Genomic DNA, 112,955 nt, shown 5'->3' on the forward strand with positions numbered 1-112,955 from the left:
TACCGGTGGGCGTACCCGGTGGGCATTCCGGCGTACGAGCCGTAGGCGTTCGGGTTGAGCGGCCAGGCGGCGAGCGTGGCCTTGCCGGTCCAGTGGGCGGTCAGGCCGGGGAAGACCGGTTCGAGCTGGGCGAGGGCCGTCAGGGCGTAGCCGGCGATCTGGGGGTCGGCCGCCGTGCGGAACGGCGCGGACGGGGTGAAGTCCGCGGCGTGGCTTCCGCCCGCGTAGACCGTGAGGATGCCCTTGCCGCCGGGCTGGGCCCTGCTGGAGTCCCAGGAGGTCTGGTAGCCGGTGTCGCTCATCGTGCTGCCGCTGGCGATGCCCCAGGGGCCGGAGGCGTTCCAGTGACGGGTGTCGAACTGCAGGGAGAGCTTGCAGTTCTGGCCCATCCTCATCGCGGCGATGCCGGCGAGCTTGCGGCTGTCGAAGCCGGCGGCGGACAGGTTCAGCCGCTGGAGGACGCCGGCGGGGAGGGCGAGGACGGTGTGGTCGGCGAGGACCGTCCGCGTACAGCCGTCGGCGGCGAAGGTGAGCAGCTGCCGGCCTCCCGGGGCGGCCGCCACGGACTGGAGCCGCCAGCCGTGGCGTACCGTCCCCGGGGGCAGGGCGGCGGCGATGGCCTGCGGGAGCCGCTGGTTGCCGCCGCGGACGTGGTAGCGGGTGTCGCTCTCCCCGAACAGGGCGAAGCCGTTGGGGACCGGCTGGTAGCCGAGCATCCCGATGATGCCGAGGGCCGAGGAGGACGGGGTGTCCATGCCGAACTCGGTGGTGTAGGCGACGTCGAGGAGCTGTCCGAAGGGCGAGGCGTGGCCGCCCGGGACGCGGGTGGCGATCCAGTCGTGGAGGGACATGTTCGACAGGGCCACCGCGCCGGGGCTGTTGGCGGCGTCCCAGGCGACGGGCCAGTCGAAGGTGGCGAGGTCCTGCTGGAGCGCGGGCTTGAGCTTCTTGAAGTCGGCGCTCGCCTGGGCGTAGGTGTAGTAGGCGCCGTCGAAGCGGTAGACCTCGGTGGCGCCGACGGGTTCGGCGGCGCGCAGGTCGTCGAGCGGCAGGCCGAAGCGGGCGGCGAGGCCCTGCATGCGGGTGTGGCCGGTGTCGATCAGCTCGCCGCCCCACTCGGAGGTCTGGCCGTCGCCCCAGTAGGAGCCGGCCGGGTTGGAGTGGATCCGGCCGCCGACCCGGGTGTCGGCCTCGTACACGGCGGAGGCGATGCCGTGGTCGGCGAGCCGCAGGGCGGCGGTGAGCCCGGCGATGCCGGCGCCGACGATCGCGATGACGGGCTGGGGCGCGGTGTCGGCGCGGGCCGGGCGGGCCGCGCCGACGACGGTGCCGGCGGCGGCCAGGCCCACTCCGGCGGCGAGCCCGCCGAGCACGGTCCGGCGGGAGACACCGTCGGCGGTGGTTCCGGTGGAGTGTTCGGCGACGATCCGGCGCAGCATGCGGGCGGGTGCGGTGCGTGCCATGTGCGGCTCCTTCCAAGGGGGGCCGGTTCCCTGGGGAAGGGGGAACCGGGAGCGGCGGTGGCGGGGTGCCACCGCCGACGAGGAGGGCCCTCGCGTACGGGCTGTCAGGCGGCGTAGCGCGCGGGGCGGCGGTGGGCCCAGCCGTCCAGGGTCTCCAGTTCGGCGGCGACCCGGATGAGGGCGGCCTCGTCCCAGGGGCCGGCGATGAGCTGGCTGCCGACGGGGAGGCCCTCGGCCGAGGTGAAGGTGGGCAGGCTGACGGCGGGCTGTCCGGTGATGTTGCAGATCGCGGTGAAGGAGATCATCCGGGTCTCGGTGGTGCGCGGGCCGCCGGGGTCCGCGTTGGCCTCCTTGAGCAGGGCGTCCACCGGTGGCGGCAGGCAGGCCATGGTGGGGGTGAGGAGCAGGTCGAACTCCTGGCCCCACTGGGCGCGGACCGCGCGGGCCTCCTCGGCGAGCAGGGTCGCGGCCCGGGTGTACTCGCCCGAGTGCCTTCCCGCGGCCCGGTCCATGCGGAACCGGAGGTGCGGCTCGGCGAGTTCCGGCTGCTGGTACGGGGCGGCCCAGAGCGCGGCGTCGAGGACGGTCTGCGCGTACCCGGTGATCGCCTCCTCGCTGAAGAAGCGGGGTGAGGCGGGGGCGACCTCGTGGCCGAGGGCCGCGAGGAGCCGGGCGGTGTGCTCGGCGGCCTCGACGCACTGCGGGTCGACGGGGAGACCGGTGGGCGCCTCGGTGAGCAGTCCGATGCGGAGGCGTCCGCCGTCGCGGCCGACCTCGTCGAGGTAGGGGCGCTCGGGGGCGGGGGCCTGGTACATGGCGAGCCGGTCGGGTACGGACATCGCGTCCAGCAGCGCGGCGGCGTCGCGGGTGGTGCGGGTGATGGCCCCTTCGACGGTGGCGTGCTCCCAGCCGGGGACCTGCTGGGGGACGCGGCCCCGGCTGGGCTTGAGGCCGAGCAGTCCGCAGGAGGAGGACGGCATGCGGATCGAGCCGCCGCCGTCGTTGGCGTGGGCGACGGGTGCGAGGCCGGCGGCGACGGCCGCGGCGGCGCCGCCGCTGGAGCCGCCGGCGGAGTGCTCGGGGCTCCAGGGGTTGCGGGTGCTGCCGAAGCGGCTGTTGTCGGTGGTCGACAGGAGGCCCATCTCGGGCGAGTTGGTGCGGCCCATGAGGAGGAATCCGGCGTCGAGGAGGCGGCGGACCACGGGCTCGGTGAGGGTGCGGGGCCGGTCGTCGACTCCGTACGAGCCGTACGTGGCGGGCTGGCCCTCGACCTGGGTCAGCTCCTTGACGGGGACGGGCACGCCGTGGAACGGCGGGAGGGGGCCGCCGTCGGTGACGGCCCGCTCGGCGCGGCGGGCGGCGGCGCGGACGGCGTCCTCGTCGAGCCAGGTGAACGCGGCGAGTTCACCGTCGTGCTCGGCGATCCTGCGGAGGTAGGTGTCGGCTATCTCGACGGGGCTGAGGTCGCGCCGGCGCACGGCCGCCGCGAGGTCGGTGGCCGAGGAGAAGGGGTCCATGCGGGTGGCTCCAGGTGGGGTGGGGCGGTCGGCTGGGGTGGAGGCGGGCCGCCGGGGCAAGGCGGAGCGGTCGGCTGGGGCAGGGGATCGGTCCGGCCGGGGCGGTGGGTGGGCCGCCGGAGAAAAGGCCCGGTCCGGCTGAGGCGGTGGGTGGTCAGCGGACCGCGAGGACGGCGTCGAGGCGGTCGCGCAGACCGGGCCCGTTCGGCGCGTCGAGCACGACCCGTCCGGCCTCCATCGCCACGACGTGCCGACTGTGGTCGAGGAGTGCTCCGGCGTGCTGGTCGACGAGGAGGACGGCCGTGCCGGCGGCGGCGATCGCGCCGAGGGCCTCCAGGACGTCGGCGACCACGGAGGGCTGGAGGCCCTGGGTGAGTTCGTCGACCGCGATGAGGGTCCGGCCGGCCAGCATCGCCCGGGCGATGCCCAGTTGCTGTTTCTGCCCGCCGGAGAGCGTGCCGGCCTGTTGCCCGGCGCGGTCGGTGAGGAGCGGGAAGACGGTGTACGGGTCGACGGCCGGGACGGTGTCGCGGCGGCGGGCGAGGCGGAGGTTGTCGGCGACGGTGAGCGCGGGGAACACGCCCCGGTCCTCCGGCATCAGCGTGGCGCCGGCCCGGGCGAGCAGCTCGGGGCGGCCGGGGGGCACGTCGCGTCCGTCGAGGGTGACGCGGCCGCCGTGCCGGTCGGCGAGGCCGAAGACGGTCCGCAGGAGGGTCGTCTTCCCGGCGCCGTTGCGGCCGATCAGGGCGGTGATCTCGCCCGCGCGTACGGTCAGGTCGGTCGGCCGGACGACGGCGGCCTGCCCGTATCCGCCGGCGAGTCCGGTCAGTTCGAGCATCAGCGTGCTCCCAGGTAGGCGGTGCGGACGGCGGGGTCGGCGGAGACCCCGTCGAGGGGGCCGCGGGCGAGGACCTGTCCTTCGGCGAGGACGACGACCTCGTCGGCGAGTTCCCGCACGATGTCCATGTCGTGCTCGACCACGAGCAGCGCGCAGCCGGTGCGCCGGTTGACCTCGCGGAGTTCGCGGGTGAGGCGGCGGGCGTCGTCGGGGCCGAGTCCGGCCGCGGGTTCGTCGAGGAGCAGCAGCCGGGGGGCGGCGGCGAGCACCATGGCCAGCTCCAGGCGGCGCCGGTCGGCGAGCGGGAGCGTCCCGGCCGGCCGGAGTTCGTCCTCGGCGAGGTCTCGGAACTCCGCGGGCGGTTCGGTGGGTTGGGGTGCCTCGATGCGGGCGAGGCGGAGGTTGTCGGCCGGGGAGAGTTCGGCGATCACGCTGGGGATCTGGAACATCCGCCCGACGCCGAGTCCCACCCGGCGGTGGACCGGCAGTCCCGCCGCGTCGGTGCCGAAGAGCCTCAGGGTGCCGGCGTCCGGGGCGAGCTGCCCGGCGACGACGTTGAGGAAGGTGCTCTTGCCGGCGCCGTTCGGTCCGATCAGACAGACGCAGCGGCCGGCCTCGACGGTCAGGTCCACTCCGGCGAGCACCTGGACGGGGCCGAAGGACTTCCGGACGCCGGTGACGGCGAGGGGCACGGCTCCTGCGGGGGTTTCCCGTACGGTACGGGTCCGGTCCCGGCGGGCCGCGGCCGGCAGGCGTACGTCGGGTCCGGGCCCGGCCAGCCAGCGGCGCGGGGCGGCGGTGAGGCCGGCGGGCGCCACCTGGACGACGAGCAGGAACAGGGCGGCGAGGGCGAGGAGGTACCAGCCCTGCCAGGTGGAGCCGAGGTACTGCTGGCCGGCGGTGACGGCGAGGGCTCCGGCGAACGGGCCGACCGTGGACCCGCGGCCGCCGAGGGCCAGCCAGATCAGCACGGACGTCGACAGGCCGAGGCCGAACACCTGCGGCGACACCAGGCCGGCCACGGGTGCGTACAGCGCTCCGGCCAGGGCGGCGACGGCCGCGCTCGCGGCGAAGGCGGTGGCGCGCACCCTGGTTCCGTCGATGCCGCTCTGGGCCGCCCGCTCGGGGTTGCGGGCGGCCGCCGTGAGACGGGCGCCGAACCGGCCGCGTACGAGCAGCGCTCCGCAGACGGCGACCACGGCCGCGACGGCGCCGAGGGTGACGTAGTAGGAGGTCACCACGTCGGGTCCGGAGACGGACAGTCCGTTGGTGCCGCCGGTCACCGGGGCGAGGGTGGTGGCGGCGCGCTGGAGCAGGAGTCCGACGCCGATGGTCAGGAGGATCAGCGGTGCGTCGGGGACCGGGGCGGCCAGGCCGATGCGGACGACGGGCAGGGCGATCGCCACGGCGGCGGCGACGGCCGCGGCAAGCGTCACCGCCCGGGGGAGGTCGTGCTCCTGGCCGAGGGCGACGGCGTACGCGCCGAGTCCGAAGAACGCGGCGTGTCCGACGCTCAGCAGTCCCGCCCGTCCCCAGCCCAGGTCGAGGCCGTAGGCGAACAGGCCGTGGCACAGGCCGAGGGTGAGGGTCGCGACGGCGAAGGCGTCGAGGCCGAAGGGCGCGGCGAGCAGGGCGGCCCCGGCGAGGGCGGGAAGCGCGAGGCGCAGGGTGCGCCGGATGCCCGCTGCGGGAGCGACGCGGGCGGCGGATGCGGCGGGGACGGTCACGCACAGCCCTTCTTCGGGGTCGTGTCGGCGACCATCGGGTGGGTCCGGGTGACGGTGTACGCGCCGTCGCGGCCGATGGTGACCTCGCGCATGTCGGCCTGGAGCACGTGGTTGGAGGGGTCGAAGCGGGTCCCCTTGCCGAGGGGGCTGTCGAAGGACAGGGCGCCGATCGCCTTGTTGACGGCCTGGGGGTCGTTCGAGCCGGCCTTCTCCGCGGCGGCCAGGAGGAACTCGACGCCGAAGTAGGCGTTGCCCGCCACCTCGGGGATGGGGGCCTTCCACTGGTGGGCGGCCCGGTAGTCCTTCACGAAGGCGCGGCTCTCGGCGTCGTCCAGCTGGTCGCTCCAGCGCACCGTGTGGGTGCGGCCCGCGACGAGTGCGCCGAGGGCGGGCTGGAAGTCGGCGTCCAGGGAGGCGCCCTCGAAGCCGAGGTCCGGGGTGAGCAGGCCGAACTGCTGGGCCTGCTCGGCGAAGGTGACGGCGTCCGCGCCGACGACCATGGAGAGCACCCCGTCGGGCTTCGCGGACTTGAGGCGGCCGATGACCGGCTGCCAGTCGGTCTGGCCGAGGGGGCTGTACTCCTCGGCGACGACGGTGCCGCCGGCCTTCTTCACCAGGTCCTTGGCGACACCGGCGTAGAAGTGCGGGTAGTTGTAGTCGGAGCCGACGAGGGCGACCTTGCCGCCGTACTTCCGGACCAGTCCGGGCACGGTGGGGGTGAGCATCTGGCGGGTGGACTCGCCGAAGCCCCACTGGTAGGGGAAGCAGTGCTCGGTGTCGCCGAGGATGGCGGTGCCGAAGGGCACGTGCGCCTCGTCGGCGACCCTGCCGACGGCTTCGGCGGTGTCGCCGGTGATGGTGCCGAAGAGCATCGTGACCTTGTCCTGGCGGACCAGGCGGCGGGCGAGCTGGGTGGAGTTGGCGGGGTCGCCGGCGTCGTCGACCACGACGTACTCGACCGGCTGGCCGTACACGCCGCCGTCGGCGTTGACCTTCTTGACGGCCAGTTCGAGGCCGTTGCGCAGGGCGGTTCCGACCTGGGAGACCGGTCCGGTGAGCGGGACGACCACGCCGATCCTCACCGGTCCCCCGGTGGCCGGGGCGTCGTCGCCGGACAGGGCCGCGCCCTGGCAGCCGGTGAGCGCGAGGACGAGGGTGCCCGCCACCGCGAGCGCGGTGGCCCGGGGCGTGGGCGTCATGCGGCGCTCGCGGGCGCGGGGGTGCGACGGAACCATGCGGAGAACCTTCCGATCCAGGGGCGCGAGCGCAGGGCGGCGATCGCGACGACGACGGCGTAGAAGAGGGCTTCGGCGAGGGTGTCGGAGAGCCAGGTGCGCAGCAGGACCGACAGCGCGGAGATCAGCAGGGCGGCGCCGGCGGCGGTGGCCAGGGCTCCGGGGCGGCTGAGCAGCAGGCCGAAGAAGACGGGAACGAGCAGGCCGAATCCCATGCTGGGGTTCACGGCGAGGACGGGGCTGTACAGGGCTCCGGCGAGGACCGCGAGGAGGCCGCCGACGGTGAAGGCGGTGGCGCGCATGCGGCGCGGGTCGGTGCCGAGCAGCGCCGCCATGGCCGGGTTGTCGGCCACGGCCCGCAGTCTCAGTCCCCAGTCGGTGCGGTGGGCCGCGAGCAGGACGAGGGCGATGACGGCGACGGCGGTGAGGGCGCAGACGATCCGGTACGCCGGGTACGGGCTGCCGAGGACGTCGAGCGTGCCGTCCACGGGTACGGCGACGGTGCGCGAGGTCCCGGTGAAGAGGAGCTCCGCGCCCTGCCGCAGGGCCATGCCGAGGCCCCAGGTGACGAGCATGGCGGCCAGGCCGTCGGAGCCGGGGCGGCGCAGCAGCAGGCGCTCGACGACCAGGAGCAGGGGCACTCCGGCGGTGAGGGCGAGCAGGGCGCGGAGCCCGAAGGGGGCGGCGGTCGCGGTCGCGGCGACGTAGGCGCCGGCCATGGCCAGGTCCCCCTGGGCGAGGTTGACCACCCGGGTCGCCGCGAAGATCACCGCGATGCCGACCGTGAGCAGGCCGTAGAGGCCGAACTGGCCAAGGATGGCCAGAAGTACATCCATCTGTTACCGCCTCTGTGCTTCCGGGTGGCGCGGGGACTCTGCGAGCATCTGGCAATCCCGCGGTGGGCACTGGTCCGGCAGCGCAGAGTTCTGTGCCCGTAGTGCGCGGACCGGACGGCGCGAAGGGTGCGTGCGGTGCGGGCGGGGGCGGGGAGGAGCACGACATGCCGGTGGAGCGACGGGACGAGGGCAACCTGGTCTTCGGCTATCTCGACACCGCGTCGGCGGACCTGTCGGGGGCCTTCGACACGGTCCTGGTCCGGGCCCGGGCGGGCGACGAGGGGTACACGGCCGACATGCGGCCGAGCCGCTTCGGTGCCCTGAGCGGCTGCGACATCAGCGGGGAGCAGGAGGTACGGGTGATGCCCCGGCCCTCCCCCGCGGCTCCCCGGCCGGGCCATCTCCTCGGTCTGCTCGTGTCGGGGCGCGGCGAGCTGGAGCAGGACGGGCGGCGGGCGGCGCTCGCGCCGGGCGACTTCGTGCTCTACACCGGCGCGCGGCCGTTCCGGCTCGAACTCGGCTCCTCGCACCGGTACTTCGTGCTGTCCCTGGACGCCGGCACGGGGGGACGGCTGGCGCGGGCGGACGGCGCGGTGACGGCCAACGCGGAGCTGCCGCGTTCGCCGAGCGGCCGGGTGCTCTCGGCCGTGCTCGGCGAACTGGCCGAGCGGGCGCACGGGTTCGGGCCGCTGGCGCGCCGGGACATGGGTGAGCACGTGTCGGCGATCCTGCGCACGCTGCTGCGCGAGGCGGACGGCTCGGGGCCGGCTTCCGGCACCGGTCCCGCGGGGACCCTGGAGCGGATCCTCGCGTACGTCGACGAGCGCCTCGCGGAGGACCTGTCGCCGGGGGCGATCGCGGCGGCGCACCACATCTCCGTACGTCATCTGCACGCGCTGTTCAGGGAGTCGGGCGTGACGGTGAGCGATCACGTGCGCCGGCGCCGCCTGGAGCGGATCCGCCGGGACCTCGTCGATCCCTCGCTCGCCCACCTGCCCGCGTACGTCCTCGCGGCGCGCAGGGGCCTCGGCGAGGCGAGTCACTTCAGCCGGGTGTTCCGGGCCGAGTTCGGTCTGTCGCCGCGGGCGGTACGGGAGCAGGCGCGCACCCGGCCGGAGCCGTGACCGCGCTCCCTGGTGCCGGACCCTTGGACACCCGATCGGCACACACCTACGATGCCGGTGATCACCGCCGCCGTACCGGCGGACGGCGCGACTCCGGGGGGATGAGCCCGTGGACCAGTACAACGTGCCCGTCGGGCCTGCGGCCGTGCGCGGGCCCCGCTACCGCTTCCGCGACCCCGCCGGTCCTGCCCTCGTCGCCCAGTGCCTGATCGCCACGTCGGCGCTCTCCGACGTGGCGATCATCGTGACCGGCCCCGACGCCCCCTGGCTCGAGGACGGGAGCGCGTACCTCGGTCTCCTCCAGATCACCTGCTGGATCTCGTTCCTGTTCTGGTTCCACCGCGCCCGCTGCAACGCCGAGGTGCTCGCCCCCGGCACCCACAAGTACTCCCCCGCCTTCTCCCTCGGCGCGTGGATCATCCCGCTCGCCATGTGGTGGCTGCCCCGGCGCATCACCCTGGACATCCGGCGTGCCGGCGGGCCGCCGCGCGACACCTGGCTGATCAACGCCTGGTGGTTCGTCTGGCTCTGCGACGGCCCGGTCTCGGTCGCGGTCCACCTCCTGGTGCTGCACCAGATCCAGTACGACAATCCGGTGGACCACGCCCTCGCCCTTCTGGACTCGATCCTGGTGATCGCCGTGATCCGCCGCGTGACCGCCGACCAGCCGGCCGGCCCGCTCCCGTACTTCAACATGACCTGAGGACCGGTCCGCACGCACGGGTGCCGCCGGCGCGGGTGGCGCCGACGGCACTCGGAGGTGGGCGGGGTCAGGGGCAGCTGACGCGGATGTCGCCCGGGTCGGTGGTGCAGGTGTCGGTGCCGGGGCCGCCGTTGGCGGTGTCGTTGCCGGAGACCCCGTCGGTGGTGGTGAGGCGGTCGTTGCCGTAGTAGCCGGTCAGGGTGTCGTTGCCCGGACCGCCGTTGAGGGTGTCGTCGCCGAAGCCGCCGTCGATGTTGTCGTTGCCGTAGCCGCCGTACACGGTGTCGTTGCCGTAGCTCGCGCGGATGGTGTCGTTGCCGCCGAGGCCGCAGATGACGTCGTTGCCGTAGCCGCCGTTCAGGGTGTCCGCGCCGCTGGTGCCGATGACCGTGCAGCCGAGGGCGTTGTTCACCGAGGTGGTCGCGGTGGCCGTGTTGCCGGAGGTCACCGGGTCCGGCTGGGTGGCGGTGGCGCTCGCCGTGTCCGTGAGCGTGCCGGTGGACCGGGGTTCGGCCGTCACCGTGACCGTCGCGGCGGCGCCCGGGGCGAGGGAGCCGAGGGCGCAGTTGGCGCCCGTCGCGGTGGTCGTGCAGGTGCCCTGCGAGGGGACGGCCGAGACGAGGGTCCCGCCGGCGCCGGAGAGCGTGTCCGTCAGGGTGACGCCGGTGGCGGTGGCGGTGGAGGAGGCGGCGTTGGTGACGGTCACCGTGTACGTGGCGCGGTCGCCGATGCTCACGGTGGCCGTACCGGACTTCGTCACCGACAGGTCGGCGTACGGCGGGGGCGGGGGCGTGCCGTCGCCGCCCTGGTAGCGGGCGAGGGCGAACTGGTAGCCCGCCCCGTAGCCGGCCGCGACGATCTTGCCGTCCGGCTGGACGAGCACGCCGCGGGCCTCGTCGTAGTCGTTGAAGCCGGTGACCACGAAGCCGCTGCGGCCGAAGCCGGTGTCGACGGTGCCGTTCGTCTGGAAGCGGACCAGGCCGAAGTCGTTGGCCTCGGCGCTGTTCGGGTCGTCGGCCCGGCCGGCGAGCACGATCTTGCCGTTCTGCTGGAGCGCCATGGCGTAGGCGGTGCCGCCGTCGCCCGGGGAGTTGACCGAGGTGCGCCCGCCCGTGCCGAAGCCGGTGTCGGGGGTGCCGTCCGCGTTGTAGCGGAGCAGGGCGTAGCCGAGGCCTCCGGAGCCCGCGGCGAGGATCTTTCCGTCGGACTGCACGGCCGCGGCGTTGCCGAACTCGGTGCCGCCGAAGTCGGCGGTGGCCATGCCGTCGCCGCTGAAGGTGGTGTCGAGGGTGCCGTTGGTGTTGTAGCGGGCCACGCCGATGTCGAAGGCGGTGTTGCCCACGTAGCCGACGGAGACGATCTTGCCGTCCGGCTGGAGGGCCATGCTCCGGGCGATGCCGCCGGCGTCCTGGGGCGAGGTGGGCGTGAAGCCCGCGACCACGGCCCCGTCGCCGCCGAGGGTGGGGTCGAGGGCTCCGTCGGTGCCGAGGCGCACGAGCGCGAAGCCGCCGCCCGCACCCTTGCCGACGGCGACGATCCTGCCGTCCGGCTGCACGGCGACGTCGGAGCCGTCCGCGGAGCCGCCGAACTCGTCGATCCGGACGAGGCCGCCGTCGCCGAAGCCCGTGTCGAGGCTGCCGTCGGTGTTGTAGCGGGCCACGGAGAAGAAGCAGCAGCCCCCGCCGGGGTCCGCGACCACCTCGGTGGTGCCGGCCACGACGATCTTGCCGTCCGAGGGCTGGATCGCGACGGCGTTGGCCGTGTGCGAGCCGCCGCCGAAGTCGCTGGTCGTCGTGCCGCCGCTGCCGAAGGCGGGGTCGAGGGCGCCGCTCGTGGTGTAGCGGGCGAGCGCGAAACCGGCCTCGCTCGTGCCCACCACGACCAGCTTCCCGTCGGCCTGCCGGGCGATGTCGTGGCCCTCGGCGGTCCCGGTGATGGGGGTCGTCACGCGGCCGTCGGGCCCGAAGGTCGGGTCCAGGTCGCCGGGGGCCGCGAAGGCGGTGCCGGGCAGGGCGAGGACGAGCGCGAGCCCGAGCGCGACCGGCACTCCGGCCCTCCCGCCCGGTCCGCGGCGCCGGGCCGCCGGTCTGAGAAGTGCGTGGGGCATGGGTGGACGAACCTCCGTCTTCGCAGGTGAACAGGGATCGGCGCCCAGCTTCGACCCCCCGCGCCGCGCCCCCGCGCGAACCGTGCCGCGCTGCGCCCCACTGGCCCCCGGGGAACCACCCTCGCGGGGGAGCGCGCGGGGGCGTCCCCGGCGCCGGTGACGGCCGGGGCACCGCGTACCCTCGCCTGCGACGGTTGCGGGACGGACAGTGGGCAGGAAACGGAAGATGACTGAGGCGCCCGGACGGGGTGCGGGGTCCGGTGACGAGGACGGGGCGCGGTCCGCGACCGTGCGCGTGTTCGTCGCGCTCGCCCCGCCCGACGACGCGAAGGACGAGCTGGCGCGCGCACTGCGCCCCGCCTACGAGGCGTACCCGCGCATGCGGTGGAACCGGATCGAGGACTGGCACATCACGCTGGCGTTCCTCGGGGAGCTCCCGGTGGAGACCGTCCCCCTCCTGCGGCCGCCGCTGGCGGAGATCGCGGCGCAGCGGAAGCCCCTGGAGCTTTCGCTGCGCGGCGGCGGGCACTTCGACGACCGGGTGCTGTGGAGCGGGATCGACGGCGACATGGACGGACTGCACGCGCTCGCCACCGAGGTGCGGACGGTCGTCAAGGAGTGCGGGATCCCCTTCGAGGACCGGCCGCTGCGCCCCCATCTGACGCTCGCCCGCGCCCGCCGCGACGATCCGACGTCCGTGGCGGAGGCGGCCGCCGGGCTCGCCGGCTTCACCGGCCGGCGGTGGCCCGCCGAGCGCCTCCACCTCGTCGGCAGCAACTACGGTCGCGGCCCCGGCCCGATCCGCTACCGCGACATCGAGGCCTGGTCCTTCGCCCGGCGGTAGCCGTGGGTGCGGCACTCGCGGGTGAAGCCCAGCGAGCCGTACAGCTTCGCGGCCGGGAGGTTCTCGGCGTCGTGGTTGACCGTCACGCGCCGCAGACCGCCTTCCGCCATGCGCCGCATGGACTCGGTCATGACCGCCCGCGCCAGGCCGAGGCGGCGGAAGGCCTCGTGGGTGCCGACGGGCTCGAAGTGGCCGAGGCCGTTGCGTTCGTCGGACCAGTACACGGTGTACGCGCCGACGCGCCCGTCCGGGGCCTCGGCCACGATCTCGTGGGCCGGGTCGTAGCCGGGCCGGGTCATCATCCCGTCCCGGTAGGCCGTGCCGGTCCAGTCGGAGCCGAACGAGGCGTTGCGCGCCTCGGCCAGGGCGTCGGCGTCGGCGAGGGTGGCGGACCGGACGGTGAACCCCTCGGGCACCACGAGGGGAGGGAGCCCGGTCAGGTCGCGGGTGTTCACGTCGTCCCAGACCCGGAAGTACGCGAAGCCCAGTTCGTCCAGCAGACGGGCGCGGGTCGTGTCGGTCTCGAAGAGATCGGTGAGGACGTGCTCCTCGCCGTCCGCCATGTGCCGGGCGGTGGTGTCGGCCGCGAAGGCCAGCATCACGCGCTCGGCGTCGGTGCCGCGCAGCTCCGGAGCGCAGAACGCGTCGAACGCCGCGCCGAACCGCAGGCAGATCGTGACGCCCCCGACGCGGCCGTCGTGCCCGTGTTCCCAGACGTGCACGAGGTCGCCGACGGGCGGGCCGCCGCGCAGGTTGTCGTACACGCGGTGCGGAAGCTCGCCCACGTGGTCGTAGGCGTCGCGGCCGGCGGTGGCGATCCACTCCGCCACGGTGCTCTGGAGGCGGGGCATGTCGGAGTGGCGGAACGGGCGGGGCGTGAACATGATCGTCTTATACGCGGGCCCCTCGGGCCGGTACAAGCGAGTTTCCGCCCGGGCGGGAAGAGCGGCCGGGGTCAGCGGCCGTACAGGTCGCGGCAGAGGTCGGCCGCGCCCATGGGGGCCTGCATGGACTCCGCCTGGTGGCAGAGGCGGCGCATCTCGGACGGGCGGGCGTCCGTCGACCGGTGCGGGCGGGCGGGGGCGGGGACGGACCGGTTCTTCTGCGGGGAGCGGGGGGTGGCCCTAGGGCCGGTCCTCCTGCCCGAGGGCTTCCTGGGCCTGTTCGCCTCGGCATGCGGGCGGTTCGGGGCCGGCCTCGCCGGCCTCTGGGCGCGTGGCCGGCGTGCGGCCGGTTCCCCGGCGGCCGCGCCGACCGCCTGCGGGCCGGGAGTCCGGGTCGGGCCGGGGTCCGGCCGGGACTCCGGTCGTGAATCCGGTCGGGGTTCGGTGGTGGTGAGGGCCTCACGCGGGGCGGGCTCCGGAGGCGCCGACCACGTGGGAGGCGTGGCGGGAAGGGGCGCGGGGGGCCGGTCGGCGGCCGGGGCGAGGGCGCCCGGGCGGGTCGGTGGGGCCGGGGCGGGACCGTGCGGGACGGCCACGCATCCGGCGGCGAGGAGGGCGATGAGCAGGAGCGACGTGGTGCGGCGGGGGTGCATGGGAGTCACGGTGCCCGAGCCCCGGGGCGTGGGGACGGCGGCTCGGCCGAGTCCACCGTGACGAGTGAATCGCCGATGTCCGTGGACGGAGCGCCGCCGTCGCTCTGGTCGCCCTGGCCGGTTCAGGGCCGGGGCCGGACAAATCCGTGGCGGGCCCGCGCGTTCCCGGACGAGGATGAGCGCATGAATGATCATCCTGAGCGCTGGAGCCGTGCGACCGTCTACCCCGACATGTGGACGGACCCGGCCGACGACCCTCGTGAGACCGACGGCGACGGTCCGGAGGGGGAGCTCGCGACGTTGCGGGACTTCCTCTCCGGCTACCGTCTGACCCTGCGGATGAAGTGCGAGGGGCTGGACGCGGAGCAGTTGGCCCGTCGTTCGGTTCCGCCGTCGACGATGTCGCTGCTCGGTCTGGTCCGGCACCTCGCCGAGGTGGAGCGGGACTGGATCACCTGGATCACCGGGGAACCGCTGCCGAAGGTGTACGGCGAGCGCGACGCGGACTTCCACGGCGCCGTCGCCGACCAGGCGGTGGTCGACGCCGCGTACGCCGATCTGGAGCGCGAGCAGGCCGCGGCCGACGCCGCGCTCGCCGGCCACCTCGACCTGGGCGAGCGGCTCCCGAAGGACGGGATCGCGGTGCGCGAGCTGATGGTGCACCGCGTCGAGGAGTACGCCCGCCACTGCGGGCATGCCGACCTGCTGCGCGAGTGCGTCGACGGGCGGGTCGGCCAGTAACCGCGGGGCATCTCCCCCGGTCCCCTGGCCGCCGGTGCCACCGGCGGCCAGGGTGGTGGTGTCACCGGACCGTGAGGACGGCTGCCAGTGCCTCGGCCGTGGCGGGGTGGGCGGCGAGGAGGGCCGCGCCCGGCCCGGCCGGGTCCGGCGCGTCCGTCGCGGTCCATCCCTGCGGACAGCCGAGGAGCTCCGCGAGGGCGTCGCAGGTCGCCGGATGGGCGGGGAGGAGTACCGCTCCCCGGGGGGCGGCGGCGGTGGGGAGGACAGGCGGCGCGGCCGGCTGCCGGTGCCAGGGCGGGACCCAGGTGTCCAGGGCCGCGAGCCGGGCCGGGAAGATCCGTCCCGCCTCGCGGATGAGCAGCGGGGCCAGCTCCGCGGCGTTCGAGCGGAGGGTCGTGATGAGCGCCGGGAGCCAGGGCAGCAGCACGGCGTCCGGCAGGCGCCCGAAGGCGTTCGACACGGCCTCCACCACCACGTCCGCGAGGCCCGGCACCGGCTCCAGGGCGTGGACGAAGCCGCTGAGGTAGCGCGGGTAGGAGGGCACGACCAGGGGGTTGGCGAGGAGTCCGTCGCAGCGGGCCCGCAGCTCGCCCCGGGAGAGCGTGCCCAGGTGGACCTGCGCCGCCCACAGCAGGGCCGTCTTCGCCGGGTCCCGGGGGTGCGCCTGGGCGACCGCCAGTTCCAGCTGGGTCCTGTCGCAGCCCAGGGACAGCGCCAGGCCCTCCATGCTGAACAGGAAGCCCAGCATCGCCGCGACCTGCCCCACCGTCGCGTCCTCGTCGCGGAACGCCGTCGGCAGCAGCGTGCAGTAGTGCGCGTACCCGGTTCTGACGAAGGACTCGATCCAGGGCGGCAGCACCGGCTCGCTGGTGCGGTAGTACGCGAGGAGCCCGCGCACCCGGCGCAGGACCTCGGGCGCCCCGTCGACCGTGCGCTCCCCCGCCAGGACGTCGAGGGCGCGGGCGCCGAGCTCCTCGGCGAGGCGCCGGCCGCCCAGGTAAAGCGTGGCGTCCTCGACGGCCGCGAGGACCTCGGCGGTCGTCGCCCGCGGCCCGTACGCGGTGCGGCGCAGGCGCTGCTCCAGGACCTGTTCGAGGCTCACGCCCTCGTAGCCGAGTTCGATGAGCGCCCGTTGGTGGGTGCCGAGGGCGAGGTCCCAGGACTCCTGGATCGACCGCTCGCCGAGCCGCCGCTCCCCCATGACGGGCCGGGCGGCGCCGGGCGGCATCAGGCGGCGCAGCATCCACAGGACGTCCGAGCAGGCCCGCAGTTCCGGCCGGGAGGTCATGTCGAGCAGGGCCCGGCGCACCCCGCGCTGCTGGAGGTTCAGCTCCAGCGGTGCCAGGCGGTCGTGGACGTCGCGGGCCAGCGGCGGCAGCGCCTCGTAGCCGACCTGGCCGATGCGGTCGCCGCCCATCATGTTCTCGACGAGGCGGCGCACGTCGCGGCGCCCGGGCACGCTGTCCTTCTCGATGCAGGTGACCGCGGCGTCCTGGAAGTCGTACGGCGTGGGCTTGGCCCGGTCCCGCATCCCGGCGAGGAGGATCGACGTCTCGAAGACGGCGATCGCGTCGGCGGTGGAGGCGAGGTAGCCGCCCCGGCGGGCGGCGCGGACGATGTCCACGGACCAGCCGAGCAGTTCGGTCTCGTCGAGGGCGTCGAGGACCGGCGGCTTCTGGAGGAAGCCGGAGAGGCGGTCCTCGGCCGGTGCCCCGGCGGCGGGAAGGGCGGTCGGTGCGACGGCCTTCGCCCCCGTGCGCTCCGTCCCGGCCTGGCCGTCCAGGCGGTACGGCTTCACCCGGGTGCGCTTGAGGTTCTTCGTCCACTGCGTCGCCGCGATCGACACGGAGCCGGAGGCGAGGCCGAACTGCGCCTCGATCGCGGCGTTGCTGGAGGGGATCAGGCCGTACTGCCAGGTCGTGGCCGTGCGAGGGGTGATCTCGAAGCCGTCGGCACCGTGCACGCCGAACTCCTCGACGCGGCTGGCCGCGTGGAAGGCGCCGCAGACGTACAGGCAGTCCGCCGGGTCGGTGCCGGTGGCGGCCAGGTGCGCGCGCATCCGGGTCCACATGTGGCGCTCGCGGTCCTCGTCGACGCGGACGCGGTCCCCGTCCCCCGGTGCGAGCCGCCGGAACAGGCTGCCGATGAGGAACATGACCTGGCGGTAGGTGTCGTGGTCGCTGTCGCCGAGCGGTATCTCGACGTACTGGTGCCACCACTCCGACCAGTGCCGCACCTTGCCGTGGCGCAGCAGGTGCTCCTCCAGTTCGGCGAAGCGCGGCCGCAGGTCGCCGATCTCGACGCCGACGGCCTCGCCGTGGAGCGCGGCCCCGGTGTCGCCCTCCTCGCGGGCGTCCGGTTCGTCGGCGCGCTCGTGCCGGGGGTCCCACTGGAAGACGTGGTCGGAGGAGCGGTCGACGAGGACCAGTTCCACGCCGGGGGTGTCGAGGGCGTAGGCGATGGCCTGGTATTCGGCGGAGGCCTCGGTGATCGGGGCGACGACGGACAGCGGCGCCCAGTCGGCCGGGAAGCCGTCGATGTCGCTGGCGAAGGCCTGCACGGCCACCGGCAGCCGGCAGTTGCGCAGCTCGGTGAGGAGCGGCGTCATGTCCTCGCACAGCTCCAGGTAGACGACCTTGGGCTGCTTCTCGCGCAGCCGGCGGGCCATGGCGAGGGCGGAGGCGGGCGAGTGGTGGCAGACGGGGAAGATCTCCAGCGGTTCCGCCACGGCTCGGTCGACGTCGTCGACCAGGCCGAGGAGGATGCCTTCCAGGGCGTCCGGCCCGTCGGCGAACTCGGCCGCCGCCTCGTGCAGTCGACCGCGCAGGGCGGTGAACGGGGTCCCGGTCACGACAGCTTCGCGATCGCCTCGCGGCCGCCTTCGAGGAACTCGGGCCATGAGCCGCCCTCCTCCTTGCCGCGCGGTTCGACGACGCCGTGCAGGTACTTGTTGAGGATGGCCAGGTCCTCCGGCTCGCGCCGGGCGAGCGTGCCGACCAGCGAGGCGGCGAGGGCGCGGGCGGTCAGGGTGCGCTCGCCGAAGAAGTTGCTGTGCAGGATCGAGTCCTCCAGGACGCCGATCTGCTCGGCGGTCGAGAGGGCGGACTCCAGCTTCTCGTCGTCGCTGCCGGCCGCGGCGGCGGAGGCCCGCAGGTCGGCGAAGCTCTGGAGGAGGACGTCGAGGAGGGTCGGCGGCACGTCCAGTTCGATGGCGTGGCGGCGCAGCAGCTCCTCGGTGCGGAAGCGGACGATCTCGGCCTCGCTCTTCTTGTTCGTCACGACCGGGATGCGGACGAAGTTGAACCGGCGCTTGAGCGCGGACGAGAGGTCGTTGACGCCGCGGTCGCGGCTGTTGGCGGTGGCGATGACCGAGAAGCCGGGCTTGGCGAAGACGATGTTCTCGCCGTCGGCTCCGTCGAGTTCGGGGACGGAGATGTACTTCTCGGAGAGGATCGAGATGAGCGCGTCCTGGACGTCGCTGGTGGAGCGGGTCAGCTCCTCGAAGCGGCCGATGGTGCCGGTCTCCATGGCGGTCATGATCGGCGAGGGGATCATCGACTGGCGGGACTGGCCCTTGGCGATGACCATCGACACGTTCCAGGAGTACTTGATGTGGTCCTCGGTCGTGCCGGCCGTGCCCTGGACGACCTGCGTGGAGTTGCGGCTGATCGCGGCCGCGAGGAGCTCGGCGAGCCAGCTCTTGCCGGTGCCGGGGTCGCCGATGAGGAGCAGGCCGCGGTCGGAGGCGAGGGTGACGATGGAGCGCTCGACGAAGCTGCGGTCGCCGAACCACTTCTGCGCCACCTCCCGGTCGAGGCCGTCGGCGCGCTCGGAGCCGAGGATGAACAGGCGGACCATCTTCGGGGACAGGCGCCAGGAGAAGGGCTTGGGGTTGTCGTCGATCGACTCCAGCCAGTCGAGTTCCTCGGCGTACTTGATCTCGGCGGGGGCGCGGAGCAGGTCGGACATGCGGAGGGCCTTTCGGTAGCGGTGGGCGGGGGCCTGAGCCGGCGCTCAGGTGAGGAACGTCTTGAGTTCGTGCACGAGCCTGTCGATGTGGCCGGAGATCACCGGGGTGCCGAGCGCCTTGAAGCGCTCCCGGAACCAGGGGTTGACCTCCTGGCGGCCGGAGCTGGTCACCGAGCCCACGGGGATGAACCGCACCCCGGAGCGGTGGACCTCCTCGATGCCCTCGAACAGCGGCTGCGAGCGGCTGAACTCGTAGAAGTCGGAGATCCAGACCATCACGGTGTTCTTCGGCTCGGCGATCTTCGGCCTGGCCATGGCCATCGCCACCGGTCCGTCGTTGCCGCCGCCGAGGTTGGTGCGCAGCAGCACGTCGAAGGGGTCGCGCACCCAGGGCGTGAGGTCGATCGCGCGGGTGTCGTACGCGATGAGGTGGACGTCGACCTTGGGCAGTCCGGCGAAGATCGAGGCGAGGATGGTGCAGTTGACCATCGAGTCGACCATGGACCCCGACTGGTCGACGACGACGATCAGCCGCTGGGGCGTGGTCCTGCGGGCGGTGTGCCGGTAGTAGAGGCGGTCGACGTAGAGCCGCTCCTCCTCCGGGCTCCAGTTGGTGAGGTTCTTCCAGATGGTGCGGTCGAGGTCGAGGTTCCGGAAGACGCGCTTGGGCGGGACCGAGCGGTCGAGCTCGCCGGTGGTGGCCTTCTCGACCTGCGTACGGAGCACCTGGGCGACCTCGTCGACGTACCGCCTGATCAGCGCCTTGGCGTTGGCCAGGGCCACGCCGGAGAGGTTGCCCTTGTCGCGCAGCAGCTGCTCGATCAGGGACATGCTGGGGGTGAGCCGGGCGGCCAGGGCGGGATCGGCCAGCACCTCGCGCAGGTGCATGCGCTGGACGAGGTCGGCCTCGATGGCGCCGAGTTCGGTTCCGAGGCCGCCGCCGGTGAGGGCCGCGCCCGCCGTCTTCCCGCCGCGGAGCCCGCCGGGCGGGCAGCCGAGCGCGCGCTCCAGCCAGCCCGCGTCCGACTGCCAGCGGGCGAGCTGCCCGGCGGAGACGGTGCCGGAGCCGGTGGCGAAGACGTTCAGCAGCAGCTTCGACGCGAGCGCGGCGCGCCGGACCTCGGCGGCGCGGTCGCGCTCCCCGTCCGCTTCCGGCTCCGGGGCCATCAGGCCGTCGAACTCCCCTGCCAGCTCGGGGTGGCGCTGGACGACGGAGTCCACGGAGGCGCCCGGGTCGAGCAGCGCGGACGGCAGCCCGATGTCCTCGACGACGGCGAGGCTCGCCGCTTCCAGGCCGGCCTGCTCCTCGGGGTCGAAGAGCCGGGCGAGGAGCCTCCAGTAGAGGACCTGCCGCCGGTTGACGTCGGGGTCGGGGCCGTCCGGCACCGCCGGCACGGGGCCGGTCGCGGCGGTGGAGCCGGTCGCGGCGGTGGAGCCGGTCGCGGCGGTGGAGCCGGTCGCGGCGGTGGAGCCGGCAGGACCGCTCACGCCGGTCTGGGCGGGCAACCCGGTCTGGGCGGGCACCCCGGCCGAGGCCGTGCCGTCGGCCGTGCCGGTCGGGAAGGTCGTCTCGTTCATGAGCGCAGCAGCTTTCCGGCTCGTTCGCGCAGGGCGGCGACCGCGTCGGTGGCGGCCTTCTCCGCGCGGACTCCGGCCTTGTCGGTGGTGCCGCCGGCCCAGGCGCCCGCGTGGACGGCGACGGTCTTCTTGCGGACGGTCGTCTCGACGGCGAGCGGCTGGAGGAGGAACGCTCCGGCGTCCCAGCGGAGGAGGCCCAGGCAGGCGCCGGACGCGGCGACGGCCTCCGGGGTGAGGGGGCCGGCGGCCGGTGCGCGGTCGGTGTCGACGGCCAGTCGGTGGCCCGCGAGCGTGAACGTCAGCGTCCCGTCGTCCGCGTGCTCCGCCGCGTACCCCTCCAGGAGGACGGGCACGGCGAGCCGTACGGGGTGGCGGTCCAGCGGGGCGGTGGCGGGGTCGGTCGCGGTGGCGAGGGCGACGCGGGCGGTGGCGAAGGGGTCGGCGGGCTCTCCCGTACGGGCGTGCTCGTCGTCCCAGAGGAGGTCGCCCTCCTCGGTGACGGGCATGGCATCGAGCTCCATGGCGCGGCCCTCGCTCAGGGCGGCGAGGAGCGACATGCGCGGCCGGAGCAGCTGCCAGAGCCCGGCGCCGACGACGGTGTCGGTCTTGGGCGCGGACACCGAGGCCCGGACCAGGCGCGGTGGCGCCCCGTCGGCCGGTTCGAACACCGCGTGGACCTGGGCCTGTACGGCGGTCGCGTGCTCCTGCACGTCGGCGCCGAGGGGCAGCAGGCGGCCGGTCGCGGTGGACACGGCGGGCGTGCGGGCGGCTCCGGGCAGGGTCAGCAGGAGGGCGCGCGCCCACAGGTCGGCCCAGCGGCGCACCGGGACGCGCTCCAGGGCGACCCCCGGGCAGGAGGCGGCGAGTTCGGCGGCGAAGCCGTCGAGGAGCGTCGCCTGCCGGCGGAGCGCGGGGTCCGGCAGCATCGCGGAGACCACGGGTGCGGCGGCGCCGACGAGCTCGTGGTCGATGCCCCGCCAGCCCGCGCGGGCGAGGTCGCACAGCCAGGCGCGGGCGGCGGACAGGACGTTCGCCGCGGGCGCCTCCCCGCCGGTGGTCCCCGGCGGCTGTTCGGCGGCGGGGCGGCCGGTGATATCCGCGGCGCGGGCCGTCAGGGCGTCGTGGACGGAGCCCATGAGGGCGGTGCGGGCGGCGGCGAGCGCGACGAAGTGGTCCTCGCCCGCGGTGCCGGCCGCGGTCTTGTCGGCGGCCTCGGCGACGAGGGAGGCGAGCGGTGTGCCGGCGAGGGCGGCCACGAACGTGGCGAGCCCCTCGGTCCGGTCGGGCCGCGGGCGGAGCAGGCCGGCGACGAGCACCTCGTCGAAGGCGTCCACGGCGGCCAGTGCCTCGTCGAGTCCGTCGACGGGGTCGTCGAGCAGGTCCGTACGCATCAGGCGACCGCCCTCGTCGGCGGGAACCACTGCATCTCGGGCAACGGCGCGGTGACCGGCTCCAGTTCGAGGTAGGCGAGGTGCCGCAGGAAGCGGCTGAACACCGGGGCGGCGGCGGAGGTGTCGCCCTGCGCGGGACGGGTGGCGGCCATCGCCGTGACGAGCGCGGCGGCGTCGGGCTCGGCGTCCGGGGTGTCGGCCTTCAGGTAGCGGGCGACGCGCCGCGCGCCGTACTGGAGGACGGCCTCGGTGACGAGCGCGCGGATGTGGTTGCAGAACGAGCCGCGCGCGCCGCCGCAGGGGCGGTTGTTGTTGGTGCTGCACGCGAACGCGTACGTACCGGCGGCGATCGAGGACACGTACACGCGCCCGATGTCGGAGCCGCTGGACACCACGCCCTGCAACCGCCCGTCGGCCAGCTCGACGAACGGCACCTTGGCAAGCTTCCGCGGCCGCGCGGGCGGTACCACCCGCGCCGCGCTCGACCTCTCCCAGACCGGCAACGCACTTCTCCCATGCACGTCAAAGGGGATGTTCACGCCGGATCGGCGGAACATCGACAACGTATCCCCGCCCACTGACAACGCCCTCGGACACCGCCCCGGGACGCCGCCCCGGAGACCGTCGGGCGAGGGCTTCCGGCGGTCCGTCAGGAGCTTCCGACTCCCGTGTGCGGCAAGGCCGACAAGAAGCAAAGCGCTGGTGAAGAGCGCGGATCGACGACCTCCGGGCGCGCGCTCAGGTTAAAAAACAAGCCAAGCTCAATCCGGTCGCAAGTGCCGGAAGAACCCTCGGACTTCGGTCGCCTACAGCCCGCTCAGCGCCCGTCACCACAGGTCACAAGGGCGCGCCCCCGGCGACGGGCCTCCGCCGGGCGGCTGACCGGCGGAGGATCAACCTTCAAAGCTTCAGCACAAGTTGCGCACATCCCTCTTCTGAAGGGCCGCGATGCTCTAGATTGACCTTGCTTCACAAGCCCGGACACCAGGCGACAAATCACGATCAATCGACTGGCGGGGTGTTCGGGCGGCGCGGCTCGGGAGGCGGGGGCCTTCCGAGGGAGGAACAGCGCGGGAGGCGGGGGTCTCCCGGGGGGAGAGGAACCGTGTGGAGCGAACATGTCCAGTCCACTGGCGCCCGGGGGGGTTCTGTGCAGCAGCGGCAATTGGTCGCCCCGTTCCCATCGGGGGGCGGGCAGCTGGAGAACGGTGCGATCAGCCGGCCCTCGTTCGACTGGGAGCAGCGCTACCGCCGTGCCGTCATCGCCAGTGACACGGCGGCCACCGCCCTCGTGGTGGCGGCGATAGGCGGCTTCTTCGGGGTCAGGCATGCGGCCAACTGGCACGAGAAGTGGAGCTTCCTCGCCTTCGGCACCGAGCTGCTGGTCCTGGGGACGCTCGCGGTGAGCCGGTCGTGGGCTCCCGCCGTGCTCGGCCAGGGCGCCGAGGAGTTCCGCCGGCTCGGGCGCTCCCTGTTCACCTCCGCCGTCGTCCTGGCGCTGGGCGGGATAGCCCTCGGCTCGCGCAACATCAAGATCTGGATATTCTTCGCGATCCCCGCGATCGCACTCGTCACCATGACCGAGCGGTACCTGCTGCGCCTCTGGCTGCACAAGCAGCGGAAGGACGGGCGGTGCCTGCGCCCGGTGCTCGCGGCCGGAAGCCTCGCCACCGTGCGCGACCTGATCGCCCGGACCCGCAAGTTCCCGCACCTCGGCTGGCGGGTGGAGGCGGTGTGCACGGCGGACAGCCCAGGGCCCGAGGGCGACCAGCTGGACGGTGTGCCGGTCGTCGGCCGGCTGACCGACGTCGCGGGCCACGTCCGCCGCGACGGCTACCGGGTCGTCGCGGTCACGCCGGACCCGCACTGGTCGCCCGACCGGCTCCAGCGGCTGGCCTGGAACCTCGAGGGCAGCGACGCCGAGATGATCGTGGCCCCCGTGCTCATGGAGGTGGCCGGTCCGCGGCTGCACGTCGACGCGGTGCTCGGGATCCCCCTGCTGCGGGTCAGCATGCCGACGTTCACCGGCGGCCGCCGCGCGGTCAAGGAGGTCGCCGACCGGATGGGCGCGGCGCTCCTGCTGCTGCTGTTCGCCCCGCTGATGTTACTCATCGGCCTGCTCGTCCTGTTGGACAGTCCGGGCGGGGCGGTCTACCGCCAGCGCAGGGTCGGCAAGGACGGCCGCGAGTTCACCATCCTCAAGTTCCGCACCATGGTCTCCGGGGCGCACAAGGCGCGCGCCCAGCTGGCCGGGCTCAACGAGGGTGCCGGGCTGCTGTTCAAGGTCCGCCGGGATCCGCGGGTGACCCGGGTGGGCGCGGTGCTGCGCCGGTACTCGCTCGACGAGCTCCCGCAGCTGTTCAACGTGCTCACCGGCTCGATGTCGCTGGTCGGCCCCCGGCCTCCGCTGCCGGAGGAGTCCGCCGCGTACAACCCGGACATCCGGCGGCGACTGCTCGTCAAGCCCGGCCTCACCGGCCTGTGGCAGATCAGCGGACGCAGCGACCTCCCGTGGGAGGAGGCGGTCCGGCTCGACCTGCGGTACGTGGAGGACTGGTCGCTCGCCCTCGACGCGGTGATCCTGTGGAAGACGCTGCGCGCGGTCCTCTACGGGCACGGGGCCTACTGATGCGGGGAGAGCGCCGTCCGGTCGGCGCGCTGATGGCGGACCACAAGGGTCTGCCCTGGGGGAGGAACGGGTCATGAGGGTCAGCGTCTTCGGGCTCGGCTACGTGGGCTGCGTATCGGCAGCGTGCCTGGCCAGCATGGGTCATGAGGTCATCGGGGTGGACGTGAACCAGGTCAAGGTCGACCTGGTCAACGACGGCAAGGCGCCCGTGGTCGAGGAGCGGATCGGCGAGCTCATCGCCGAGGTCGTGCGGACCGGGGCGCTCCGCGCCACCGGCGACGTCCGCGAGGCGATCAGGGAGAGCGAGGTGTCCCTGATATGCGTGGGCACGCCGTCGGAGCCCAACGGCAGTCTGTGCACCACGTATCTGGAGCGGGTCACCGAGGAGATCGGCGCCGCGGTGGCCGAGCGGGGCGGACGGCAGACCGTCGTGTTCCGCAGCACCATGCTCCCGGGCACCTGCCTGAACCTGCTGCTGCCGGTCCTGGAGAAGTTCGCCGGCACCGCCGGAGTGGACTTCGGGGTCGCGGTCAACCCGGAGTTCCTGCGCGAGGGCACGAGCGTGCGGGACTTCTTCGACCCGCCGAAGACCGTCATCGGCGAACTCGACGCGGCGAGCGGCGACGTGGTGGCGGCGCTGTACGAGGGGCTGCCCGGCGAGGTGTTCCGCGTGCCGGTCCCGGTCGCCGAGGCGATCAAGTACGCGGACAACGCGTTCCACGGCCTCAAGATCGGCTTCGCGAACGAGCTGGGCGCGGTGTGCCAGGCCCTCGGGGTCGACTCGCACCAGGTGATCGACGTGTTCCTGGCCGACCGCAAGCTGAACATCAGCCCCGCCTACCTGCGGCCCGGCTTCGCCTTCGGCGGCTCCTGCCTGCCCAAGGACCTGCGCAGCCTCGTCCACGCGGCGCAGCGGGCCGACGTCTCGGTGCCCATCCTCTCCCACGTACTGGCCTCCAACGCCGACCATCTGCAGCGCGCGGTGGACATGGTCGAGCGCACCGGCAAACGCCGGGTGGGCCTGTTCGGCCTGTCCTTCAAACCCGGCACCGACGACCTCCGCGAGAGCCCGCTCGTCGAACTGGCGGAGAGACTCTTCGGCAAGGGGTACGACCTGCGGATCTACGACCCCAACGTGAACCTCTCCCGGCTGCTCGGCGCGAACCGCGAGTACATCGAGAACCGGCTGCCGCACCTCGCGCAGCTGCTCGTGGAGTCCGTCGACGAGGTGATCGAGCACGCCGAGGTGTGCCTCGTCGGGACCAGGGAGCCGTCCGTGCTGTCGGCGCTGCCCCATGGCGACGCCCCGGTGATCGTCGACCTCATCCGCCTTCCCGACGCCGACGCGCGCCGGACCGAACCGGGGTACATGGGCCTTGCTTGGTGACACGACCGGCGGCGGCGGGCGGACCCGCCGCGCGCTGATCCTGGTGGAGAACCTGTCGGTGCCGTTCGACCGGCGGGTGTGGCAGGAGTGCACGACACTGCGCGACGCGGGCTGGGAGGTGCACGTCATCTGCCCCCGCGGGGAGAAGCGGGACACGGAGGCGGAGGCGGTGATCGACGGGGTGCGGATCCACCGCTACCCCTTGCGCGCGGCCACCGGAGGGCCGGCCGGCTACCTCCGGGAGTACGGAACGGCGCTGTGGCACACGGTCCGGCTGGCCCGCAAGGTCGGCCCGGTCGACGTCGTCCACGCCTGCAATCCGCCGGACCTGCTGTTCCTGCCCGCCCTGTGGCTGAAGCGGCAGGGGGCGCGGTTCGTCTTCGACCAGCACGACCTGGTGCCCGAGCTGTACCTCTCCCGGTTCGACCGCGGCAAGGACCTGCTCTACCGCGGGGTGTGCGCGCTGGAGCGCATGACCTACCGGGCCGCGGACGTCGTGCTCGCCACCAACGAGAGCTACAAGGACGTCGCGGTGCGCCGCGGCGGGCAGCGCCCCGAGGACGTCTTCGTGGTGCGCAGCGCGCCCGACATCGACCGGTTCCACCCCGTGCCGGCCGAGCCCGAGCTGAAGAACGGCAAGCCCCATCTGCTGTGCTACCTCGGGGTCATGGGCCCGCAGGACGGCGTCGACTACGCCTTGCGGGCCCTCGCGAAGCTGCGCGACGAGCTCGGGCGGACCGACTGGCATGCGGTGTTCGTCGGCGCCGGCGACGCCTTCGACGAGATGGTGGCGCTGTCCCGGCGGCTCGGGCTCTCGGAGCAGGTGCGGTTCACCGGGCGCATCCCGGACGCCGACCTGGTGCGCTACCTGTCCACCGCGGACGTGTGCCTCTCCCCCGACCCGCGCAATCCGCTCAACGACGTGTCGACGATGAACAAGGTCCTGGAATACATGGTGATGGGCCGGCCGATCGTCTCGTTCGACCTCCGGGAGGCGCGGGTCTCCGCCGGTGACGCCGCCGTGTACGCGCCCGCCAACGACGAGTCCGCGTTCGCCGGGCTCGTGGCGCGGCTGCTCGACGATCCGGAGGAGCGCGCCCGGATGGGCAAGATCGGCCAGGAGCGGATCGGCGGGCAGCTCTCCTGGCGGCACTCCCAGGAATCGCTGCTGGCCGCCTACGCGGCGGCCTGCCGTGACCAGAATCCGCCGTCGGCGGGCGACCCGGACCGGGCGGGGACGAGGCCGCGCAGTTGAGCGACGACACGATACGCCTGGTCACGCTCGGACGGATCATCCGTCGGCGTGGCCGGTTCCTCACCATCCTCGCGCTGGTGGGTGCGCTCGTCGGGTACGGCGCCTCCGTGGTGTTCCCGCCGCGCTACACGACCTCGGCGTCGGTCCTGCTGCCGGGGGCGTGGCAGGAGCGCGAGCTGATGACCCAGGCACAGGTCGCGACCAGTTCGGTGGTGCTCGACCGGGTGGCCGCCACGCTGGGCTGGTCCGGGGTCGACGCCATCGAACTGCGCGACCGGCTGCGCGCCGAGGTCGCCGACGGGAACATCATCAAGATCTCGGGCACGGCCGACACCCCGGAGCACGCCCAGCGGCTCTCCGACCTGGCGGCCCAGGAGTTCGTCTCGTTCGCCACGAAGATCGTGAGCGACGAGACCGACCCCGAGGCGGCGTCGCGGCAGGAGGCGCTGCGGAAGTCGGTGGAGCAGACCAACCGGCGCATCACCGAGCTGGCCGACGCGGCCGGTACGGGGCGGAGCGTGGAGAGCGTGCAGACCCGCACGGAGCTCGCGAAGCTGCGGACCTCCCTGCAGGAGGCCGTCGACAAGCTGGCCCAGGCCGCCCCGACCGCCGGCAAGGCGAACATGGTCGTCATGGGCACGGCGGCCCGGCCGGTCGGCGAGGCGCCGCCGACGAGGGTGCAGCTCATCGGCGGCGGGGCTCTGCTGTCCTTCCTGCTCGCGGTCATCGGTCACCTCGCCGCCGCGCGGGTGAGCCGTCGGCTGCGCACCGAGCCGGAGATCACCACGGCGCTGGGCACGACGTTCCTCGGCACCGTGGACGTCCCCGGTGAGCGGGCCGCGCACCGCCCCAAGGACCGTGGCCCGCGGGCCCGGCTCCGCCGGCTCCTCGGTGTCGACGTCCGGTGGGACGTGCCGGCCCCGCAGGCCTCCGGCGACGAGGCCGGCCGCCGGGTCCGCCACCAGCGGGTGTGCGCCCGGCTCCGGGAGCGGCTGCCGGCCCCCCGGCGGCTCCTCGTGGTGGTCCCGGACGGCGACGAGGCCGCCCACCGGGCCGCCGTGCGGCTCGCCGCCGAGGGCGGGAGCGATCCCGTGCTGCGGGTGGTGGAGGTCCCGGTGGACCGGCCGATGGTGCCGGACCGCGGCATCGAGTCGGGTGTCCTGGTCGTGCTCAGCGCGGGTCACTGGACCTCGGCCGAGCTCGCCGGCATCGCCGAGGCGTGTGCCGACGCCGGGCACGAGGTCGTCGGCGTCGTCCTCGCGGACACGGTCCGGGTCCGTCCGGCGCGGTCCGGCGGCCGGCCCCGGCACGGCGACGCGCCGGTGCTCATGGTGGACGAGGAAGTGACGGGGGTCTCAGGGTGACGACGCGTACGACTCCGGAGTCGGCCGCCGCTCCGCTCCTCGACCTGCACTCGCTGGTGGTGTCGGTGCGCAGGCGCCGGCGTCTCTGGGGCTGCACGGCGCTCCTCGGGGTGGTCTGCGGCGGGGGCATGGCGGTCCTGCTGCCTCCGCCGCCCACCGCGGTGACCAAGGTGCTGGTCGCCCATCAGGAGGACCAGCCCAGCGACCCCGGAACGCTGATCCGTACCGATGTGGCGCTGCTGCGCACCACGCGGATCGCCGACACGGCCCTGAGGTCGCTCAAGTCCCCGGAGAAACCGGAGGACTTCATGAAGGACTACGAGGGCAGCGGTCTGACGAACAACGTGCTGGAGATCAAGGTGACGGGCGACACCGGCGCGGAGGCGGTGGCCCGCGCCCAGGCGTTGGCCGACGCGTTCGTCGCGGACCACGTGCGGCGGATACAGGAGAACGCGAACGCCGAGGCCAAGACCCTGCTCGTCCAGCGCGACCGCTTGCAGAAGGAACTCGACCAGGTCAACAAGGCGATCGCGGACGGCTCGGAGGAGGGCGGGCCCAACGCGCCGGCGGACTCGGAGTCGCTCTTCTCCCGCCGGGCCGAACTCACCTCGCAGATATCCGACTTCGGCCAGCGCGCCTCACAGGCGAGCATCGGGACGCCCCGGCTCGTCGCCGGCACGCAGATCGTGGACGCCCCGCGCACGGTGCGGTACTCCCTGCCGAAGACCGCCGCCACCGACGGCGCGATCGGACTCGCGCTCGGGCTCGCGCTCGGGCTCGCGGTGGCCTCGGTCGGTTCGGTGGTGGCGGACCGACCCGTGCTGCGCCGGGACATCGCGGCGAACCTCGGCGCCTCGGTCATCGCCGAGCTCCCCGGCCGGTCGTCCCGCCGGCGGCGGCGCCGGAGGGGCAAGGCGGCGCGGACGAGGCTCGTCGCGTCCCTGGCCCGCACCCTGCGCGGCTCCTCGGAACCCCTGTCGCTGCTGGAGCTGGGCTGTGCGCGCGCCACGAGCGTGCTCGCCCTGGACCTCGCGGGGGAACTGTCGGCGGACGGGCCCGTGGTCGTCGTCGACGGTCTGCCCGGTCCGGAGCTCGCCGACCGCCGCCCGAGGCCGGGGGACCCGACCGTGGTCGGCGTCGAGCGCGCCGCGGCGGTGGCGCACCAGGAACTCCGGTTCGGCGTCGGCTCGGTGGCGCCCGGTACGGCCTGGACCGACCTGCCGTACCTCGGCACCCGGACCGTGCTGGTCGTGCGGGCCGGGCACGGCAGCGCCGCGTGGCTGCACACCGTGGCGCGGCAGCTGGCGGACCAGCGGGTCGCGGTGCTCGGTGTGGTGCTGGTCGACCCGGATCCGGGCGACCGGACCGACGGCACGCTGTGGGAGGGGCCGCTCACCGCGCTGCGCGGCCGGAGCGAGCGGCCTGCCCGGTGGAACGGGGCGGGCGGACGACGGACGGAACGACTGCCGATGTGGGCCGCACGGGTCCCGGACAGCGACCAGGAGGTGCGGTAGACATGTGTGGCATCGCGGGCACGTACCGGTGGCCGGACGGGAAGGCCGTGACCGACCGGCTCACCGATGTCCTCGCCCACCGGGGTCCGGACGGGGCGGGTCGGTACAGCCATCCCGTCGGCGACGGCGAGGTGCACCTCGGGCACCGTCGGCTGTCCATCATCGACCTGTCCGAGACCGGCGCCCAGCCGATGGTGTCGGACGGCCTCGTCCTGACGTACAACGGCGAGCTGTACAACGCGCCGGAGCTGCGTGCCGAACTGGCGGCCGCCGGGGTGCGCTTCCGCGGGTCCTCCGACACCGAGGTGCTCCTGGAGGCCTGGCGGCGCTGGGGCACGGACTGCCTGCCCCGGCTGCGCGGCATGTTCGCGTTCGGCGTCTTCGACGAGCGGACCGGCGAGCTGGTGCTCGCCCGCGACCAGCTCGGCATCAAGCCGCTGTTCCTGCTCCGGCGCGGTGAGGGCCTGGTGTTCGCCTCCGAACTGAAGGCGCTCGCCGCCGCCACCGGCGGATCGCTCGAGGTGGATCCCGCGGCGCTGGTGGCCTCGCTCCTCTACTACTGGGTGCCGGACTCGCGGTGCGCGTTCCGCGAGGCGGAGAAGCTGCCGCCGGGCAGCTGGCTCCGGTGCCGGCCCGACGGCCGGGTGGAGCGCGGCCGGTTCTGGCACCTGAAGGACGTCGCCGCCGAGGGCCGGGAGCGGGCCCGGGCCGGCGAGCGGCCCGACATCGCCGCCGTCGTCGAGGATTCGACCCGGCGCCATCTGCTCTCGGACGTGCCGGTGGCGACCTTCCTCTCCGGCGGGCTCGACTCCAGCTGGCTGACCGCGCTCGCGGCCCGCCACCAGCCCGGGATCTCGGCCTACACGATCGGGTTCCGCGCCGAGGACGCCCGGTTCGAGGCGATGCCGGACGACCTGCGCTACGCCCGGCAGGTGGCCCGGCGGTTCGGCGTCGAGCTGCACGAGATCGAGATCGCTCCGGACGTGCTCGACCTGCTGCCGCGGATGACGCACCATCTGGACGAGCCGATCGGCGACCCCGCCGCGATCAACACGTTCCTGATCTGCTCGGCCGCCCGGGAGGCCGGGGTCAAGGTGATGCTGTCGGGCATGGGGGCCGACGAGCTGTTCGCCGGCTACCGCAAGCACGTGGCCAATCTGATCGCGCTGCGCTACCAGCGCGTCCCTCGGCCCCTGCGGCGCGGCCTGTCCGCGGCCGTGGACCGGCTGCCGGTCGCCTCGGCCCGCCGGGGGTACCGGTCGGTGCGGTTCGCGAAGCGGTTCCTCTCCTTCGCGGACCTGCCCGAGGAGACCGCGTTCCGGCGCAGCTACACCATGTACGACCAGGAGGAGCTGCTCGCCCTGATCGACCCGGACCTGGCCGGGACGGTCGACGACGTGCTGACCGAGCACGCGGACGTCTACGAGGACAACGAGCTCGACGACTTCGTGAACCGCATGTGCCTGGGCGACGCCCGGATGTTCCTGCCGGGTCTGAACCTCGCGTACACGGACCGGTCGAGCATGGCCGCCTCGACCGAGGTGCGGGTGCCGTACGTGGACGTCGAGGTGGTGAAGGCGGCGTTCGCCGTGCCCGGCGACCGCAAGATCGTCGGCCGGCAGGGCAAGGCCGTCCTCAAGGAGGCGGCCACCTCGATCCTGCCCCGGGAGATCGTGTACCGGCCCAAGGGCCTGTTCAGCGCCCCGCTGCGGGCCTGGATGAGCCGGGACCTGGCGCCGCTGGTGCGCGAGGTGGTGAACGACGGCGTGCTGGTCAACTCCGGGTTCCTGCGCCGCGACGCGCTGCGGCGCATGGTCGCCGAGGACGCCGCCGGGCAGCGGGACTTCTCCAAGCATCTGTGGCATGTGCTGACCCTCGAGTACTGGTATCGCGGCGCGACCTCCGGGTCCGAACTCAGCGCTCGCTAGAAGGCGTAGAAACAAGGGGACTTCGGTGAAACAGGTTGTGCAGAACTACAAGAGCGGCGAGCTGGCCCTGCTCGACGTGCCGGTGCCGGGCTGCAAGCCGGGGGGTGTGCTCGTCCGTACCGCCTACTCGCTGATCTCCACCGGGACCGAGCTCATGAAGGTGTCCGAGGCCGGCATGTCGATGGTGGGCAAGGCCCGCTCGCGTCCGGACCAGGTGGCCAAGGTCGTGCAGAGCGTGGCGACCAACGGGGTGGGGGCCACGTACCGCAAGGTGATGGGCAAGCTCGACTCGTACACGCCGCTCGGCTACTCGCTGTGCGGGGTGGTCGAGCAGGTCGGCGCCGGGATCGACGACGTGAAGGTCGGCGACCTCGTGGCCTGCGCGGGCAACGAGCATGCGCTGCACGCCGAGCTGAACTGGGTGCCGAAGAACCTCTACACGCCGGTGCCGGACGGCCTCGCGCCGCGGCACGCGGCCTTCGGGACCGTCGGGTCGATCGCCCTGCAGGGCGTCCGCCAGGGCGAGCCGCAGCTCGGCGAGGTGGCGCTGGTCATCGGCCTCGGGCTGATCGGGCAGCTGGTAGTGCAGCTGCTCACCGCCTCGGGGGTGCGGGTCATCGGGGCCGACCCGGCCCCGGGGCGCTGTGAGCTCGCCGAGGGCCTGGGCGCGGTGGCCTGCGGCGATCCCGGCTCGGCGGCCCTGGAGAACGCCGTCGCCGAACTCACCGGCGGTCACGGCGTGGACCAGGTGTACCTGGCGGCGGGCGGGGCCAGCAACCAGCCCGTCGAGCTGGCCGCCCGGATGAGCCGGGACCGGGGCCGGGTCGTGGACATCGGCAAGTGCAGCCTGGACCTGCCGTGGAACGCGTACTACGAGAAGGAGCTCGACGTCCGGTTCTCGCGCAGTTACGGCCCCGGGCGCTACGACCCGGCGTACGAGCTGGAGGGGCGGGACTATCCGATCGGCTACGTGCGCTGGACGGAGCGCCGCAACCTGGCGTGCTTCCTCGACCTCCTCGCCCGCGGCAGCGTCGACGTGGAGCCGCTGGTCTCCCACGTCGCCGACTTCGACGACGCCGTCGAGACGTACCGGTCGCTGAAGGAGGGCGAGCTGAAGGCCGTGGCCGTGCTCTTCCGGTACCCCGAGCACACGGGGGAGGCGGAGGCCGCGGCGGTGGCCGTGCCCGCGGTGCGGCGCGGCGACGGGGCGTCCGCCCCGGTCCGGTCCGTACGGACGCCGGTGCGCCTCGCGTTCGTCGGCGCGGGCAACTACGCGACGTCGATGCTGCTGCCGCACCTGGTGGGGCGCGAGGGCGTCGAGCTGTCCACGGTCGTCACCACGACGGCGCTGTCCGGGGCCAACGCGCAGCGGAAGTTCGGCTTCGCGCGGGCGACCACCGATCTCGACGCGGTGCTCGGCGACCCGTCGGTCGACGCGGTGTTCGTGGTCACCCGCCACAGCTCGCATGCCGAGCTGACCCAGAAGGCGCTGCACGCCGGCAAGGCGGTGTTCGTGGAGAAGCCGCTGGCGCTCACCGAGGACGAGCTCGCCGGTGTGCTCACGGCGGTGGAGAAGTCCGGCAACGACCGGCTGCAGGTGGGCTTCAACCGCCGGTTCGCGCCGCTGCTCCAGGAGGCCCGGAAGCAGTTCGGCGCCCGGACCGGACCGGCGAGCCTGCGCTACCTGGTCAACGCGGGCCGGCTGGACCACAACAGCTGGTACCTCCAGCAGGGCACCGAGGGCTCGCGGTTCGCGGGTGAGGGCGGGCACTTCATCGACACGGCGAGCTGGCTGCTCGGGGCCGACCCGGTCTCGGTGTACGCGGTCGCCACCCCCGGCAACGAGGACCTCCAGGTCGTCCTGCGGTACGAGGACGGCTCCACGGCCACCATCAGCTACGTCACCACCGGCGCGTCCGGCTTCCCCAAGGAGACGCTGGACCTCGTCGCGGACGGCAAGGTGCTGCGGCTCGACGACTTCGTCCGGGCCTCGGTGCACGGACCCAAGAAGTGGGTCAGTTCGCGGCTGCCCAAGGCCCGGGACAAGGGCCAGTCCGCCGAGCTGGCCTCGTTCGTCAGGGCCGTGCGGACCGGCGGCCCGATGCCGGTGCCGCTGGAGTCGCTCGTCGCCACCACGACGGCGACCCTCGCCGTGCAGGCCGGTCTGGCCGGCGGCGCGCCGGTGACGCTGGCGAGGCCGCGATGACGATGAGCGCTGGTTGGTACCTGCGGCGGCTGTCCCGCATGGGGCCGTCGGAGGTCGGCGGCCGGGCGGTCGACGTGCTGCGGAGGCGTCAGTGGCGCTCCGCGCCGCCGGCCTGCCCGCCCGTGACCGGCGCCCGGTTCACCGCCGTGCTGCCCGCCGGGACGATCGCCTCGGTGCCGTCGGACGCGGCGGAGCGCCTGCTCGCCGAGGCGGACCGGCTGATGGCCGGGCATGCCGGGTTCTTCGGGGTGGAGCGCGAGGACATGGCCGCCCCGGACTGGTTCCTCGACCCGAAGACCGGGCGCCGTGCTCCGTCGGGGTACGCCTTCGACGTGCCGTACCGGGACGAGGACGCGGTCGGGGACATCAAGCAGATCTGGGAGCCGTCCCGGCACCAGTACCTCACCGTGCTCGCCGCCGCCTACGCGGTCGGCGGGGACGAGCGGTACGCCGAGCGGGTGGCCGAGCACCTGCGGTCCTGGTGGGCAGCCAATCCGCCGCTGCGCGGGGTGCACTGGATCAGCGGCATCGAGCTGGGGATCCGGCTGGTCTCCTGGGTGTGGATCCGCCGGCTGCTCGACGGCTGGCCGGGCGCGGCCGGGCTGTTCGAGGGCAATCCGGTGGCGCTGGAGCAGATCTGGCACCACCAGCGCTGGCTGGCGGCCTTCCCCAGCCGGGGGTCCTCGGCGAACAACCACGTCGTCGCGGAGGCCGCCGGGCAGTTCGCCGCGGCCTGCGCCTTCGGCTGGTTCCCCTCCTCCGCGCGCTGGCGGGCCGGCGCGCTGCGGTCCCTCGAACGGCATCTGCGGAGCAACACCTTCCACTCCGGTCTGAACCGCGAGCTGGCCACCGAGTACCACGGGCTCGTCCTCGAACTCGGCCTGGCCGCGGTGGCCGAGGCGGACGCCGCCGGTGTGCCGCTGCCCGCGACGGTCCGGCTGGTGCTGCTGCGGATGACCGACGCGCTCGCGGCCGTCGTGGACAACCGGCTGCGGCCGCCGCGCCAGGGCGACGCGGACGACGGCCACGGTCTGGTCGTGGACGGCGCGGGCACCGACCGCTGGGGCTCGCTGCTCGCCACCGGGGACGCCGTGTTCGGCCGGCAGACCTGGTGGCCGGAGGTGACCGGCACCGATGTGCGCACCCCGCTGCTCGCCGCGCTCGTCCGTCCGTACGGGAAGAAGGGGACCGTCCCGGCCGTGTCCCGCCCGGCGCGGCGGCCGGCCCATTTCGCGGACGCGGGCATGACCATCCTGCGCGGTCCGGAGGAGATCTGGTGCCGCTGCGACGGGGGGCCGCACGGCTTCCTGTCCATCGCCGCGCATGCCCACGCCGACGCGCTGTCCGTGGAGGTCCGGCACGACGGGGTCGACGTGCTCGCCGACCCGGGGACGTTCTGCTATCACGGGCAGCCCGAGTGGCGGCGGTACTTCCGCTCGACGCTCGGCCACAACACCCTGGAACGGGACGGCGAGGACCAGTCCGTCTCCGGCGGCCCGTTCCTGTGGACCCGGCACGCCCGCACCCGCGTCCTGGTCGCGGAGCCCTCCGGCGAGGGCGTGGCCCGCTGGTGCGCCGAGCACGACGGCTACCAGGGGTCCACGCACCGCCGCCGGGTGGAGCTGACCGCCGCGAGCCGGGAGCTGCGGGTGGTCGACGAGGTCCACGGCGACCGCGGGACCGTACGTCTGGCGTTCCACCTGGGCCCGGCGGTCTCCGCGGAGCTGGTGGGGAACCGCGCCGAGCTCACCTGGACCCGGGACGGCGAGGACCGCTCGGCGGTGCTCGACCTGCCCGGGGAGCTGACCTGGCGGGCGCACCGCGGCGAGACCGAGCCGCCGCTGGGCTGGTACTCCCCCGGCTTCGGGCGCAAGGAACCCGCCACCACGCTGGTCGGCACCGGCTTCGCCGACGGCGCCGCCGGGTTCACCACCGTCCTCAGGTTCCACGGCTAGGGGGGCGGGTGGGGTTCGAGAGGCGGCTTCGGGCGTGGGCGGTGGCACCGCTGGCGCTGGCCCTGTTCCTGGTGACCGGCTGCGAGAGCGCGCCGGGCACCGGGGCGAAGCCGACGGCCGGGGCGAGGCCGGGCGCCGGGCCGGGGGCGGACGGCGCGTCGTCGCCCGTGGCCCGGGTCTGCGCCGAGCCCGCGGCCGGTCCCGCCCAGGCGCCGGCGGGCGCCGTGACGGTCGACCCCTCGGTGGTCGGCGACCTGGCCGCGAAGACCGAGGACAGCCCCCCGGGGACCACGTTCTGGCTGCGCCCGGGCCGGCACACGCTCGAATCCGGCCCCTACGACCAGGTCGTCCCCAAGGAGGGGGACCGCTACCTCGGCGCGCCGGGGGCGGTCCTCGACGGCCGGAGGACCAACCAGTACGCGTTCGGCGGCACCGCCCGCGACGTCACCCTCAGCCATCTGACGGTGCAGGGGTTCGTCGCGCCGCACGACGAGGGCGTGGTCAACCACGACATGGCCGACGGGTGGGTGATCGAGCACACGACGATCCAGGACAACTCCGGTGGCGGGCTGATGGCGGGGGCCCGTCAGCAGCTCCGTGCCAGCTGCCTGCGCCGCAACGGGCAGTACGGCATGAACGCGTACAAGACCGGTGACTCCGTCCGCGGCCTGGTGGTCGAGGGCAACGAGGTCGTGGGCAACAACACCGACGACTGGGAGCGGCGGGAGCCCGGCTGCGGCTGCTCCGGGGGCATCAAGTTCTGGGCGGTCGACGGCGCCGACATCCGGGGGAACTGGGTGCACGACAACCGCGGGGCCGGGTTGTGGGCGGACACCAACAACAACGACTTCCGCATCGAGGACAACATCATCGAGGCCAACGACGGCGCCGCGCTGATCTACGAGATCAGTTACAACGCGGTCGTCCGGAACAACACGATCCGGCGGAACAACTGGGTCGAGGGCCGCAAGGCCGCCGCCGAGGGCGACGACTTCCCGTACGCGACCGTCTACGTGTCCGAGTCCGGGGGCGAGCCGCGGGTCCCGGCCCGGACGGACAGGATCGAAATCTATCGGAACGTCCTTGAGGACAACTGGAACGGGATCACCCTGTGGGAGGACGCCGACCGGTTCTGCAACAGCCCGGGCAACACCTCGACCGACTACTGCACCCTGCTGGTCGAGGACACCCGTCGCTGCGCGCGGCCGGCGATCGCCGACGCGCCGCTGTACGCCGACTGCCGGTGGAAGACCCAGCGGGTGGACATCCACGACAACCGCTTCGTCCTCGACGCCTCCGTCCCCGGGTGCGCGGCGGAGTGCGGCCGCATGGCGGTCCTGGCCAACCAGGGCAGCGCTCCGGACTGGTCCCCGTACCTGGGCGGGCGGGTGGCCGAGGCCGTCACCCGGCAGCAGGACAACCGCTGGCACGACAACGCCTACAGCGGACCGTGGAGCTTCGTCGCCGGCGACACCGGCCGGACGCTCGACCCCGGGCACTGGCAGGGCGCGCCGTACCGGCAGGACACGGGCAGCACCTTCGGTCCCCGGACCGGTGGTTGAGATGAGCGAGGACCTGAGGAGTACGACGCTGCCCGGCGGACCGGGCACGAGGGGCGCGGAGCCCGGCACCACGCCGAAGTCCGTCGGGATCGCCTGGGCGCTGCTCGGCCTCAACACGCTCGGCTCCGCCGGGGCGAAGACCGTCGTCACGATCCCCCGCTCCCTCATCCAGATGGCCACCATGGGCGCGCTGGTCGCCGCCTTCACGCTGGCGCTCGCGCTCAACCTCCGGCTGCGGGTCCGGCCCAGCGCCTTCGTGTTCCTGCTGACCCTGCTGCTCGTGCCGAGCCTGATCGCCAGCGTGCAGCTGGAGGTCGGGTTCGGCGCGCTGTTCCGCTGCGGCCGGCTGGCCGTCTTCGTGGCCACGCTGTGGCTGCTCAGCCGCTGGTGGGACGGCAGTCTGACGTTCGTCCGCTACCACATCCGCTGGTACTTCGCGGTGCTCGTGCTCGTCGCCGCCGGCCTGGCCGTCTCGCCGGGCACGGCCATGCCCGAGTACTACGGCGGCCGTCTCGTCGGCGCCCTGTGGCCGCTCACCCCGCCGCAGATCGGCCAGTACTCCGCGGTGGTCATCGGGCTCACCGTGCTGCTCGCGCTGGGTCGCCGGATCACCTGGTTCAGCGCGATGGTGATCATCGTGCCGTCGTTCGTCCTGCTCGCGATGACCCACACCCGGACGGCCACGCTCGGCCTGGTCATCGGACTGGTCCTCGCGATCGGCTCGCTCGTCCTGACCAGTGCCGCCGCCCGCCGGTTCTTCGCCTGGGCGGTGCTGTGCGCCTCGGTGGCCGCGGTGGCGTTCAGCTCCGCGCTGCGGTCCTGGTTCCTGCGCGGACAGAGCCAGGAGAACTTCTCCAACCTGACGGGCCGGGCCAAGGTGTGGGACGCCCTGCTCGGGGCGCCCCGGACGACCGGCGAGAAGATCTTCGGCACGGGCCTGGGCGACAAGTCCTTCGACGGGCTGCCGATCGACAACAGCTGGCTGGCCGTCTACGACGAGCAGGGCCTGATGGGCGTCGCCATCGTGGCGGCGATGATCCTCGTGATCGGCGGCGTCGCGCTGCTGCGGCCGCCGTCGCTGCCGAGGGCCTGCGCGATCTTCCTGATCAGCTACTGCGGGCTCTCCTCGTACACCGAGGTCGGTCTCGGCGACGCCTCGGCGTATCTGCTGCACCTGGCCCTGGCCGCCTCGCTGCTCGTGGCACCCGCCGCGGCCGCGGCGCCGCCGGCGGTCGAGCTCCCCCGACGACGTATCCCTCGATGGGCCCGGAGGTGACCTGAACATGCGTGTCCTTGTGGTGCACAACCGCTACTCCTCGGCCCAGCCGAGCGGGGAGAACCGCGTCGTCGACGAGGAGGTGGGGCTGCTGCGTGCGGCCGGCCACCGGGTCGACCTCTTCGAGCGGCGCAGCGACGACATCGCCGCCCGGTCCCTGCTCGGGAAGGTCGCGGTGCCGCTGCTCGTGCCGTGGAACCCGGCGGTCCGTACGGAGCTCGCCGCCCGGCTCCGTGCCGAGCGGCCGGACGTGGTGCACGTCCACAACGTCTTCCCGCTCCTGTCGCCGGCGGTGGTCGCCGCCTGCGCCGACGCCGGCGTGCCCCTCGTCGCCACGCTGCACAACTACGCGCAGGTCTGCCCGCCGGGCACGCTGCACCGGGACGGCCGGCCGTGCACCGAGTGCGTCGGGTCGACGGTGTCGCTGCCCGCGGTCCGGCACGGCTGCTACCGGGACTCCCGGCTCGCGACGGTTCCGCTGGCGGTGAGCCTGACGGTCAACAGGCGGCGGTGGTGGACCGGCGTGGAGCGGTTCTTCTGCATCTCCGCGGCGCAGCGCGAGCTCCTGGTGCGGTCCGGGATGCCGGCCGAGCGGCTGACGGTGAAGCCCAACTTCGTGCCCGACCCCGGCACCGTCCGGGAGGGCGCCGGGGAGCACCTGCTCTTCCTCGGCCGGCTCTCGGAGGCCAAGGGCGTACGGCTGCTCATGACCGCGTGGGACGGGCTCGCCGCGGAGGGCGGGGTGGGCGTGCCGCTCGTGCTGGCCGGCTCGGGGCCCATGGAGCAGGAGGTGGCCGCCTGGGCGGCGGGCCGGGACGACGTCCGGTACGCGGGCCTCATGGACCCGGCGGAGTGCCGGCGGGCCGCCGCGCGGTCGGTCGCCGTGGTCGCTCCCTCGCTGGCCAGGGAGACCTTCGGTCTGGTGGTCGCGGAGGCGATGGCGGCGGGGGTGCCGTCCGTCGCGGCCGGTCACGGCGGCTATGTCGAGCTGGTCGAGGAGGGGGTGACCGGGCTGCTGCACGAGCCGGGCGACGCCGCCTCGCTCGCGTCCTGCCTGCGCCGGATCACGGCCGGGCCGGAGCGCAACCAGGAGATGGGCCGGGCGGCCCGAAGCCGGTACGAGCAGGGGTTCAGCCCCGCCGTCGGCCTCGCGCGCCTGGAGGAGGAGTACCGCACCGCGATCGCGGGGCGGTCGGGCGGCGCGCACGGCGCGCCGTCGGTGGGGAACGACGAGGTCGGCTCGCGACGGGTCACCCGCGCGAGCGGAAATGGGGGCAGAAGATGACACGATGCCGACTCTGCGGCTCGGCGGCGCTGGGGAGCGTCGTCGACCTGGGGGCGACCCCGCCGTGCGAGAGCTTTCTCGCCGCGGAGCAGCTGGACCTGCCGGAGGCGACGTACCCGCTGCACCTGCGGGTCTGCACGGAGTGCTGGCTCGCGCAGATCCCGCCGCTGATCACGCCGGAGGAGACGTTCAAGGAGTACGCGTACTTCTCCTCGTACTCGACCTCCTGGGTGGAGCACGCGCGCGCGTTCGTCGACGGTGCCGTGCGGAAGGTGGGGCTCGGCCCGGACGCCTTCGTGGTCGAGGTCGCGAGCAACGACGGCTATCTGCTCAGGCACGTGGTCGAGCGGGGGATCCGCTGCCTCGGCATCGAGCCGTCGGTGAACGTCGGCGCCGCGGCCCGGGAGGCGGGCGTGCCCACGCTCACGGAGTTCCTGAGCCCGGACACCGGTGCGGCCGTCCGCGCCGAGCACGGCCCGGCGAACCTGGTCGTGGCCAACAACGTGTACGCGCACATCCCCGACGTGGTCGGCTTCACCCAGGGGCTGCGCGCCCTGGTCGCCGACGACGGCTGGGTCTCCATCGAGGTGCAGCACCTGCTGACCCTCATCGAGGAGAACCAGTACGACACGATCTACCACGAGCACTTCCAGTACTACACGGTCGCGTCCGCGGCCCGGGCGCTCGCGAGCGGCGGGCTGACCCTCGTGGACGTCGAGCTGCTGCCCACGCACGGCGGCTCGATCCGGCTGTGGGCCCGCCCCTCGGAGGTGGCCGGCGAGCCGTCCCGCCGGGTGGCCGAGGTGCTGGACCGGGAGAAGGCCGCCGGGCTCCAGGAGCTGTCCGGGTACACGGAGTTCTCCGACCGGGTGGCGAAGGTGCGCCGGGACCTGCTGCGGTTCCTCGTCGAGGCGGCCGAGCGCGGCGAGACGGTCGTCGGCTACGGCGCCCCGGGCAAGGGCAACACCCTGCTCAACCACTGCGGCATCCGGCCCGACCTGCTCGCGTACACGGTCGACCGCAACCCGTACAAGCACGGCAGGTTCACCCCGGGCACCCGGATCCCGATCCTGTCGCCCGAGCAGATCGCCGCCGACCGGCCCGACTACGTCCTGGTCCTCCCGTGGAACCTGCGGGCCGAACTGGTCGAGCAGCTGTCGTACGTGCACGAGTGGGGCGGCCGGCTCGTCTTCCCCATCCCGGAGCTGAGCATCGTCGAGGTGAAGGCATGAAGGTCGTCCTGTTCTGCGGCGGTTACGGGATGCGGATGCGCAACGGCACCGCGGACGACGTCCCCAAGCCCATGGCGATGGTCGGTCCGCGACCGCTGATCTGGCACGTCATGCGCTACTACGCGCACTACGGGCACAAGGAGTTCATCCTGTGCCTCGGGTACGGGGCGCACCACATCAAGGACTTCTTCCTCAACTACGAGGAGACGACGTCCAACGACTTCGTGCTGCGGGGCGGGAAGACCGAGCTGCTGTCCACCGACATAGCCGACTGGACGATCACGTTCGCGCAGACCGGCATCGAGTCGCCGATCGGGGAGCGGCTGCGCCGGGTGCGGCACCACCTGGACGGCGACGAGATGTTCCTCGCCAACTACGCCGACGTGCTCACCGACGCGCCGCTGAACGAGATGATCGACCGGTTCGCCGCGCGCGACGCCGGCGCGTCGATGATGGTGGTGCCGCCGCAGTCCTCCTTCCACTGCGTGGAGCTGGGCGAGGACGGCCTGGTGGGGGGCATCACCGCGGTGGCCGACATGCCGCTGTGGGAGAACGGCGGCTACTTCGTGCTCCGCCAGGAGGTCTTCGACCACATACCGGAGAACGGGGACCTGGTGGCCGACGGATGCGCCGGCCTGGCCAAGGAGGGCCGTCTGGTGGCGCACCAGCACCGCGGCTTCTGGAAGCCGACCGACACGGTGAAGGAGCGGGCCGCGCTCGACGAGTCCTACACCCGGGGCGAGCGTCCGTGGGCCGTGTGGGAGCGGGCCGGCGCCGGGGCGGGGGCGTGATCGGCCTCGGGGCCGGGCGGCCCCTCGAACGGATCGTCGCGGTGGGCGCGCACTGCGACGACATCGCCATCGGCGCCGGCGGCACGCTCCTGACGATGTGCCTCGCGCGGCCGGGCCTCCGGGTCGACGCGCTGGTGCTCTCCGGCGGCGGCGGTGAGCGGGAGGACGAGGAGCGGGCCGCGCTCGCCGCCTTCTGCCCGGGCGCCGAACTACACCTGACCGTCCTCAAGTTGCCGGACGGCCGGATGCCCGTGCACTGGGACGAGGCCAAGGCCGCGGTCGAGGAGCTGCGCGCGGGGACGGACCCGGACCTGATCCTGGCCCCGCGGACCGAGGACGCGCACCAGGACCACCGGGGCCTGGCGCGGCTGATCCCCACCGCCTTCCGCGACCATCTCGTCCTGGGCTACGAGATCGTCAAGTGGGACGGCGACCTCGGCCGCATGTCGGCGTACCAGCCGCTGTCGCCCGAGGTCGCCGAGCAGAAGGTGCGGCTGCTGCAGGAGCACTATCCCTCGCAGCGGCACCGGCCCTGGTACGACCGGGAGGCCTTCCTCGGCCTCGCCCGGATCCGTGGCATCGAATGCCAGGCGCGGTACGCCGAGGCGTTCGCGGTCACCAAACTCACTCTCGACCTGGGGGAATGAACCTTGCGCGTACTGCTGACCGGACACCAGGGCTACCTGGGCACCGTGATGGCCCCGGTCCTCACGGCCGCCGGACACGAGGTCGTCGGCCTCGACTCCGGCCTGTTCGCCGACTGCGTCCTCGGCCCGCGGCCCGCCGACCCGTCCGGCCACCGGGTGGACCTGCGTGACGTCACGGCCGAGCACGTGGCCGGGGTGGACGCCGTGATCCACCTCGCCGCGCTCTCCAACGACCCGCTGGGATCGCTGGCGCCGGACCTCACGTACGACATCAACCACCACGCGTCGGTACGGCTCGCCAAGCTGGCCCGCGAGGCCGGCGTGAAGCGTTTCCTGTACGCGTCGACCTGCTCCGTCTACGGCGCCGCGGGCGGCGACGAGCTGGTCGGCGAGGACGCCCCGCTGCGCCCGGTGACGCCGTACGCGGAGTCCAAGGTGCGGGTGGAGGACGACCTGCACGCGCTGGCCGACGAGGACTTCACCCCGGTGTACATGCGCAACGCCACCGCGTTCGGCTACTCGCCCCGGCTGCGCGCCGACATCGTGCTGAACAACCTGGTGGGCCACGCGCTGCTGTCCGGCGAGGTCCTGGTGCTCTCCGACGGCACCCCCTGGCGGCCGCTGGTGCACGCCGGCGACATCGCGCGGGCCTTCACGGCCGCGCTGACCGCGCCGCGCGAGGCCGTGCACGACCGGGCGTTCAACATCGGCAGCGAGGCCAACAACGTCACGGTCGCCGAGATCGCCGAGCGGGTCGCCGAGGCGGTGGACGGGGCGAAGGTGCGGATCACCGGGGAGAACGGCGCCGACCCGCGCTCGTACCGAGTGGACTTCTCCCGGTTCCGCGCCGCGATCCCCGGCTTCGACTGCGAGTGGTCGGTGGAGCGGGGCGCGCTCGAACTCGCCGGGGCCTACCGGGAGCACGGGCTGACCCGGGAGGACTTCGAGCGGCGCTTCACCCGTCTCGCCGTGCTGCGCTCGGCGTCCGAGGCCGGTGCCGTCGACGACACCCTGCGGTGGCGCCGATGACCGAGGTCGATCCCGGCGAGGAGATGCACGCGCTGGTGGAGCGGCTGTACCCGCTGTGCCGGAGCATCACCGGCGACGGGGTGCGCGCCACCCTGGACATCGTCGGCGAGTACGTCCCGCTGACGGTGCACGAGGTGCCGACGGGGACGCAGGTGCTCGACTGGACGGTGCCGCAGGAGTGGAACATCCGGGACGCGTACGTCGCCGACGGCACGGGCAGGCGGGTCGTCGACTTCGCCGCGTCCAGCCTGCACGTGCTCGGCTACAGCGTGCCGGTGTCGCGGACCATGCCGCTGGCCGAGCTGCGCGAGCACCTGCACACCCTGCCGGAGCACCCGAGCTGGGTGCCGTACCGCACCAGCTACTACAAGCCGGACTGGGGGTTCTGCCTGGCCCAGGAGACCCTGGACGCGCTGCCGGACGGCGAGTACGAGGTGCGCGTCGACTCCACCCTGGAGGACGGCCACCTCACCTACGCCGAGCACGTGGTCCCCGGGCAGGTCGCCGACGAGGTGATCGTCTCCTGCCACGTCTGCCACCCGGCGCTGGCCAACGACAACATGGCCGGTGTCGCGGTGGCGGTGTTCCTGGCCCGGGCGCTGGCGGAGACGAGGCCGTACTACACGTACCGGTTCGTCTTCGCGCCCGGGACCATCGGGGCGATCACCTGGCTGGCCCGCAACGCGGAGCGCATCGAGCAGGTCAAGCACGGGCTGGTGCTGGCCTGCGCGGGCGACCCGGGCAGCCTGACGTACAAGCGGAGCAGGCGCGGGGACGCGGAGATCGACCGGGTGATGCAGTACGTCCTCGCCGCCTCCGAAAGGCCGCACAGCATCAACGAGTTCACGCCGTACGGCTACGACGAGCGGCAGTACTGCTCGCCCGGGTTCGACCTCGGCGTGGGCTCGCTCAGCCGGACCCCGTACGCCGGCTATCCCGAGTACCACACCTCGGCGGACAACCCGGACTTCGTCTCCCCGGAGGCGCTGGCGGACACGCTCGCCGTCTGCCGCGAGGCGTTCGCGGTGCTCGACCGCAACCGGCGGTACGTCAACCTCAGCCCGTACGGCGAACCACAGCTGGGCAAGCGGGGGTTGTACGAATCGCTCGGCGGCCGCAGCGACGCGAAGGAGGCCCAGATGGCCATGCTCTGGGTGCTCAGCATGTCCGACGGCGAGCACAGCCTGCTGGACGTCGCCGAGCGGTCCGGGCTGCCGTTCGACACCGTCGCCGTCGCGGCGGACGCCCTGGGCGCCGCCGAGCTGATCAAGGCATGACACCGATGACCACCGAGGAGGAGAAGACGACGACACCCGCCGGATCCGCCCGGCGGGGCGTCGTCGGCCGCCTGTCCTGGGGGCTTGCCGACCAGGCGGCCTCCAGCATGAGCAACTTCGCGGTGGGTGTCTACGTGGCGCGCTCCCTCGGGCCGGCCGCGTTCGGCGTGTTCAGCCTGGCCTGGGTGACGTACGGCGTGGTGCTCGCCGCCTCCCGCGGCCTTGCCACCGACCCGCTGGTGGTGCGGTTCAGCGCCGTGCCGGAGGCGTCCTGGCGCTCGGCGGTGGCCCGGTCCTCGGGCGCCGCGCTCGGCCTCGGTGCCGCCGTCGGCGCGGTGTGCCTGCTGGTCGGGCTCGCCCTCGGCGGCGGCGTGGGGCCGGCCTTCGCCTGCCTGGGCGTCGTCCTGCCGGGGCTGCTGCTCCAGGACGCCTGGCGGTTCGCCTTCTTCGCGGCCGGCGCCGGGAAGAAGGCGTTCCTCAACGACCTCGTGTGGGGCGTCGCGCTCGTCCCCGCCATGGTCGTGGCGGCGCGCGTGGGCAGCGTGGCCGCCTTCGTGCTCGCCTGGGGCGGGTCCGCGGCGGTGGCCGCGGGCTACGGCTCGCTCCAGTCCGGCATCCGGCCCCGGGTCGCGCGGGCCCGCGGCTGGCTGCGCGAGCAGCGCGACCTCGGCTTCCGCTACCTCGTCGAGAACAGCAGCCTCAGCGGCGCGGGCCAGCTGCGGGCGTACGGGCTCGGCGCGATCGTCGGCGTCGGCGCGGTGGGCGCGGTCCGGGGCGCGGAACTCCTGCAGGGCCCGTTCCTCGCCCTCCTCATGGGCCTGTCCCTCGTCACCGTCGCGGAGGCGGCACGGGTGCTGCGGCGGGCCCCGCACCGGCTCGGCCGGTTCTGTCTGCTGCTCGGCGGCGGGCAGGCCGCCGCCGCGCTGCTCTGGGGCGCGGCGCTGCTCCTCGTACCGGACCGGCTCGGCGAGCTCGTGCTCGGCGACGTCTGGCACTCCGCCTCGGAGCTCATCGTGCCGGCCACGCTCAGTGTCGCGGGCGCCGGGCTCGGCACCGGCGCGGCGGCCGGGCTGCGCGCGCTCGGCGCGGCCCGGCGCAGCCTGCGCGCCCAGCTGTTCGCCTCCGTCTGCTACGCCGGCGGCGGGCTCGGCGGGGCGGCCGTGGCCGGCACGGTCGGCTCGGCCTGGGGCGTCGCCGCCGCGACCCTCAGCGGCTCCGCCGTGTGGTGGCTGCACCTGCGCGCCGGCCGACGCGAGCACCACGTGAACCCGATCCCCGAAGTGAGGACCTCATGACCGCCCGACCCAGGCTGACCGTCGGCCTGCCCGTGTACAACGGCGAGCAGTACCTCGCCGAATCGCTCGACGCCCTGCTCGGCCAGACCTACGGGGACTTCGAGCTGGTCGTCTCCGACAACGCCTCGACCGACGGGACCCAGGAGATCGCCCGCGAGTACGCCGCGCGGGACCCGCGCGTCCGGTACCTCCGGCTGCCCCGGAACGTCGGCGCCACCCCGAACCACAACCGGGTGTTCGTCGAATGCCGCACCGAACTGTTCAAGTGGGCCTCGCACGACGACCTGTACGCCCGGGACCTGCTGCGGCGCTGCGTGGAGGCGCTGGACGAGCGGCCGGAGGTGATCCTCGCCCACGCCGACCAGGCGGTGATCGACGAGGACGGGAAGGTGAAGGTCCCGTACGAGTACACGCTCGCCACCGCCTCGCCGCGCGCCCCGGAGCGCTTCCGCAGCATGCTGTTCGAGCCGGGCGGCGACGACTTCTACGGGGTGATCCGGGCCGATGTGCTGCGCCGGGTGAAGCCGCTCGACAGCTACCACCACGCGGACCGCACGTTCGTCTGCGAGATCGGCCTGCACGGGCCCTTCCACCAGGTGCCGGAGCTGCTGTACTTCCGCCGCGACCACCCCACCCGCGCCGAGCGGGCCAACCCGTCCAAGCGCTCCCGGTGCGTGAACCTGGATCCGCGCCGGGCCGGCCTGCTGCACCCGACGCCCCGGCTGCTCGCCGAGTACGTGTGGGGTTTCGTCTCGGCGATCCAGCGGGCGCCGCTGTCCGCGGCCGACCGGCGCGCCTGCTACCGCCACCTGGCCGAGTGGGCGACCAGCCGGGCCCGGCCGGGCGGCGCCGGCGAGCGGGTCGAGGATCGCGCCCCGGTCGACCCGGACCTCCTCACCGTCTCCGTCGACGACCTCGTCGCCGGCCGGGAAGGCGGGCGGGCATGACGTCCCCGCACGCTGCCCCGGTGCGCGTCGGGGTGTTCGGCCTGCTCGGCTCCGGCAACCTCGGCAACGACGGCTCGCTCGAAGCCGTGCTCGGCTACCTCCGCGCCCGGCACCCGGAGGCGGTCGTGGACGCGCTGTGCGGCGGCCCCGAAGCCGTGACGACCCGGTTCGGGATCCCCGCGACGCGACTGCACTGGTACCGCGGGGAGTACCGGACCGCGTCCCGCGCGGGCGCGATCGCGGGGAAGGGTCTCGGCAAACTCGTCGACGCCTTCCGCACCGCCGCCTGGGTGCGCCGGCACGACGTGGTGATCGTGCCGGGCATGGGCGTCCTGGAGGCCACGCTGCCGCTGCGGCCGTGGGGCTTCCCGTACTCCCTGTTCCTGCTCTGCGCCTCCGGCCGGCTGCTCGGTGCCCGGGTCGCGCTGGTCGGGGTCGGTGCCGCCCCGATCGGCAACCGGTCGACCCGGGCCCTGGTGCGCTGGTCGGCGCGGCTCGCCGCGTACCGCTCTTACCGGGACGCCCCGTCCCGCGACGCGATGCGGGCGATGGGCGTGGACACCGGGCGCGACGAGGTGCACCCGGACCTCGCGTTCTCCCTGCCGGCACCGCCGCCGGGCGTGCCCTCGGGTGCGCCCGGGCCGGTCGGCGTCGGCGTCATGGCCTTCCACGGCGGCGACGACGACCGGGCGCGGGCCGAGGAGATCCACCGGCGGTACCTCGAAGGGACGATCCGCTTCGTCCGCGCGCTGGTCGAGGACGGCCGGCCGGTCCGGCTGCTCACCGGCGACGCGGTCGACGCCCCGGTGGTCGACGCGATCCTGGAAGCGGTGGACTCGCCACTGGTCACCGCCGCCGAGACGGCCTCGCTCGCCGACCTGATGAAGGAGATGGCGGCGGTCGACACGGTGGTGGCGACCCGCTACCACAACCTGATCTGCGCGCTGAAGGTCGGCACGCCGACGCTCGCGGTCGGCTACGCGGTGAAGAGCGAGGCGCTGATGGCGCAGATGGGTCTCGGCGCGTACTGCCACCCGGCGCGCGAGCTCGACGCCGACCGGCTGCTCGAACAGTTCCGGGAGCTCGAGAAGCGCTCGTCCGAGCTGCGGGAGACCCTCGCCGAGCGGAACCGGGCCGCCGCGCGGCAACTCACCGACCACTTCGCCGCCTTGACGGCGACCCTGTTCCGTACCACCTCTCGGAAGGCTTCATGAAAGCGACCGCGGTGCCGGAGATCTCCGGCGCGTTCCTGTTCGAGCCCACGCCGTACGCCGACGAGCGCGGCTTCTTCAGCCGTACCTTCGACGCCGACGTGGTCCGCTCGGTGGGCCTCGATCCATACGCCTTCGTCCAGGACAGCCTGTCCCGCTCGGTCCGCGGGGTGCTGCGCGGCATGCACCTGCGCTCCGGCGCCGGCGAGGCCAAGCTGGTGCGGTGCTCGTACGGGAGGATCTTCGACGTCGTCGTGGACCTGCGGCCGGACTCTCCGACGTACCGCAACGTGGCGACCTTCGACCTGTCCGACGCGACGCAGACGACCCTGTACATCCCGGCGGGGTGCGCGCACGGCTTCCAGGCGCTGACCGAGACCGCCGACACCTCGTACCGCATCGACCGCCCGCACGATCCGGCCGAGGACGTGACGATCGCCTTCGACGACCCGGAGCTCGCCATTCCCTGGCCGCTGCCGGTCACGTCGATGTCCCAGCGGGACCGGGAGGCGCCGAGCCTCGCCGAGGCCCTGAAGCAGATGGAGAGTTGAGGCGACCGTGCACATAGAGGACTTCGAACTCCCCGCGTCCCGGCAGGCCAACGAGCGGCTGCACACCCTGATCCCCGGGGGCGCGCACACCTATGCCAAGGGCGACGACCAGTACCCCGAGCACCTGGCCCCGGTCATCAGCCACGGCCGCGGCGCCCACGTGTGGGACATCGACGGCAACCGCTACATCGAGTACGGCTCGGGCCTGCGGTCGGTCAGCCTCGGCCACGCCCACCCCCGTGTGACCGAGGCGGCGCGGCGGGAGCTCGACCGCGGCAGCAACTTCGTCCGGCCGTCCATCGTGGAGGTCGAGGCCGCGGAGCGCTTCCTCGCCACGGTGCCGACCGCCGAGATGGTGAAGTTCGCGAAGAACGGCTCCGACGTCACCACCGCCGCGGTGCGCCTCGCCCGCGCCGTCACCGGGCGCCCGCGGGTGGCCCTCTGCGGCGACCATCCGTTCTTCTCCGTCGACGACTGGTTCATCGGCACGACGCCGATGTCCGCCGGCATCCCGGCGTCGACGAGCGAGCTCACGGTGGCGTTCCCGTACGGGGACCTGGCCGCGACGGCGGAGCTGCTCGCCCGGTACGAGGGGGAGGTCGCCTGTCTGATCCTCGAACCCGCCGGTCATGCCGAGCCCCCGCCCGGGTACCTCGCGGGGCTGCGCGAGCTCGCGGACCGGCACGGGTGCGTGCTGATCTTCGACGAGATGATCACCGGTTTCCGCTGGTCCGAGGCGGGCGCCCAGGGCCTGTACGGCGTCGTCCCCGACCTCTCCACGTTCGGCAAGGCGCTGGGCAACGGGTTCGCGGTGTCCGCGCTGGCCGGGCGCCGCGAGCTGATGGAGCGGGGCGGGCTGCGTCACCCCGGGGACCGGGTGTTCCTGCTGTCCACCACGCACGGCGCGGAGACGCACTCGCTGGCCGCCGCGATGGCCGTGCAGGCCACCTACGTCGAGGAGGGCGTCACCGCGCGGCTGCACGCCCTCGGTGAGCGGCTGGCCGCCGGGGTCCGCGAGGCCGCGGCGGCCATGGGCGTCGGCGACCACGTGCTCGTACGGGGCCGGGCCAGCAATCTGGTCTTCGCCACCCTCGACGAGAACCTGCGGCCCTCACAGGAGTACCGCACCCTGTTCCTGCGCGGGCTCCTCGCGGGCGGGGTGCTGGCCCCGTCCTTCGTGGTGAGCAGCGCGCTCGAGGAGGCCGACATCGACCGCACCGTCGAGGTGGTGGCCGAGGCCTGCGAGGGGTACCGGAAGGCGCTGGAGGCCGCCGATCCCACCCCCTGGCTGGCCGGGCGGCCGGTGAAGCCGGTGTTCCGCCGCCTGGCGTGACGGCACGTCAGGCCTGTTGCCTCCGAGCCTCGTTGGACGGCCGGCCGGTGAACCGGTCGGCCGTCCGGTCGACCAGCCACGCGGTCGCCGGCACCACCGCCAGCGCGGTGCAGAGGCCGCCGAGGGTGTCGGTCGGGTAGTGCGCGTCCAGGGCGACCTGCGCCCAGCCCATCAGGGCGCCGCCGGCCAGTGCCGCGGCGAGCACGAACGCCGCGCCGGCCGTCCTGCCGAGACCGAGCCGGCCGGTCGCGAGCAGCGCCACCACGAGGGCGAACGCGGTGAGGAAGGCGGTGTGCCCGCTCGGGTAGGAGAAGTGCCCGCCGTGGATGGTGCGCCCCACCAGGGGCTTGAGCAGCGTCGTCGCCACCACGCCCAGACCGGGGCCGGCGAGGACGAGCACCGCCGCGCGGGGACGCCGTGCCAGCAGGCAGCCCGTCACGGCGGCCGCGATCAGCAGCATGGATCCGACGGGCTCCCCCAGGAAGTCCGCGGTGTCGGCGACGTACCGCCACGGCTGCCCCACGCCCTGCGCCGCCGCCCAGATCCGCGCGTCCACCGCGCCCGGCTCACTGTGACCGGCGTACCGGAGCCCGAGCACGGCGGCCGCCGTCGCGGCCAGGACCGCGACCAGGCCGAGCCAGGAGCGCAGCGCGGGAGGCAGTACCGCGGGTCCCCGATCCTCTTCGGCCAGGCGATCCAAGGCGAGCCCCCTCGTCGTGTCCGCCCCGAACTCACTTGCCCGGCCGGCGACTTGACCAGGGCGTCGGGGTCGGCCCCTCCTCGTCACCCTAGCCGACCACGCACGGAGGACGCCGCGCCCCTTTCCCTCTTCGCCTACTGAATAGTCACTTTTGGCGCGAAATTGACAGGAAATTCACCTACGCAGTAGGTTTACACCGTATCTATCCGCTATAGACATGGCCGGCGATCCGCCCGCCCATGGAGACGGTGGGTCGCGGAACGCGCAGTCGTTCTGGAAGGCAGGACCCTGCCGTGGTCCACAGAATCCTTTCCCTCAGTCTTACGTTCCGGAATCTGGTCCTCGGCGTGGCAGCGGCCGTGATGGCCCTCGGATTCATACAGCTCCCCCGAGCGGCGTCGGCGGACATCTTCCCGGAGTTCGCGCCGACGCGGGTACAGATCCAGACCGAGGCACCGGGCCTGTCGGCCGCCGAGGTCGAGCAGCTCATCACCGTCCCGATGGAACAGGACCTGCTGAACGGCGTGGCGTGGCTCGACGAGATCACCTCCGAGTCGGCCCCCGGCCTGTCCTCCGTCGACCTGGTCTTCGAGCCGGGCACGAACGAGCAGAAGGCCCGGCAGGCCGTCCAGGAACGGCTGATCCAGGTCGCCGGTCTGCCCCAGGTGGGCAAGCAGCCGGTCATGATCCAGCCGCTGTCCTCGACGAGCCGCGTCATGATGATCGGGCTCTCCTCGGAGAACGTCTCCGGCATCGACATGTCCGTCCTCGCACGGTGGAACATCAAGCCCCGCCTGATGGGCATCCCGGGCGTGGCGAACGTGGTCGTCTGGGGTGAGCGGGACCGGCAGCTGCAGGTCCAGGTCGACCCGGAGCGGCTGCGCGACCGGGGCGTCTCGCTGGACCAGCTGGTCCGCACGGCGGGCAACGCGCTGTGGGTGTCGCCGCTGACCTTCGTGGAGGCCTCGACGCCCGGCACCGGCGGGTTCATCGACACGCCGAGCCAGCGCCTCGCGATCCAGCACGTGCTGCCCATCACCAAGGCGCAGGACCTGGCCTCCGTGGCCCTGGAGGAGACCGGCACCCGGCAGCTGCGCATCGGCGACGTGGCCACCGTGGTGGAGGACCACCAGCCCCTCATCGGCGACGTGATGCTGAACGACGGCCCCGGGATCATGCTGGTGATCGAGAAGTTCCCCGGCGCCGACACCCGTCAGGTCACCCACGCCGTCGAAGAGGCGCTGACGGAACTCCGGCCCGGACTGTCCGGCATCACCGTCGACACCCATGTCTACCGGCCGGCGTCCTTCGTCGACACCGCGCTCCACAACGTGGGCCTGTGGGCGCTCGTCTCGGTGCCCGCCGTCTCGGCGCTGCTCGGCCTGTACTTCCTGTCCTGGCGCGTCGCCCTGATCGGCCTCGTCTCGATCACGATGGCGGAGATCGCCGCCCTGTGGGTGCTCTACCTGCGCGGCTCGACCTTCAACATGATGGTCCTGGCCGGTCTGACGATCGCCCTCGGCGCGGTCATCGACGACATCGTGATCGGGTTCGACCGCGTCCGGAGCCGGTTCCGGAGCGAGGACCGGGCGTCCCCCGGACGCCGGTCGGTGGCCGACCTCGTGGTCGACGCCACGGCGGCGGTGCGCAGGCCCGCCTTCTTCGCCACGCTGATCCTGCTCCTCGCCGTGGTGCCCGTCGTCTTCCTGAGCGGGGTGGGCGGATCGTTCGCCCGGCCGCTGGCCCTGTCCTACGTGCTCGCGGTGGTCGCCTCCACCGTCGTCGCCCTGACCCTCACGCCCGTGCTGACCGTCACGCTGCTCGCGCGCACCGGGCTCGGACACCGCCGCAACCCGGTGCTCGACCGGCTGCACCGCGGCTTCGACCGGATCGGCCCGAAGACCCTGCTCCGGCCGGGCCGGGCGCTGGTCGCGGCCGCCGTGCTCGCCGGCGCGGGCTTCGCGGTGTGGCCGCAGCTCGACGGCAGGTCCCCCGTCCCGGCCCCGCACCAGCGTGAGCTGCTGATCCAGGTGGAGGCGGCGCCCGGCACCTCGCTGCCGGAGATGACCCGCCTCGGCCGGACGGCGGCCGACGCGCTGCGCGCGCTGCCCGGCGTCGAGAGCGTGGGAGCCCACGTGGGCCGCGCCCGGGAGTCCGACCAGGTCGCCAACGTCAACTCGGGCGAGTTCTGGGTCAACCTCAAGAGTTCGGCCGACTACGGCCCGACCGTCGCCGCGGTCGGCCGCACCATGCACGCCCAGGCCGGTCTCGACAGCGAGGTCATGACCTATCCGCAGGCACAACTGGACGAGGTCCGGGCCGACAACGGCGAGGGCGCGCCCGTGGTCGTGCGCGTCTACGGCAACGACCTGGGCGTGCTGCGGCAGCAGGCAGAGCAGGTGAGCAAGGCCCTCGCGCAGGTCCCCGGAGTCGTCCGGCCCCAGGTCCCGGACGTGGCCGAGGAACCGACCCTGGAGGTCAAGGTCGACCTCGCGGCGGCCCGGAGCCACGGGATCAAGCCGGGCGACGTCCGCCGCACGGCCGCCACCTACTTCTCCGGCCTGCCGGTGGGCAGCCTCTACGAGGAGCAGAAGGTCTTCGACGTCGTGGTGTGGGGGTCGCCCGCGACCCGCTCCGCCCCCGAGAACGTCCGGAACCTCCTGCTCGACACGCCGAACGGCGGCCATGTGCGCCTCGGCGACGTCGCCGCCGTCCGCGTCACGCCGTACCCGACCGTCATCCGGCACGACGCCACCTCGCGCAGCCTCGACGTCGTCGCCGGCGTCAGCGGGCGTGATCTGAACTCCGTACTCGACGACGTCAGGAGCCGCGTCCAGGCCATGCCGATGCCGTACGAGTACCACGCCGAGGTGCAGAGCGACGTCGCGCACCAGCAGAGCCAGGACCTGCGGATCGCGGGGCTCGTGCTCGCCGTGCTGCTCGGCGCCTTCCTCCTCCTCCAGGCGGCCTTCGACAGCTGGCGTGCGGCGACGCTCGTCCTGCTCGCGCTGCCGCTGGCCGGCGTGGGCGGTGTGCTGACCGCGTTCGCCGTCGGCGGCGTCATGTCGATCGGCGCGCTCGGCGGCCTCCTGCTCGTCCTCGGCATCGCCGTGCGCAACCTGGTGCTGCTCGTCCGCGGCTACCAGGAGACCGAGCCGCGCGAGGACGGAACCGTCGACCCGCGGCGCATCGTCGACGCCACGCGCGACCGGGTCGGCCCGGTCCTGCTGACGGCGCTGGCCACGGCGGTCGCGGTGCTGCCCGCGGTGGTCCTCGGAACCGTCGAGGGCATGGAGGTGCTGCACCCGCTGGCCGTCGTCGTGCTCGGCGGACTGGTCACCTCGACCCTCGTCACGCTGTTCATCGTGCCCGCCCTCTACCTCCGCTTCTACCCCTCCCCCGGCGGCGTCGGGCGGCGTCCCACCGGCCCGGAACCGGTTCCGGCGACGGCCGGCCAGGCCCCGGACGCGCCGGCCACGGACAAGACGGCCCCGGGCAAGGCGGCCCCGGACGACGGCGGGGCGGAACGGCGAGCGGCACCCCGCCGCGGGCCCGGCCGGCGTCGCACCGGGCGCCGGTGGGCCGTGGGCCTGTCGGCCGCGGGGCTGCTGCTCGCCGGCGGAACGGGACTGTCGGCCTGCGCGAACTCGGACAACTCCTCGGCCTCGGCCGCCGAACACGCCGAGCAGCCGCCCGCCGAGATCGAGAAGGTCCCGGAGGGAAGGATCCCCCACCTGACCCTGGCCGAGGACACGGCCAAGCGGATCCACATCACGACGGAGCCGCTGCGGCAGGCCCCGCTGGACGGCACCGGACCGCCGCGGACGCTCATCCCGCTGAAGGCGGTGGTCTACGACCAGGAAGGGAAGACCTTCGCCTTCACCAACCCGAAGCCCTATGTGTACCTCCGGACCCCCGTCCAGCTGGGGCAGTTCGGTGAGCACGACGCGGTCGTGAGGTCCGGCCTCGCGCGGGGCACCCACGTGGTGACGGTCGGGGCCGCCGAGCTCCTCGGCATCGAGTACGAGACGGACGGCGAGCACTGATGTCCGGGGAAAGCAGCACCCTGATGCGCTGGATCGTCCGTTCCAGCCTGCGCTTCCGCTACCTCGTGGTCGCCGCGGCCGCGGTGATGATGGTCGTCGGCATCACCTCGCTGCCCCAGCAGCGGGTGGACGTCTTCCCTGAGTTCGCGCCGCCGCGGGTCGAGATCCAGACGACCTGCCTCGGCCTGTCCACGGCCGATGTGGAGTCCCTGGTCACCGTTCCCCTCGAACAGTCCCTCAACGGGCTCGCCGGCCTCGACGACCTGCGCTCGGAGTCCGTCGCGCAGCTCTCGTCGATCCAGCTGATCTTCCACGAGGGAACGGACGTGTTCAAGGCACGGCAGGAGGTCCAGGAGCGGGTGGCGCAGGTGTCGCACTCCCTGCCGACCTGGGCGGCCCCTCCGGTGATCATGCCGCCCGTCGCGGCGACCAGCCGCGTCATGAAGATCGGGATGTCCTCGCAGGACCACTCCGACAAGGCCCTGATGAACATGTCGATGACGGCGTACTGGGAGGTCAGGGCCCGTCTGCTGCGGGTGCCCGGCGTCGCCAACGTGAGCATCTTCGGCGAGCGGCTGAAGATGATGACCGTGCAGGTGGACCCGCTCAGGATGCAGGCCCACAAGGTCAGTCTCGACGACGTCATGGAGGCCACCGGCGACTCGGTCGACTCCGGTCTGCTCAAGTTCACCACCGGTTCGGTCATCGGCACCGGCGGCTGGATCGAGACGCCCACGCAGCGCATCGGCATCCGGCACGTCCTGCCGGTCGTGACGCCGACCGACCTCTCCCAGGTGCCGGTGCGCACGGCGGGCGACCGCACCGTCCGGCTCGGCGACGTGGCCCTGGTGAAGGAGGACCACCAGCCGCTCGGCGGCGACGCCGTCATCGGCGGCGAGCCCGGTCTGCTGCTGATCGTCGAGAAGCTGCCCTGGGGCGACACCCCGGAGATCACCAAGAACGTGGAGAAGGCGATCGAGTCCCTCGAACCCGGCCTCCCCGGCATCACGTTCGACACGACCGTCTTCCAGCAGCAGGACTTCATCCACACCGCGATCGACAACCTGACCCAGGCCCTGGTGCTCGGCTTCCTGCTGGTCGTCGTGGTCCTCGCGGCCTTCCTCTACGAGTGGCGCGTCGCGCTGATCAGCCTGCTGACGATCCCGCTGTCCCTCATGGCGGCCGTGCTCGTGCTCCACTGGCGCGGGGACACCATCAACACGATGGCCCTCGCGGGACTCGTGATCGCCCTGGGCGCCGTCGTGGACGACGCGATCATCGACGTCGAGAACATCCTCAGACGCCTGCGCGAACACCGGAGGGCCGACGACGACACGTCGGTGGCGAAGGTCATCCTGAACGCCTCGCTGGAGGTCCGGAGCCCGATCGTCTACGCGACGATGATCATCGTCGTGGCCACGGTGCCGGTCTTCCTGCTCCAGGGGGTGGCGGGCTCGTTCTTCCGTACGCTCGCCGTCTCCTACACGCTGGCCATCCTCGCCTCCATGGTCGTGGCCCTGACGGTGACCCCCGCCCTGTGCCTGATCATGCTGCGCAGGGCCAGGGTCGAACGGCGGCAGTCCCCGCTGCTGCGCGGGCTGCAGAACGGCTACACGGCGGGACTCAAACGCATCGTCAAGCGGCCGGTCAACGCCTACCTGGTGTCCGGCGTGCTCGTGGTCGTCGCGGCCCTCCTGGTGCCCCAGCTCAGCCAGTCCCTGCTGCCCTCCTTCAAGGAGCGGGACTTCCTGATGCACTTCATCACCACGCCCGGCACCTCCGTGCAGGAGGAGGAGCGCATGGTCACCCAGGTGAGCCGTGAGGTGCGGGCCATCCCCGGGGTGCGCAACGTCTTCGGGGCCCACATCGGGCAGGCGTTCCTGGGCGACGAGATCGCCGGGGTCAACTTCGGCGAGGGTTGGATCAGCATCGATCCCAAGGCGAACTACGACAAGACCCTCAAGCAGATCAAGGAGACCGTGGCGCGCTACGCCGGCGTGGAGCAGGACGTCCAGACGTATCTGAACGAACGCGTCGACGAGGTGCTCACCGGCTCCAAGTACCCGGTCGTCGTCCGTCTCTACGGCCAGGACCAGAAGGTCCTGCGCGAGAAGGGCCTCGAACTCCAGGAGAAGATCACCAAGATCGCCGGCACCGCCGACGTCCACGCCGACCTCCAGGTCGAGGTCCCGCAGATCCAGGTGAGGGTCGACGTCGACAAGGCGGCGGCGTACGAGCTGAAGCCCGGTGACGTGCGCCGCGCCGCGTCCACCCTCGTCGCCGGCGAGGAGGTCGGGGACATCTTCCGCGGCGGCAGGGCCTACGACACGGTGGTGTGGAGCACCCCCGAGACGCGCGACAGCGTGGCGGCCATCAGCCGGCTCCCGATCGACACGCCCTCCGGCACCACGGTGCCGCTCGGCGACGTCGCCCAGGTGGTCATCGAGCCCCAGCCGAACCTGATCGCCCGTGAGAACGGTTCGCGGCACCTCGACGTGAACGCCTCCGTCTCCGGACGCGACCTCAGCTCCGTCGTCTCGGACGTCAGGAAGGCGATCGCCTCCACGGACTTCCCGCGCGGCTACCACACGGAGCTGCTCGGGGAGCACGAGGAGCGGCAGGCCGCCCAGCGGGTCCTGCTCTACAGCGCGATCTTCGCGGCTCTGGCGATCTTCGTACTGCTCCAGGTCTCCTTCCGCAGCTGGCGGCTCGCGCTGCTGTCCTTCCTCACCCTGCCCATGGCCCTGGTCGGCGGTGTCCTCGCGGTCTGGATCGCGGGCGGGAACATCACGCTGGGTTCCCTGGTCGGCTTCTTCACCGTGCTCGGCATCGCCGCGCGCAACGGCATCCTGCTGATCAACCACTGCCAGCACCTGGAGGAGCACGAGGGCATGGCCTTCGGGCCCGCCCTGGTGCTGCGCGGCGCGCGGGAGCGGCTGGCCCCCATCCTGATGACCTCCCTGGCGACCGGACTCGCGGTGCTGCCCCTGGTGTTCCTCGGCAACCGGCCGGGCCATGAGATCGAGTACCCGCTCGCCGTGGTCATCATCGGCGGTCTGGTTACGTCCACCCTGCTGAATTTGCTGGTCGTGCCTTCCCTGTACCTGCGTTTCGGCAAGGGCTTCAGGCGTCACCGGCCGCAGCATGAGGCGGTCGCCACGCGCTGAGGCGGGCGGCGGACGGGGCCGCCGCCTCCCGGTGGAGCCCCCTCCCGGCTCCATCGAGAGGACCAAGCCGAATGCCCCGTCACGCGCGCGCGTGTGCCGCCCTGTTGAGCCCGATCGTCGCCGCGCTGCTGCTGGCCCCCGGCGCGGCGGCCACCGGCATCCCCCAGCCGCACTCTCCCGCCCCCGCGAAGAACGGTCCGGCGAAGAGCGGCCCGCGCGCGCAGGACTCCTGCGGAAACCCCCCCGCCGTCCACCCGGACCGGTTCCCCGCGAGCCCGCGGGTGAACAACACGTTCCTCCCGCTGAGGCCCGGCACCCGCCTCGTCCTCACCGGCGACGTCGCCGGTGAGGACCACCGCGTGGTGACGACGGTGACCGACCTGACCAAGGTCATCGACGGCGTGCGCACCGTGGTGGCGTTCGACCAGGACTTCAACGGCGACGAGATCCAGGAGTCGGAGCTGGCGTTCTTCGCCCAGGACGGGCGCGGAACGGTCTGGCGGCTCGGGGAGTACCCGGAGATCTACGAGAACGGGCACCTCGTCGGCGCCCCCGACACCTGGATCTCCGGCGTGGCGGACGCGAAGGCGGGGTTCGCCATGCTCGCCAGGCCGAGGGTCGGCACTCCCACCTACACCGAGGGCCTGGCCCCCGAGATCGACTTCCTGGACTGCGCCACGGTGGTCCAGACCGGCCAGAGCGTCTGCGTCGAGGCCGGCTGCTTCGAGAACGTCCTCGTGACGGACGAGTTCGCGCCGCTCGACCCCGAGGGCGGCCACCAGCGGAAGTTCTACGCGCCGCACGTGGGCAACATCAAGGTGGAGCCGGTGGGTGGTGACAACCCGGAGACCCTGTCCCTGACCGAGGTAACCCGGCTCAGCCCCAAGGAGCTCGCGGCCGTCCGCAGGGAGGTCCTGCAGCAGGACAGGCGCGGCTACCGGATCAGCCCGGACGTCTACGGCACCACCCCGCCCGCGGAGCGCGCCTCGTGAGGGGAGCGCCGACCCTGCCGTAGGACGGCGCGGGCATCGCGCGCCCTTCAGCCCCGGTTCAGGTGACGCGGGTCACAATCAGGACATGCGGGTTCTGATCGTGGACGACGAGGAGCGCTTCGCCGAAGGTCTGCGCAACGGCCTGGAGGCGGAGGGCTTCGCCGTCGACGTCGCCCCGGACGGCACGGAGGGCCTGTGGCGGGCGCGCGAGCACGCGTACGACGCGATCGTCCTGGACATCATGCTCCCCGGCCTGAACGGCTTCCGCGTCTGCGCCGCCCTGCGGGCCGAGGGGAACTGGACCCCGATCCTCATGCTCACCGCCAAGGAGGGCGAGTGGGACGAGGTGGAGGGGCTCGACACCGGCGCCGACGACTACCTGACGAAACCGTTCTCGTACGCCGTGCTGCTGGCCCGGCTGAGGGCGCTGCTGCGCCGCGAACCGCGCGAGCGGCCCGCCGCCCTCACCGCCGGTGACCTGCGCCTCGACCCCGCGGCCAAGGAGGTGTCGCGGGGCGGGGTGCGGGTCGAACTGACCGCCCGTGAGCTGGCCCTCCTGGAGTTCCTCCTGCGTCGGCGGGGCGAGACGCTGTCCAAGCGCGAGATCCTCGCGCACGTCTGGGACGAGGCCTTCGAGGGCGACCCGAACATCGTCGAGGTGTACGTCCGGCACCTCCGGAACAAGCTGGACCGGCCCTTCGGCCGGGCGTCCATCGAGACCGTACGGGGCTACGGCTACCGCCTGGCCCCCGACGGAGGGTAGGCGGCCATGAGCGTACGGGTCCGGTCGACCGTGGCGGCCGTCCTCGTCGTGGCGGTGGGCGTGGTCGCGGGGGCGGTGGCCCTGGTCGCCTTCATGAAGGCCGGCCTGACCGACGACGTGCGGCAGGCCGCGCGGGCCCGGGCCGAGCAGGTGGCGGCCGTCATCGAGGCGGGGCGCGGGGTGCCGTCGCTGACCGTGAGCCAGCCGGACGAGGAGTTCGTCCAGGTCCTGGACGCCCGGGGAGACGTGATCGCGGGCAGCCCGAACGTCAGGAACCTGCCGGCCCTGGCCGACCCGCGCCGGGGCTCCGAGGCCACCCTCACCACACCGCTGGACGAGGACCGGTTCCTGGTGGTGGCGGTGCCCGCCGAAGGGCCGGGCGGCCACCGGACCGTCCTGGTGGGCCGGACGGTCGTCACGGTCGCCGAGTCGACCCGGATCGTCACCCGGCTGCTGTTCGTGGGGCTGCCGCTGCTGATGCTCGTGGTGGCCGGCGCGACGTGGATGGCGGTCGGCCGGGCGCTGGCGCCCGTGGCGGCCATCAGGTCCGAGGTGGAGGCGATCTCGGCGGCGGAGCTGCACCGCAGGGTGCCGCTTCCGCCGGGGCGCGACGAGATCGCGGGCCTCGCCACCACGATGAACCACATGCTGGACCGGCTCGAACGGGCGCAGAAGGCCCAGCGCCGCTTCATCTCCGACGCCTCGCACGAGCTGCGTTCCCCGGTGGCGTCCATCCGCCAGCACGCCGAGGTCGCCCTCGCCCACCCCGACCGGCTCGCGGACCGGGCGGCGGGCGAACGCCTGGCCAGGACGGTCCTCGCCGAGGACCTGCGGATCCAGCGGCTGGTCGACGACCTGCTGCTGCTCGCCCGCGCCGACGAGGACGCGCTGCGCCCCCGGCTGCGGCCGGTGGACCTCGACGACCTGGTCCTGGACGAGGCGCGCCGGCTGCGGGAGGCGGCGCCCGGGCTGCGGATCGGCACGGCCGGGGTGTCGGCGGCGCGGCGGCGGGCGGACCCGCGGGGGCTGGGCAGGGTGGTGCGCAACCTGGGCGACAACGCGGCCCGGCATGCGCGCTCCGAGATCGCCTTCGACCTCGCCGAGCGGTCGGACGGCCGGGTGGTCCTCGGCGTGGAGGACGACGGTCCGGGCGTGCCGCCGACGGACCGCGAGCGGGTCTTCGAGCGGTTCGTACGCCTCGACGAGGCACGGTCCCGCCCGGCGGCCGACGGGGACGACGCCGGTCTCGCCGCCGGCAGCGGTCTCGGGCTCGCCATCGTCGCCGAACTGGTCGCGGCGCACGGCGGTACGGCGACGGTGACCGACGGCCGGCTCGGCGGGGCCCGCTTCGAGGTGGTGCTCCCGGCGGACCCGCCGGACTGAGTCCGGACCGCCGCGCCTGAACGCCGGTTCAGCTCCGTTCAGGCCCCCTTCAGCCCCCGGGTGGCAGCGTCGGTGTCACGGCAGAGGAGGCAGCCATGCGGAACAGGTATCCGGCGGCCGCGGTGACCGCGGCCCTGGCGGTGACCCTCACGACCGGCGCCTGCACCGCCGGAGCCGTCGGCGGCGGAGCCGCGGGCGGGCACCGGGCGGCGGGCACCGACTGCGTGCGGATGATGGACGGCGAGACGGGCAGGCAGACCGACACCTGCCTGCCGCTCGCCCCGGAATCGGCCCGGGTCGACCGGGGCACGCCCGTGTTCAGCCATCCGACCGACATCACCAACCCGCTCCACGCCAGCTCGGAGATCCAGCAGGTGATCTACGGCGGGCAGGTCGACGGAAAGCCCTTCCGCACCGAGCTCACGCTGCTGCCCGACATCAAGACCGTCACCCTGAACGGCGAGCAGGTCCGGGCGCGCACGCTCCAGTTCGTGTCCTTCTCGGACGGACGGGTGAGCGAGGTCGCGAACGACTGGTTCGCGCAGGCCGACGACGGTTCGGTCTGGTACCTGGGCGAGGACGTCTTCAACTACGAGAACGGGGTGGTCGCGGACACCAGCGGCACCTGGCTGGCCGGGAAGGCCGGACCGCCCGCGATGATCATGCCCAGCCATCCGGAGGTCGGTGACGTGTACCGGCCGGAGAACATCCCGGGCCTGGTCTTCGAGCAGGTCACCGTCAAGTCCGTCGGGCAGACGGTCCCCGGTCCGTACGGACCGGTCAAGGGCGCGATGACACAGGGCGAGCTCCACGCGGACGGCACGCGCGAGGACAAGGTCATCGCCCCCGGGTACGGCGAGCTCGTCATCGACGAGCCGGGCGGCGACCTGGAGCAGGTCGAGCTGGCCGTACCGACGGACGTGGCCCCCGGCCCCGTACCCGCCGAGCTCACCGCCCTCTCCGCGACGGTCCGCGCGGCGCACGCCGGGGCGACCGACGCCACCGTGGCCAAGGTCCGGGCCGCCTGGGACGCGTACCGGGCGGCCGACCGCGTGCCCCAGCTGCTCGTCCGGCAGATGGACCGCGACCTCGACGCGCTCGCCTCGGCCGTCAAGGCCCAGGACTCCGCCCTCGTCCGCGGCGCGGTGCTCCGGGTCGCCCAGAACGACCTCGACCTGCACCTGCGCCACGAACCGCTCGCGAAGGTCGAGACCGCCCGGCTGGCCCTGTGGGCCCGCCAGTCGGCGCTGGACAGTGCCGCCCGGGACGCGGGCTCCGTCGCCGGCGACGTGACCGGCCTCGAACTCACCTGGGACCGCGTCCAGCACACCGCGGACCCCGCCCGGGCGGGCCGGATCACCGCCTCGCTGCATGCCCTGCGCGACGCGGCCGACCACCAGGACACACCGGCCGCCCAGCAGGCGACGGCCCGGCTCACCTCGGCCCTGTCGGGCTGATGAGCGAGCGGTCGGCCCCGCGCCGCGTCACAGGACGCGGCGCAGGGCTCCCTCGGCGCGGAGGGCGTCCAGGGTGGGGTAGCCGTCGACGGCCATGATGAGGTCGGTCTCGGCGAGGAGGGAGCGGAGGACGTGGACGATGCCCTCCTCGCCGCCGAGGGCGAGGCCGTAGGCGTACGGGCGGCCGATGCCGACCGCCGTGGCGCCGAGGGCGAGGGCCTTCACGACGTCGGCGCCGGTGCGGACGCCGGAGTCGAAGAGCACGGGCAGGCCCTCGGCGGCGGCGACCACGTCGGGGAGGGCGTCGAGGGCGGGCAGGCCGCCGTTGGCCTGGCGGCCGCCGTGGTTGGAGCAGTAGACGCCGTCGACGCCGCCGTCCCTGGCGCGGCGAACGTCCTCGGGGTGGCAGATGCCCTTGAGGAGGATCGGCAAGTCGGTGAGGGAGCGCAGCCAGGCGAGGTCGTCCCAGACGAGCGGCTTGCCGAAGATCCCCGCCCACTCCGCGACGGCGGCGCGCGGGTCCTCCTCGGGGGTCTTCGCGAGCCGCGCCCGGAAGACGGGGTCCGAGGAGTAGTTGGCCAGGCAGTGCCCGCGCAGCTGCGGGAAGTTGCCGGTGGCGAGGTCGCGGGGGCGCCAGCCGGTGACCCAGGTGTCGAGGGTGACGACGATGCCCCGGAAGCCGGCGGCCTCGGCGCGGTGCACCAGGCTCTCCGCGAGGGCGCGGTCGGTGGGGGTGTAGAGCTGGAAGAAGCCGGGGGTGTCCCCGTACGCGGCGGCGACCTGTTCCATGGGGTCGACGGTGAGCGTGGAGGCGATCATCGGTATGCCGGTACGGGCGGCCGCGCGGGCCGTCGCGAGGTCGCCGTGTCCGTCCTGGGCGCAGAGCCCGATCACCCCGACGGGTGCCATGAACAGCGGGGACGGCAGTCTCAGGCCGAACAGGTCGACGGACAGGTCGCGTTCGGCGGCGCCGACCATCATGCGCGGGACGAGCCCCCACCGCCGGAAGGCCGTGACGTTGGCCTCCTGGGTGTGCTCGTCGCCCGCGCCGCCGGCCACGTACGACCAGAGCGAGGGCGCCAGCGCCGCCCGGGCCCTCGCCTCCAGGTCCGCGAAGGCCATCGGCAGGGAGGGCACGACGCCGAAGAGCCCGTTGAGATAGATCTCGTTCTGGTAGTCGCCGTACTTGGGGTTCATGGCGGCGTCGTCCCTTCCCGTGCCTCGTCGGATCGGATCAGGCGGACGGCGCGGCCGGGGGCCGTATGCCGAACCACTGCTCGGCGCCGTACTCCTCGAAGCGTTCCACCTCGGTGAACCCCAGCTTCGCCGCGAGGCGCATCGCGCGGTCGTTGGCGGTGCGGGTGGTGAGCACCACCGGCTCGCCGGGGTGCGCGGCGGCGAACCAGTCGAGGGCCGCCGCGCATGCCTCGGCGGCGTACCCGTGTCCCCACGCGCGCGGCAGGAGCATGTAGCCGAGCTCGGCCTCGCCGCCCTCCGGGCGGACGTGCCCCGGACGCTCCGCGTCGCGCCGATCGAGCGTGACCATGCCGATCATCGTCCCGTCGAGCTCGATCACGAAGAGGCGGGGGCGCCGCCCGGGCACCTCGGGCATCGCCCGGTCGAGCTCTTCGCGCGGCCGGGCGCCCCCGATGTGGGTGCCCACCTCCGGCGAGGCGAACAGCTCGACGAACGCCGCGCGGTCGTCGGCCTCCGACTCGCGGAGCACGAGCCTTTCGGTGCTGATCGGGGCAGGCGGCCAGGCGTCATGTCCGAGTTCAGTCATGGCGGGCAACCTACCGCGTGGGAGGCGCCTCCGGGGCGATGATCACGATCTGGTCCTCGGGATGCCAGTACCGGACGTGGGCCTTGGGCGGGTTGATGCGCAGGCCGTCGTCGGGGGGCGTCGGGGCGTGGGAGCGGTAGCCGATGGCGCAGGCGCCCTGGTGGGCGGCGGACGCGGCGACGGCGGCGAAGGAGGCGGTGCGGCCGGTCCTGACGTAGTGGGCGGCGGGACGGAGGTGGAGGGTGTTGCCGTCGGGGGCGAGGAGTTCCTCGAAGACGGCGGTGAGGTGGGGGTTCTGGGAGATCTGGGTCATCAGGAGTCCGATAAGCCTGCCGCTGACGACGAAGTCGGCGCCGGGGGCCGGCGGTGCGATGAGCCGGTTGCGGTCGTCGGTCAGCTCGGTGACGACGGGCATGCGCCGGCCGGCCTCCTGTTCTCCGGCCCGCAGGTGGAGGAGGGTGACGAGGGTCCGGTCGTCCGGGTCGGCGCGGCCCGGCCGGTGGTCGGGGCCGAGCACGATCACGGCGTCGTATCCGGCGAGGTCCAGCGCGTCCGTGGTCGCGCGCAGCGTGGGGTCGCCGGGCCGGTGGAGCACCGTCAGGCGTGCGCCGACGGCTTCGGTGACGGCCCGGACGGCGGTGACGGTGGCGGTGCGCGGCTCGGCCACGACGTCGAGGGCCGAGCCGGGCGGGGTGCGGCGCGCCAGCTGGGCGGCGATCCGGGGTGCCCGGCGGTTCCAGCCGAGGAGGAGGACGCGTTCGGGGCGGCCGGGGGCCTGGGGCGGTGCGTGCGTGAGCGCCGTCGGGTCGTAGGGCGCGGGGGTGGCGGAGAGACGCGTCGACCGTTCGTCCTCGGCGATCACGAGGAGGGTGTCGTCGGCGAGGATCCGGGTGGGGCGGGGCGGGTTGAGCGTGAGGGTGCCGTCGCCGTGGACGAGGCCGACGGCGGTCGACACCGGGCAGGCGCGGGCGGCCTCGTCGAAGGTGCGGCCCGGTAACCCCGGTTCCCGGACGGCGTGGAACTCGTGCCCGGCGAAGTCGAGGAGTTCCTGGTGGACGAGGGAGAGTCCGGGCTGCCGTACGCAGTCGACGAGGAGCCGTGCCGCGATGTCGTCCATGTCGAGGACGGTGGCCCGTGGTCCGCCGGCGAGCCGGGCGGCACCGAGGTAGCGGTCGTCGCGCACGGCGGCGACGACGCGTACGGGATCCGTCTCCGTCACGGACGCGGAGAGGGACAGCAGGGTCTTGACGACCTCGGTGTCGTCGCGGGGGTGGTCGCGGGGCAGGACGAGGACGCAGTCCGCGGTGGCCGGGCTGACGCGCGCCAGGGCGGCCGGGTCGGTGGGGCGGCCGCTGCGGCAGACGACCTTGGTGCGGCCCGTGGCGCCGACGGTGGCGTGGAGGTCCTCCTCCATGGCGGGTTTGTCGCGGTCGGCGAGGACGGCGACGACCCGGCGGCGGCGGTCGGTGCGGGCGGCGACGAGTTCGGCGAGGACGGTGGGGATCTGTTCGGACCAGCCGAGGACGACGGTGTGTCCGCGCTCCAGGATCGTGGCGTGGCCCCGGTTGAGGGCGATGAGGCGGTCGGTGAGCCCGGTGGTGATGAGGCTGACGAGGGTGGAGACGTAGAAGAGCGCGATGAGGGCGAGGAGTACGGACAGGGCGACGCGCAGCGGTGGGCCGACCTCGCCGCCCAGGCGCATGGTCTGTCCGGTGTTGCGCCACACCGCCGCGATCCTGGCGCCGAGGGAGGCGGGGGTGCGCTGGTCGGTCCAGGCCAGCGCGGTGCTGACGGGGACGACGAGCGCCAGGCAGACGAGGGCCAGCCAGCCGCAGAGGGCGGCGGTTCCTCGGGTGAGGGTGGTGTCGAACCAGTAGTGGAAGCGTTCCTCGGCGGAAGGGGTCCGGTGGGCGGGCCCGGGCCGGTGGTCGGTGGCCGGGGTTTCCCCGGTCCGGCCGGGACCGGGACGCTGTGCGGCGCCCCGCTGTCCGGGAACGACCTTTCTGTCTTCTTTTCGCACGCCAGCAGGGTGCCGCCCCTCCGTCGGCGGTGGGGCGGCATCCGGGCATATTCATCCCTTCGTGATCAGGCGTACGGATCGAAGGGGATGCCGGCCGGTTTCGCCTTGGCCAGGTGCGCGGCGAAGTTGCCGTCCTTGAGGCCGAAGACCGCGCTGCCGAAGTCGGCCTGGCTGAGCTTGTCGCGGATGCCCGCGGGGTAGCCGTTCCAGCCGACCAGAGCGGGGAACTGCCAGGTGTGCTGGTGGTTCTCGGGCGGTTCGTCGTTGGAGTTCGCCGGGCGGAAGCAGTGGGTGCCGATGCCGTCCTTGTGGTAGACGACCTTCGGGTGGGTGCCGTCCCAGCGGATCTTGTCGCGGCCGTAGACGTTGAAGTCGCCGTGGGCGGAGGTGGAGACGTACTGGGCCTGGTCGTTCTGCACCCAGACCACGACGTGCTCCCAGTCGTGGCGGTGTCCGCCGAGGCTGCTGCCGATCACCGCCTGGTCCTTCTCGAAGTAGAGGCCGTAGATGATCGCGCACCAGCCGTTGTTGCACTTCGCGCGCGCGTACCCGTTGGTGTTGGTGAGGTCCGAGGCGTCGTGGCACTGGCCGTTGAGGGCGCCGGACGGGTTGAGGCCGCCGTTCAGCGTCCCGTCGGGGCCGATCGCGGGGGTGGGGTAGCAGCCGTCCGTGTCGTAGTCGTAGGCCGGCTGGAAGGTCTGCTCCAGGCCGTCGGCGTTGGCGGGCAGGGCGGTGGGCGGCGCGGCGAGCGCGCTGCCCGGCAGGGCGATGAGCAGCGCGAGGGCGCCGGCGAGGGCGAGCGCGCCCCTGGTGGCGTACGCCTGTGTCTTCACGGTGTCCCCCCGGGTCGGTTGGCGTGGACCGACCGCATCTTGACATGTTCACTCCATGCGCGCGAGGGGGTCCGCGCCGGTGCTCACCGCAGCGCCGCCTCCACCAGCCGGCGGATCTCCTCGGCGGGGACGGTCCCCCCGTTGACCAGGCGGTCGAAGACCAGGCCGTCCACGCAGGTGAGCAGCGTGACCGTGCGCGCGGGGGCGTCCGCGAGGCCCCGGGCGGCGAGGAGGTCCTCGACGGAGCGGCGGGCCGCGTTGTCGCGGGGCACGAGGATCTCCCGGAGCTCGGGGTGGTGCACGCTCTCCAGGGCGCAGGCGTAGCGCGCGAGGGAGCGGCGGCGCCCCTCCCCGGTGAGCCGGAGCGCGGCGAACGCGGTGAGTCCGGCGACGAGTTCCTCGGCGTCGCGCGGCGCGCCGGCCCGCCGCCCGGCCTCCTGGATCTCCTGCTGGTCGCGCTCGACGAGGCGGAGCACGAGCGCCGTCAGGAGTGACCGGCGGGTGCGGTGGTACGCGGACGTGGTGCCCGGCGGGAGGCCGGCGGCCCGGTCGACGGCGCGGTGGGTGAGCCCGCGCATCCCGTGCTCGGCGAGGACGTCGATGGCGGTGTCGGCGAGGAGGGTGCGGCGGGCGGCGGCGGAGGCGGACATCCCCCCTTTCTACACCTGTAGAGGGGAGGAGTACGGTTCTTCTACAGGTGTAGAAGAACCGGCGGAGAGGGGCCCGACATGGGCGGCGGGAACGCGGTGGTGGTCGGTGGCGGGATCGGCGGCCTCGCGGTGGCGATCGGACTGCGGCGGGTCGGCTGGGAGGTGACCGTCCTCGAACGCGCCGCCGCCCTCGGCGACGCCGGCGCGGGCATCTCCCTCCACGCCAACGGCATCCGCGCCCTGGACGCCCTGGGCGTCGGCGGGGCGGTGCGCGAGGCGGCCCGGCCCCAGTACACCGGCGGCACCCGCGTCCCGGGCGGCGGCCGGCTGGCCCGGATGGACGGGGCCGCCCTGGAGCGGGCGCTCGGCACCCCGATCGTCGGGATCCCGCGCGCCGTCCTGCACCGGCTGCTGCGCGCGGCGCTGCCCGCCGACCGCCTGGTCGTGGGGGCGGAGGTGACGTCCCTGGACCTGACCGCCCCGGACCGGGTGGGGGTGGTCACCGGCGAGGGGGTGCGGGAAGCGGATCTGGTGGTGGCCGCCGACGGCGTGAACAGCGCACTCCGCCGCCTGCTGTTCCCCGAGCACCCGGGGCCGGCGTACAGCGGCTCCACCGTCCTGCGCGCGATCACCGACTCCCCCGTACCGCTCGCGACCGACTTCGAGCTGACCTGGGGCCGGGGCGCCGAGTTCGGGCACATCGCCTTCACCGACGGGCGGGCCGAGTGGCACGCCGTGCTCAACTCCCCGCCGGGCGTGCGCCATCCGGATCCGCTGGCGGTGCTGCGCCGCCGGTTCCGGGACTGGCACGAGCCGATCCCGGCCCTCCTCGCGGCGACCCGGCCCGAGGCCGTGCTGCACCACGACATCCACGAACTGGCCACTCCCCTGCCGTCCTTCGCCGTCGGCAGGGTCGCCCTGCTCGGCGACGCGGCCCACGCCATGACCCCGAACCTCGGCCAGGGCGCCTGTCAGGCACTGGAAGACGCGGTCTCGCTGGCCGCCGCGCTCGCCGGCGCGCCCGGCGTCGACACGGCGCTGGCCCGGTACGACGCCGAGCGCCGCCCGCGCAGCCAGGCGGTCGCCCGCGCGGCCCGCCAGGCCGGGCGGGTGGGCCAGCAGCTCTCGCATCCCGTCGCCGTCGCCGTACGCAACACGGCCCTGCGGGCGGCGCCGGACCGCGCGACGCTGCGCGCCGTCCTGCGGCATGCCGACTGGACGCCGCCGCGCCTGGATCCGTAAACCAGCTAGACGATACGTATCGTCTCACTTAAGGTCGTCGTCATGACCACCGCCTCCCCCGCGCACATCGCCATGTTCTCCATCGCCGCCCACGGCCACGTGAACCCGAGCCTGGAGGTCATCCGCGAGCTCGTCGCCCGGGGTCACCGCGTCAGCTACGCCGTCCCCGCGCCCTTCGCCGAGAAGGTCGCGGAGACCGGGGCGACGCCCGTCGTGTACACCTCCACGCTGCCGACCGACGACGACCCGGACGCCTGGGGCACCGAACTGATCGACAACATCGAACCGTTCCTCGCCGACGCGACGCAGGCGCTGCCGCAGCTCGCCGAGGCCTTCGACGCGGACCGACCGGACCTCGTCCTCCACGACATCACCTCCTATCCGGCCCCCGTCCTCGCCCGCACCTGGGGCGTCCCCGCCGTCTCGCTGTGGCCGAACCTGGTGCCCTGGGAGGGATACGAGGAGGAGGTCGCCGTGCCGATGTACGCCGAGCTCAAGGCCTCGCCGCGCGGCAAGGCGTACTACGCCCGCTTCGAGGAGTGGCTCGGCGCGCACGGCATCGACACCCACCCGGACAGGTTCGTCGCCCGCCCGCGCCGCGCGCTCGTCCTCATCCCCCGGGCCCTCCAGCCGCATGCCGACCGGGTGGACGAGTCCGTGTACACCTTCGTCGGCGCCTGCCAGGGCACCCGCACCGAGCAGGGCGACTGGCAGCGGCCGGCCGGGGCGGAGAAGGTGGTCCTGGTCTCGCTCGGCTCCGCCTTCACCAAGCAGCCCGGCTTCTACCGGGACTGCGTCGAGGCCTTCGCCGGCCTCCCGGGCTGGCACCTCGTCCTGCAGATCGGCAGGTTCGTCGACCCGTCCGAGCTCGGCGAGCTGCCGCCGAACGTCGAAGTCCACCCCTGGGTCCCCCAGTTGGCGATCCTCCGGCAGGCCGACGCGTTCATCACGCATGCGGGCGCGGGCGGCAGCCAGGAGGGACTCGCCACCGCCACGCCCATGGTCGCCGTGCCGCAGGCGGTCGACCAGTTCGGGAACGCCGACATGCTCCAGTCGCTGGGCGTGGCACGGCACCTGCCCATGGAGGAGGTCACCCCCGAGCGGCTGCGGGAGGCCGTGCTCTCACTCGTCGACGACCCCCAAGTGGCCCGCCGCGCACGGGAGATCCAGGATGCGATGGCCCGCGAGGGCGGCACGCTCCGCGCCGCCGACCTGATCGAGGCGGAGCTCGCCTGACGACGACGCACGCGGGTACGGGGCGTTCTCACCCGAAGTCGCGGAGGGGCCGCCCGGCGAGGCGTAGGGTCGCGTCATGTCCAAGACCGAGATCGACCAGGTGACCGCCGAGTTCTACGGCGCGTTCGACAACCGGGACGGCAAGGCCGCCGACGTGGACCGGATCCGGCGGCTCATGCTGCCGCAGGGGGTCGTCGTCTGCACCGCTCCCACGTTCACCACGTACTCCGTGGAGGAGTTCGTCGTGCCGCGCGAGAAGCTGCTCTCCGACGGGCGGCTCGTCGAGTTCTCCGAGTGGGAGACCTCCGAGGAGACGCGGATCGAGGGCGACCTCGCCTCGCGCTTCGGCACCTACCGCAAGTCCGGGGTCCTCGACGGGAAGCCCTACGAGGGCGAGGGCACGAAGACGCTCCAGTTCGTCCGGACGCCGGACGGCTGGCGCATCACGGCCTTCTCCTGGTTCGACAGGCCCTGACCGGGACGGCGGCCCGCCGCTCGACGGCTCACGACGACGGAGTACGGAGTGCGCACGGCGGTTGAGTACGGATGCTCATGTCCGCGCCGCGGGGTCCACGGACGATGGTTCCGTCACCGTCCGCCTCGCATCCAGGGGGCTTCCCGTGCTCAGCCGCATCGCCGCCCACGCCGTCCCGTTCTTCGGGCGGCTGACCGTCACCTCGGACCCCGGGGCCCGGGTCGAGCCGGGCAGCATCCTCGTCGTGAACCACACGTCGCTCGCCGACCCGGCGCTCGTGCTCGCCGCGCTCCGCAGGCGACTGGCCGTCGAACCGGTCCTCCTGGCCACCTCGGGGCTCTGGCGGATCCCCGTCCTCGGCCGGGCGCTGACCCGCGAGGGCCACGTCCCCGTCCACCGCGGCTCGGCGCACGCCGCGGCCGCTCTGGACCACGCGGCGGTGGCGCTCGCCTCGGGGCGGCACGTGATGCTGTACGCGGAGGGGCGCATCCCGCCGCGCCGGGACGCCGCCGAGAACCCGCCGGAGACGTTCCGTACCGGACTCGCGCGGCTCGCGCGGGCGACGGGGGCGCCGGTCGTGCCGATCGGCCAGGCGGGGGCCCGGCGGATCACCTCGGGCGGACGGGTGAAGCAGCTCGCCGGAGTGCTCACCGCGCCCGTGCGCCGGCCGTGCCTGCACGTCCACATCGGAACGCCGCTGCACCTGCCCGACGACGTGGCCGCCGCGACGGAGCTCGCCCACGGGGCCGTGACCGAGGCCTGGCGGACGGCGGCCGGCGCCCTTGGCGAACCGGCGGCCCTCGGCGGCGGGGGAACGCCCGACTGATCCGAGGCCCCTCGTCAGGCCGCCCGCTCGTCCGCGTCCGCCGGCCGGAACAGCAGCGGGGGCAGGGCGGGTTCCTCCCTCCACGAGGACCCGGCCCCGGCGACCTCGCGGCGCCCGGCCGGTCAGAACACCGACAGGCCCGTGATGGTCGTGAAGCGGTCGAGGGCGGTGACGCCCGCCACCGAGTTGCCCCGGCTGTCCAGGCCGGGGCTCCACACGCACAGGGTGCAGCGGCCGGGGACGACGGCGACGACCGCTCCACCGACGCCGCTCTTGCCGGGGAGCCCGACGCGGTAGGCGAAGTCGCCGGCCGCGTCGTAGGTGCCGCAGGTGAGCATGACGGCGTTGACCTGCTTGGCCTGACTGCGGGTCAGCAGGCGGCTGCCGTCGGCGCGGAGCCCGTGCCGGGCCAGGAAGCCGGTGGCGAGGGCCAGGTCGGCGCAGGAGGCCTCCAGGGAGCACTGGCGGAAGTACTCGCGCAGGAGGTCGGGGACGGGGCCCGTGATGTTGCCGTAGGAGGCCATGAAGTGGGCGAGGGCCGCGTTACGGTCGCCGTGGGCGGCCTCGGAGGCGGCGACGGCGGCGTCGAAGGCGAGGTCGGGGTTGCCGCTCTCGGCCCGCAGGAAGTCGAGCAGGGTTCCGGAGGCGTCGCCGGTGAGGCGGTGCAGCCGGTCGGTGACGACGAGGGCGCCCGCGTTGATGAACGGGTTGCGCGGGATGCCGTGCTCGTACTCCAGCTGGACGAGGGAGTTGAACGGGTCGCCCGAGGGTTCCCGGCCGACGTGGGCCCAGAGCGCCTCGCCCTCTCCGGCGAGGGCGAGCGCGAGGGTGAAGACCTTGGTGACGGACTGCGTGGAGAAGGGGCGGCGCCAGTCCCCCACTCCGTAGACGGTGCCGTCGAGTTCCGCCACGGCCATGCCGAAGTCGCGCGGGTCGCCCGCCGCGAGGGCCGGTATGTAGTCGGCCGGGGTGCCCCGGTCGGTGAGGTCCGCGATCTCCTCGGCGATGCGGTCCAGGACGGGCTGGAACTGGAAGGTGGTGCCGGTGGTCACGCGCCACCCCGCGGCGCCAGGCCGAGGTCGCCGCCGTCCGGCACGGCGAAGTAGCGGGCGACGTCGGCGTCCGTGACCTCGGGGAGGGTGGCCGGGGTCCAGCGGGGGTCACGGTCCTTGTCGACGACCTGGGCGCGGATGCCCTCGACGAGGTCGGGGGTGGCCAGGGCGGCGCAGGAGACGCGGTACTCCAGGTCGAGGACCTCCTCGAGGCCGGCGAGGGCGCGGGAGCGGCGGAGGGTGGCCAGGGTCGCCTTGAGGGCGGCCGGGGACCGTCCGAGGAGGGTCTCGGCGGTCTCCTTGGCGGCGGGCGCTCCGGTGTCGAAGAGGCGCTCGACGATCTCCTCGACGGTCGGGGCGGTGTAGCAGGCGTCGATCCACGCCCGCTGCTCGGCGAGGACGCCCTCGGGCGGCGCGGCGGCGTGGCGGGCGAGGGCCTCGGCGGCCGGCAGGTCCGTCAGGTCGCGGGCCAGGGCGGGGAGTTCGGCGGAGGGCACGAAGGCGTCGGCGAGGCCCGTGAGGATCGCGTCGGCGGCGCCGACGGGGCTGCCGGTGAGGGCGAGGTGGGTGCCGAGTTCGCCGGGGGCGCGGCCGAGGAGGTACGTGCCGCCGACGTCGGGGACGAAGCCGATGCCGGTCTCGGGCATGGCGACCCGGGAGCGTTCGGTGACGACGCGGACGGAGCCGTGCGCGGAGACGCCGACGCCGCCGCCCATGACGATGCCGTCCATGAGGGCGACGTAGGGCTTCGGATAGCGGGCGATGCGGGCGTTGAGCCGGTACTCGTCCCGCCAGAAGGCCGCGGAGGCGGAGCCCCCGGCGCGCGCGTCCTCGTGGATGGCGCGGATGTCCCCGCCGGCGCAGAGGCCTCGCTCGCCCGCGCCTTCGATGACGACGGTGGCGACGGCCGGGTCGTGCTCCCAGGCGGTGAGGGCGTCGTCGACGGCGAGGACCATGGGGTGGGTGAGCGCGTTGATGGCGCGGGGCCGGTTCAGGGTGATGAACCCGGCGCGGCCCTCCGTCCGGAGGAGTACGTCGGGAATTCCGGTCGGCACGATCACTCGGTCCCTTCGGGTGGCACGGCTCGCTGTCCGGGCCACGGTACCCGGGCGCTCCGCACGTGCCGAAGGGCGGGAAGGACTCATCCGCTTCTCGCGGATCCTGATTGCACGGTGCGCGGTCCGGTGACGGCCGCTACTCCGCGTCCTCACGCCGAGTCCTTCCCGTCACCTCCATGGAACCACCGGTGGGGCGGGGACGCGAGCCCCGGCGTCACGGGACGTGGTCACGGGGTGACCACGTCCCGTCCCGGGCTCAGGCCGGCAGCAGGTCCTGCGGGATGCGCACCTGCCGGGGGGTGGAGAGGCGCAGTTCGATGATGTCCCGGACCGTGGGCCACTCCTCGTCGAGGATCGAGTAGAAGGCCGTGTCGCGGACGGCTCCGTCGAGGCCACGGGAGTGGGCGCGGCGGATGCCCTCGCAGGTCGCTCCGAGGCGCTCGATGGCGATTCTGGAGCGGGTGTTGCGGGCGTCGGCGCGCATGCTGATGCGGCGGACGCCCCAGGCCTCGAAGGCATGCCGGAGCATGAGGTACTTGGCCTCGGTGTTGATGCCGGTGCCCCGGGCGTCGCCCGCGATCCAGGTGTTCCCGATCTCGGCGGCGTCCGGGACGGCGGTCAGCGGATCGCCGTGGGGCATGCCGGGGGTGGGCGGCCAGACGAGCGGGCCCCGCCAGTAGTCGAGTTCGAGGAAGCGGGTGGAGCCGATGACTCGTTCGTCGGCCGTACTGACCAGGGCGAAGGGCAGGCAGCGGCCTGCCGCCTGATCGGCGAGGGCGCGGGCGATGTAGTCGAGGGCCGATTCGAGGCCGTCGGGTACGGGGGTGAAGGCGTAGGCCGATCGGTCCGCCCCGCCGGCCCGCGCGAGGGCTTCGGCGTGCCGCATCGCCAGCGGCTCCAGGCGCACGGAGCGCCCGGTCAGGAGAACAGGTACTGGCACGGAACCTCGGGTCTTTCACGGGCAGGGACGACTCCCGCCGCGGGAAGGCCGCGGCGGCAGCTGGAGGGAGGTTCTCGCCTGGTTCCGGAGGTGTCGAGAGAACGACAAATGAGCAGGTAAAACGGTTCGTCACCAGGTGCGAGGAGGAACAGTATGCAGCCACAACCGCTCCGAGAACAGAACCCTGGGAGAACCCGCGTCCACGAGGGGGTGAAGCCTGCCGTGCGCCCGGTCCGCACGGTCTCACGGGCCGGACGGGGCCGCCCGCCAGTCGGACGGCCCTCCGGTTCAGACGCAGGTGGGATGGCCCCAGCCGTCGGAGTTCTTCGCGATGGTCTCGCCCTTGTCGTAGGCACGACCACAGCGGCAGCGGCCCGGGAATTTCGCGTTCAGGGTGCCGCCGGACGGGCGACTCCTGCGGGCGGATCCCCCACCGGCTCCCGTGGAGCCCGTACGGGGCGCAGAGGAGCGCGTCCGGGGCGTGGAGGGGCGTGCGGAGGGCTCCGCCGGGGGCAGCTCGGCCCCGGCGCCGGAGGCCAGGGGTTCCTGCGTACGGGCGGAGTGGCTGGCCGCGCGGTCGGCGGCGTCGTTGAGGGGGTCCCCGTCGACCTGGTGCGCGGGGACGTAGACGAAGTCGACGTCCCGGCCGGTGAGCAGCGCGTCGATCCGGACGACCAGGTCCTTGTTGGCGACGGGGGTGCCCGCGGCGGTCTTCCAGCCCTTGCGGCGCCAGCCGGGGAGCCAGGTCGTGACGGCCTTCATGGCGTACTGCGAGTCCATGCGGACCTCGGCGGGCACGGCGGGGTCGAGGGCCTCCAGGAGGCGCTCCAGGGCCGTGAGTTCGGCCACGTTGTTGGTCGCCCGGCCGAGGGGGCCCGCCTCCCAGCGGTCGACCGCCCCGTCGGCGCGGCCGATGACCCATGCCCAGGCCGCGGGGCCGGGGTTTCCCTTGGACGCGCCGTCGCACGCCGCGATGATCTTCTCCACCATCCCACGATCCTGACACGGCGACGGAGGTGGGCGGTCCCACCCCCGTCCCCGTGCGGCCGGGGCCGGGTCAGAAGGCGCCGTAGTTGACCTGCCAGGTCGGCAGGCCCATCCGGCGCCAGAGGGCGACCACGCGGTCGCGGTCGTCCAGGGAGACCCGGACCGCGTACCGGTGGCGGACGTGGGCGTCGAAGAGCTCCGCCTTCACCAGGTCGTCGCCCCGTCCGTCGCCGGAGGCGCGCATCCACAGCTCGTCGTACGGCACCTCGTGGCGGGCGAGCCAGCTCTCGGTGAGGTCGCGGTGGTCCTCGCTGCGCCCGGAGAGCAGCACGATCCGGTCCCGCTCGGTGTGCCGGAAGGCCCGCAGGGCGTCGCGCACGGAGGGGTTGACCAGGTCGCGGTCGCAGCGGGAGAAGTCGTACGGGCCCCGGTCGACGCGCAGCGCGAGGGTGCCGTCGATGTCGCACATGACGGCGGTGGGCAGCGCCGGGTCGGGGACGTAGGGCTCCCCGACGGTGGGGCGGTCGTTGAGCCAGTCCGCGGTGAGCCGCCAGCCGCCCCGGGTGGCCTTGGCGTGCTTCTCGGCGAGGATGCGGATGATCTCCTCGCCGACGGGCCGCTCGCGGGCGGCGTCGCGGCGGACGCACTCGTCGACGGGGACGCCGGTGAAGTCGTGGACGGCGAAGGTGGCGAGGCCGCCCACGGCGGCCTTCAGCCGCTTGGGGACGTGCGGGGTGAGATGCGTGTTGTCGACGACGACGTCGAAGCCGTCGTCGACGGCGGCGCGGACCGCCGCGTCCTGGATGCCGAGCACGGTCTGCTCGTGCTGGTGGGACCGGCCGCGGTCCGGCGAGGGGACGTCGAGCATGGCGCGGAGGTCGTCGAGGTTGACGCGGCGCATCCGGCCCTCGGCGGCGGCCTGGAGGGCACGGGCGGCGGTCGTCTTCCCGGAGGCCGGGAGGCCGGTCATGAGGTGGACCACGGGCACGGTCAGTTCTCCTCGTCGTGGGCGAAGGGGTCGGTGGCCTCGGGGCGCAGCTGCCGCCAGACGAGGAGGTCGGTGCGGCGCCCGTCGAGGCGCAGGAAGAGGAGGGCGCGCAGGGCCCGGTCGGTGACGTCCGAGGCGGCGCGGGCGAAGGCCGCCCGGTCGCCGGCGAGGTGGGCCAGGCGGGCGTAGGCCTCGTCGACGGCCCGCTCGCGGTCGGCGGCGGCCGTTTCGAGCCGGTCGATCACCTCGCGGACCCAGGCGTCGAACTCGTCGGGGACCTGTTCGAGGAGGGCGTCGAGGGGCTTTCCGCCGTCGGCCTCGACCTCGGTGACGGCGCAGCCGAGGCCCTTGGCCAGCTCGCCGGCGGGGACGCCGGCGAAGCGCTGGATGCCGTGGCCGCGCCAGATGTCCCGCTCGGTGACGCCGGTGAGCACCTTGTGGAGGCGCACGTACTCGCTGAGCTTGGCCTTGGCGCGCAGGCCGGAGGCGAAGCGCAGGACGAAGCCCTCGGCGTCGGTGCCGGTGGCCGGGTGGCCGCCGGGCAGGGTGTTGGACTCGGTCAGGGCGACGAGCTCGTCGACGCGCATGGCGGGCCAGGTGCGGACGACGGAGCCGAGGGGCCCCCAGCCCTCGGCGGCCTCGGCGAGGGGCGTCTCGGTGCCGTCCGGGCCGAAGGCCGCGAGCAGCACGAGGTCGCGGCGCTCGCCGTAGTTCACGACGATGCGGTTGCCCGGGTAGACCATCTCGGCGAGGTAGGTCGTGCCGGGGGTCAGACCGGTGGTGTCGGCGGCGTCGAGGCGGCGCTGCGCCCAGGTGGCCTGGCCGCTGGTGAAGGAGCCCTTGGAGGCGACGTGCCAGCGGTCGGCGTAGTGGAAGACCACGGCGAGGCTGCCGTCGACCTTGTCGTACACCTCGAAGGGTTCGTCGGGCAGCGGGGGCGCGTAGGGGCGGCCGCCCGCGTGTTCGGAGAGGTTGAAGAACTTGGGGAGGGGGAGCGCGACGATCCGCCCGGTGGTGTCGTCGGCGACGAGCCCGCGGCACCGTGTGGTGGCCCGGTTCCAGTGCTGGGCGTACTGGCATGCGCGCGTGTACGTGTAGATCGACAGCGGCAGCTCGGGGTGGCGCTTGCGGGTGACGTGGCCGTCCGCGAGGGCGGCGGCGAGTTCGTCGGACGGCATCAGGTCGTGCAGAGTCAGGGTCGCCTGGCTCATGGGGGTCCCTCCCGTGTGTTCGATGATCCATTCTCGGGCGGGACGGGCCGGGAAGGACAACGAATTTCGAAGGGATCCGAAGGGGGGCGGTCCGCCGGGGGCGCCCGACCGGACTCCCGATCCCGGGCGTGTCGGTGGTGCCCCGTAGACTCGCCGTCTGCCCGTCGGTGACGGAGGCCGGCGCAGGAACGAGGAAGCGAGCCCCATGAACCACGCGGACGGCACGGCACCGATCTATGCCGAGCTCATACGGGAGCGGGGGGACGTTCCTCGTGACGTCCGCCAGGTCGCCGAGGAGGTTCTGCGGGATCTGAGCCGTTACATCCAGATGCCTCCGCAGGGGATGCCCGGCCCGCAGGGCGCCGTCGCGCACGCGGGCGCCCCGCACCCCGGTGCCGGTGCTCCGATGGGCGTCACCGGCCCGATGGGCTCCGTCGGCCCCATGGGCGTCGGCGGTCCTTCCGGCATGGTGGGCCAGGCGGGGGCCGTCGTCCCGCACCGGCCGATGCTCTGATCCCGTCCGCCGGACCGTTGTCAGTGGCGTACGTCATGCTGCCTCGCGACATGACCGTACGGTGATCCAGGGGATGACGACATGGCCGAGGTGCTGCTCTTCCACCACGCGCTCGGACTGACGGCGGGCGTCGAGGCGTTCGCCGACGGGCTGCGGCGGGCCGGGCACACGGTGCACGTGCCCGATCTGTACGAGGGGCGTACGTTCGGGGACCTGGAGGCCGGCGTCGGGCACGCCCGGGAGATCGGCTTCGAGACCGTCGTCGCGCGGGGCGAGAAGGCGGCCGAGGGGCTGCCCTCGGAGCTCGTGTACGCCGGGTTCTCGCTCGGCGTGCTGCCCGCGCAGAAGCTGGCGCAGACCCGGCCCGGGGCCGCCGGCGCCCTGCTGTTCGGTGCCTGCGTGCCGGTGGCCGCCTTCGGCGCCGCCTGGCCCGAGGGCGTGCCCGCGCAGGTGCACGGCATGGACGCCGACCCGTACTTCGTCGGCGACGGGGACCTGTCGGCGGCGCGCGAGCTGGTGGCGGGCGCCGGGGACCGGGAGCTGTTCCTGTACCCGGGGGCGGCCCATCTGTTCACGGAGCGCGGCACGCCGGACTTCGTGCCCGAGGCGGCCGGGCTGTGCGCCGAGCGGGTGCTGTGCTTCCTGGACGCCCGCAAGGGGTGAGCCCCGGGGGTCGACCGATCGGTGGACCCCGGTGTCGGCCGTCCCGCCCGCCGGAAGGGGCCGGGCGGCGGACCGGGCGGCGGTGGGCGCGGGCGGAGGATCGGGGCAGGGCGCGGACGCCCGGCGGGGCCGTCCGCGCGGTCGCCGTACCGAGGAGTCCGTCATGCCGAAGTTCCGCCGTCCGTCCCGTGCCGCCCGGGTGCTCGTGCCCGGCGCGGTGGCCGTGGTCCTGCTCGCGGGTTGCGCCCGGGGCTCCGCGGCGACGCCCGTCGGCGCCTCCCCCGCGGCCGGATCGGCCACCCCCGGCTCCCCCGCCACCGTGACGCCCGACCCGGGCGGCACGGTCGCCCCGGGCACCCTGCTCGTCACCGACTTCGGCTCCGACACGGTCACGTTCGTGGACCCCGCGCGGGGCGCCACCGGCTCCGTGGAGGTCGGCACCGCGCCGTACGGTCTGGCCGTCGGCGAGGACGGGCGGGCCTGGGTGGCGACCGCCGAGGGCGTGGCCGTCGTGGACACCGCGAGCCGGGAGCGCCTGGCGCTGGTCCCGTACCGCACGGACACCGGTCCGGTGACCACGGGCGAGTACCGGGGCGGCGGCATGGGCATCGCGCTCGCCCCGGACGGGCGGCGGGCGTACGTGGGGGTCAACGTGCCCGGTGGGAACGGCGCGCTGGAGGTCGTCGACACGGCGGCGCTGAAGGTCACGGACGTCGTCCCGGTCGGCCGGCGCCCCTTCGACGTGGACGTGTCGCGGGACGGCTCCGAGGTGTACGCGACGGACCACGACTCCTTCGACGTGACGGTCGTCGCGGCGGGGACGCTGGAGCCGCGCCGGATCGAGGTCGCCCCGTACGGCACGGAGGGCGGGCTCGGTTCCTGGCTCAAGCCGCACTACACGGCCGTACGGCCCTCGGACGGGAAGCTGCTGCTGCCCTTCGAGGGCGAGCGGCTCGCGGTGGTGGACCCCCGGACGGGCCGGACGGCGATCGAGCCGATGACGGCGAACACCCATCAGCACGGCACGACCGTGACCGCCGACGGCACGCTGCTGACCGTGGGCACCGGGCCGATCGATCCGGACGCGGACGAGGGGCCCTCCCTGACGGTGCGCACGCCCGGCGGGGCCGAGCGGGTGTATCCGCTGGAGGGCCCGCACGAGAGCGTGGCCGTGTCCCGGGACGGCCGCACCGCCTATGTGACGGGCGGCTTCACCCGGGACGGCTACTGGGACGGTCTGACCGTGGTCGACCTCGGCACGGGCGACACCCGCCGTCTTCCGGCGGGCTCGCGGCCGCTCGGGATCGCCGTCCTCTGAGGCGCCTCAGCGCTGGGGCGGCAGGACGGTGAGGACCCGCTCCACGAAGGCCTTGAAGTCGGCCATGAAGTCGGTCAGGAACTGCTGGGTCGTCGGGTCGGTGACCTCGCCGTCCTCGCCGAACAGCCCCGGGGTGAACTGGATGTACGCCTCCGGGGCGTTCATCTGCGGGGAGTTGCAGAAGGAGAGCACCGAGCGGAGGCTCTGCTGGGCGACGGCGGTGCCGATCTTGCCGGGCGAGGCGCCGATGACGGCGGACGGCTTGTGGGTGAAGGAGTTGGTGCCCCAGGGACGGCTGGCCCAGTCGATGGCGTTCTTGAGGGCGCCGGGGATGGACCGGTTGTACTCGGGGGTGACGAAGAGGACCGCGTCGACGGACGCGATGGCGTCCTTCAGCGCCCTGCCCTCGGGCGGGTAGTCGGCGTCGTAGTCGTGGTTGTAGAGCGGGAGGTCCTTGATGGGGATCTCCTGGAACTCCAGGCCCGGCGGCGCCACGCGGAGGAGCGCGCGGGACAGGATCCGGTTGATGGACGTGGCCGACAGACTGCCGATGAAGTAGCCGACCTTGTACGTGGTCATGCGCGCTGTTCCGCCTTCCGTGGGGGCCTGGGGGATCTCCTTCCGCAACGTAACCCGAGGAGCGATACCTCACCAATCACGATAAAAAGGGTGAAAAGACGCTCATACGGAAGGGCGGACAGCGTGACGCGACCGAGGATTCTCGTGGTGGGCGCCGGTTTCGCCGGAGTGGGCTGCGTGCGACGGCTCGAACGGCGCCTCGCGGCGCGGGAGGCGGTGATCACGCTGATCTCGCCGTTCTCGTACCAGCTGTACCTGCCGCTGCTCCCCCAGGTGGCCGCCGGCGTGCTGACCCCGCAGTCGGTCGCGCTGTCGCTGCGGCGCAGCCGGCGGCACCGGACCCGGATCGTCCCGGGCGGTGTGGTCGGGATCGACACGGCGGCGAAGGTCTGCGTGGTGCGGACGATCTCCGGGGAGTACGTGACGGAGCCGTACGACCACCTCGTCCTCGCGCCCGGCAGCGTGACCCGCACCTTCGACATCCCGGGGCTCGCCGAGTACGCGCGCGGGATGAAGACGCTCGCCGAGGCCGTGTACATCCGGGACCACGTCATCGCCCAGCTGGACCTGGCGGACGCGAGCGACGACGACGAGGAACGGGCCGCGCGGCTGCGGTTCGTCGTGGTCGGCGGCGGATACGCGGGGACGGAGACGGCGGCCTGCCTCCAGCTGCTCACGTCCAACGCGGTCAAGCGGTACCCCCGGCTCGACCCCGACCTCATCAAGTGGCACCTGGTGGACATCGCGCCGAAGCTGATGCCCGAGCTGGGCGACAAGCTGGGCGCCGCCGCCATGGACATCCTGACGAAGCGCGGCATCGAGGTGTCCCTCGGCGTCTCCGTGGGCTCGGTGGACGAGGAGACGGTGACGCTCACGGACGGGCGGGTGCTGCCGAGCCGGACGCTGATCTGGACGGCCGGCGTGGCCGCGAGCCCGCTGATCGGCACCCTCGGCGCGGAGACCGTCCGGGGCCGGCTCGTCGTCTCGGCCGAGATGGACGTGCCCGGGCTCGACGGGGTGTGGGCGCTCGGCGACGCGGCGGCGGTCCCCGATCTCGCCAAGGGCGGGGAGGCCGCGATCTGCCCGCCGACCGCGCAGCACGCGATGCGGCAGGGCAAGGCCCTCGCCGACAACCTGGTCGCGACGCTGCGGAACGAGCGGACCCGCCCGTACACCCACAAGGACCTGGGGCTCGTGGTGGACCTGGGCGGCATGGACGGGGTGTCGAAGCCGCTCGGGGTGGAGCTGCACGGGGCGCCCGCGCAGGCCGTGGCCCGCGGCTACCACTGGGCGGCGCTGCGGACCAATGTGGCCAAGACCCGGGTGATGACGAACTGGCTGCTCAACGCCGTCGCGGGCGACGACTACGTGCGGACCGGGTTCCTGGCCTCGAAGGCGGGGACGCTGCGGGACTTCGAGTACACGGACGCGTACCTGACGGCGGAGCAGGTCCGTGAGCACACGGCCTCGTTCCGCGGGGCGGTGGGGCCCGGCGGCGGGAACTGACGCCGCGCGGCGCCGGGGCCTGCCTCCCGGCGCCGCGCGGGCCGTCAGCGGGCGAGTTCCGGTGCCGGGCCCATGACCACGACCGGTTCGGCGGCCGGGTCGAGGGCGCGCAGGAGTTCGCGCAGCGTCTCGCGTTCCAGGGCGACGCAGGCCTGGGTCGGTCCGCCGTGGTCGACGTGGATCCAGACCCCGCCGCCCTTCTCCTCGCCGAGGGGCCGTTCCCTGTCGAGCGGGGAGCGGCCGGGCACCCGGTTGTAGTCGATGGCGATCACATGGTCGAAGGAGCCTTCGAGGGGTTCGCCGGAGAGGCCGGTGCCGCTGATCTCGAACTCGTCGCTCTGGTCGTACGGGAGCCGGGAGCCGGGGTCGGGCAGCAGGCCGCCCGCGTCGCCGATCCGGAAGACCCCGATGGGGCTGCGCAGGTCGCCGGCGGTGTGGTCGTCGGTCCAGCCCCGGAGGGCGTTGTGGGCGGCCCACGGTCCGGCGATCCCGGTCCACCGACCGGTCCTGGCGCGCGAGTAGAGGGTCACCATCGCCGTGTTGGAGTCGGCGTCGACACCGGTGACGACGAGGGCCTGGGTGGTGTCGGCGGGCACGAGGGCCTGGGTGGCGGGGCCGATGCCGGGGAGCCGGGGAGCGGCGGCCGGGGCGGAGGCGAGGTCGTTCGCGGCCACGCCCGGCGCCCCCGGGGCGGGGCGGCTGTCCCCCGAGGCGGGCGCGGTCGTGGAGGCGGGTGGGGCGGGTGCGGGCGGGACGGGGCTCGCGCAGCCGGTGAGCAACAGGGCCGCGCACAGTGTGCCGGCGCTCAGCAGCGCGGGGGCGCCCTTGCGGACGGGCATGGGACGGCATCCTCCTGGCCGGGGGCAGTGCAGCGATCCGTACCCGTTCGGCGGGCGGCACTGCCGCCGGGGCCGCGCCCTCACCCGTACGGACGTGTCCCCGCTGGGCCGGAAAGAGGTTGACCGGGCGGGGCGGCCGCGCTTTCCTGCGGGAATGAGTGATCTTCGTATCGAACGGGCGCGGACCGAGGAGCAGCTCGCCGACTGGCGGGCCGTGCACAACACGATCATCCCGACGGCGGTGCTCTCCCCCGAGGAGGTGCGGGAGCGGGCGGGCCGCAACCGGCTCGACGTCGCGTACCTCGGGGAGGTGGCGGTGGGGTGTTCGACGGTGCGCCCGCCCGACGGGGAGACCCCGGCGGCGACCGTGATCGCCCGGACGCTGCCCGGGTACCGGGGGCGCGGCTTCGGGACCGCGCTGTACGAGCGGGGGCTCGCGCACGCGCGGACGCTGAGCGACGAGGGCGTGGAGACGGTGGTGCTCGCCTCGAACGAGGAGGGGCTGCGGTTCGCGCTGGCGCGCGGCTTCGTGGAGGCGGAGCGGTACGTCCTGCCGGGGGACACGGTCCCGTTCGTGGCGCTCCGACTGGCCTGACGGGCACATTCCCTGACGAGCCGTCAGATCGTCGCGTCGCGGGTCTGGGAACCTTCGGGGCCCGGCGCTACCCTCCGCGCATGATTCGGACGGTGGTGTGGGGTACCGGAAATGTCGGGCGCGCGGCCATTCGCGCCGTGGACGCCCATCCGGGCCTGGAGCTCGCGGCCGTGCTCGTGTCCGACCCGGCCAAGGTGGGACGTGACGCGGGACGGCTCGCGGGGCTCGGGCGCGATCTCGGGGTGGCGGCCGTCGACGACGTCGGCGCCGTACTGGACGGGCGGCCGGGGGCGGTGGTGTACGCGGCCTCCGGCGACACCCGGCCCGACGGGGCGCTCGCCGACGTGGCGCGGGCGGTGGCGGCGGGCGCGGTGGTGGTGACGCCCGCGCTGTATCCGCTGTACGACCAGCGCGAGGCGCCGCCCGAGTTCCGGGATCCGGTGCTCGCGGCGGTCGCGGAGGGCGGCGGCTCGCTGTTCGTGTCGGGCGTCGACCCGGGCTGGGGCAACGACGTGCTGCCGCTCCTGGTGAGCGGGCTCGCCACCACGGTGGACGTGATCCGCTGCCAGGAGATCTTCGACTACTCGACGTACGAGCAGGAGGAGTCGGTCCGCGAGCTGGTGGGGATGGGCCGGCCGATGGAGTACGAGCCGCCCATGCTGTGGCCCTCGATGCCGACCATGATCTGGGGCGGGCAGATACGGCTGATGGCCCGCGCGCTCGGGGCCGAGCTCGACGAGATCCGCGAGACGCTGGAGCGGCGCCCGCTGGAGTCCACGGTGAAGACCCGGACGATGGGGGTCTTCGAGGCGGGCACGCAGGGCGCGATCCGCTTCGAGGTGCAGGGGATCGTCGGCGGGGAGCCCCGCATCGTGATCGAGCACGTCACCCGGATCCATCCCTCGTGCGCGCCGGACTGGCCGGTGCCGCCGGACGGGGCGGGCGCGCACCGGGTGATCGTCGAGGGCAGCCCCCGGATCGAGGTGACGGTGGCGGCGACCGACGAGGGCGAGAACCGCTCGGCGGGCGGGAACGCCACGGCGGTGGGACGCCTCGTCGGGGCGATCGAGTGGCTGGTGGCGGCGGAACCGGGACTGTACGACGCGCTGGACGTGCCGCTGCGGCCGGCGGTCGGGAAGCTGGGAGGGAGACCACGATGATCATCGACATTCCCGAGGGCCAGGAGCCGATCGGGTACGTGTGGGGCGACATGGTCCCGGAGATCGGGACGGCGGCGGCGAACTTCTCGCTGTCGGTGTACGCCCACACGACCCTGGGGCTGCGCGAGTTCGAGGCGGCCCGGCTGCGGATCGCGCAGATCAACGGCTGCGGCTTCTGCCTGGACTGGCGTACCGACCGGGACGGGGAGAAGGTCGAGGAGGGCTTCGACGCGCTCGTCGCGGCGTGGCGCGAGACGGAGGTCTCGGAGGCCTTCGACGAGCGGACGCGGCTCGCGGCCGAGTACGCGGAGCGGTACGCGCTCGACCACCACGGCCTGGACGAGGAGTTCTGGGCGCGGATGACGGCGCGGTACAGCCAGGCGGAGATCGTGGAGCTGACGATGAGCCTGGGGTCGTGGCTGGCGTTCGGGCGGCTCAACCGGGTGCTCGGGCTCGACGAGGTGTGCGTGCTGCCGACGCACTGAGGCAGGGGGAAGGGCGGGCCGGGATTCCCGGCCCGCCCTTCCCCCTGCCCCGCGGCGTCAGAAGTCCTCGGCGATGATGCGTTCGATGTTGCGTTCGGCGAGGGCCGTGATGGTGACGAAGGGGTTGACGCTGGTGTTGCCGGGGATCAGGGACCCGTCGATGGCGTAGAGGCCGGGATGGCCGTGGAGCCGGCCGTAGTTGTCGGTCGCCTGCCCCAGGACCGCGCCGCCGAGCGGGTGGTAGGTGAGGTGGTCGCCCCAGATCTTGTAGGCGCCGAAGAGGTCGGTCCGGTAGATCGTCCCCTCCTTGCTGTTGATCTTGTCGAAGATCGACCTGGCCATGTCGATGGAGGTCTGCTTCCAGGCCCGGTCCCAGCTCAGGTCGACCTTGCCGGTGGCCGGGTTCCAGCTGAACTCGGCGCGGCGCGGGGTGCGGGTGATGGAGAGGTAGAAGGAGGCGTAGGTCTCGATGCCGGTGGGCAGCGGGGCGACCTCGGCGAAGGCGCCGCCGGCGTCCCAGTTGTCGATGCCCGCGGTGGGCATGGAGGACTGGAGCGTCCCGGTGGGGTCCCACATGTGGTTGGCGCGGCCGCACATGACGTTGCCGTTGTCGCCCCAGCCCTTGCCGATGTACCCGTTCAGCGAGGGCAGGGCGCCGGTGGCCTTGAGGCGGGTGAGGAGCTTGCTGGTGCCGACGCTGCCCGCGGCGAAGAAGACCCGGTCGGCGCGGACGGTCTTGGTGACGAGGACGGCACCGGTGGTGTCGATCTGGTCGATGACGACGGTGTAGCCGCCGGCGGCGGCCGGGCTGACGGAGGTCACCCGGTGGAGCGGGGAGACGTTCACGCGGCCGGTGGCGGCGGCCTGGGCGAGGTAGGTCTTCTGGAGGCTCTTCTTGCCGGCGTTGTTGCCGTAGATGACCTCGCCCTCCAGGGCGGACTTCTGGACGGCCCCGGCGGCCTCCTGCTTCATGTAGTCCCAGTCGTAGACGTTGGGCACGAAGACGAAGGGGAAGCCGGAGCGCTCGGCGTGCTTGCGGCCCACGCGCGCGTACTGATAGCAGTCCTGGCTCTCCCACCAGTTCACGTCCACCGAGCTGACGCCGAGGCCCGCGTTGGCGCGCGGGTAGTAGGTGGAGTACATCTCGGCCGGGTCGACGGTCGGGAGGATCGCCGGGAAGCGCTCCCGGAGCGGCGTGACGGCCATGCCGCCGTTGACGAGGGAGCCGCCGCCGACGCCGCGCCCCTGGTAGACCGTGATGCCGGCGAAGTCCTCGGCGTCGAGGATGCCGGTGTGGAGGGGCACGTCCTTGTCGAGCGGGAAGCCGAGGAACTGGCTCAGCGGCTGCTTGGTGCGGGTGCGCAGCCAGAAGGATCGGTAGTCCGGCTTGGTGGTGTTGGCGAAGATCTTGCCGTCCGGCCCGGGGGTGTCCCAGGCCATGCCCATCTCGATCATGTGGACGTCGACGCCGGCGCGGGCGAGCCGGAGGGCGGCGACGGAACCGCCGTAACCGGTGCCGATGACCAGGGCGCGCACCTGGGCGCCGTCGGGGATGGGGGTGCAGTTCAGGCCGGGGACTTCGGCGCGGGCGGGGGCCGTGATCGTTCCGGCGAGGGCGGCGGCGCCGAGAACAGAACCTGTTCCCGAGAGGAAACGGCGGCGGCTGACCCCGTGACTTCCCCGGGCGGACAGGGGGTGTTCACTCATATGATCTTCCTCACTCGGAAGTGAATGGGAACACGTTCTACGACCGCCCGCCGAGGAAGTCACGAGAAACTGCCGGGTAACTTATGGCCGAACAGGCCCTCTTGATCGCCCCGCGCGGATCAGGAAACGGCCGGGCCCGGGGCTCCGGTGAGGCGCTCGGGGGTGAGGAGTTCGGCGAGGCGGTGGGCGGGCAGCAGCCCCTTCTCCACGGTGAGTTCGACGACCCCCCGGCCGGTGGCCAGCGCCTCCTGGGCGATGGCGGTGGCGGCCGTGTAGCCGAGGTGCGGATTGAGCGCGGTCGCGAGGCCGATGGAGTTCTCCACGGCCGCGCGGAGCGCCTCGGTGTTGGCGGTGATGCCGGTGACACAGCGCTCGGCCAGGGTGAGGCAGGCGGCGCGCAGCGAGAGCAGGCTCTTGGACAGGGCGTGGAAGATGACCGGCTCGAAGGCGTTGAGCTGGAGCTGTCCCGCCTCCGCCGCCATGGTGATGGTGATGTCGTTGCCGATCACCTCGAAGGCCACCTGGTTCACGACCTCGGGGATCACGGGGTTGACCTTGCCCGGCATGATGCTGGAACCGGCCTGCACCGGCGGCAGGTTGATCTCGCCGAGGCCCGCGCGCGGGCCCGAGGAGAGCAGGCGCAGGTCGTTGCAGGTCTTGGAGAGCTTGACCGCGATCCGCTTGAGGACGCCGGAGAGCTGGACGAAGGCGCCGCAGTCCTGGGTGGCCTCGATGAGGTTGGCGGAGGTCACGAGCGGCAGCCCGGTCAGCTCGGCGAGCTCGCGGCGGGCGGTCTCGGCGTAGCCGGGGGCGGCGTTGAGGCCGGTGCCGATGGCGGTGGCCCCGAGGTTGATCTCGTGGATGAGCTCGATCGCCTCGGCGAGCCGGCCGCGGTCCTCCTCCAGCATCACGGCGTACGTGGAGAACTCCTGGCCCAGCGTCATGGGCACCGCGTCCTGGAGCTGGGTGCGGCCCATCTTCACGACCTCGCGGAACTCCAGGGCCTTGGCGGCGAAGGCGTCCTGGAGGACTGCCATGGCCTTCAGGAGCTCGCGGGCGGCGCCGATCGCGGCGATGCGGATCGCGGTCGGGTAGACGTCGTTGGTGGACTGGCCGAGGTTGACGTCCTCGTTGGGGTGGAGGTGCGCGTAGTCGCCCTTGGCGTGGCCGAGGAGCTCCAGGGCCCGGTTGGCGACGACCTCGTTGGCGTTCATGTTGGTGGAGGTGCCCGCGCCGCCCTGGACGACGTCCACGACGAACTGGTCGTGGAGCCGTCCCGTACGGATCTCCCGGCAGGCGCCGGCGATGGCGGCGGCCTTGTCGGAGGGGAGCAGCCCGAGCTCCTCGTTGGCACGGGCGGCGGCCTCCTTGACGGCGGCGAGCGCCTCGATCAGGAGGGGGTAGACGGAGATGGGCGTGCCGGTGATGGCGAAGTTCTCGGTGGCGCGCAGGGTGTGGACGCCCCAGTAGGCGTCGGCGGGAACGTCCCGGTCGCCGAGCAGATCGTGCTCGCGGCGGACGGGGAGGTCGTGCGGGGCCGGTGCGGGAACCATGAGGGCCGTCCTTGGGGAGAGGCGGAGAGGGTGGGTGAAGCGTTCGTCCATGCCCACGCATGCGCGTGCGGGCGCCGGAAGCGCGACGGTGCCCACGCGCGCGTACGGCCCCGGCGGCCGGTTCCGGGCACGGCGGAGCCGCCGGGCGGGCCCGGCAGGCGCGGTGCGCCGGTGGGAGGAAGTTGATTCCGGCTCGCGGGCGGGCGGGGGGAGTGCTCCGTCCGCGAGCCGGGGTTCTGAGGGGTGCCGGATCAGGACCTGGTACGACCCCGACCCGCCGGACCGGCGCTACGCGCGGGCCGCGACCGCCGAGGCCGAGCGGGAGTGGCCGGTGGCGAGGGCGGGCTCGTCGCGGACCGGGCCTTCGAGGAGGCGGCGCAGCAGGGCGGTGCCGCCCGCGCCGGTGCCGGCTTCGGCGAGGAGCGTGGCGAGGAGGGCGATGCGGGCCTGGCCGGCCCGGAGGGTGCCGGTGAGCAGGGCACCCGCGGCGACGAGGTCGACCGCGCCGCCGCCGGTGTATATCTCGGCCAGCGGTCCCGCGGGGACGCGGGTGGTGACGGCGACGAGGACGCCCCGGGCGACCGCGTCCGCGACGGCGGCGGCGATCTCCGGGGTGGCGTTGCCCGCGCCGGTGGCGACGAGGACGATGCCCTTGGCCCCGGCGGAGACGGCGGCGTTCAGGAGGAACGGGTCGCCGTCGGAGTGGTGCGTGACGATGTCGACGCGGGGCAGCGGGGTGGCGTCGGGGCCGGTGGCCCCGGGGTCCGCGGTCCGCGCGGCGGCCGGCAGGGGCAGCGGGGCGGGGCGCTCCGGCTGCCGCTCGATGTCGACGCGGGAGAACCCGACGCGGCCGAGGCGCTCGGCGGAGGGGTCGGAGAAGGCGTCGGCGGCGAGGGTCTGGGTCTTCACGGTGCCGCGCGCCGCGTGGACGCGCCCGTCGAAGACGACGAGGACGCCGAGGTCGCGGACGGAGGCGGCGACCTGGAGCGCGTCGTAGAGGTTGCCGGGGCCGTCGCCGTCGCCGGTGCCGAAGGGGCGCTGGGCGCCGGTGAGGACGACCGGGCGGGGGTCGGTGTGGTGGAGGTCCAGGAGGAAGGCCGTCTCCTCCAGGGTGTCGGTGCCGTGGGTGACGACGATGCCGTCGACGCCGGGGTCGGCGAAGGTCTCGTGGACCGTGCGCAGCAGGGCGAGCTGGTGGGCCGAGGTCATGCGGGAGCTGTTCACGTTGAACAGGTCGACGACCTCGACGGTGACGCCCTCGGGGAGGGGGGCGGTGGCCAGGACGTCGTCGCCCGAGGCGTCGGCCGCGTAGCCGGTGCCCTGCCAGCGGCTGGCGATCGTGCCCCCGGTGCTGATGACGACGATCCGGCGCGCTCCCCCGTCGTTCGTCCGCTTCATGCCTGCCGCCCTTACTCCGTACCCATTTCGTCTGCGCTCGCAACGATAGGACAGGAGGCGCGCAAGGCGATTGCGAAATCAGCCCCTCGTTTGTTTCATCGTGGTGGATAATTGCGCCATGGACCGAATCGATCTCCATATCTTGCGCGAGCTCCAGAACGACGGCCGGCTGAGCAACCAGGAGCTGGCCCAGCGGGTCGGGCTCAGCCCCTCCCCCTGTCTGCGCCGGGTGCGCCAGCTGGAGCAGGACGGGGTGATCCGGGGCTACCGGGCGATCATCGACCCGGAGGCGGTGGGGCGCGGCTTCGAGGTCCTCGTCTCGGTGGAGGTGCGGCGGGACCGGGAGACGGTGGAGGCCTTCGAGGAGGCGCTCCAGGACGTGCCGGACGTGATCGAGGCGTACCGGCTGTTCGGGAGTCCCGGCTGCCTGCTGCGGATCGCGGTGGCGGACCTCGCGGCGTACGAGCGGTTGTGGATCGAGCGGCTGACGACGCTGGCCGGGGTCACCGAGGTGAACTCGCAGATCATCATGAAGCGGATCAAGGAGCCGAAGGGGATGCCGGTGGACGTCCGGGGCGCCTGACCCCGGACGGGCCCACGGGGAGGGGCGATCCGGTTCCCCCGTATGCGAGAACGTCACGGAACAGCCTCCTCTCCGTTACATGACAGGTACCTGACGTGTGTCACTCTCCCGGTGACAAACAGTCAACACGCGTAGACAACGGCCCCGTCGAGCCGGCGTCCGTTGTCCCGCGCGTACCGTCCCCGGGAAAGGGCCCCCCATGTCCGTTGTGCGGACCCGCAGTTGGAAGGTGTGGGCGGCGGCCGCCGCCGCCACCCTCGTCGGCGTCACGCTCCCCACGGTCGCCGCGACTCCCGCGAGCGCCACGACCACGGCGTACGACTCCACGTACTACAAGGACGCCATCGGCAAGACCGGCACGAGCCTCAAGTCCTCGCTGCACACCATCATCAGCAGCCAGAGCAAGATCTCGTACGACGCGGTCTGGAACGCGCTGAAGGTCACCGACCAGGACCCGAACAACACCAACAACGTGATCCTGCTCTACAGCGGCGTCTCGCGCAGCAAGGCCCTCAACGGGGGCTCCGTCGGCGACTGGAACCGCGAGCACACCTGGGCCCAGTCCCACGGCAACTTCGGCACCTCGGCCGGCCCCGGCACCGACCTGCACCACCTGCGCGCCTGCGACGTCCAGGTCAACAGCACCCGGGGCAACAAGGACTGGGACAACGGCGGCTCCCCGGTCAGCGGCGCGCCCGGCGCCTACACGGACAGCGACTCCTTCGAACCGCGCGACGCGGACAAGGGCGACGTGGCCCGCATGATCCTCTACATGGCCGTGCGCTACGAGGGCGACGACGGCTGGCCCGACCTGGAGCCCGACGAGTCCACGTCGAACGGCAGCACGCCCTTCCACGGCCGCCTCTCGGTCCTGAAGCAGTGGAACGAGCAGGACCCGCCGAGCGCCTTCGAGGAGCGCCGCAACGACGTCATCTACAACACCTACCAGCACAACCGGAACCCGTTCATCGACCACCCGGAGTGGGTCGAGGCGATCTGGTAGTCCGCGCGCGACGCGGGAAGTGACGGAGCCGGGCCGGGTGTGCTGCACCCGGCCCGGCTCCCCGCTTCCGGGGGCTTCAAACGCGAAATCCCGGATGTTCTCACGTTCTTGAGATGTCGCCTCCGGCAACCAGAAGGCGTTATCCACCCGTTACAAACGGGCATTCTGTGCCGATTTATCCATGTTTGCCGTGCGCGTGGGAGGAGATTCCCGGCACGGGCAGCATCGGCGCACCTATCACATCCGCACCATCCCGAACAAGGCCTTCGCCCCAGGAAGTTCCACGGTCCGCTCGGTAGCTTCGGCGCCCATGACCACTGCCCCCCTGACATCCCTGGTCGGCGGCGTCTCCGTCGGCCCGGCCGAGATCGCGGACGGCGCCGCACTCTGGCGGATCGCCCGCGGCTCGGGCGAACTCGACCTCAACTCGCCGTACAGCTATCTGCTGTGGTGCCGTGACTTCGCCGGCACGACCGCCGTCGCCCGTGACGCCTCCGGACGGCCGGTGGGCTTCGTCACCGGATACCTGCGGCCCGACGCGCCCGGAACGCTCTTCGTCTGGCAGGTCGCCGTGGAGGGTTCGCACCGCGGGACCGGGGTAGCCGGGACCCTGCTCGACGCTCTGTCCGCCCGGGTGGCGGCCGAGCACGGACTCGACCGGGTGGAGGCGACCGTCACTCCGGGGAACCTGGCGTCCGACCGGCTCTTCCGGTCCTTCGCCCGCAGGCACGACGCCGACCTGACCCGCGAGGTCCTCTTCCCGTCCGCCTCCTTCCCCTCCGCGGGGCACGACGCCGAAGTGCTGTACCGCATCGGCCCCTTCGCCCCCGCGGCGTCCTGAGCCGGCCGCCCACCGTTCCCCCACCTCCTGGAGACAGAGACCCCGTGACCCTGACCGACATCGCCGCCCCCTCCGTCTTCGAGACCCTCGAATCGGAGGTCCGCAGCTACTGCCGCGCCTGGCCCGTCGTCTTCGAGCGCGCCGTCGGGAGCCGGCTGTACGACGAGGACGGCCGTCCGTACCTCGACTTCTTCGCCGGGGCGGGCTCGCTCAACTACGGCCACAACAACCCGGTGCTCAAGCGCGCCCTCCTCGACTACCTCGCCGACGACGGCGTCACCCACGGCCTCGACATGTCGACGACCGCCAAACGCGCCTTCCTGGAGACCTTCCGCGCCACCGTCCTGGAGCCCCGCGCCCTGCCCTACAAGGTGATGTTCCCCGGCCCCACGGGCACCAACGCGGTGGAGGCCGCCCTCAAACTCGCCCGCAAGGTCACGGGACGCCAGACGGTCGTCTCCTTCACCAACGCCTTCCACGGCATGTCCCTCGGCTCGCTCGCCGTCACCGGCAACGCCGCCAAGCGCGCCGGAGCGGGCGTCCCGCTGCACCACGCCGCCCGGATGCCCTTCGACGACTACCTCGACGGGCAGGTCACCGACTTCCTCTGGTTCGAGCGGCTCCTGGACGACGCCGGCTCCGGCCTCGACCACCCGGCGGCCGTGATCGTCGAGACCGTCCAGGGCGAGGGCGGCGTCAACGTCGCACGCGCCGAATGGCTGCGCGCGCTGGCGGAGCTCTGCCGCCGGCACGAGATGCTCCTCATCGTCGACGACATCCAGATGGGCTGCGGGCGCACCGGCGAGTTCTTCTCCTTCGAGGAGGCGGGCGTCACCCCCGACATCGTCACCCTGTCCAAGTCCATCAGCGGCTACGGCCTGCCCATGTCCCTCTGCCTCTTCCGGCCGGAGCTCGACCTGTGGGAGCCCGGCGAGCACAACGGCACCTTCCGCGGCAACAACCCCGCCTTCGTCACCGCCACGGCCGCCCTCGACGCCTACTGGCGCGACGGCGCCCTGCGCGAGCGCACCCTCGGCCGGGCCGACCGGATACGGAGCGCCCTGCTCGACCTGTGCGGCGACGACGAACGGACCGGACTGGCCGTGCGCGGCCGCGGGCTCGTATGGGGCCTGGAGTTCGCCGACGGGGAGCGGGCCGAGGCCGTGTGCCGGCGGGCCTTCGAGACCGGCCTCCTCCTGGAGACCTCCGGGCCGCGCGGCGAGGTGGTCAAACTGCTGCCCCCGCTGACCGCGACGGACGACGAACTCGACGAGGGCCTCGGCGTCCTGGCCCGCTCCGTCCGCCACACCGCCGGCCGTCCCGCCGCCTGATCACCCCGCCACGGAAAGGCCACCACCCATGATCGTCCGTACCTTCGACGAGCTGGAGAACACCGAGCGGCACGTCCGGTCCGCGTCCGGGACCTGGGAGAGCAGGCGCATCGTCCTCGCCCGCGAGCGGGTCGGCTTCTCCCTCCACGAGACGGTGCTGTACGCCGGCACCGAGACCTCCATGTGGTACGCCCACCACGTCGAGGCCGTCGTCTGCACCGCCGGAGAGGCCGAGCTCACCGACCACGAGACGGGCCGTACGTACACGATCCTGCCCGGAACGATGTACCTCCTCGACGGGCACGAGCGCCACACCCTCAAGGTCAAGAGGGACTTCCGCTGCCTGTGCGTCTTCAACCCGCCCGTCACCGGGCGCGAGGACCACGACGAGAACGGCGTCTACCCGCTCCTCACCGAACCCGAGCCCGGTCAGGCCTGACGACGTCCCCGCCCGATTCCGTACGCGAAAGGAAGGCACCCCGCCCCATGGCCTCCGCACCCACCCGTCCCGTCGACCTCTACCCCACCCGCGGCTCCCGGGAGGAGCTCATCGGCCGCAAGGACCCCGTCGTGTGGTCCGAGCCCGGCACGCCGGGCCCCTTCTGGGCCCGGGAACTGGAGGAGTACGACCGCGACGGCTTCGTCACGGTGGACGAGATCGTCACCCCGGACGAGGTCGACGAGCTCCGCGCCGAGCTGGACCGGCTCGTCGCCGACCCCGCCGTACGGGCGGACGAGCGGGCCGTCGTCGAACCCCGCTCCCGGGAGATCCGCTCCGTCTTCGAGGTGCACCGGATCAGCGAGGTCTTCCGCCGGCTCGCCGAGGACCCGCGGATCGTCGGGCGGGCCCGCCAGATCCTCGGCTCCGAGGTCTACGTCCACCAGTCGCGGGTCAACGTCAAACCCGGCTTCGGCGCCAGCGGCTTCTACTGGCACTCCGACTTCGAGACCTGGCATGCCGAGGACGGCCTGCCCCGGATGCGGACCGTCTCGGTCTCGATCGCGCTCACCCCGAACCACACCACCAACGGCAGCCTGATGATCATGCCGGGCTCGCACCGCACCTTCCTGGGCTGCGCGGGCGAGACGCCCGAGGACAACTACAAGCAGTCGCTGCGGATGCAGGACGCCGGGACCCCCTCCCCCGAGGCGCTCACCACCTTCGCCGACGCCTGCGGCATCCGGCACTTCACTGGTCCGGCGGGATCGGCCACCTGGTTCGACTGCAACGCCCTGCACGGTTCGGGCGACAACATCACCCCGTACCCCCGGAGCAATGTGTTCCTCGTCTTCAACAGCGTCGAGAACGCGCCCGAGGCCCCCTTCGCCGCCCCGGTCCGCCGCCCCTCCTTCATCGCCGCGCGCCCCGGGGAGCGCTCATGACGCTCGGCCGCCGCGGCTTCCTCACCGGAGCCTCGCTCCTCGGCGGTCTCGCCCTGACCGCGTGCACCCGCACCCAGGCGGGGACGGGAGCGCCCGGGGACGACGGGAAGCTCCTCGCGCGCCTGCGGGAGCAGGGCTTCGTGCGGGTGGGCTTCGCCGGTGAGGCGCCGTACGGCTTCCAGGACGGCGGCGAACTCGCCGGCGAGGCCCCGACGCTGCACCGCGAGATATTCACGGCCCTCGGCGTGCGCGAACTGCGCCCGACGCTCACGGAGTTCGGCGCGCTGATCCCCGGGCTGCTCGCCGGCCGCTTCGACGTCGTCAGCGCGGGCATGTCGATCACGCCGGAGCGCTGCGCCAAGGTGATCTTCTCCGAGCCGGAGTTCGTCTCCCCCACCGCCCTGATGTTCCCCAAGGGCAACCCGAAGGGGCTGAGCGATCTGGGGTCCTGCGCGGCGAAGGGCGCCACCGTCGGGGTGCTCACCGCCGCGGTGGAGGCGTCGTTCGCCAAGGCGGCGGGCGTTCCGGACGGGTCGGTGAAGACGCTCGCCAAGCAGCAGGACGGGCTCGACGCCCTCCTCGCCGGCCGGATCGACGCCTTCGCGCTGACCGCCATCTCCCTGCGCTGGCTCGCCCGGACGAACGCGGGCGCACCGGTGGAGGTGGGCGGGGCGTTCGTCCCGGTGGTCGGCGGGGTACGGCGGCTCGGCGCGGGCGGGGCCGTGTTCCGGCCCGGGGCGGGCGGGCTGCGGGACGCCTTCGACCGCGAGCTCCTGAAGATCACCGGCTCCCCCGAGCGGTTCGTCGGGCTCGTCGGGAAGTACGGCTTCACCACCCGCGAAGTGCCGCCCCGTTCCCTGCGGACCGCCGACCTGTGCGCAGGGTGAGGGGCGGCGGGAATGGCTGACGCCCTGTCGGTCGGGGCCGGCGCCCTGTCCGCCGCGGCCGGCCCGCTGCCCGTCGGGGGTGACTCGCTGCCCCTCGCGACCGGCTCTCTGCCCCTCGCGACCGGGTTCCTGCCCGAGCTGCGGCGCGCGCTTCCCCGGCTGGCCGAGGGGCTCCTCGTCACGGTGGAGGCCACGGTGCTCGGTGCCGCGCTCGCCCTGGTCCTCGCGTACGTCCTCGGGCTGCTCTCCCGGTCGGCGCGGCTGCCGGTGCGGGGCGGTGCGCGCCTCGTCGTGGAGTTCTTCCGGGGGACCTCGCTGTACGTGCAGCTGTTCTGGCTGTTCTTCGCGCTGCCGATGGTCGGCTTCCGGCTCGAACCGCTCGCCTGCGCGGTGCTCGCGCTCGGCCTCAACTACGGGGCGTACGGCGCCGAGGTCGTGCGGGGCGCGGTGGCGGCGGTCCCCCGGGCCCAGACCGAGGCGGCGATCGCGCTCGGCATGGGGGCGGGGCTGCGGCTGCGGCGGGTCGTCCTGCCGCAGGCGCACGCCCTGATGGTCGCGCCGTTCAAGAACCTGCTCGTGCAGCTCCTGAAGGCGACGCCGCTGCTCTCCCTGGTCACGGTCCCCGACCTCACCTTCCAGATCGACCAGCTGCGCTCGGCGACGGGCGCGACGGCCGCCTCGTACCTGCTGCTCCTCGGGCTCTACTTCGGCATGGCCGTCGTGCTGAGCCTCCTCATGAACGCCCTGGAGCGGGCGGCGAAGGCCCGGCTCGGGCAGGAAGGCGGTGCCTGATGTGGGACGGGGAGGCGGCCCGGGCCGCGCTGCCCGCCGTACTGGAGGGGTTCGGCGTCACCGTCCTGGCCACCGTGCCGGCGTTCGCCGTCGCCATGGCCCTCGGACTCGTCCTCGCCCTCGTCCAGCGGGCGGGCCCCGGATGGCTGGCGCTTCCGGTGCGCGGGGCGGCCGCGTTCGTCCGTACGACGCCGCTCCTGGTGCAGCTGTTCGCGGCCTGGGTCCTGGTGCCCGCGCTCGACGCGCCGGTGCTCGGCGTCCTGGTGCTGGGCACGCACTACTCCACGTACCTCTCGGAGGTGTACCGGACGGGCATCGACGCCGTGCCGAAGGGGCAGTGGGAGGCGTGCACGGCGCTTTCGCTGCCGCGCCGGCGGGTGTGGCGGGCGGTGGTGCTGCCGCAGGCCGTGCGGAACGTGCTGCCGCCGCTCGGCAACTACGCGGTGTCCATGTTCAAGGAGACGCCCCTGCTCTCGGTGATCACCGTGCACGAGATGGTCCACGAGGCGAACGCCTTCGGCAGTACCCACTTCGCCTATCTGGAGAGCTTCACCCTGGCCGCCGCGGTGTTCCTGCTCGCGAGCTGGCCGACGTCCGTGCTCGTACGACGACTGGAGGCACGCCTTGCCGCATGAGGACCGGGAGGACCCCGCGGTCCGCTTCGAGCGGGTCACCAAGCGGTACGGAGACCGCACCGTGCTCGACGGCCTCGACCTGGAGGTCGGGCGCGGGGAGCGCGTGACGCTGATCGGGCCCAGCGGCTCGGGGAAGACGACCATCCTGCGGCTGCTCATGACGCTCGAACGGGTCACCGACGGCGTCATCCACGTCGACGGCCGGCCCTTCTCCCACATGCCGAAAGGCGCGGACGGGAAGCTGGTGCCGGCGAACGAGCGGCATCTCGCGGCGCACCGGCGGCGGATCGGCATGGTCTTCCAGCAGTTCAACCTCTTCCCGCACATGAGCGTCCTGGAGAACATCGTCGAGGCGCCCGTCCACGTGCTCGGCGAGAGCCGGGAGGACGCGGACCGCAGGGCGCGGGACCTGCTCGACCTGGTCGGGCTCGGCGACCGGGCCGACGCGCGGCCGACCCGCCTCTCCGGCGGCCAGCAGCAACGCGTGGCCATCGCCCGCGCCCTCGCGATGCGGCCCGGGATCCTGCTCCTCGACGAGGTGACGTCCGCGCTCGACCCGGAGCTGGTGGCGGAGGTCCTGGACGTCCTGCGGGACATCGCGCGCTCCACCGACATCACCCTGCTGTGCGTGACGCACGAGATGGGCTTCGCGCGGGACGTCTCCGACCGGATCCTGATGTTCGACCGGGGCCGGATCGTGGAGTCGGGCCCGGCCGACGAGCTCCTGGAGTCGCCCGCGCACGAACGCACGCGGGCGTTCCTGGGAGCGGTCCGCTGAGAACAGGGCCGGTCAGGCACCGGCCCCCGTCTCGACCATTCCCTCCCGCAGCCGGTTCAGGCTGCGGGCCAGGAGTCGCGAGACGTGCATCTGGGACACGCCGAGGCGCTCGCCTATCTGGCTCTGGGTCAGCTCCTCGACGAAGCGCAGGTGCAGCAGCAGCCGGTCGCGCTCGCCGAGGGCCACCACGAGCGGGGCGAGGTCGTGGAAGTCCTCGACGAGCGCGAGCGCCGGGTCCTCCTCGCCGATGAGGTCGGCCAGGGCCGCGTCGTCGTTCTCGTCGTCGCCGCCGATCGCGGCGTCCAGGGACGTCGAGTGGTAGCCGTTCGCGGCCAGTTGGGCCTCGACCACCTGCTCCTCGGACAGGTCCATGACGGGCGCCAGTTCCGCGACCCGGGGCGCGCGGCCCAGCCGCGAGCTCAGCTCGTCGGTCGCCTTCGCCAGTTCCACGCGCGCCTCCTGGAGCCGGCGCGGGACGTGGACCGCCCAGGAGGTGTCGCGGAAGAACCGCTTGATCTCGCCCGTGATGTACGGCAACGCGAAGGTGGTGAACTCCACCTCGCGGGACAGGTCGAAGCGGTCGATCGCCTTGATGAGGCCGATCATGCCGACCTGGACGATGTCCTCCATCTCCTCGGGCCGCCCTCGGAAGCGGCCGGCCGCGTACCGCACGAGCGTCATGTTCATCTCGATCAGGGTGTTCCGGACGTACTGGTGCCCCGCCGTGCCCTCCTCCCGCACCGCGAGTTCCCGGAGGAACACCCGCGACAGGGCGCGCGCGTCCCGGGGCGCGACCTCGCGGGGGGCCTCGATGTCGGGCAGGCCCTCCCCCTCACCGCTCGTCACGTACGTCTCCGTCGCCTCGGCCACCTCGATCCGCACGGGGACGACCTCCTCCTGCTGCTCTCTGTCCGTTCGACGGTCCCGGTTCGCGTACCCCCGTCGCGCGGAGGCACTCCTCGCGACGGGGGTCGGCCATCGAGCCGTACCGCGGTGGTCCGGCCCCTCAGGCCCGCCGCTCCGGCGGCCCGTGGAGGTGTACGGAGGCGGGGCCGCCGGCCGTGCGGTGGCGGTCGGCCCAGGAGTCGAGCGCCGCCCGGCAGGCGTGGTCGAGGTGGTGGAGCCCCGAGAGGTCCAGCACGACCGGGCGGTCACGCGGCAGGGATTCGAGGGTGTCGAGGATCTTCGGCAGCCGCAGGAAGGTCACCGTGCCCGACAGGCCGACGCGCACCGGCCCCTCGCCCTCGTCGGTGTGGTCGACGCGGAGGTGCGAGGCGTCCCAGGCCGCTTTGGCGACCGAGACGGCGAGTCCAGTCAGGACGCCTTCGAGCATGCCCGCGGTGACGATCGCCAGGGCCGTCACCATCAGGACGAGCGCCTCGCCGCGGTGGCCCCGCCACAGGGCGACGAGGCCCCGGAAGGGGATCAGCTTCCAGCCCGCGTGGACGAGGATGCCGGCGAGCACCGCGAGCGGCACGTACTCCAGGGTGCCGGGCAGCAGGGCGGCGAAGAGCAGCAGCCACAGCCCGTGGAGCACCCGGGAGGCCCTGGTCCTGCCGCCCGCCTGGACGTTGGCCGAGCTGCGGACGATCACGGCGGTCATGGGCAGCGCCCCCAGCAGTCCGCAGAGCGTGTTGCCGAACCCCTGGGCCAGCAGCTCCTTGTCGTAGTCGGTGGGCGGGCCGTCGTGCAGCCGGTCCACGGCCGCCGCGCTGAACAGGGACTCGGCGGAGGCGATCAGCGCGAAGGCGAGGACGGTGCCGATCAGGGCCAGGTCGGTCAGGGCTGAGAGGCCGTCCGCTCCCGGCAGCCGCACCGCGTCCAGCACCCCGCTGACCCGTACGGTCGCCACCGGCAGGTCGAACAGGGCGGTCACGAGCGCCGCGAGGAGGACGGCGACGAGCGCGCCGGGCACGGCCCGCACCCGGCGGGGCAGGTGCCGCCAGCCGGCGATCAGGAGGACCGTGGCGGCGGCCACGGCGAGCGGGAGGAGCGTCTCCTCGGCGGTCACCGCGCGTCCGAGGGCGGCGGGCAGTCCGAGGAGCCTGGCCGGGCCGGAGGCGGGGGCGCCGAGTCCGGCCGCGGCGTAGAGCTGGCCGGCCACGATGACGAGGCCGATCCCGGCGAGCATCCCCTCGACGACGGAGAGGGAGATGGCCCGGAACCAGCGGCCCCAGCGCAGCAGGCCCATGGCGACCTGGAGCAGACCCGCGAGGAGCACGGCGACGCCGAGCCCGGCCGGGCCCAGGGTCCGGACGGCGTCGAGGACGAGGACGGTGAGGCCGGCGGCGGGGCCGGAGACCTGGATGCTGCTGCCCCGCATGAGGCCGGTGACGAGACCGCCGACGATGCCGGTGACGAGACCGAGCTCGGCGGGGACGCCGGAGGCGACGGCCACGCCTATGCAGAGCGGCAGCGCGACGAGGAAGACGACGAGGGAGGCGGCGAAGTCCTGCCGCAGGTACGGAAAGGAGGAAGCCATGCAAGGGGTCTTACGCCTTCGCCGGGACCGTTTCGGACGACTCGGCGCCCACCGGTGGTTTCCGACCGGAACCCTCCTGAACGTGACGCGTTCCCCCCGGAGGACGGCGCCCGGAGGTGCGTGCCACCGGGGCGCACCGGGCCGCAGGCGCCCGCACACGCGGTCGAGCGGAGGGCGTAAGGTCGCCACGCCGGGGGCGCAGGGGGGGGCGGGGAGCCGTGGCTCACCACCAGTAGGCGGGGTACCTCGGGGCCGCGCGGCGGGTGCGGGAGGCGGCGAACGCGGTGAGCACGAGCAGCACCGAGGCCCCGAACAGCAGGGGGACGAACCGGCCGGGCGCGGGGGCCTGGAGCACGATGACGACGGCGGTCGCGCAGGCCGGCGCATGCGGGGTGCGGGTCAGGGTGTTCACCGCCAGGGCGATCCCGGCGGCGACGGCGGCCGCCCAGGCGCTGCCGTGGGGGGCGACGGCCGCCACGGCGTATCCGGCGGCGGCGGCGACGAGGTGGCCGAGGACGACGTTCCGCGGCTGGGCCAGGGGCAGTGCGGGGGCGCAGTGCACGAGCGCGGCGCTGGCGGCCAGCGGGGGTATGAGCACCGGTTCGTGGATGAGGGCGCCGATGCCGACGAGCCCGAGGAGGGCGGCGGTCGCGGCGCTGACGCTGTGGAAGGCGGCGGCGGGCGCGGGCCGGGCCGGGGCGCGCCCGGCGGTCCACGGCAGGCGCGGCGCCCGGGGCGCGGGAGCGCCGGAGGCCGGTTCGGAGGCGGTGTCGGGACGCGGTGCGGCGTCGATGCTCATGGGATGCGCGGTTTCCGGGACAGGGACGGGCTGACGGGCTGACGGGCTGACGGGCTGACGGGCTGACGGGAAGGAGCGGTCGTACGGGTCCCTGTGGTCGACAGTCGGCCCGGTCTCACGCCTGGCCCTGGTCCGGCGGCGCGACCTCCCACCACTGTAACCAGCGGTTTCGCCACGGCGGGGGCGGGGTCGGAGGCAGGATCGCCCCATGACCGACACCACGCCCTCCTTCCGCCTCCTCCCCGGGGCCCCGGGCTCCCCCGTCCTCCTCCACGTGCCGCACTCCTCGCGCGAGGTGCCTCCGGACGTGCGCGCGGGCATCCTGCTCGACGACGGGGAACTCTCCCGCGAGCTGGACCACATCACGGACGCCCACACCGACAAGATCGCCGCCGTGGCCGCCGCGACGGCCGGCTCGGCGCCCTGGCGGTTCGTCAACGGGCTCTCGCGGCTCGTCGTCGACCCGGAGCGCTTCCCCGACGAGCGCGAGGAGATGCTGTCCGTCGGAATGGGCGCGGTGTACACCCGGACCACCCACCGCGCGGCGCTACGGCCGGCCGGCTTCGACCCGGAGCCGCTGATCGACCGGTACTTCACCCCGTACGCCGGGGCCATGACGGCGGCCGTGGCCGAGCGGCTCGCCGTCGCGGGACGCGTGGTGATCATCGACGTCCACTCGTACCCGACCGCACCACTGCCGTACGAACTGCACGGCGACGGCCCTCGCCCGCCGGTCTGCCTCGGCACGGACCCCTTCCACACGCCTCCCGCACTGCTCGACGCGGCGCGGGAGGCCTTCGGCGGCTTCGGCGGCGTCGGGACGGACAGCCCCTTCGCCGGGACCTACGTGCCACTGGAGTTCTACGGCCGGGATCCCCGGGTGAGCGCCCTGATGGTGGAGATCCGCCGCGACCTGTACATGAGCGAGCCCGGCGGCCCGGCAGGCCCCGGTGCCGAGGCCCTCGGGACGGCCCTGGCCGCCCTGGTCGACGCGGTGGCCCCAGCAGGTGAACCCGCCCGATCGGCGTAAAATCGGGGAGATGAACCCACTCCGCTACGAGCTGGTGTTCTCCGACAGCACAGGCTCGGCCCAGGACGTCGTGATCGTGGAACGCACCCAGCTCACGGGTTCCGGAGGCCATCCCGTGTACACCGACGCCACCGGCATCATCCGCGCCGAGATCAGCGACCGCTCCGAAGTCCGCATGCTCGCCTCCGGCGGCCACCAGGAACACGACCGAAACGTCCTGGCCCGCCCACTCCCCGATACCGACGGCTCCCCGGACTGAGGACCCTCGTGCGTTCGGTCGCTCCGGAGCGGCCCGGGCGCATCGGGTGCGCGGGCCGGGTGCGGGCTGGGCGTTCTGGCGGCCGGACCTCCTCCGTTGTCGGACACAGGGGCGGGGACGGGCGGCGTGACGAAGACCGGAGCGGACTACGCGTGGTTCTAGAACGACTTTCCCGACATCGCCGAGGCGCACTGCTTCACCCCCAACGACTGCTTCGGGGTCACCGAGGAACAGACGCTGCCGGCCTCCGCGGGGGCAGGCCCGGGACGCGATTCCCGTCGCGCACCGGGCCTGCGCCCTTGCCGTAAGGCAGGATCAGCCCGGTCTGGACGAGGTCAGGTCCGTTCCCACGGTGGGGGATCCGGGCGGCGACGCCACCACCAGCCGGCCGAGGTCTGCTCAGACGCGCCTGTCAGCTCCTTGCGAAGGCTTCCCGGCGAGTCCTCGGCTGTTGCGGCGGCAAACCGGCTGTCCAGTTCCTCCAGAGCTCTGCCGAGCAGCTCGGTGACCTCGCGAGGCAGCCGGGCACCGATGCCGGCGAGCTCGTCGCGGGCTTCCAGCCGTTCCCGGTAGAGGTCGGCCGGATACCACCTTGATGGCGCCCACCCGGATTCCAGCCGCCTGATGACTCGCTCCCATACGACCAGGTTGCCCTTGGCGGACCAGCTGGGGCTGCCCGTGTCGCCGTCCCGGGCAAGCCGTGCCAGGCCCGAGGCTGCTTGCCGCACCTGCTCCACCGATGCCGCGAAGGCCTCGGCCACAGGAGTGTCCGGCTTCTGTTCCCGCACGATCTCGGCGAACCTCGTCACGATCGCCCGGGGCAGCTGCGGCACCGGCGCCTCGACGGCGGTGACCTCGTAGAGAGGGGGCTCGTCGTCGGAGAGTTCGAGCCGGGCACGCGTGAGAAGGCCGTCCGGCGCCACTGCCCGATAAGCGCTCGGGAGCGCTTCGGTCGCGGGATACAGGACTGTCGTCGCGGCCGCCTTCGCGAACGCCGCGGCGAGCTCGGACTCGAGCGGCTGACCAATCGCTTCGCCCTGGACGTAGATGTCCAGCGACCACGCGACGTCACCGTGGACCGCACGGTGTTCGCACGAGACGGGCGCATCCCAGTTCCGGAGGCCGGGGTCGCCGTCCGGATCGGCCACCTCCACATCACCGACCGCGACACCGAGGCTTCCGGCAAGCACGACCCCCATGGTCTCGGGGCTGACGGCGCCGACGGTGAGGAGGTTGTACGTCACGGATACGTCCCGTTGCAGATGGCCAGGGCTTTCTCGACGATGCCTGGGCCGTTGTTGAAACGCGGGTTCCTGGTCAGCTGCGGTGCGGCGCTGATGGCGATGTCGCCTATGTCCTGGGCCAGCCGAAACGTCCTTCCGGCGCCGCCGACGATCTCCGGTCCATGGCCGAGTTCCTCCTCCGCGCCGAGCACTGGATCCACCTGCGGGCCACGAATCCCATCAGGGCGACCTTCTCCACCGTCCGGCTGCGGACCAGGGTCACCCGAGGCGCCGGCTCCCGCACCGCCGCCCTGGCCATGGCCTTCGGACTCGTCGAGTCCGCCCAGCAGCGGTGGCGGGCCGTGAGCGCACCCCACCTCGTCTCCCTGGTCCGCGCCGGAGCCCGCCTCGAACGCGGCCACCTCGCCGAACGCCCCGAGGCTCACGCGGCATGAAGGGAATGCCAGACTTTGCCGATGACCAACGCCAAGGACACAGTCCGCGAGTTTCTTCTGCAGGTGCGATCAGGGCTGCACCCTGACCGGGCCAGTCGCTTCATGGCCGGCCGGGTCCGAGCCCACCAGGTCGTCTCGGAGGCGCCAGTGGTCGTGGAGCGAACACCGCAGCAGTACGCCGAGCACGTCCAGGAGATGCTCGACGCGTACGGCGCCTTCACGCTGACCGTGGACGAGCTCATCGCCGAAGGCAATCGCGTCTATGCCCGCTGGACCCAGATCGGACGACATGTCGGACCGGTCGACCACTACCCGCCGACCGGTGCGCAGCTCACAGCGATGACCAGTGCGGTCTATCGCGTTGAGGACGGCCTGATCGCCGAGTACTGGATCCAGATCGACCGGCAGGGAATCACCGCGCAGCTGGAGCAAGCCGCTACCGAGCACTGACTTCAGACCCGATCCACAGGCATTGACGATCACTCGTTGGAGATCTGCCACGCCGTGTGGCCAGTGGCGGGTCGCCCCCTCGAACTCGGGCCGATCGCGCTTCACCGACACGACCGCCGTCAGGCCCGCGCCGAGGTGAGTGGGGAGTGAAGTCGGGGTCGTACAGATACGCCTTGCTCGTACTCCAGCACCCGGTGGGCGCCGTCGCGCCGTACCTCTGCGATCAGGCGGCTCGACAAGGCGTTGACGACGGCCGATCCCACGCCGACGTGACCGTCGAACAGCGAGTGTCGGTCCGCGGGCGGTGTCCCGCCACAGAGCACAGTCAACCGGGTCTCCAACGGAGGGCCGTCGGTGTGGTCGGCGCGCCCGACCACAACACCCGCGCCGTCGGCGGTGAGGGTGATCTCGGCACAGCTTGCGGTGCCCCCCTCCGAGAGCGTCCGGCAGAGCTCCCCCACCCTAGAAGGTCCCAAGAAAACACCGGGTCAGAGCCCATACGGCAAGGTCGTGCACGCTCACCCCGGGCTCGGGGCACGTGTAGCACCCCTCGTGACCGTGCTCGCCCTCCTGGGATTCGCGGCCGGCGTCCGGCGGGCTGTGGCGGCCGCCCGCGAGCACGCGGCGCGAGCACGGCGTTTGTCGGTCCTGCGGTTCAGCCTGGCTGAGCTGGACGCGATGGACGACCGGCAGTTCGAGTTCGCGCTGCGGGACCTGCTGATCCGGGACGGCTGGTCGGCCCGGCAGGTCGGGCAGCAGGGCGATCAGGCCGCCGACGTCATCGCCGACCACCCGGCGTACGGGCGGCTCGTCGTCCAGGCCAAGCACACCAAGGTCGCCGCGAAGGTCGGCTCCCAGGTGATGTACCAGGTGAAGGGGACAGCAGGCCCCGTCCACCGGGCAGATGCGGCGACGGTCGTGACGAACGGCGGCTTCACCCGCGACGCCAGGGAGTGGGGAGAGCGGCACGCCGTGGGCTGGACCGACCGTGAACGGCTGCGCTCATGGGCCGAGCGGGGTGTCCCGCTCCACCAGATCCTGCACCTCCCCGCCCCCACCCGCCGACGGCTCCCTGGCGCACTCCGGCCCCGGTTCGCCGCGCCGTTCGAACGGACCGCTCCCGAGGGGAGGACGGACGGTGTTCGATGAAGACGGCTCCCTCGACCCGTTTCTGAAGTTCCTGCTGTACGCCGTACTGGTGACGAGCGCCGTGCCGACCGCCATGACGCAGTCGGGCTCACCCGGCTGCGCCGCGTCATGCTCGACACCGCGCGGCCCACACCGGACGGTGAATGGGTCACGGCGTGCGAGGCGGATTCCGCCGACTTCCTCGAAGGCCCCGGCTTGGCCGCCTTCGTCGTCGACGCGCCCGACGGTGCCGGTCTCGCCTCCCGCGCGGTCGGCACCTACGCCCCTCGCTTCCCCAGTCCCACCGGCGACTCTCCGTTCCACGGCGAGATCCACTCCGTCGCGACCGCAACCCTGCGGTGGCTCGCCGACCAGGGCTACTCCTCCGTCCGCCTCAACGCCTCCCCCGACGGGCGGGAAGGACCTCCGATGCAACCCGGGCACCTCCCTGTCGAGTTCCTCGACGCACAACGGATCGACTTCGTCGAGCACCCTCCACCGGCCCTGTCACCACAGGAGCGAGGCGCGGTCGACCGTCTCTGGGAGGAGGCAAAGGCCCACAACCCCACCGCCTTCGACGGCCCGCTCGTCGCGAGTCTGGGCATCGACCTGTCCGGGCCCGGCCCGTCGGTGGTGCGATGGGCAAGGATGACGTACCGGCATCGAGCCCTGCGGAAACTGCGGCCGGCCGAAGAAGTCCCCGGGTCTGTCTTCGTCACCGTCCTGTTGCCGACGGAGGCCGGACTCGCGGTCGGACGTGGCTCCCCCACCACAGCGGCACCGGGCCACTGGAGCCTCCCCGGCGGCTCGGCGGAACCCCCTGCGGCCGGCGTCCCCCTGGACATGGCGTCACTCCGTCGGGATGCCGCCCGCGAACTGGCCGAAGAGCTCGGCGTGGACATCGCCGTCGAGGAGCTACGGCTGTGGGGCCTCACCCGTGGAACGCGGTTCGGCAGCCTCGGCTTCCACTTCCTCGCCCCGCCCGTGCCCAGCGCACTCGTGCGCCGTCGGCATGCGGATCTCACCGTGCGGGAGACGAAGCGGGGAGACGTACCCGAGCTCGACAAGGTCGCGTTCGTGCCCTCGGCCGAACAGGCCGCCCGCCTCGGCTCGGGCGCGGACTACCTGCAGCAGGTCCTGAGCCGGTACTTCTCGGCCTGAACCCGCAACCTGGTCCGGAGCTCCTTCCCTGTCATCACATTCCTCCCGCTCGTTTCGGCACGACGAGCCGGCCTCCAGGACTCCTGGTCACGCAGGGACCGGCAAACGGGCAACGCTCCTCGGCACACTCACCCCGAAGGGACGGACTCCGTGGACTTCGACGAACTGAAGCGGCAGGCGATCCGCATCCATGACCTCTACGACGAGCTGAACCGTCGTGAGCGCGGTCGAGTCTGGACACGCACCGAATTCGTGCTCGGCTTCATGGGCGACGTCGGCGACCTGGCCAAACTCGTCATGGCGGAGGAGGGTGCGCGAGAGCACCCGGGCGGTCGGCCTGCGCTGGAACACGAGCTCGCCGACTGCCTGTGGTCGGTACTCGTCCTGGCCCACCGCTACCACGTGGACCTCGAACGCGCCTTTCACCGCACCATGACGGAACTCGACAAAAGGATCAATGCACGGCTGTCTCAGGGTGATACCCCTGGCGCATGAGCATCAGGCGCCTGGTGGCATCCACCGCGGCGACAGGTAGACCGCCATGCCCGAGAAAGCCGCCCGACCCGGTGCGGCACGTGCCGCCCACCACGCCGGTGTCCACACGCTCGCCCACGGCGACGGACAGTCGCTCACGGGCCGACGCCGCCACACGACCGTGTTCCGCCGATCCGGGTCGGGGACACATGTCATCGGTGCGGGGCCATGCGGGTGATCGGGCGGCCGACTCCGCGGTCGATGGCGCGGCGACCGGTCCTTCCAGCCGGCGGGGCGAGACAGTGGACCGGATCTTCGGCCGGACCAAGCGGGGCGTTGTCGACGTCGGCAGCCGGGTGTGCTTGACCGGCTGACCGCCCAGCTCGTCCGCAAGGGGACACATCGATGACCGACTCCGGCACTTCCTACACGGATCTTCGCGCCCTGGTGATCAACTGCACGCTCAAGCGGTCGCCGGAGCGGAGCCACACACAGGGGTTGATCGACATCAGCACCGGGATCATGGAGCGCCAGGGCGTGCGGGTCGAGGTGCTCAGGGCGGTGGACATCGACATCGCGACCGGTGTGTGGCCGGACATGACGGAGCACGGGTGGGAGACGGACGAGTGGCCGGTCATCTACTCCCAGGTGATGGCCGCCGACATCCTGACCCTGGCGGGGCCTGTGTGGCTGGGAGACAACTCCTCGGTCATGAAGAAGGTGATCGAGCGTCTGTACGCCTGCTCGTCGATCCTCAACGAGCGCGGCCAGTACGCCTACTACGGTCGCGTGGGCGGCTGTCTGATCACCGGCAACGAGGACGGCGCCAAGCACTGCGCGATGAACGTCCTGTACAGCCTCCAGCACCTGGGCTACGTGATCCCGCCGCAGGCGGACGCGGGCTGGGTCGGCCCGGCGGGCCCCGGACCGTCCTATCTCGACCCCGGCTCGGGCGGTCCGGAGAACGACTTCACCAACCGCAACACCACCTTCATGACCTGGAACCAGCTCCACCTGGCACGGATGCTCAAGGACGCCGGCGGCATCCCGGCCCACGGCAACCAGCGCTCCGAGTGGGACGCCGGCTGCCGCTTCGACTTCGAGAACCCCGAACACCGTTGAGTGCGGACCGGAACGGTCGGAGGTCCGGTGGAAGTCAGCCCCGGATCGACCAGGCCCATCGCGCGACAGCGCCCGCGACGACAGCGGCCTCCACCTGACGCCCTGCCTCGGGGCCGCGCCGAACAGCTCCCGTACCGTGCACCGAGTTCCCCGGCGACGCGGCCGGTCGGCGCGCACTGTGGCGGCTGGTGTCCGTACGGATCGCTCTCCTTGGGTGGGGATGCCTGCAGGCCGGTCGGAGGGCCGAGCCTCGTCCTGGCGGTCGCGCGAGCGCATGCTCCATCGGACCGTTCCCGCCGGGCTGAGCACACGGGACGGGAGACAACCGAGGGGAATGGGTGGGCGCCGGACCCCTCACAGAGAATGTGAGCGCTAACATCTTCCTTGGGGAAGCCCCTCCAAGGCTGCCCCGGTGAAATCTCCATCAGGCGAAGCGCGTTGTCAATACTCCGCGCACGGGCCGCCCCGGAGCGGTGACCGGGGCGCGTCCTCCGCTCTCGGCGGCCGGCCCAGGTGCGGCGTTCACCGCGTATCGCGGGCTCCCGGGCCGGTCGTCGGCGTATCCGCAGGTGGGCGGAGCGGGCCCCGAACGGCCACCGCGAGGTCGTGGCACGGTTGTTGACGGAAGCGGTGGACCGGCACGAGTATCGGTGGTGTTGTCTCCGTGGTGGCGCCGGAACCTCCTCACGCTCTTGGCAATCCCGACGGAGAGGTTCCATGTCCCGATCCCGCCCGCTCGCGTCCCGGCTGCTCGGCATCATCACCGTGCTCGGCCTCGCGCTCGGCCTGCACCTGCAGGCGGCCCCACGGGCCGCTGCCGCGTCGCTGGTCCAGATCACGAACTTCGGCACGAACCCGACCGGTCTGCTGATGCACCTGTACGTACCGGACAACGTCAAGCCCAACCCGCCGATTCTGCTCGCACTGCACGGCTGTCAGGGGACGGGCCCCTACATGTACTCGAGCACCGACTTCGCCTCCCAGGCCGACAAGTACGGGTTCCTCGTCATCTACCCCTCGACGAGCCCGAGCGGAAGCTGCTGGGACGTCTCCTCGGACCAGGCGCTGACCCGCAACGGTGGCAGCGACCCGGTCGGGCTCATGTCGATGATCACCTACGCGCAGCAGCGCTACGGCGGCAATCCCAACGCCGTGTACGTGACCGGGCAGTCCTCGGGCGGCATGATGACGAACGTGATGCTCGCCGACTACCCCGACGTCTTCAAAGCGGGCGCGGCGTTCATGGGGGTGCCCTACCACTGCTTCGCCACCGGCTCGGTGCGCGGCTGGAACTCGGCCTGCGCCCAAGGCCGGGTGTCCATGACGCCGCAGCAGTGGGGCGGCCTGGTGCGGAACACCGGATACCCCGGCTACACCGGCCCGCGGCCGCGTGTGCAGCTGTGGCACGGGACCGCCGACACCATCCTGAGCCACAACAACCTCGGCGAAGAGATCAAGCAGTGGACCGACGTCCTCGGCGTGAGTCAGACGCCGTCGGCCACCGACACCCCCGCGACCGACTGGACCCGGACCCGGTACGACAACAGCGTCGGCACGCCCCAGGTCGAGGCGTACAGCATCGCCGGTGCGGGACACCAACTGCCGGTCCAGGGCACGGGGATGGCCGCCGACGCGGTCCACTTCATGGGACTGGACGCAGGCTCCTCCGGTGGCACGACGGGCGCGCTGCGGGCGGTGGCCGCAGGTAAATGCCTGACCGACGCGAACACGACGTCGGGCGCGCAGCAGCAGATCTACGCCTGCAGCGGCGGCGCGAACCAGACCTGGACGCGTACGGCGTCGAACCAGCTGACCGTGAACGTCGGTGGCGGCACGCTCTGCCTGGACGCCAGCGCCAAGGGGACCACCGATGGCACCAAGGTGATCGTCTGGTCCTGCAACGGCCAGCCCAACCAGCAGTGGAAGTTCAACCCGAACGGCACCGTCACCGGGGTGCAGTCGGGGCTCTGCCTGGACGTGGCCGGCCTGGGAACCACCGACGGCACGCCCGTCCAGCTGTGGTCCTGCAGCGGCGGCACGAACCAGCAGTGGACGATGGGGTGAAACAGCGGCCGGCCCGCAGGGGCACTCGGGTGAAGCGCTCTTGCGGGCCGGCGGCGCGGACGCACGCCCTCGAGCCCGACGGTCCGCGTGGTCCTGGCGACACGCTTGCGGTTGATCCGTGTCCCCTCGTCGCGGGGCTCGACGGTGACCCTGGGGGCTTTGCAGGTGCCGTCGGAGTCCTGGTGGACCTCGCGTATCCGATCAGCGAGCTCTGACTCGGCAGCCTGGCGGACCGTCCGCGCGGCCGCGGTGGGGCGCCGGTAGCGGAAGCCGGAGCGGGAGAGGCCGAGAATGACGCGGAGCCGCTTCACGCCGGACCGGCGCTGGTGATCTTCGACGAACGGGCAGCGGTTCACCAGCGCGTCTCCGTCGCGAAATGCCGGGCCGCTGGACCATCGAGATCCGAGTCTCACCGGTGTCCAAAAACCGGGGTCAAGGCCCGAAAGGGTCCGGCGGCCCGTACGCACCGGCCAGTTCAACCGCCAGACGTGCGAGCCGCTCCCTTGCCTCCGGCGGATCCAGCACCTCGATGCGTGCCCCCAGCCCGGCCAGCTGGGTCGCGACGACCTCCGGCGTCGGCCCGTCGACCCGTATCTCCGTCCACCCGTCGGGGAGCGTCGGACCGACGTGCAGGCGCCCGTCGAACATCCGCTCCAGGACCGCCAGGGCACCCGGCTCGGCCCGGGCCCGAACCGTCGCCGCGTACAGCCGCTGCTCCAAGCGCGCGGCGAACGAACGCCAGACCGTGGGGAGGTCGAAGCCGGGCGGCCGTACGACGGGCTCGCCGGTTGCCTGGACCGAGGCGACCCGGCTGAGCCGGAAGGTTCGCAAGCCCCGCTCCGTCTCGGCGACGAGGTAGTCGTGACCGGCCTTGGCCACGAGCCCGAGCGGATGGACGGTTCGCACGCCGACGGGCTTGCCGGGCCCGGCGTACCCGAGCCGCACCTGGATCCCGTCCACCACGGCCCGCCGGAGCGCGTCGAGGTGCGGCCCGGTGGCCGTGACGTCGGCGCGCGACCAGTTCGTGCCGTCGGTAAGGCCGGCCCGCGACGCGGCCTCGGCGCCCGCACGCAGGGGTGCGGGCAGCGCGCGCACTAACTTGCGCAACGCCGTGCGGAGTTCGGGCGTGGTGGACGAAGGGCCCGCGAGCAGGAACAGTGCCCGGATCTCCTCGGCGGTCAGCCCGGTGAGGTCCGTACGGGCGCCGCCGACCAGCGACCAGCCCCCGCCGCGGCCACGCTGCGAGTAGACGGGGATGCCCGCGGTGGACAGGGCCTCCAGGTCACGGCGTGCGGTCCGTGGCGACACTTCGAGTTCGGCGGCGACCTCGGCCACGGTCACACGGGTGCGTGATTGGAGGAACAGCAGGGTTGCCACCAGGCGATCGGCTCTCACAGCAGCCATTCTTTTCAGGAAATAGGCCAGGAGATGACCTATTCGGCTTCCAGGATGAAGTCATGACACAGATGGAGAACACCCCGCGGGCCGCTGTCACCCCTGAGGCCACCGCCGACCCTCGCCAGGGTCTTCTGAAGGCGATCGCGCTGGCCGGACATACCGTCGCCGCCGTCCGGCCCGAGCAGTTCGACGGGCCCACGCCCTGCACCGAGTTCACCGTCCGGCGGCTGGCCGGGCACCTCGTGGCCGTGCTGCGCCGGATCGCCC

Annotated in this window: 98 protein-coding genes and 2 pseudogenes (2 of these 100 cut by a window edge); 62 read left to right on the forward strand and 38 right to left on the reverse strand. The window is 73.2% G+C overall.

Annotation, left to right across the window (positions count from 1 at the left end):
* The 6 genes from ACH4TP_RS23175 to ACH4TP_RS23200 form a co-directional block, all read right to left on the reverse strand.
* Nucleotides 1–1,463: the 5' portion of a flavin monoamine oxidase family protein gene (locus tag ACH4TP_RS23175; protein ID WP_398185105.1), read on the reverse strand. 148 nt of this gene lie to the left of the window's left edge; the window shows 1,463 of its 1,611 coding nt (coding positions 1–1,463); the start codon lies at nt 1,461–1,463; its stop codon lies off the left edge, out of view.
* A gap of 104 nt (nt 1,464–1,567) precedes the next feature.
* Nucleotides 1,568–2,980 carry an amidase gene (locus ACH4TP_RS23180; RefSeq protein ID WP_398185102.1) on the reverse strand — a complete coding sequence of 471 codons (1,413 nt, stop codon included), beginning with the start codon at nt 2,978–2,980 and terminating at the stop codon, nt 1,568–1,570.
* Between the two features lie 154 nt (nt 2,981–3,134).
* On the reverse strand, nt 3,135–3,818 hold the full coding sequence (locus tag ACH4TP_RS23185; protein WP_398185099.1) for an ABC transporter ATP-binding protein: 684 nt from the start codon (nt 3,816–3,818) through the stop codon (nt 3,135–3,137).
* Nucleotides 3,818–5,545, reverse strand: a complete 1,728-nt coding sequence (locus tag ACH4TP_RS23190) for an ATP-binding cassette domain-containing protein (protein ID WP_398438992.1) — start codon at nt 5,543–5,545, stop codon at nt 3,818–3,820. The genes ACH4TP_RS23185 and ACH4TP_RS23190 overlap by 1 nt, the downstream gene beginning before the upstream one ends.
* Nucleotides 5,542–6,780: an ABC transporter substrate-binding protein gene (locus tag ACH4TP_RS23195; protein ID WP_398438993.1), complete on the reverse strand. Its 1,239-nt coding sequence runs from the start codon at nt 6,778–6,780 to the stop codon at nt 5,542–5,544. Before ACH4TP_RS23195 ends, ACH4TP_RS23190 begins: the two co-directional genes overlap by 4 nt.
* Complete coding sequence (locus ACH4TP_RS23200) at nt 6,741–7,616, reverse strand: branched-chain amino acid ABC transporter permease (RefSeq protein ID WP_389235787.1); 876 nt, start codon at nt 7,614–7,616, stop codon at nt 6,741–6,743. The genes ACH4TP_RS23195 and ACH4TP_RS23200 overlap by 40 nt, the downstream gene beginning before the upstream one ends.
* 164 nt (nt 7,617–7,780) lie before the next feature.
* Between ACH4TP_RS23200 and ACH4TP_RS23205 the strand changes: the two genes are divergently transcribed.
* Both ACH4TP_RS23205 and ACH4TP_RS23210 read left to right on the forward strand, forming a co-directional pair.
* On the forward strand, nt 7,781–8,740 hold the full coding sequence (locus ACH4TP_RS23205) for a helix-turn-helix domain-containing protein (protein ID WP_398438994.1): 960 nt from the start codon (nt 7,781–7,783) through the stop codon (nt 8,738–8,740).
* 109 nt (nt 8,741–8,849) lie between these two features.
* Complete coding sequence (locus ACH4TP_RS23210; protein WP_398438995.1) at nt 8,850–9,443, forward strand: DUF4328 domain-containing protein; 594 nt, start codon at nt 8,850–8,852, stop codon at nt 9,441–9,443.
* Nucleotides 9,444–9,510: 67 nt separating this feature from the next.
* Here ACH4TP_RS23210 and ACH4TP_RS23215 read toward each other — a convergent pair whose 3' ends face one another.
* Nucleotides 9,511–11,550: a calcium-binding protein gene (locus tag ACH4TP_RS23215; protein WP_398438996.1), complete on the reverse strand. Its 2,040-nt coding sequence runs from the start codon at nt 11,548–11,550 to the stop codon at nt 9,511–9,513.
* A 226-nt stretch (nt 11,551–11,776) separates the two neighbouring features.
* On the opposite strand from ACH4TP_RS23215, the gene thpR reads away from it, so the two are divergent.
* Nucleotides 11,777–12,394, forward strand: coding sequence for an RNA 2',3'-cyclic phosphodiesterase (gene thpR / locus ACH4TP_RS23220; RefSeq protein WP_398438997.1), 618 nt, complete (start codon nt 11,777–11,779; stop codon nt 12,392–12,394).
* On the opposite strand, the gene ACH4TP_RS23225 is transcribed toward thpR, so the two are convergent.
* Both ACH4TP_RS23225 and ACH4TP_RS23230 read right to left on the reverse strand, forming a co-directional pair.
* On the reverse strand, nt 12,355–13,278 hold the full coding sequence (locus ACH4TP_RS23225) for a GNAT family N-acetyltransferase (protein WP_398438998.1): 924 nt from the start codon (nt 13,276–13,278) through the stop codon (nt 12,355–12,357). The two genes, thpR and ACH4TP_RS23225, sit on opposite strands and share 40 nt — an antisense overlap.
* A gap of 71 nt (nt 13,279–13,349) precedes the next feature.
* Entirely contained in the window at nt 13,350–13,931 is a 582-nt protein-coding gene (locus ACH4TP_RS23230; RefSeq protein WP_398185072.1) for a hypothetical protein, read from the reverse strand.
* A 183-nt stretch (nt 13,932–14,114) separates the two neighbouring features.
* Between ACH4TP_RS23230 and ACH4TP_RS23235 the strand changes: the two genes are divergently transcribed.
* Nucleotides 14,115–14,672 (forward strand): DUF664 domain-containing protein, encoded by a 558-nt coding sequence (locus ACH4TP_RS23235; protein ID WP_389235765.1) that lies wholly within the window; start codon nt 14,115–14,117, stop codon nt 14,670–14,672.
* Between the two features lie 61 nt (nt 14,673–14,733).
* On the opposite strand, the gene ACH4TP_RS23240 is transcribed toward ACH4TP_RS23235, so the two are convergent.
* Genes ACH4TP_RS23240 through ACH4TP_RS23260 form a run of 5 tightly spaced genes read right to left on the reverse strand, consistent with a single transcriptional unit; the run spans nt 14,734 to nt 22,113 of the window.
* Nucleotides 14,734–17,571 (reverse strand): hypothetical protein, encoded by a 2,838-nt coding sequence (locus tag ACH4TP_RS23240; RefSeq protein WP_398438999.1) that lies wholly within the window; start codon nt 17,569–17,571, stop codon nt 14,734–14,736.
* The gene (locus ACH4TP_RS23245; protein ID WP_398439000.1) at nt 17,520–18,641 is read right to left on the reverse strand and encodes an AAA family ATPase; all 1,122 of its coding nucleotides are present in this window, start codon (nt 18,639–18,641) and stop codon (nt 17,520–17,522) included. The genes ACH4TP_RS23240 and ACH4TP_RS23245 overlap by 52 nt, the downstream gene beginning before the upstream one ends.
* A 45-nt stretch (nt 18,642–18,686) precedes the next feature.
* The gene (locus ACH4TP_RS23250; protein ID WP_398439001.1) at nt 18,687–20,219 is read right to left on the reverse strand and encodes a VWA domain-containing protein; all 1,533 of its coding nucleotides are present in this window, start codon (nt 20,217–20,219) and stop codon (nt 18,687–18,689) included.
* A complete protein-coding gene (locus tag ACH4TP_RS23255; RefSeq protein WP_398185057.1) occupies nt 20,216–21,640 on the reverse strand; it encodes a hypothetical protein in 1,425 nt (474 codons plus the stop codon). The genes ACH4TP_RS23250 and ACH4TP_RS23255 overlap by 4 nt, the downstream gene beginning before the upstream one ends.
* On the reverse strand, nt 21,610–22,113 hold the full coding sequence (locus tag ACH4TP_RS23260) for a hypothetical protein (protein WP_398185054.1): 504 nt from the start codon (nt 22,111–22,113) through the stop codon (nt 21,610–21,612). Before ACH4TP_RS23260 ends, ACH4TP_RS23255 begins: the two co-directional genes overlap by 31 nt.
* Before the next feature lie 647 nt (nt 22,114–22,760).
* Here ACH4TP_RS23260 and ACH4TP_RS23265 point away from each other — a divergent pair.
* The 21 genes from ACH4TP_RS23265 to ACH4TP_RS23365 all read left to right on the forward strand — a co-directional run bounded on the left by ACH4TP_RS23265 (nt 22,761) and on the right by ACH4TP_RS23365 (nt 50,284).
* On the forward strand, nt 22,761–24,239 hold the full coding sequence (locus ACH4TP_RS23265; RefSeq protein ID WP_389235747.1) for a sugar transferase: 1,479 nt from the start codon (nt 22,761–22,763) through the stop codon (nt 24,237–24,239).
* A 73-nt stretch (nt 24,240–24,312) separates the two neighbouring features.
* Nucleotides 24,313–25,626 carry a nucleotide sugar dehydrogenase gene (locus ACH4TP_RS23270; RefSeq protein WP_398185048.1) on the forward strand — a complete coding sequence of 438 codons (1,314 nt, stop codon included), beginning with the start codon at nt 24,313–24,315 and terminating at the stop codon, nt 25,624–25,626.
* Nucleotides 25,616–26,881: a glycosyltransferase family 4 protein gene (locus ACH4TP_RS23275; protein WP_398185045.1), complete on the forward strand. Its 1,266-nt coding sequence runs from the start codon at nt 25,616–25,618 to the stop codon at nt 26,879–26,881. The genes ACH4TP_RS23270 and ACH4TP_RS23275 overlap by 11 nt, the downstream gene beginning before the upstream one ends.
* On the forward strand, nt 26,878–28,245 hold the full coding sequence (locus tag ACH4TP_RS23280) for a polysaccharide biosynthesis protein (protein WP_398439002.1): 1,368 nt from the start codon (nt 26,878–26,880) through the stop codon (nt 28,243–28,245). The genes ACH4TP_RS23275 and ACH4TP_RS23280 overlap by 4 nt, the downstream gene beginning before the upstream one ends.
* Nucleotides 28,242–29,759: a Wzz/FepE/Etk N-terminal domain-containing protein gene (locus ACH4TP_RS23285; RefSeq protein ID WP_398185041.1), complete on the forward strand. Its 1,518-nt coding sequence runs from the start codon at nt 28,242–28,244 to the stop codon at nt 29,757–29,759. The genes ACH4TP_RS23280 and ACH4TP_RS23285 overlap by 4 nt, the downstream gene beginning before the upstream one ends.
* A gap of 2 nt (nt 29,760–29,761) precedes the next feature.
* The gene (gene asnB, locus ACH4TP_RS23290) at nt 29,762–31,687 is read left to right on the forward strand and encodes an asparagine synthase (glutamine-hydrolyzing) (RefSeq protein ID WP_389235732.1); all 1,926 of its coding nucleotides are present in this window, start codon (nt 29,762–29,764) and stop codon (nt 31,685–31,687) included.
* Between the two features lie 25 nt (nt 31,688–31,712).
* Nucleotides 31,713–33,893, forward strand: coding sequence for a bi-domain-containing oxidoreductase (locus ACH4TP_RS23295; RefSeq protein ID WP_398439003.1), 2,181 nt, complete (start codon nt 31,713–31,715; stop codon nt 33,891–33,893).
* Nucleotides 33,890–35,848, forward strand: a complete 1,959-nt coding sequence (locus tag ACH4TP_RS23300) for an alginate lyase family protein (protein WP_398439004.1) — start codon at nt 33,890–33,892, stop codon at nt 35,846–35,848. Before ACH4TP_RS23295 ends, ACH4TP_RS23300 begins: the two co-directional genes overlap by 4 nt.
* 8 nt (nt 35,849–35,856) lie before the next feature.
* Nucleotides 35,857–37,410, forward strand: a complete 1,554-nt coding sequence (locus ACH4TP_RS23305; RefSeq protein ID WP_398439005.1) for a right-handed parallel beta-helix repeat-containing protein — start codon at nt 35,857–35,859, stop codon at nt 37,408–37,410.
* A gap of 1 nt (nt 37,411) precedes the next feature.
* On the forward strand, nt 37,412–38,686 hold the full coding sequence (locus tag ACH4TP_RS23310) for an O-antigen ligase domain-containing protein (protein WP_398439006.1): 1,275 nt from the start codon (nt 37,412–37,414) through the stop codon (nt 38,684–38,686).
* Nucleotides 38,687–38,693: 7 nt separating this feature from the next.
* Complete coding sequence (locus tag ACH4TP_RS23315; RefSeq protein WP_398439007.1) at nt 38,694–39,971, forward strand: glycosyltransferase family 4 protein; 1,278 nt, start codon at nt 38,694–38,696, stop codon at nt 39,969–39,971.
* Entirely contained in the window at nt 39,968–41,203 is a 1,236-nt protein-coding gene (locus ACH4TP_RS23320; RefSeq protein ID WP_398439008.1) for a methyltransferase domain-containing protein, read from the forward strand. Before ACH4TP_RS23315 ends, ACH4TP_RS23320 begins: the two co-directional genes overlap by 4 nt.
* A complete protein-coding gene (locus ACH4TP_RS23325; protein ID WP_398185021.1) occupies nt 41,200–41,994 on the forward strand; it encodes a sugar phosphate nucleotidyltransferase in 795 nt (264 codons plus the stop codon). The genes ACH4TP_RS23320 and ACH4TP_RS23325 overlap by 4 nt, the downstream gene beginning before the upstream one ends.
* Complete coding sequence (locus ACH4TP_RS23330) at nt 41,991–42,641, forward strand: PIG-L deacetylase family protein (protein ID WP_389235708.1); 651 nt, start codon at nt 41,991–41,993, stop codon at nt 42,639–42,641. The genes ACH4TP_RS23325 and ACH4TP_RS23330 overlap by 4 nt, the downstream gene beginning before the upstream one ends.
* Before the next feature lie 3 nt (nt 42,642–42,644).
* Nucleotides 42,645–43,670, forward strand: a complete 1,026-nt coding sequence (locus tag ACH4TP_RS23335; RefSeq protein ID WP_398185018.1) for an NAD-dependent epimerase/dehydratase family protein — start codon at nt 42,645–42,647, stop codon at nt 43,668–43,670.
* Nucleotides 43,667–44,947 carry a DUF4910 domain-containing protein gene (locus ACH4TP_RS23340; protein WP_398185015.1) on the forward strand — a complete coding sequence of 427 codons (1,281 nt, stop codon included), beginning with the start codon at nt 43,667–43,669 and terminating at the stop codon, nt 44,945–44,947. The genes ACH4TP_RS23335 and ACH4TP_RS23340 overlap by 4 nt, the downstream gene beginning before the upstream one ends.
* 5 nt (nt 44,948–44,952) lie before the next feature.
* Entirely contained in the window at nt 44,953–46,242 is a 1,290-nt protein-coding gene (locus ACH4TP_RS23345; RefSeq protein ID WP_398185253.1) for a hypothetical protein, read from the forward strand.
* Nucleotides 46,239–47,189, forward strand: a complete 951-nt coding sequence (locus tag ACH4TP_RS23350) for a glycosyltransferase family 2 protein (protein ID WP_398185012.1) — start codon at nt 46,239–46,241, stop codon at nt 47,187–47,189. The genes ACH4TP_RS23345 and ACH4TP_RS23350 overlap by 4 nt, the downstream gene beginning before the upstream one ends.
* Nucleotides 47,186–48,403 (forward strand): polysaccharide pyruvyl transferase family protein, encoded by a 1,218-nt coding sequence (locus ACH4TP_RS23355; RefSeq protein WP_389235697.1) that lies wholly within the window; start codon nt 47,186–47,188, stop codon nt 48,401–48,403. Before ACH4TP_RS23350 ends, ACH4TP_RS23355 begins: the two co-directional genes overlap by 4 nt.
* Entirely contained in the window at nt 48,400–48,951 is a 552-nt protein-coding gene (rfbC, locus tag ACH4TP_RS23360; RefSeq protein ID WP_398439009.1) for a dTDP-4-dehydrorhamnose 3,5-epimerase, read from the forward strand. Before ACH4TP_RS23355 ends, rfbC begins: the two co-directional genes overlap by 4 nt.
* A 7-nt stretch (nt 48,952–48,958) precedes the next feature.
* On the forward strand, nt 48,959–50,284 hold the full coding sequence (locus ACH4TP_RS23365) for a glutamate-1-semialdehyde 2,1-aminomutase (protein WP_389235691.1): 1,326 nt from the start codon (nt 48,959–48,961) through the stop codon (nt 50,282–50,284).
* Between the two features lie 7 nt (nt 50,285–50,291).
* On the opposite strand, the gene ACH4TP_RS23370 is transcribed toward ACH4TP_RS23365, so the two are convergent.
* A complete protein-coding gene (locus tag ACH4TP_RS23370) occupies nt 50,292–50,984 on the reverse strand; it encodes a phosphatase PAP2 family protein (protein WP_398439010.1) in 693 nt (230 codons plus the stop codon).
* 347 nt (nt 50,985–51,331) lie between these two features.
* Between ACH4TP_RS23370 and ACH4TP_RS23375 the strand changes: the two genes are divergently transcribed.
* The 6 genes from ACH4TP_RS23375 to ACH4TP_RS23400 all read left to right on the forward strand — a co-directional run bounded on the left by ACH4TP_RS23375 (nt 51,332) and on the right by ACH4TP_RS23400 (nt 62,792).
* Entirely contained in the window at nt 51,332–55,030 is a 3,699-nt protein-coding gene (locus ACH4TP_RS23375; RefSeq protein ID WP_398439011.1) for an efflux RND transporter permease subunit, read from the forward strand.
* On the forward strand, nt 55,030–58,197 hold the full coding sequence (locus tag ACH4TP_RS23380; protein WP_398439012.1) for an efflux RND transporter permease subunit: 3,168 nt from the start codon (nt 55,030–55,032) through the stop codon (nt 58,195–58,197). The genes ACH4TP_RS23375 and ACH4TP_RS23380 overlap by 1 nt, the downstream gene beginning before the upstream one ends.
* A gap of 71 nt (nt 58,198–58,268) precedes the next feature.
* The gene (locus ACH4TP_RS23385) at nt 58,269–59,189 is read left to right on the forward strand and encodes a hypothetical protein (RefSeq protein ID WP_398439013.1); all 921 of its coding nucleotides are present in this window, start codon (nt 58,269–58,271) and stop codon (nt 59,187–59,189) included.
* Between the two features lie 85 nt (nt 59,190–59,274).
* Nucleotides 59,275–59,952: a response regulator transcription factor gene (locus tag ACH4TP_RS23390; protein WP_389235676.1), complete on the forward strand. Its 678-nt coding sequence runs from the start codon at nt 59,275–59,277 to the stop codon at nt 59,950–59,952.
* Between the two features lie 6 nt (nt 59,953–59,958).
* Nucleotides 59,959–61,335 carry a sensor histidine kinase gene (locus tag ACH4TP_RS23395; protein ID WP_398439014.1) on the forward strand — a complete coding sequence of 459 codons (1,377 nt, stop codon included), beginning with the start codon at nt 59,959–59,961 and terminating at the stop codon, nt 61,333–61,335.
* 95 nt (nt 61,336–61,430) lie between these two features.
* Nucleotides 61,431–62,792 (forward strand): hypothetical protein, encoded by a 1,362-nt coding sequence (locus ACH4TP_RS23400; RefSeq protein ID WP_398439015.1) that lies wholly within the window; start codon nt 61,431–61,433, stop codon nt 62,790–62,792.
* A gap of 27 nt (nt 62,793–62,819) precedes the next feature.
* On the opposite strand, the gene ACH4TP_RS23405 is transcribed toward ACH4TP_RS23400, so the two are convergent.
* The 5 genes from ACH4TP_RS23405 to ACH4TP_RS23425 all read right to left on the reverse strand — a co-directional run bounded on the left by ACH4TP_RS23405 (nt 62,820) and on the right by ACH4TP_RS23425 (nt 68,078).
* On the reverse strand, nt 62,820–63,989 hold the full coding sequence (locus ACH4TP_RS23405; protein WP_389235667.1) for an alpha-hydroxy-acid oxidizing protein: 1,170 nt from the start codon (nt 63,987–63,989) through the stop codon (nt 62,820–62,822).
* Between the two features lie 37 nt (nt 63,990–64,026).
* Nucleotides 64,027–64,575, reverse strand: a complete 549-nt coding sequence (locus ACH4TP_RS23410; protein ID WP_398439016.1) for a GNAT family N-acetyltransferase — start codon at nt 64,573–64,575, stop codon at nt 64,027–64,029.
* Between the two features lie 10 nt (nt 64,576–64,585).
* On the reverse strand, nt 64,586–66,595 hold the full coding sequence (locus tag ACH4TP_RS23415) for an NAD-binding lipoprotein (RefSeq protein ID WP_398439017.1): 2,010 nt from the start codon (nt 66,593–66,595) through the stop codon (nt 64,586–64,588).
* Nucleotides 66,596–66,660: 65 nt separating this feature from the next.
* The gene (locus tag ACH4TP_RS23420; protein ID WP_389235658.1) at nt 66,661–67,428 is read right to left on the reverse strand and encodes an NPP1 family protein; all 768 of its coding nucleotides are present in this window, start codon (nt 67,426–67,428) and stop codon (nt 66,661–66,663) included.
* A gap of 83 nt (nt 67,429–67,511) precedes the next feature.
* Nucleotides 67,512–68,078 carry a TetR/AcrR family transcriptional regulator gene (locus ACH4TP_RS23425; RefSeq protein ID WP_398184983.1) on the reverse strand — a complete coding sequence of 189 codons (567 nt, stop codon included), beginning with the start codon at nt 68,076–68,078 and terminating at the stop codon, nt 67,512–67,514.
* Between the two features lie 78 nt (nt 68,079–68,156).
* Here ACH4TP_RS23425 and ACH4TP_RS23430 point away from each other — a divergent pair, with 78 nt between their 5' ends.
* The 4 genes from ACH4TP_RS23430 (at nt 68,157) to ACH4TP_RS23445 (ending at nt 71,857) form a co-directional block, all read left to right on the forward strand.
* Nucleotides 68,157–69,320 carry an FAD-dependent monooxygenase gene (locus ACH4TP_RS23430; protein WP_398439018.1) on the forward strand — a complete coding sequence of 388 codons (1,164 nt, stop codon included), beginning with the start codon at nt 68,157–68,159 and terminating at the stop codon, nt 69,318–69,320.
* Nucleotides 69,321–69,362: 42 nt separating this feature from the next.
* On the forward strand, nt 69,363–70,556 hold the full coding sequence (gene mgt, locus ACH4TP_RS23435) for a macrolide-inactivating glycosyltransferase (protein ID WP_398439019.1): 1,194 nt from the start codon (nt 69,363–69,365) through the stop codon (nt 70,554–70,556).
* 76 nt (nt 70,557–70,632) lie between these two features.
* Entirely contained in the window at nt 70,633–71,031 is a 399-nt protein-coding gene (locus tag ACH4TP_RS23440; RefSeq protein WP_389235646.1) for a DUF4440 domain-containing protein, read from the forward strand.
* 145 nt (nt 71,032–71,176) lie between these two features.
* On the forward strand, nt 71,177–71,857 hold the full coding sequence (locus tag ACH4TP_RS23445) for a lysophospholipid acyltransferase family protein (protein ID WP_398439020.1): 681 nt from the start codon (nt 71,177–71,179) through the stop codon (nt 71,855–71,857).
* Between the two features lie 122 nt (nt 71,858–71,979).
* On the opposite strand, the gene ACH4TP_RS23450 is transcribed toward ACH4TP_RS23445, so the two are convergent.
* The 6 genes from ACH4TP_RS23450 to ACH4TP_RS23475 form a co-directional block, all read right to left on the reverse strand.
* Complete coding sequence (locus tag ACH4TP_RS23450; protein WP_389235634.1) at nt 71,980–72,909, reverse strand: glutaminase; 930 nt, start codon at nt 72,907–72,909, stop codon at nt 71,980–71,982.
* On the reverse strand, nt 72,906–73,970 hold the full coding sequence (locus ACH4TP_RS23455; protein ID WP_398184965.1) for an enoyl-CoA hydratase/isomerase family protein: 1,065 nt from the start codon (nt 73,968–73,970) through the stop codon (nt 72,906–72,908). Before ACH4TP_RS23455 ends, ACH4TP_RS23450 begins: the two co-directional genes overlap by 4 nt.
* A 253-nt stretch (nt 73,971–74,223) precedes the next feature.
* The gene (locus tag ACH4TP_RS23460) at nt 74,224–74,907 is read right to left on the reverse strand and encodes a GNAT family N-acetyltransferase (RefSeq protein WP_389235628.1); all 684 of its coding nucleotides are present in this window, start codon (nt 74,905–74,907) and stop codon (nt 74,224–74,226) included.
* Nucleotides 74,908–75,195: 288 nt separating this feature from the next.
* Nucleotides 75,196–75,897, reverse strand: coding sequence for a ribonuclease H (locus ACH4TP_RS23465; protein WP_398439021.1), 702 nt, complete (start codon nt 75,895–75,897; stop codon nt 75,196–75,198).
* A 67-nt stretch (nt 75,898–75,964) separates the two neighbouring features.
* Nucleotides 75,965–76,882, reverse strand: coding sequence for an AAA family ATPase (locus tag ACH4TP_RS23470; RefSeq protein WP_398439022.1), 918 nt, complete (start codon nt 76,880–76,882; stop codon nt 75,965–75,967).
* A 2-nt stretch (nt 76,883–76,884) separates the two neighbouring features.
* Nucleotides 76,885–78,093, reverse strand: coding sequence for an RNA ligase (locus ACH4TP_RS23475; RefSeq protein WP_398439024.1), 1,209 nt, complete (start codon nt 78,091–78,093; stop codon nt 76,885–76,887).
* Between the two features lie 205 nt (nt 78,094–78,298).
* Here ACH4TP_RS23475 and ACH4TP_RS23480 point away from each other — a divergent pair, with 205 nt between their 5' ends.
* The 3 genes from ACH4TP_RS23480 (at nt 78,299) to ACH4TP_RS23490 (ending at nt 80,588) form a co-directional block, all read left to right on the forward strand.
* Nucleotides 78,299–78,607 carry a hypothetical protein gene (locus ACH4TP_RS23480; protein ID WP_389235616.1) on the forward strand — a complete coding sequence of 103 codons (309 nt, stop codon included), beginning with the start codon at nt 78,299–78,301 and terminating at the stop codon, nt 78,605–78,607.
* An 81-nt stretch (nt 78,608–78,688) separates the two neighbouring features.
* Nucleotides 78,689–79,270 (forward strand): dienelactone hydrolase family protein, encoded by a 582-nt coding sequence (locus tag ACH4TP_RS23485; protein ID WP_398439025.1) that lies wholly within the window; start codon nt 78,689–78,691, stop codon nt 79,268–79,270.
* A gap of 163 nt (nt 79,271–79,433) precedes the next feature.
* Nucleotides 79,434–80,588, forward strand: coding sequence for a hypothetical protein (locus ACH4TP_RS23490; RefSeq protein WP_398439027.1), 1,155 nt, complete (start codon nt 79,434–79,436; stop codon nt 80,586–80,588).
* A 6-nt stretch (nt 80,589–80,594) separates the two neighbouring features.
* Here the strand turns inward: ACH4TP_RS23490 and ACH4TP_RS23495 are convergent, their stop codons facing one another.
* Nucleotides 80,595–81,167 (reverse strand): NADPH-dependent FMN reductase, encoded by a 573-nt coding sequence (locus ACH4TP_RS23495; protein WP_389235607.1) that lies wholly within the window; start codon nt 81,165–81,167, stop codon nt 80,595–80,597.
* A 123-nt stretch (nt 81,168–81,290) separates the two neighbouring features.
* Here ACH4TP_RS23495 and ACH4TP_RS23500 point away from each other — a divergent pair, with 123 nt between their 5' ends.
* Nucleotides 81,291–82,673: an NAD(P)/FAD-dependent oxidoreductase gene (locus ACH4TP_RS23500; RefSeq protein WP_398439028.1), complete on the forward strand. Its 1,383-nt coding sequence runs from the start codon at nt 81,291–81,293 to the stop codon at nt 82,671–82,673.
* Nucleotides 82,674–82,717: 44 nt separating this feature from the next.
* On the opposite strand, the gene ACH4TP_RS23505 is transcribed toward ACH4TP_RS23500, so the two are convergent.
* Entirely contained in the window at nt 82,718–83,512 is a 795-nt protein-coding gene (locus ACH4TP_RS23505) for a hypothetical protein (protein ID WP_398439030.1), read from the reverse strand.
* Nucleotides 83,513–83,666: 154 nt separating this feature from the next.
* Here ACH4TP_RS23505 and ACH4TP_RS23510 point away from each other — a divergent pair, with 154 nt between their 5' ends.
* From ACH4TP_RS23510 to ACH4TP_RS23520, 3 genes are all read left to right on the forward strand, one after another.
* Entirely contained in the window at nt 83,667–84,107 is a 441-nt protein-coding gene (locus ACH4TP_RS23510; RefSeq protein WP_398439031.1) for a GNAT family N-acetyltransferase, read from the forward strand.
* Between the two features lie 80 nt (nt 84,108–84,187).
* Complete coding sequence (locus ACH4TP_RS23515) at nt 84,188–85,267, forward strand: dihydrodipicolinate reductase (protein WP_398439032.1); 1,080 nt, start codon at nt 84,188–84,190, stop codon at nt 85,265–85,267.
* A complete protein-coding gene (locus ACH4TP_RS23520; RefSeq protein WP_041127600.1) occupies nt 85,264–85,752 on the forward strand; it encodes a carboxymuconolactone decarboxylase family protein in 489 nt (162 codons plus the stop codon). Before ACH4TP_RS23515 ends, ACH4TP_RS23520 begins: the two co-directional genes overlap by 4 nt.
* A 57-nt stretch (nt 85,753–85,809) precedes the next feature.
* Here the strand turns inward: ACH4TP_RS23520 and ACH4TP_RS23525 are convergent, their stop codons facing one another.
* The 3 genes from ACH4TP_RS23525 to ACH4TP_RS23535 form a co-directional block, all read right to left on the reverse strand.
* On the reverse strand, nt 85,810–87,459 hold the full coding sequence (locus tag ACH4TP_RS23525; RefSeq protein ID WP_398184941.1) for a GMC oxidoreductase: 1,650 nt from the start codon (nt 87,457–87,459) through the stop codon (nt 85,810–85,812).
* A gap of 119 nt (nt 87,460–87,578) precedes the next feature.
* Complete coding sequence (locus ACH4TP_RS23530) at nt 87,579–89,012, reverse strand: aspartate ammonia-lyase (protein ID WP_389235589.1); 1,434 nt, start codon at nt 89,010–89,012, stop codon at nt 87,579–87,581.
* A gap of 288 nt (nt 89,013–89,300) precedes the next feature.
* Nucleotides 89,301–90,410 carry an asparaginase gene (locus tag ACH4TP_RS23535; protein WP_389235586.1) on the reverse strand — a complete coding sequence of 370 codons (1,110 nt, stop codon included), beginning with the start codon at nt 90,408–90,410 and terminating at the stop codon, nt 89,301–89,303.
* A gap of 118 nt (nt 90,411–90,528) precedes the next feature.
* Here ACH4TP_RS23535 and ACH4TP_RS23540 point away from each other — a divergent pair, with 118 nt between their 5' ends.
* The 10 genes from ACH4TP_RS23540 to ehuA all read left to right on the forward strand — a co-directional run bounded on the left by ACH4TP_RS23540 (nt 90,529) and on the right by ehuA (nt 98,643).
* On the forward strand, nt 90,529–90,993 hold the full coding sequence (locus tag ACH4TP_RS23540; protein ID WP_389235584.1) for an Lrp/AsnC family transcriptional regulator: 465 nt from the start codon (nt 90,529–90,531) through the stop codon (nt 90,991–90,993).
* Between the two features lie 199 nt (nt 90,994–91,192).
* A complete protein-coding gene (locus ACH4TP_RS23545) occupies nt 91,193–91,996 on the forward strand; it encodes an endonuclease I family protein (RefSeq protein WP_398184934.1) in 804 nt (267 codons plus the stop codon).
* A 310-nt stretch (nt 91,997–92,306) separates the two neighbouring features.
* A complete protein-coding gene (gene ectA, locus ACH4TP_RS23550) occupies nt 92,307–92,837 on the forward strand; it encodes a diaminobutyrate acetyltransferase (protein ID WP_398184931.1) in 531 nt (176 codons plus the stop codon).
* A gap of 50 nt (nt 92,838–92,887) precedes the next feature.
* A complete protein-coding gene (gene ectB, locus ACH4TP_RS23555) occupies nt 92,888–94,168 on the forward strand; it encodes a diaminobutyrate--2-oxoglutarate transaminase (RefSeq protein ID WP_398439230.1) in 1,281 nt (426 codons plus the stop codon).
* Nucleotides 94,169–94,196: 28 nt separating this feature from the next.
* Nucleotides 94,197–94,607, forward strand: coding sequence for an ectoine synthase (locus ACH4TP_RS23560; protein WP_389235575.1), 411 nt, complete (start codon nt 94,197–94,199; stop codon nt 94,605–94,607).
* Between the two features lie 47 nt (nt 94,608–94,654).
* The gene (thpD, locus tag ACH4TP_RS23565) at nt 94,655–95,551 is read left to right on the forward strand and encodes an ectoine hydroxylase (protein WP_389235572.1); all 897 of its coding nucleotides are present in this window, start codon (nt 94,655–94,657) and stop codon (nt 95,549–95,551) included.
* Nucleotides 95,548–96,438, forward strand: a complete 891-nt coding sequence (gene ehuB / locus ACH4TP_RS23570; RefSeq protein WP_389235569.1) for an ectoine/hydroxyectoine ABC transporter substrate-binding protein EhuB — start codon at nt 95,548–95,550, stop codon at nt 96,436–96,438. The genes thpD and ehuB overlap by 4 nt, the downstream gene beginning before the upstream one ends.
* 12 nt (nt 96,439–96,450) lie before the next feature.
* Nucleotides 96,451–97,230 carry an ectoine/hydroxyectoine ABC transporter permease subunit EhuC gene (gene ehuC / locus ACH4TP_RS23575; RefSeq protein ID WP_398184923.1) on the forward strand — a complete coding sequence of 260 codons (780 nt, stop codon included), beginning with the start codon at nt 96,451–96,453 and terminating at the stop codon, nt 97,228–97,230.
* A complete protein-coding gene (gene ehuD / locus ACH4TP_RS23580; RefSeq protein ID WP_398439033.1) occupies nt 97,230–97,865 on the forward strand; it encodes an ectoine/hydroxyectoine ABC transporter permease subunit EhuD in 636 nt (211 codons plus the stop codon). The genes ehuC and ehuD overlap by 1 nt, the downstream gene beginning before the upstream one ends.
* On the forward strand, nt 97,855–98,643 hold the full coding sequence (gene ehuA / locus ACH4TP_RS23585) for an ectoine/hydroxyectoine ABC transporter ATP-binding protein EhuA (RefSeq protein WP_398184920.1): 789 nt from the start codon (nt 97,855–97,857) through the stop codon (nt 98,641–98,643). The genes ehuD and ehuA overlap by 11 nt, the downstream gene beginning before the upstream one ends.
* A 12-nt stretch (nt 98,644–98,655) precedes the next feature.
* Here the strand turns inward: ehuA and ACH4TP_RS23590 are convergent, their stop codons facing one another.
* The 3 genes from ACH4TP_RS23590 to ACH4TP_RS23600 all read right to left on the reverse strand — a co-directional run bounded on the left by ACH4TP_RS23590 (nt 98,656) and on the right by ACH4TP_RS23600 (nt 101,924).
* Nucleotides 98,656–99,525: an RNA polymerase sigma factor SigF gene (locus tag ACH4TP_RS23590; protein ID WP_398439034.1), complete on the reverse strand. Its 870-nt coding sequence runs from the start codon at nt 99,523–99,525 to the stop codon at nt 98,656–98,658.
* Nucleotides 99,526–99,649: 124 nt separating this feature from the next.
* Entirely contained in the window at nt 99,650–101,125 is a 1,476-nt protein-coding gene (locus tag ACH4TP_RS23595; RefSeq protein ID WP_398439035.1) for a SulP family inorganic anion transporter, read from the reverse strand.
* Between the two features lie 223 nt (nt 101,126–101,348).
* Nucleotides 101,349–101,924: an HPP family protein gene (locus tag ACH4TP_RS23600; RefSeq protein WP_398184911.1), complete on the reverse strand. Its 576-nt coding sequence runs from the start codon at nt 101,922–101,924 to the stop codon at nt 101,349–101,351.
* A gap of 208 nt (nt 101,925–102,132) precedes the next feature.
* Between ACH4TP_RS23600 and ACH4TP_RS23605 the strand changes: the two genes are divergently transcribed.
* Together ACH4TP_RS23605 and ACH4TP_RS23610 are read left to right on the forward strand one after the other, a co-directional pair.
* A complete protein-coding gene (locus tag ACH4TP_RS23605; RefSeq protein WP_398184908.1) occupies nt 102,133–102,954 on the forward strand; it encodes an N-formylglutamate amidohydrolase in 822 nt (273 codons plus the stop codon).
* 10 nt (nt 102,955–102,964) lie between these two features.
* Nucleotides 102,965–103,213 carry a DUF6296 family protein gene (locus ACH4TP_RS23610; RefSeq protein WP_389235545.1) on the forward strand — a complete coding sequence of 83 codons (249 nt, stop codon included), beginning with the start codon at nt 102,965–102,967 and terminating at the stop codon, nt 103,211–103,213.
* A 335-nt stretch (nt 103,214–103,548) separates the two neighbouring features.
* Here the strand turns inward: ACH4TP_RS23610 and ACH4TP_RS23615 are convergent, their stop codons facing one another.
* Together ACH4TP_RS23615 and ACH4TP_RS23620 are read right to left on the reverse strand one after the other, a co-directional pair.
* Nucleotides 103,549–104,457, reverse strand: coding sequence for a hypothetical protein (locus ACH4TP_RS23615; RefSeq protein WP_398439036.1), 909 nt, complete (start codon nt 104,455–104,457; stop codon nt 103,549–103,551).
* The gene (locus ACH4TP_RS23620) at nt 104,454–104,648 is read right to left on the reverse strand and encodes a hypothetical protein (protein ID WP_398439037.1); all 195 of its coding nucleotides are present in this window, start codon (nt 104,646–104,648) and stop codon (nt 104,454–104,456) included. Before ACH4TP_RS23620 ends, ACH4TP_RS23615 begins: the two co-directional genes overlap by 4 nt.
* Here ACH4TP_RS23620 and ACH4TP_RS23625 point away from each other — a divergent pair.
* From ACH4TP_RS23625 to ACH4TP_RS23655, 7 genes and pseudogenes are all read left to right on the forward strand, one after another.
* A pseudogene (locus ACH4TP_RS23625) lies at nt 104,634–104,891 on the forward strand (IS256 family transposase); the annotation flags it as partial. The gene ACH4TP_RS23620 and the pseudogene ACH4TP_RS23625 sit on opposite strands and share 15 nt — an antisense overlap.
* Before the next feature lie 21 nt (nt 104,892–104,912).
* The gene (locus ACH4TP_RS23630; RefSeq protein WP_398184902.1) at nt 104,913–105,341 is read left to right on the forward strand and encodes an ester cyclase; all 429 of its coding nucleotides are present in this window, start codon (nt 104,913–104,915) and stop codon (nt 105,339–105,341) included.
* Between the two features lie 552 nt (nt 105,342–105,893).
* On the forward strand, nt 105,894–106,490 hold the full coding sequence (locus ACH4TP_RS23635; protein ID WP_398439038.1) for a restriction endonuclease: 597 nt from the start codon (nt 105,894–105,896) through the stop codon (nt 106,488–106,490).
* Between the two features lie 108 nt (nt 106,491–106,598).
* Nucleotides 106,599–107,630 carry an NUDIX hydrolase gene (locus ACH4TP_RS23640; protein WP_398439039.1) on the forward strand — a complete coding sequence of 344 codons (1,032 nt, stop codon included), beginning with the start codon at nt 106,599–106,601 and terminating at the stop codon, nt 107,628–107,630.
* A gap of 150 nt (nt 107,631–107,780) precedes the next feature.
* Nucleotides 107,781–108,125, forward strand: coding sequence for a MazG nucleotide pyrophosphohydrolase domain-containing protein (locus ACH4TP_RS23645; protein WP_398439040.1), 345 nt, complete (start codon nt 107,781–107,783; stop codon nt 108,123–108,125).
* Between the two features lie 384 nt (nt 108,126–108,509).
* On the forward strand, nt 108,510–109,226 hold the full coding sequence (locus tag ACH4TP_RS23650; protein WP_398184890.1) for a flavodoxin family protein: 717 nt from the start codon (nt 108,510–108,512) through the stop codon (nt 109,224–109,226).
* 717 nt (nt 109,227–109,943) lie between these two features.
* The gene (locus ACH4TP_RS23655) at nt 109,944–111,290 is read left to right on the forward strand and encodes a PHB depolymerase family esterase (RefSeq protein ID WP_398439041.1); all 1,347 of its coding nucleotides are present in this window, start codon (nt 109,944–109,946) and stop codon (nt 111,288–111,290) included.
* A 59-nt stretch (nt 111,291–111,349) separates the two neighbouring features.
* Here ACH4TP_RS23655 and ACH4TP_RS23660 read toward each other — a convergent pair.
* Together ACH4TP_RS23660 and ACH4TP_RS23665 are read right to left on the reverse strand one after the other, a co-directional pair.
* Nucleotides 111,350–111,757 (reverse strand): annotated as a pseudogene (locus tag ACH4TP_RS23660) (IS3 family transposase); the annotation flags it as partial.
* Nucleotides 111,723–112,694, reverse strand: coding sequence for a helix-turn-helix transcriptional regulator (locus ACH4TP_RS23665; RefSeq protein ID WP_398439042.1), 972 nt, complete (start codon nt 112,692–112,694; stop codon nt 111,723–111,725). The gene ACH4TP_RS23665 and the pseudogene ACH4TP_RS23660, both read right to left, overlap by 35 nt.
* A 53-nt stretch (nt 112,695–112,747) precedes the next feature.
* On the opposite strand from ACH4TP_RS23665, the gene ACH4TP_RS23670 reads away from it, so the two are divergent.
* A protein-coding gene (locus ACH4TP_RS23670; protein ID WP_398439043.1) for a TIGR03086 family metal-binding protein crosses the window boundary here: on the forward strand, nt 112,748–112,955 show its 5' portion. Its footprint extends 407 nt past the window's final position; 208 of the gene's 615 nt are visible here — the first part of the coding sequence; the start codon lies at nt 112,748–112,750; its stop codon lies beyond the right edge, outside the window.

The sequence above is a fragment of the Streptomyces sp. NPDC021012 genome (assembly GCF_044333355.1).
GTDB lineage: Bacteria > Actinomycetota > Actinomycetes > Streptomycetales > Streptomycetaceae > Streptomyces.

What these genes read in the sequence shown, in the direction of transcription:
- ACH4TP_RS23180 (WP_398185102.1), bottom strand. Translation starts at nt 2,980, where the DNA reads ATGGACCCCTTCTCCTCGGCCACCGACCTCGCGGCGGCCGTGCGCCGG.
- ACH4TP_RS23185 (WP_398185099.1), bottom strand. Translation starts at nt 3,818, where the DNA reads ATGCTCGAACTGACCGGACTCGCCGGCGGATACGGGCAGGCCGCCGTC.
- ACH4TP_RS23195 (WP_398438993.1), bottom strand. Translation starts at nt 6,780, where the DNA reads ATGGTTCCGTCGCACCCCCGCGCCCGCGAGCGCCGCATGACGCCCACG.
- ACH4TP_RS23200 (WP_389235787.1), bottom strand. Translation starts at nt 7,616, where the DNA reads ATGGATGTACTTCTGGCCATCCTTGGCCAGTTCGGCCTCTACGGCCTG.
- ACH4TP_RS23205 (WP_398438994.1), top strand. Translation starts at nt 7,781, where the DNA reads ATGCCGGTGGAGCGACGGGACGAGGGCAACCTGGTCTTCGGCTATCTC.
- ACH4TP_RS23215 (WP_398438996.1), bottom strand. Translation starts at nt 11,550, where the DNA reads ATGCCCCACGCACTTCTCAGACCGGCGGCCCGGCGCCGCGGACCGGGC.
- thpR (WP_398438997.1), top strand. Translation starts at nt 11,777, where the DNA reads ATGACTGAGGCGCCCGGACGGGGTGCGGGGTCCGGTGACGAGGACGGG.
- ACH4TP_RS23225 (WP_398438998.1), bottom strand. Translation starts at nt 13,278, where the DNA reads ATGTTCACGCCCCGCCCGTTCCGCCACTCCGACATGCCCCGCCTCCAG.
- ACH4TP_RS23230 (WP_398185072.1), bottom strand. Translation starts at nt 13,931, where the DNA reads ATGCACCCCCGCCGCACCACGTCGCTCCTGCTCATCGCCCTCCTCGCC.
- ACH4TP_RS23235 (WP_389235765.1), top strand. Translation starts at nt 14,115, where the DNA reads ATGAATGATCATCCTGAGCGCTGGAGCCGTGCGACCGTCTACCCCGAC.
- ACH4TP_RS23240 (WP_398438999.1), bottom strand. Translation starts at nt 17,571, where the DNA reads ATGGCCCGAGTTCCTCGAAGGCGGCCGCGAGGCGATCGCGAAGCTGTC.
- ACH4TP_RS23245 (WP_398439000.1), bottom strand. Translation starts at nt 18,641, where the DNA reads ATGTCCGACCTGCTCCGCGCCCCCGCCGAGATCAAGTACGCCGAGGAA.
- ACH4TP_RS23250 (WP_398439001.1), bottom strand. Translation starts at nt 20,219, where the DNA reads ATGAACGAGACGACCTTCCCGACCGGCACGGCCGACGGCACGGCCTCG.
- ACH4TP_RS23270 (WP_398185048.1), top strand. Translation starts at nt 24,313, where the DNA reads ATGAGGGTCAGCGTCTTCGGGCTCGGCTACGTGGGCTGCGTATCGGCA.
- asnB (WP_389235732.1), top strand. Translation starts at nt 29,762, where the DNA reads ATGTGTGGCATCGCGGGCACGTACCGGTGGCCGGACGGGAAGGCCGTG.
- ACH4TP_RS23300 (WP_398439004.1), top strand. Translation starts at nt 33,890, where the DNA reads ATGACGATGAGCGCTGGTTGGTACCTGCGGCGGCTGTCCCGCATGGGG.
- ACH4TP_RS23310 (WP_398439006.1), top strand. Translation starts at nt 37,412, where the DNA reads ATGAGCGAGGACCTGAGGAGTACGACGCTGCCCGGCGGACCGGGCACG.
- ACH4TP_RS23315 (WP_398439007.1), top strand. Translation starts at nt 38,694, where the DNA reads ATGCGTGTCCTTGTGGTGCACAACCGCTACTCCTCGGCCCAGCCGAGC.
- ACH4TP_RS23320 (WP_398439008.1), top strand. Translation starts at nt 39,968, where the DNA reads ATGACACGATGCCGACTCTGCGGCTCGGCGGCGCTGGGGAGCGTCGTC.
- ACH4TP_RS23325 (WP_398185021.1), top strand. Translation starts at nt 41,200, where the DNA reads ATGAAGGTCGTCCTGTTCTGCGGCGGTTACGGGATGCGGATGCGCAAC.
- ACH4TP_RS23340 (WP_398185015.1), top strand. Translation starts at nt 43,667, where the DNA reads ATGACCGAGGTCGATCCCGGCGAGGAGATGCACGCGCTGGTGGAGCGG.
- ACH4TP_RS23345 (WP_398185253.1), top strand. Translation starts at nt 44,953, where the DNA reads ATGACCACCGAGGAGGAGAAGACGACGACACCCGCCGGATCCGCCCGG.
- ACH4TP_RS23350 (WP_398185012.1), top strand. Translation starts at nt 46,239, where the DNA reads ATGACCGCCCGACCCAGGCTGACCGTCGGCCTGCCCGTGTACAACGGC.
- ACH4TP_RS23355 (WP_389235697.1), top strand. Translation starts at nt 47,186, where the DNA reads ATGACGTCCCCGCACGCTGCCCCGGTGCGCGTCGGGGTGTTCGGCCTG.
- rfbC (WP_398439009.1), top strand. Translation starts at nt 48,400, where the DNA reads ATGAAAGCGACCGCGGTGCCGGAGATCTCCGGCGCGTTCCTGTTCGAG.
- ACH4TP_RS23380 (WP_398439012.1), top strand. Translation starts at nt 55,030, where the DNA reads ATGTCCGGGGAAAGCAGCACCCTGATGCGCTGGATCGTCCGTTCCAGC.
- ACH4TP_RS23385 (WP_398439013.1), top strand. Translation starts at nt 58,269, where the DNA reads ATGCCCCGTCACGCGCGCGCGTGTGCCGCCCTGTTGAGCCCGATCGTC.
- ACH4TP_RS23390 (WP_389235676.1), top strand. Translation starts at nt 59,275, where the DNA reads ATGCGGGTTCTGATCGTGGACGACGAGGAGCGCTTCGCCGAAGGTCTG.
- ACH4TP_RS23395 (WP_398439014.1), top strand. Translation starts at nt 59,959, where the DNA reads ATGAGCGTACGGGTCCGGTCGACCGTGGCGGCCGTCCTCGTCGTGGCG.
- ACH4TP_RS23400 (WP_398439015.1), top strand. Translation starts at nt 61,431, where the DNA reads ATGCGGAACAGGTATCCGGCGGCCGCGGTGACCGCGGCCCTGGCGGTG.
- ACH4TP_RS23405 (WP_389235667.1), bottom strand. Translation starts at nt 63,989, where the DNA reads ATGAACCCCAAGTACGGCGACTACCAGAACGAGATCTATCTCAACGGG.
- ACH4TP_RS23410 (WP_398439016.1), bottom strand. Translation starts at nt 64,575, where the DNA reads ATGACTGAACTCGGACATGACGCCTGGCCGCCTGCCCCGATCAGCACC.
- ACH4TP_RS23425 (WP_398184983.1), bottom strand. Translation starts at nt 68,078, where the DNA reads ATGTCCGCCTCCGCCGCCGCCCGCCGCACCCTCCTCGCCGACACCGCC.
- ACH4TP_RS23430 (WP_398439018.1), top strand. Translation starts at nt 68,157, where the DNA reads ATGGGCGGCGGGAACGCGGTGGTGGTCGGTGGCGGGATCGGCGGCCTC.
- mgt (WP_398439019.1), top strand. Translation starts at nt 69,363, where the DNA reads ATGACCACCGCCTCCCCCGCGCACATCGCCATGTTCTCCATCGCCGCC.
- ACH4TP_RS23440 (WP_389235646.1), top strand. Translation starts at nt 70,633, where the DNA reads ATGTCCAAGACCGAGATCGACCAGGTGACCGCCGAGTTCTACGGCGCG.
- ACH4TP_RS23465 (WP_398439021.1), bottom strand. Translation starts at nt 75,897, where the DNA reads ATGGTGGAGAAGATCATCGCGGCGTGCGACGGCGCGTCCAAGGGAAAC.
- ACH4TP_RS23475 (WP_398439024.1), bottom strand. Translation starts at nt 78,093, where the DNA reads ATGAGCCAGGCGACCCTGACTCTGCACGACCTGATGCCGTCCGACGAA.
- ACH4TP_RS23480 (WP_389235616.1), top strand. Translation starts at nt 78,299, where the DNA reads ATGAACCACGCGGACGGCACGGCACCGATCTATGCCGAGCTCATACGG.
- ACH4TP_RS23485 (WP_398439025.1), top strand. Translation starts at nt 78,689, where the DNA reads ATGGCCGAGGTGCTGCTCTTCCACCACGCGCTCGGACTGACGGCGGGC.
- ACH4TP_RS23490 (WP_398439027.1), top strand. Translation starts at nt 79,434, where the DNA reads ATGCCGAAGTTCCGCCGTCCGTCCCGTGCCGCCCGGGTGCTCGTGCCC.
- ACH4TP_RS23495 (WP_389235607.1), bottom strand. Translation starts at nt 81,167, where the DNA reads ATGACCACGTACAAGGTCGGCTACTTCATCGGCAGTCTGTCGGCCACG.
- ACH4TP_RS23505 (WP_398439030.1), bottom strand. Translation starts at nt 83,512, where the DNA reads ATGCCCGTCCGCAAGGGCGCCCCCGCGCTGCTGAGCGCCGGCACACTG.
- ACH4TP_RS23510 (WP_398439031.1), top strand. Translation starts at nt 83,667, where the DNA reads ATGAGTGATCTTCGTATCGAACGGGCGCGGACCGAGGAGCAGCTCGCC.
- ACH4TP_RS23515 (WP_398439032.1), top strand. Translation starts at nt 84,188, where the DNA reads ATGATTCGGACGGTGGTGTGGGGTACCGGAAATGTCGGGCGCGCGGCC.
- ACH4TP_RS23520 (WP_041127600.1), top strand. Translation starts at nt 85,264, where the DNA reads ATGATCATCGACATTCCCGAGGGCCAGGAGCCGATCGGGTACGTGTGG.
- ACH4TP_RS23525 (WP_398184941.1), bottom strand. Translation starts at nt 87,459, where the DNA reads ATGAGTGAACACCCCCTGTCCGCCCGGGGAAGTCACGGGGTCAGCCGC.
- ACH4TP_RS23530 (WP_389235589.1), bottom strand. Translation starts at nt 89,012, where the DNA reads ATGGTTCCCGCACCGGCCCCGCACGACCTCCCCGTCCGCCGCGAGCAC.
- ACH4TP_RS23535 (WP_389235586.1), bottom strand. Translation starts at nt 90,410, where the DNA reads ATGAAGCGGACGAACGACGGGGGAGCGCGCCGGATCGTCGTCATCAGC.
- ACH4TP_RS23540 (WP_389235584.1), top strand. Translation starts at nt 90,529, where the DNA reads ATGGACCGAATCGATCTCCATATCTTGCGCGAGCTCCAGAACGACGGC.
- ACH4TP_RS23545 (WP_398184934.1), top strand. Translation starts at nt 91,193, where the DNA reads ATGTCCGTTGTGCGGACCCGCAGTTGGAAGGTGTGGGCGGCGGCCGCC.
- ectA (WP_398184931.1), top strand. Translation starts at nt 92,307, where the DNA reads ATGACCACTGCCCCCCTGACATCCCTGGTCGGCGGCGTCTCCGTCGGC.
- ACH4TP_RS23560 (WP_389235575.1), top strand. Translation starts at nt 94,197, where the DNA reads ATGATCGTCCGTACCTTCGACGAGCTGGAGAACACCGAGCGGCACGTC.
- thpD (WP_389235572.1), top strand. Translation starts at nt 94,655, where the DNA reads ATGGCCTCCGCACCCACCCGTCCCGTCGACCTCTACCCCACCCGCGGC.
- ehuB (WP_389235569.1), top strand. Translation starts at nt 95,548, where the DNA reads ATGACGCTCGGCCGCCGCGGCTTCCTCACCGGAGCCTCGCTCCTCGGC.
- ehuC (WP_398184923.1), top strand. Translation starts at nt 96,451, where the DNA reads ATGGCTGACGCCCTGTCGGTCGGGGCCGGCGCCCTGTCCGCCGCGGCC.
- ehuD (WP_398439033.1), top strand. Translation starts at nt 97,230, where the DNA reads ATGTGGGACGGGGAGGCGGCCCGGGCCGCGCTGCCCGCCGTACTGGAG.
- ACH4TP_RS23595 (WP_398439035.1), bottom strand. Translation starts at nt 101,125, where the DNA reads ATGGCTTCCTCCTTTCCGTACCTGCGGCAGGACTTCGCCGCCTCCCTC.
- ACH4TP_RS23600 (WP_398184911.1), bottom strand. Translation starts at nt 101,924, where the DNA reads ATGAGCATCGACGCCGCACCGCGTCCCGACACCGCCTCCGAACCGGCC.
- ACH4TP_RS23605 (WP_398184908.1), top strand. Translation starts at nt 102,133, where the DNA reads ATGACCGACACCACGCCCTCCTTCCGCCTCCTCCCCGGGGCCCCGGGC.
- ACH4TP_RS23610 (WP_389235545.1), top strand. Translation starts at nt 102,965, where the DNA reads ATGAACCCACTCCGCTACGAGCTGGTGTTCTCCGACAGCACAGGCTCG.
- ACH4TP_RS23630 (WP_398184902.1), top strand. Translation starts at nt 104,913, where the DNA reads ATGACCAACGCCAAGGACACAGTCCGCGAGTTTCTTCTGCAGGTGCGA.
- ACH4TP_RS23640 (WP_398439039.1), top strand. Translation starts at nt 106,599, where the DNA reads ATGCTCGACACCGCGCGGCCCACACCGGACGGTGAATGGGTCACGGCG.
- ACH4TP_RS23650 (WP_398184890.1), top strand. Translation starts at nt 108,510, where the DNA reads ATGACCGACTCCGGCACTTCCTACACGGATCTTCGCGCCCTGGTGATC.
- ACH4TP_RS23655 (WP_398439041.1), top strand. Translation starts at nt 109,944, where the DNA reads ATGTCCCGATCCCGCCCGCTCGCGTCCCGGCTGCTCGGCATCATCACC.
- ACH4TP_RS23665 (WP_398439042.1), bottom strand. Translation starts at nt 112,694, where the DNA reads ATGGCTGCTGTGAGAGCCGATCGCCTGGTGGCAACCCTGCTGTTCCTC.